The sequence below is a fragment of the Labrys sp. (in: a-proteobacteria) genome (assembly GCF_047605565.1).
GTDB lineage: Bacteria > Pseudomonadota > Alphaproteobacteria > Rhizobiales > Labraceae > Labrys > Labrys neptuniae.
Genome location: NZ_JASGFM010000014.1, coordinates 55,197 through 148,895 on the forward strand (window position 1 = coordinate 55,197; position 93,699 = coordinate 148,895).

Annotated in this window: 83 protein-coding genes and 1 pseudogene (1 of these 84 cut by a window edge); 35 read left to right on the forward strand and 49 right to left on the reverse strand. The window is 64.7% G+C overall.

Annotated features, from left to right (window positions below):
- The 4 genes from QM672_RS14620 to QM672_RS14635 form a co-directional block, all read left to right on the forward strand.
- Positions 1-24 carry the 3' end of a DUF1285 domain-containing protein gene (locus QM672_RS14620; protein ID WP_415083361.1) on the forward strand. Its footprint begins 573 nt before the window's first position, so only the last 24 of its 597 coding nucleotides appear in the window; its start codon lies beyond the left edge, outside the window; it ends in the stop codon at positions 22-24.
- Position 25: 1 nt separating this feature from the next.
- Positions 26-691, forward strand: a complete 666-nt coding sequence (locus QM672_RS14625) for a CoA pyrophosphatase (protein ID WP_311933611.1) — start codon at positions 26-28, stop codon at positions 689-691.
- A 21-nt stretch (positions 692-712) separates the two neighbouring features.
- A complete protein-coding gene (locus QM672_RS14630; RefSeq protein ID WP_311933613.1) occupies positions 713-973 on the forward strand; it encodes a DUF6111 family protein in 261 nt (86 codons plus the stop codon).
- A gap of 115 nt (positions 974-1,088) precedes the next feature.
- Positions 1,089-2,306, forward strand: a complete 1,218-nt coding sequence (locus QM672_RS14635; protein ID WP_415083364.1) for a CCA tRNA nucleotidyltransferase — start codon at positions 1,089-1,091, stop codon at positions 2,304-2,306.
- 30 nt (positions 2,307-2,336) lie between these two features.
- Here the strand turns inward: QM672_RS14635 and QM672_RS14640 are convergent, their stop codons facing one another.
- The gene (locus tag QM672_RS14640) at positions 2,337-2,834 is read right to left on the reverse strand and encodes a GNAT family N-acetyltransferase (RefSeq protein ID WP_415083366.1); all 498 of its coding nucleotides are present in this window, start codon (positions 2,832-2,834) and stop codon (positions 2,337-2,339) included.
- A gap of 241 nt (positions 2,835-3,075) precedes the next feature.
- The gene (locus tag QM672_RS14645) at positions 3,076-3,519 is read right to left on the reverse strand and encodes an NUDIX domain-containing protein (protein ID WP_415083368.1); all 444 of its coding nucleotides are present in this window, start codon (positions 3,517-3,519) and stop codon (positions 3,076-3,078) included.
- A 520-nt stretch (positions 3,520-4,039) separates the two neighbouring features.
- Between QM672_RS14645 and QM672_RS14650 the strand changes: the two genes are divergently transcribed.
- Positions 4,040-4,945 carry a metallophosphoesterase gene (locus tag QM672_RS14650; RefSeq protein WP_311933620.1) on the forward strand — a complete coding sequence of 302 codons (906 nt, stop codon included), beginning with the start codon at positions 4,040-4,042 and terminating at the stop codon, positions 4,943-4,945.
- Positions 4,946-5,108: 163 nt separating this feature from the next.
- On the opposite strand, the gene QM672_RS14655 is transcribed toward QM672_RS14650, so the two are convergent.
- Together QM672_RS14655 and QM672_RS14660 are read right to left on the reverse strand one after the other, a co-directional pair.
- Positions 5,109-6,284: a fumarylacetoacetate hydrolase family protein gene (locus QM672_RS14655; protein WP_311933622.1), complete on the reverse strand. Its 1,176-nt coding sequence runs from the start codon at positions 6,282-6,284 to the stop codon at positions 5,109-5,111.
- Positions 6,285-6,653: 369 nt separating this feature from the next.
- On the reverse strand, positions 6,654-7,340 hold the full coding sequence (locus tag QM672_RS14660; protein ID WP_415083371.1) for a nucleotidyltransferase family protein: 687 nt from the start codon (positions 7,338-7,340) through the stop codon (positions 6,654-6,656).
- Between the two features lie 110 nt (positions 7,341-7,450).
- Here QM672_RS14660 and QM672_RS14665 point away from each other — a divergent pair, with 110 nt between their 5' ends.
- Positions 7,451-8,449: an extensin family protein gene (locus QM672_RS14665; protein ID WP_311933625.1), complete on the forward strand. Its 999-nt coding sequence runs from the start codon at positions 7,451-7,453 to the stop codon at positions 8,447-8,449.
- A gap of 7 nt (positions 8,450-8,456) precedes the next feature.
- Here QM672_RS14665 and QM672_RS14670 read toward each other — a convergent pair whose 3' ends face one another.
- Positions 8,457-9,245, reverse strand: a complete 789-nt coding sequence (locus tag QM672_RS14670) for a FadR/GntR family transcriptional regulator (protein ID WP_415083373.1) — start codon at positions 9,243-9,245, stop codon at positions 8,457-8,459.
- 256 nt (positions 9,246-9,501) lie between these two features.
- On the opposite strand from QM672_RS14670, the gene QM672_RS14675 reads away from it, so the two are divergent.
- Positions 9,502-10,788: a hydroxyacid-oxoacid transhydrogenase gene (locus QM672_RS14675; protein WP_415083375.1), complete on the forward strand. Its 1,287-nt coding sequence runs from the start codon at positions 9,502-9,504 to the stop codon at positions 10,786-10,788.
- 34 nt (positions 10,789-10,822) lie between these two features.
- Positions 10,823-11,614: an AttM family quorum-quenching N-acyl homoserine lactonase gene (attM, locus tag QM672_RS14680; RefSeq protein ID WP_415083377.1), complete on the forward strand. Its 792-nt coding sequence runs from the start codon at positions 10,823-10,825 to the stop codon at positions 11,612-11,614.
- 18 nt (positions 11,615-11,632) lie between these two features.
- Here attM and QM672_RS14685 read toward each other — a convergent pair whose 3' ends face one another.
- From QM672_RS14685 to QM672_RS14700, 4 genes are all read right to left on the reverse strand, one after another.
- A complete protein-coding gene (locus tag QM672_RS14685; protein ID WP_415083464.1) occupies positions 11,633-12,463 on the reverse strand; it encodes an ABC transporter permease in 831 nt (276 codons plus the stop codon).
- A gap of 3 nt (positions 12,464-12,466) precedes the next feature.
- Positions 12,467-13,693, reverse strand: a complete 1,227-nt coding sequence (locus tag QM672_RS14690; RefSeq protein WP_415083379.1) for an ABC transporter permease — start codon at positions 13,691-13,693, stop codon at positions 12,467-12,469.
- A 165-nt stretch (positions 13,694-13,858) separates the two neighbouring features.
- The gene (locus QM672_RS14695; RefSeq protein WP_415083381.1) at positions 13,859-14,908 is read right to left on the reverse strand and encodes an ABC transporter substrate-binding protein; all 1,050 of its coding nucleotides are present in this window, start codon (positions 14,906-14,908) and stop codon (positions 13,859-13,861) included.
- A gap of 118 nt (positions 14,909-15,026) precedes the next feature.
- Entirely contained in the window at positions 15,027-16,151 is a 1,125-nt protein-coding gene (locus tag QM672_RS14700) for an ABC transporter ATP-binding protein (protein WP_415083383.1), read from the reverse strand.
- 303 nt (positions 16,152-16,454) lie between these two features.
- Between QM672_RS14700 and QM672_RS14705 the strand changes: the two genes are divergently transcribed.
- The 3 genes from QM672_RS14705 to QM672_RS14715 are packed head-to-tail and all read left to right on the forward strand — an operon-like array spanning position 16,455 to position 18,791.
- Positions 16,455-17,840, forward strand: a complete 1,386-nt coding sequence (locus QM672_RS14705) for a PLP-dependent aminotransferase family protein (protein WP_415083385.1) — start codon at positions 16,455-16,457, stop codon at positions 17,838-17,840.
- Positions 17,841-17,889: 49 nt separating this feature from the next.
- Entirely contained in the window at positions 17,890-18,153 is a 264-nt protein-coding gene (locus QM672_RS14710; protein WP_367624176.1) for a hypothetical protein, read from the forward strand.
- Entirely contained in the window at positions 18,150-18,791 is a 642-nt protein-coding gene (locus QM672_RS14715) for a hypothetical protein (RefSeq protein ID WP_415083388.1), read from the forward strand. Before QM672_RS14710 ends, QM672_RS14715 begins: the two co-directional genes overlap by 4 nt.
- Here the strand turns inward: QM672_RS14715 and QM672_RS14720 are convergent.
- Both QM672_RS14720 and QM672_RS14725 read right to left on the reverse strand, forming a co-directional pair.
- Positions 18,776-20,221: an aldehyde dehydrogenase family protein gene (locus QM672_RS14720; RefSeq protein WP_149254160.1), complete on the reverse strand. Its 1,446-nt coding sequence runs from the start codon at positions 20,219-20,221 to the stop codon at positions 18,776-18,778. The genes QM672_RS14715 and QM672_RS14720 overlap by 16 nt on opposite strands.
- A gap of 103 nt (positions 20,222-20,324) precedes the next feature.
- On the reverse strand, positions 20,325-21,599 hold the full coding sequence (locus tag QM672_RS14725; protein WP_415083390.1) for an MFS transporter: 1,275 nt from the start codon (positions 21,597-21,599) through the stop codon (positions 20,325-20,327).
- Between the two features lie 79 nt (positions 21,600-21,678).
- Between QM672_RS14725 and QM672_RS14730 the strand changes: the two genes are divergently transcribed.
- Positions 21,679-22,275, forward strand: coding sequence for a TetR/AcrR family transcriptional regulator (locus QM672_RS14730; RefSeq protein WP_311933641.1), 597 nt, complete (start codon positions 21,679-21,681; stop codon positions 22,273-22,275).
- Between the two features lie 67 nt (positions 22,276-22,342).
- On the opposite strand, the gene QM672_RS14735 is transcribed toward QM672_RS14730, so the two are convergent.
- From QM672_RS14735 to QM672_RS14745, 3 genes and pseudogenes are all read right to left on the reverse strand, one after another.
- Positions 22,343-24,607 (reverse strand): tetratricopeptide repeat protein, encoded by a 2,265-nt coding sequence (locus QM672_RS14735; RefSeq protein ID WP_415083466.1) that lies wholly within the window; start codon positions 24,605-24,607, stop codon positions 22,343-22,345.
- A 102-nt stretch (positions 24,608-24,709) separates the two neighbouring features.
- Positions 24,710-25,237, reverse strand: a pseudogene (locus QM672_RS14740) (tetratricopeptide repeat protein); the annotation flags it as partial.
- Positions 25,238-25,349: 112 nt separating this feature from the next.
- Positions 25,350-26,309 (reverse strand): GlxA family transcriptional regulator, encoded by a 960-nt coding sequence (locus QM672_RS14745; protein WP_367624179.1) that lies wholly within the window; start codon positions 26,307-26,309, stop codon positions 25,350-25,352.
- A gap of 104 nt (positions 26,310-26,413) precedes the next feature.
- On the opposite strand from QM672_RS14745, the gene QM672_RS14750 reads away from it, so the two are divergent.
- A complete protein-coding gene (locus tag QM672_RS14750) occupies positions 26,414-26,962 on the forward strand; it encodes a cysteine hydrolase family protein (RefSeq protein WP_367624180.1) in 549 nt (182 codons plus the stop codon).
- Between the two features lie 182 nt (positions 26,963-27,144).
- Here the strand turns inward: QM672_RS14750 and dhaK are convergent, their stop codons facing one another.
- From dhaK to dhaL, 6 genes are all read right to left on the reverse strand, one after another.
- Positions 27,145-28,134 carry a dihydroxyacetone kinase subunit DhaK gene (dhaK, locus tag QM672_RS14755; protein ID WP_394310350.1) on the reverse strand — a complete coding sequence of 330 codons (990 nt, stop codon included), beginning with the start codon at positions 28,132-28,134 and terminating at the stop codon, positions 27,145-27,147.
- Between the two features lie 61 nt (positions 28,135-28,195).
- Entirely contained in the window at positions 28,196-28,675 is a 480-nt protein-coding gene (locus QM672_RS14760; protein ID WP_415083394.1) for a hypothetical protein, read from the reverse strand.
- Entirely contained in the window at positions 28,668-30,260 is a 1,593-nt protein-coding gene (locus tag QM672_RS14765; RefSeq protein WP_367624183.1) for a putative PEP-binding protein, read from the reverse strand. Before QM672_RS14765 ends, QM672_RS14760 begins: the two co-directional genes overlap by 8 nt.
- 137 nt (positions 30,261-30,397) lie before the next feature.
- On the reverse strand, positions 30,398-30,679 hold the full coding sequence (locus tag QM672_RS14770) for an HPr family phosphocarrier protein (protein ID WP_149255507.1): 282 nt from the start codon (positions 30,677-30,679) through the stop codon (positions 30,398-30,400).
- Between the two features lie 16 nt (positions 30,680-30,695).
- Positions 30,696-31,079, reverse strand: coding sequence for a dihydroxyacetone kinase phosphoryl donor subunit DhaM (gene dhaM / locus QM672_RS14775; RefSeq protein ID WP_149254153.1), 384 nt, complete (start codon positions 31,077-31,079; stop codon positions 30,696-30,698).
- Positions 31,076-31,687 (reverse strand): dihydroxyacetone kinase subunit DhaL, encoded by a 612-nt coding sequence (gene dhaL, locus QM672_RS14780; protein ID WP_311933659.1) that lies wholly within the window; start codon positions 31,685-31,687, stop codon positions 31,076-31,078. Before dhaL ends, dhaM begins: the two co-directional genes overlap by 4 nt.
- Positions 31,688-32,053: 366 nt before the next feature.
- On the opposite strand from dhaL, the gene QM672_RS14785 reads away from it, so the two are divergent.
- The 5 genes from QM672_RS14785 to QM672_RS14805 all read left to right on the forward strand — a co-directional run bounded on the left by QM672_RS14785 (position 32,054) and on the right by QM672_RS14805 (position 36,794).
- A complete protein-coding gene (locus QM672_RS14785) occupies positions 32,054-32,809 on the forward strand; it encodes an ABC transporter ATP-binding protein (protein WP_311933661.1) in 756 nt (251 codons plus the stop codon).
- Positions 32,802-33,524 (forward strand): ABC transporter ATP-binding protein, encoded by a 723-nt coding sequence (locus QM672_RS14790; protein WP_367624184.1) that lies wholly within the window; start codon positions 32,802-32,804, stop codon positions 33,522-33,524. The genes QM672_RS14785 and QM672_RS14790 overlap by 8 nt, the downstream gene beginning before the upstream one ends.
- Before the next feature lie 100 nt (positions 33,525-33,624).
- On the forward strand, positions 33,625-34,842 hold the full coding sequence (locus QM672_RS14795) for an ABC transporter substrate-binding protein (RefSeq protein WP_415083398.1): 1,218 nt from the start codon (positions 33,625-33,627) through the stop codon (positions 34,840-34,842).
- Between the two features lie 99 nt (positions 34,843-34,941).
- A complete protein-coding gene (locus QM672_RS14800) occupies positions 34,942-35,829 on the forward strand; it encodes a branched-chain amino acid ABC transporter permease (protein WP_415083400.1) in 888 nt (295 codons plus the stop codon).
- Positions 35,829-36,794 carry a branched-chain amino acid ABC transporter permease gene (locus tag QM672_RS14805; RefSeq protein WP_311933669.1) on the forward strand — a complete coding sequence of 322 codons (966 nt, stop codon included), beginning with the start codon at positions 35,829-35,831 and terminating at the stop codon, positions 36,792-36,794. Before QM672_RS14800 ends, QM672_RS14805 begins: the two co-directional genes overlap by 1 nt.
- 120 nt (positions 36,795-36,914) lie before the next feature.
- Here QM672_RS14805 and QM672_RS14810 read toward each other — a convergent pair whose 3' ends face one another.
- The gene (locus tag QM672_RS14810; protein WP_415083402.1) at positions 36,915-38,123 is read right to left on the reverse strand and encodes an MFS transporter; all 1,209 of its coding nucleotides are present in this window, start codon (positions 38,121-38,123) and stop codon (positions 36,915-36,917) included.
- Between the two features lie 114 nt (positions 38,124-38,237).
- Here QM672_RS14810 and QM672_RS14815 point away from each other — a divergent pair, with 114 nt between their 5' ends.
- Positions 38,238-38,840, forward strand: a complete 603-nt coding sequence (locus QM672_RS14815; protein ID WP_311933673.1) for a TetR/AcrR family transcriptional regulator — start codon at positions 38,238-38,240, stop codon at positions 38,838-38,840.
- Positions 38,841-38,853: 13 nt separating this feature from the next.
- Here the strand turns inward: QM672_RS14815 and QM672_RS14820 are convergent, their stop codons facing one another.
- The 3 genes from QM672_RS14820 to QM672_RS14830 all read right to left on the reverse strand — a co-directional run bounded on the left by QM672_RS14820 (position 38,854) and on the right by QM672_RS14830 (position 42,401).
- Positions 38,854-40,026 (reverse strand): Gfo/Idh/MocA family protein, encoded by a 1,173-nt coding sequence (locus tag QM672_RS14820; protein ID WP_415083405.1) that lies wholly within the window; start codon positions 40,024-40,026, stop codon positions 38,854-38,856.
- A 231-nt stretch (positions 40,027-40,257) separates the two neighbouring features.
- Positions 40,258-41,319, reverse strand: a complete 1,062-nt coding sequence (locus QM672_RS14825; RefSeq protein WP_367624189.1) for a sugar phosphate isomerase/epimerase family protein — start codon at positions 41,317-41,319, stop codon at positions 40,258-40,260.
- 293 nt (positions 41,320-41,612) lie between these two features.
- Positions 41,613-42,401, reverse strand: a complete 789-nt coding sequence (locus QM672_RS14830; protein WP_311933680.1) for a L,D-transpeptidase — start codon at positions 42,399-42,401, stop codon at positions 41,613-41,615.
- 232 nt (positions 42,402-42,633) lie between these two features.
- Here QM672_RS14830 and QM672_RS14835 point away from each other — a divergent pair, with 232 nt between their 5' ends.
- The 3 genes from QM672_RS14835 (at position 42,634) to QM672_RS14845 (ending at position 46,428) form a co-directional block, all read left to right on the forward strand.
- A complete protein-coding gene (locus tag QM672_RS14835) occupies positions 42,634-44,454 on the forward strand; it encodes an ABC-F family ATP-binding cassette domain-containing protein (protein WP_415083407.1) in 1,821 nt (606 codons plus the stop codon).
- Positions 44,455-44,665: 211 nt separating this feature from the next.
- Positions 44,666-45,148, forward strand: coding sequence for an energy transducer TonB (locus tag QM672_RS14840; protein ID WP_311933685.1), 483 nt, complete (start codon positions 44,666-44,668; stop codon positions 45,146-45,148).
- A 293-nt stretch (positions 45,149-45,441) separates the two neighbouring features.
- The gene (locus tag QM672_RS14845; RefSeq protein ID WP_415083410.1) at positions 45,442-46,428 is read left to right on the forward strand and encodes a magnesium transporter CorA family protein; all 987 of its coding nucleotides are present in this window, start codon (positions 45,442-45,444) and stop codon (positions 46,426-46,428) included.
- Positions 46,429-46,455: 27 nt separating this feature from the next.
- Here QM672_RS14845 and QM672_RS14850 read toward each other — a convergent pair whose 3' ends face one another.
- The 17 genes from QM672_RS14850 to QM672_RS14930 all read right to left on the reverse strand — a co-directional run bounded on the left by QM672_RS14850 (position 46,456) and on the right by QM672_RS14930 (position 67,578).
- Entirely contained in the window at positions 46,456-46,752 is a 297-nt protein-coding gene (locus QM672_RS14850; RefSeq protein ID WP_311933691.1) for a hypothetical protein, read from the reverse strand.
- A 130-nt stretch (positions 46,753-46,882) separates the two neighbouring features.
- Complete coding sequence (locus QM672_RS14855) at positions 46,883-50,026, reverse strand: efflux RND transporter permease subunit (RefSeq protein ID WP_415083412.1); 3,144 nt, start codon at positions 50,024-50,026, stop codon at positions 46,883-46,885.
- Between the two features lie 7 nt (positions 50,027-50,033).
- A complete protein-coding gene (locus QM672_RS14860; protein ID WP_415083414.1) occupies positions 50,034-51,398 on the reverse strand; it encodes an efflux RND transporter periplasmic adaptor subunit in 1,365 nt (454 codons plus the stop codon).
- Positions 51,385-52,089 carry a TetR/AcrR family transcriptional regulator gene (locus QM672_RS14865; RefSeq protein ID WP_311933696.1) on the reverse strand — a complete coding sequence of 235 codons (705 nt, stop codon included), beginning with the start codon at positions 52,087-52,089 and terminating at the stop codon, positions 51,385-51,387. Before QM672_RS14865 ends, QM672_RS14860 begins: the two co-directional genes overlap by 14 nt.
- A gap of 292 nt (positions 52,090-52,381) precedes the next feature.
- A complete protein-coding gene (locus QM672_RS14870) occupies positions 52,382-52,690 on the reverse strand; it encodes a Dabb family protein (RefSeq protein WP_415083417.1) in 309 nt (102 codons plus the stop codon).
- A gap of 13 nt (positions 52,691-52,703) precedes the next feature.
- Positions 52,704-54,317, reverse strand: a complete 1,614-nt coding sequence (locus tag QM672_RS14875; protein WP_415083419.1) for a GMC family oxidoreductase — start codon at positions 54,315-54,317, stop codon at positions 52,704-52,706.
- Positions 54,318-54,447: 130 nt separating this feature from the next.
- Positions 54,448-55,224 (reverse strand): 3-ketoacyl-ACP reductase, encoded by a 777-nt coding sequence (locus QM672_RS14880; protein WP_311933703.1) that lies wholly within the window; start codon positions 55,222-55,224, stop codon positions 54,448-54,450.
- Positions 55,221-56,714 carry an FAD-dependent oxidoreductase gene (locus QM672_RS14885; RefSeq protein WP_415083421.1) on the reverse strand — a complete coding sequence of 498 codons (1,494 nt, stop codon included), beginning with the start codon at positions 56,712-56,714 and terminating at the stop codon, positions 55,221-55,223. The genes QM672_RS14880 and QM672_RS14885 overlap by 4 nt, the downstream gene beginning before the upstream one ends.
- Before the next feature lie 257 nt (positions 56,715-56,971).
- Positions 56,972-58,084, reverse strand: coding sequence for an ABC transporter ATP-binding protein (locus tag QM672_RS14890; RefSeq protein ID WP_149254129.1), 1,113 nt, complete (start codon positions 58,082-58,084; stop codon positions 56,972-56,974).
- Positions 58,085-58,088: 4 nt separating this feature from the next.
- Positions 58,089-59,024: a carbohydrate ABC transporter permease gene (locus tag QM672_RS14895; RefSeq protein WP_311933707.1), complete on the reverse strand. Its 936-nt coding sequence runs from the start codon at positions 59,022-59,024 to the stop codon at positions 58,089-58,091.
- Positions 59,024-59,953: a carbohydrate ABC transporter permease gene (locus QM672_RS14900; protein ID WP_311933708.1), complete on the reverse strand. Its 930-nt coding sequence runs from the start codon at positions 59,951-59,953 to the stop codon at positions 59,024-59,026. Before QM672_RS14900 ends, QM672_RS14895 begins: the two co-directional genes overlap by 1 nt.
- A 104-nt stretch (positions 59,954-60,057) precedes the next feature.
- Complete coding sequence (locus tag QM672_RS14905; RefSeq protein ID WP_311933710.1) at positions 60,058-61,323, reverse strand: ABC transporter substrate-binding protein; 1,266 nt, start codon at positions 61,321-61,323, stop codon at positions 60,058-60,060.
- 55 nt (positions 61,324-61,378) lie between these two features.
- Positions 61,379-62,908, reverse strand: a complete 1,530-nt coding sequence (locus QM672_RS14910) for an aldehyde dehydrogenase family protein (RefSeq protein WP_415083425.1) — start codon at positions 62,906-62,908, stop codon at positions 61,379-61,381.
- Positions 62,905-63,678 carry an enoyl-CoA hydratase/isomerase family protein gene (locus tag QM672_RS14915; RefSeq protein WP_311933711.1) on the reverse strand — a complete coding sequence of 258 codons (774 nt, stop codon included), beginning with the start codon at positions 63,676-63,678 and terminating at the stop codon, positions 62,905-62,907. Before QM672_RS14915 ends, QM672_RS14910 begins: the two co-directional genes overlap by 4 nt.
- Positions 63,679-63,879: 201 nt before the next feature.
- Positions 63,880-65,472 (reverse strand): acyl CoA:acetate/3-ketoacid CoA transferase, encoded by a 1,593-nt coding sequence (locus tag QM672_RS14920; protein ID WP_415083427.1) that lies wholly within the window; start codon positions 65,470-65,472, stop codon positions 63,880-63,882.
- Positions 65,473-65,476: 4 nt separating this feature from the next.
- On the reverse strand, positions 65,477-66,520 hold the full coding sequence (locus QM672_RS14925; RefSeq protein WP_415083429.1) for a Gfo/Idh/MocA family protein: 1,044 nt from the start codon (positions 66,518-66,520) through the stop codon (positions 65,477-65,479).
- Positions 66,520-67,578, reverse strand: a complete 1,059-nt coding sequence (locus QM672_RS14930; RefSeq protein ID WP_415083431.1) for a LacI family DNA-binding transcriptional regulator — start codon at positions 67,576-67,578, stop codon at positions 66,520-66,522. Before QM672_RS14930 ends, QM672_RS14925 begins: the two co-directional genes overlap by 1 nt.
- 336 nt (positions 67,579-67,914) lie before the next feature.
- On the opposite strand from QM672_RS14930, the gene QM672_RS14935 reads away from it, so the two are divergent.
- The 3 genes from QM672_RS14935 (at position 67,915) to mbfA (ending at position 70,764) form a co-directional block, all read left to right on the forward strand.
- Entirely contained in the window at positions 67,915-69,078 is a 1,164-nt protein-coding gene (locus QM672_RS14935; protein ID WP_415083433.1) for a dihydrodipicolinate synthase family protein, read from the forward strand.
- An 81-nt stretch (positions 69,079-69,159) separates the two neighbouring features.
- The gene (locus QM672_RS14940) at positions 69,160-69,735 is read left to right on the forward strand and encodes a Yip1 family protein (RefSeq protein ID WP_415083435.1); all 576 of its coding nucleotides are present in this window, start codon (positions 69,160-69,162) and stop codon (positions 69,733-69,735) included.
- Between the two features lie 75 nt (positions 69,736-69,810).
- The gene (mbfA, locus tag QM672_RS14945) at positions 69,811-70,764 is read left to right on the forward strand and encodes an iron exporter MbfA (RefSeq protein ID WP_415083437.1); all 954 of its coding nucleotides are present in this window, start codon (positions 69,811-69,813) and stop codon (positions 70,762-70,764) included.
- 222 nt (positions 70,765-70,986) lie between these two features.
- On the opposite strand, the gene QM672_RS14950 is transcribed toward mbfA, so the two are convergent.
- The 3 genes from QM672_RS14950 to QM672_RS14960 form a co-directional block, all read right to left on the reverse strand.
- Positions 70,987-72,837 (reverse strand): reverse transcriptase family protein, encoded by a 1,851-nt coding sequence (locus QM672_RS14950; protein WP_415083439.1) that lies wholly within the window; start codon positions 72,835-72,837, stop codon positions 70,987-70,989.
- Between the two features lie 409 nt (positions 72,838-73,246).
- Complete coding sequence (locus tag QM672_RS14955; RefSeq protein WP_415083441.1) at positions 73,247-74,917, reverse strand: SWIM zinc finger family protein; 1,671 nt, start codon at positions 74,915-74,917, stop codon at positions 73,247-73,249.
- The gene (locus QM672_RS14960; RefSeq protein ID WP_415083443.1) at positions 74,914-78,063 is read right to left on the reverse strand and encodes a hypothetical protein; all 3,150 of its coding nucleotides are present in this window, start codon (positions 78,061-78,063) and stop codon (positions 74,914-74,916) included. The genes QM672_RS14955 and QM672_RS14960 overlap by 4 nt, the downstream gene beginning before the upstream one ends.
- 185 nt (positions 78,064-78,248) lie before the next feature.
- Here QM672_RS14960 and QM672_RS14965 point away from each other — a divergent pair, with 185 nt between their 5' ends.
- Both QM672_RS14965 and QM672_RS14970 read left to right on the forward strand, forming a co-directional pair.
- Positions 78,249-78,965, forward strand: a complete 717-nt coding sequence (locus QM672_RS14965) for an aldolase (protein ID WP_311933729.1) — start codon at positions 78,249-78,251, stop codon at positions 78,963-78,965.
- Positions 78,962-79,165 (forward strand): hypothetical protein, encoded by a 204-nt coding sequence (locus tag QM672_RS14970; RefSeq protein ID WP_311933730.1) that lies wholly within the window; start codon positions 78,962-78,964, stop codon positions 79,163-79,165. The genes QM672_RS14965 and QM672_RS14970 overlap by 4 nt, the downstream gene beginning before the upstream one ends.
- Before the next feature lie 221 nt (positions 79,166-79,386).
- Here QM672_RS14970 and QM672_RS14975 read toward each other — a convergent pair whose 3' ends face one another.
- A complete protein-coding gene (locus tag QM672_RS14975; RefSeq protein WP_082979645.1) occupies positions 79,387-79,551 on the reverse strand; it encodes a DUF1127 domain-containing protein in 165 nt (54 codons plus the stop codon).
- A gap of 335 nt (positions 79,552-79,886) precedes the next feature.
- On the opposite strand from QM672_RS14975, the gene QM672_RS14980 reads away from it, so the two are divergent.
- Together QM672_RS14980 and QM672_RS14985 are read left to right on the forward strand one after the other, a co-directional pair.
- The gene (locus QM672_RS14980; RefSeq protein WP_415083446.1) at positions 79,887-80,756 is read left to right on the forward strand and encodes an ROK family protein; all 870 of its coding nucleotides are present in this window, start codon (positions 79,887-79,889) and stop codon (positions 80,754-80,756) included.
- Positions 80,753-83,146: a glucan 1,4-alpha-glucosidase gene (locus QM672_RS14985; RefSeq protein ID WP_415083448.1), complete on the forward strand. Its 2,394-nt coding sequence runs from the start codon at positions 80,753-80,755 to the stop codon at positions 83,144-83,146. The genes QM672_RS14980 and QM672_RS14985 overlap by 4 nt, the downstream gene beginning before the upstream one ends.
- 261 nt (positions 83,147-83,407) lie before the next feature.
- Here QM672_RS14985 and QM672_RS14990 read toward each other — a convergent pair whose 3' ends face one another.
- Positions 83,408-84,031: a LysE family translocator gene (locus tag QM672_RS14990; RefSeq protein ID WP_367624206.1), complete on the reverse strand. Its 624-nt coding sequence runs from the start codon at positions 84,029-84,031 to the stop codon at positions 83,408-83,410.
- 131 nt (positions 84,032-84,162) lie between these two features.
- On the opposite strand from QM672_RS14990, the gene QM672_RS14995 reads away from it, so the two are divergent.
- Both QM672_RS14995 and QM672_RS15000 read left to right on the forward strand, forming a co-directional pair.
- The gene (locus tag QM672_RS14995; protein ID WP_415083450.1) at positions 84,163-85,302 is read left to right on the forward strand and encodes an FAD-dependent monooxygenase; all 1,140 of its coding nucleotides are present in this window, start codon (positions 84,163-84,165) and stop codon (positions 85,300-85,302) included.
- 36 nt (positions 85,303-85,338) lie between these two features.
- Entirely contained in the window at positions 85,339-86,010 is a 672-nt protein-coding gene (locus QM672_RS15000) for a DUF4386 family protein (protein WP_415083452.1), read from the forward strand.
- Here the strand turns inward: QM672_RS15000 and QM672_RS15005 are convergent.
- On the reverse strand, positions 85,989-86,843 hold the full coding sequence (locus QM672_RS15005) for a hypothetical protein (protein ID WP_415083454.1): 855 nt from the start codon (positions 86,841-86,843) through the stop codon (positions 85,989-85,991). The genes QM672_RS15000 and QM672_RS15005 overlap by 22 nt on opposite strands.
- Before the next feature lie 3 nt (positions 86,844-86,846).
- Positions 86,847-87,983, reverse strand: a complete 1,137-nt coding sequence (locus tag QM672_RS15010) for a radical SAM protein (protein ID WP_367624210.1) — start codon at positions 87,981-87,983, stop codon at positions 86,847-86,849.
- Positions 87,984-88,658: 675 nt separating this feature from the next.
- On the opposite strand from QM672_RS15010, the gene QM672_RS15015 reads away from it, so the two are divergent.
- The 3 genes from QM672_RS15015 to QM672_RS15025 all read left to right on the forward strand — a co-directional run bounded on the left by QM672_RS15015 (position 88,659) and on the right by QM672_RS15025 (position 91,618).
- Entirely contained in the window at positions 88,659-89,840 is a 1,182-nt protein-coding gene (locus QM672_RS15015; protein ID WP_415083468.1) for a PLP-dependent aminotransferase family protein, read from the forward strand.
- 80 nt (positions 89,841-89,920) lie between these two features.
- Positions 89,921-90,412 carry a hypothetical protein gene (locus tag QM672_RS15020; protein WP_311933746.1) on the forward strand — a complete coding sequence of 164 codons (492 nt, stop codon included), beginning with the start codon at positions 89,921-89,923 and terminating at the stop codon, positions 90,410-90,412.
- A 300-nt stretch (positions 90,413-90,712) separates the two neighbouring features.
- The gene (locus tag QM672_RS15025; protein ID WP_149255506.1) at positions 90,713-91,618 is read left to right on the forward strand and encodes a substrate-binding domain-containing protein; all 906 of its coding nucleotides are present in this window, start codon (positions 90,713-90,715) and stop codon (positions 91,616-91,618) included.
- Positions 91,619-91,882: 264 nt separating this feature from the next.
- Here QM672_RS15025 and QM672_RS15030 read toward each other — a convergent pair whose 3' ends face one another.
- Positions 91,883-92,512 (reverse strand): TetR/AcrR family transcriptional regulator, encoded by a 630-nt coding sequence (locus tag QM672_RS15030; protein WP_415083457.1) that lies wholly within the window; start codon positions 92,510-92,512, stop codon positions 91,883-91,885.
- Positions 92,513-92,625: 113 nt separating this feature from the next.
- Between QM672_RS15030 and QM672_RS15035 the strand changes: the two genes are divergently transcribed.
- A complete protein-coding gene (locus QM672_RS15035; protein WP_415083459.1) occupies positions 92,626-93,378 on the forward strand; it encodes an SDR family oxidoreductase in 753 nt (250 codons plus the stop codon).
- The last annotated feature ends 321 nt before the right edge of the window (positions 93,379-93,699 follow it).

Sequence of the window (93,699 nt, forward strand, 5' to 3'; positions counted from 1 at the left end):
GAGCCTCGAAACACTAATCCCTGACATGCTGACCGCCCTGCCCCCTGAGACCCACCATCCCGAGCTCGAGGCCTTCCTCGAACGAGCCCGACACCGGCTTGCCGTCGAGGCGCCGGCAGGGCTCCATCTCGACAGCGTGCCTGATCATGGCGATCACCGCTTCTCCCCCGGCCTGCTTGCCGAATTGCCCGCGGCGCCCTCCAAGCCAGCGGCCGTGCTGATCGCCCTCATCGACCGGCCCGACGGACCCACGGTGCTGCTCACCCATCGTTCGAGCGCACTGCGCAACCATTCGGGCCAGATCGCTTTTCCCGGCGGTCGCATCGATCCCGACGACGGCAGCGCCCTGGCAGCTGCGATGCGCGAGGCCGAGGAGGAGGTCGGGCTGTCGGCCAGCCTGATCAGCCCGATCGGCTATCTCGATCTCTATCTTACGGGCTCGGGCTACCGTATCGCGCCGGTGGTGGCCCTGGCCGATCCGGGCATGGTGCTGCATCTCAATCCCGCCGAGGTCGACAGCGTGTTCGAATGCCCGCTCGCCTTCCTGATGGATCCGGCCAACCACATTGCCGAAAGCCGGGAATGGCGCGGTGCCATGCGCCAATATTATGCAATTCCCTGGCAGGGCCACTATATCTGGGGCGTGACGGCGGGGATCATCCATACCCTCTATGAGCGGATCTATGGCTGAGACGATGAAGGTCGCAAGCTGATGTTCCGGCCTTTCCTGTTCGAGGCAGTGCTGTTCATCCTGCCTTTCCTGGTCTATGGGATCTGGGTGCTGCTGCGCGGCGGCCAGCCTGGCACCCCCGAGCGGACAGGGGTCCCGCTGCTGCGACTGATCGCGCTGGGTGTGGTGAGCATGGCGGTTGGCCTGGCGCTCTTTGCCCATTATGGCGGAGCCCCTGCCGGCAGTGCCTATGTCCCCGCGCATATGGAGGACGGCAAGCTGGTCGAGCCTCAGACACGATAGGGAAAAGTGCGCATTCTCCGAATCGGATTTTCTCTCTAACTTATTGTTTTGACGCATTTTCTCAGCTGAGCAGCCCGACGACTTTTCTTGAAGATGCCATTGGATGCATGACCGGATGGATGAGCGTTTCCCCTGGCTCGACAAGCCCCCCTTGTCGACGCTGCTCGCGGCCCTGAACCAAGACGGGGAAGAAGCGCGGGTGGTGGGAGGCGCCGTGCGCAATGCCCTGCTCGGCGAGGCCGTCGCCGACTGGGACATCGCCACCACGGCCCTGCCCGTCGAGACCCAGGCCCGGGCTCGGGCGCGCGGCTGGAAGGTCGTGCCCACCGGCATCGAGCACGGCACCGTGACCGTGGTCATCGATGGCCACCCGCTCGAAGTGACGACGCTGCGCGAGGACATCGAGACCGACGGCCGCCGCGCCGTGGTGCATTTCGGCCGCGACTTCCGGGCCGACGCATTCCGGCGCGACTTCACCATCAATGCCCTCTCGCTCACCCCCGACGGCCGGCTGCACGACTATGCCAGCGGCCTTGCCGACATCGCCGAGCGGCGGGTGCGCTTCCTCGGCGAGGCCGATCAGCGTATCGCCGAGGATTATCTGCGCATTCTGCGTCTTTTTCGCTTTCATGCCCGTTTCGGGCAGGGACCGCTTGATAAAGCGAGCTTCACAGCGGCGATACGCGGACGCGAGGGCCTGCGCCGGCTCTCGGCCGAACGCATCAGGGCCGAGCTCCTCAAACTGCTCACGGCGCCGCACGCCAGCGAGGTCCTCGCCGAGATCGAGGCTGCCGGTTTTCTCGGCATTCTGCTGGGGGCTATCTCACGCGTCGAGGCGTTTCGTCGCCTCGCGGACCTCGAAGCCCGGGGCCAGACGAAACCCGACGCCATCCGGCGGCTGGCGGCCCTCAGCCTGTTCACGCGGCAGGATGCCGAGCGGCTGGCGGCACGGCTGCGGCTATCGAACGCCGAGGCCAAACGCCTGGCCACGATTGCCCTGTTGCTGGAGCGCGTCAGACACGCCCCCACCCTTCCCAAGGCCCGGGAATGGCTTTATCGCCTGGGCCCGGAGCTTTATCGCGATGGCATGCTCGTCGCGGCCGCGCACCACCCCGACGCCGATTTTGCCGAGGCCCTGGCTTTACCGGAGCATTGGAGCATTCCCGAGCCCCCCTTCAGCGGCAGGGATCTCGCGCAATTCGGCATCAAGCCTGGCCCGCGCATCGGCCGCATCCTCGCGCGCGCCGAGCAGGCCTGGATCGACGGCGGCTTCACGGAGGATGGCGCACAGCGTCAGGCCCTCCTGGACGAAGCAGTGCGCATGACCACCTGACCAGCCCGATATCTGGAATGCCCGGCCGGTTCAGCCGCCGCGCGCAGCGCCCGCAACCCCTTCGAAGGCCCCCTCCACCAGTTCCTTCACCAGGAGGCGCAGGGGATCGACCGGCCCGGGCAGCATGACCCGTCCTGGCGCGATGCGCGTGAAGCCGACCCGGCTGTAATAGGGCTCGTCGCCCACCAGGATGACGAGCCGATGGCCAATCTCGGCGGCCTCGGTCAGGCTGGCCTGCATCAGCGTCAGGCCGATGCCGCGCGAGCGGAAGGCGGGCTCCACCGTCAGGGGGCCGAGCAGCAGGGCCGGGGCCTCGCCGACATGGATCGATGTCAGTCGGATCGAGCCCACGATCATCGAACCGATGCGCGCCACATAGGACAGTTTGGGATGCGGCGGCACGCCTTCGCGCAGGCGGAAGGCCGTGCGGGCGAAGCGGCCGGGCCCAAAGGCCCGTTCGTGCAGCTTGTCGATGACGGCACCGTCGTCGGGCGTCTCGGGGGTGAGGTCGATGGCGATTTCAGGCATTGCGATGGTTCCGGCAGGCAGGGAGCGCCCGCCGGCTTGACCGTTCAGGCGCGCGAAAGGGAGTGGGGCGAAACCACGGTTCGTCGTCGCAGCTGAAGGCTCTTCGTCATCATGGCCGGCGCGTACAGCAAAAGAGGCCGCCTTACAACCGGATTTATCGATCGGACGATATTTTGCTGCGCGGATCGTGCCATTTCGGGGAACCCGCGCGTCGCAGATGCCGTCGGCACGGACCGCCGCATCACCACAGGCCATCCGGCTGTCGCCGGCCCGCCACTTCATCGAGCCGACGGCGGGTCGCCTTGGTGGTTTCCTCCGGCAGGGCATCGAGGGGAAAGAAGCCGGCCTCGGCGATCTCGTGATCCGGCAGGCGGGGTTGTGCCTGGGTGTAGTTCCGCACCAAGAAGAAGGCAATGTGGTCGCGGCGGCTGATCTCCCGGTTCCAATAGAGCCCCTGCAGCTCTGGCGATGCTTCGAGATGGATATGCCCCTCCTCATCCAGCTCACGGGCCAGGGCCTCCAGTGCGGTTTCCCCGGTCTCGACACCCCCGCCCGGAAGATACCAGCCCGGGACATAGGTATGCCGTACCAGAAAGACCCTGCCCTGCCCGTCGAGCACGGCGGCGCGCACGCCCAAAGTCATACCGCGCTGCATGCGGGAATAGACCATGAAAAGCGGAGTCACCAGACGTCCGATCTTCTGTCGCAATGTAATTGAAGAAGAATTCATTCATCGACGCTCAGTGATTGTAAGGAAGTGGCCAAGCCCTGTCTGGGATCATATCGCAAAAAAACTTCCCACACCCTGCCATCCCTCCCATGCATGGCTGTCCAGCGTGCCAAGCAGCCTTTACCGGCTGGTAAAATACCTGTTCCTGCGGTATAGAAGCGCCACCCCAATAGAGGAGACCCAGGGGCCTTCGCCCCGGTATAGTTCGATGTTTACCTATTTCCGGCTGCTTGCCAGCGCCGTTCGTATCCGTGCCAAGACCCAGGCTACCCGCGACACTGTCGCATTGTTGACCTTCAGCAAAGCTTAACGATCGTCCCGCTGCGTAGCGGCGGTTGATGGTCCCCGGCCAAAACGACGCCTGCCGTTCGCGAGAACGTGCAGGCGTTTTGCGTTGACAGAGGCAGGCCATATGGCCACGCTAGCGTCACTGCCTGTCGCTTCGTGATTACCCCGCCTCCCCGATTGCCTCCTCATGTTCAAGCTCGCGCATCTTTCAGACCCCCATATCGGGCCTTTGCCGCGAGCCAGGGCCAAGGAACTGGCGGGAAAGCGGGTTCTGGGCTGGATCAACTGGAATCGAGGGCGCCGGGACGTCCACCGCATGGATGTGCTGCAGCAACTCCTGGTGGATTTGCATGCGCAGGCGCCCGACCATATCGCCTTGACCGGCGACGTGGTCAATCTCGCTCTGCCTGGCGAGTATCCGGCGGCGCGCGCTTTTCTCGAAACCGTCGGCGCGCCCGACTTCGTCTCGCTGGTGCCCGGCAATCACGATGCCTACACCAAGGGCGGCGCCCTCCATTTGCTTTCGGCCTTCGATCCCTGGATGCGCGGCGACAACGCCGGCGCCCATCCCCTCGACGAGGACGAGCGCTTTCCCTATGTGCGCATCCGCGGAAAAGTGGCGCTTGTCGGCCTGTCCAGTGCGATTCCGACCGCGCCTTTCATGGCCACCGGCAAGCTCGGTCCGCGCCAGATCGCCAAGCTCGGCCCCATCCTCGAACATCTGGAGCATGAAGGCTATTGCCGCGTGGTCATGCTGCATCATCCCGTGCGACGTCAGGATGCCGGACCGACCGCGATGCTGATCGATTGCGACCGGCTGAACGCCGTGCTGCGCCGTACCGGGGCAGAGCTCGTCCTGCACGGGCATATCCACACCGGGCTGGTGCATCGCATCAAGGGCCCCAAGGGGCCGATACCGGTGGTCTGCACCCCCTCGGCCTCGGCCGCCCCGGAGCGTGCCCGCTGGCCGGCCTCCTACAATCTCTTCTCGATCACCGGCAAACAGAAGAACTGGAAAATCGGGCTGACGGTCCGGGGCTTCGTAGCCGCCGGCCACCCGCCAGAGCAGCTGCGTTCGCAAGAACTGGCCTGAAGGCGGCAGCATCGCTCGAGGGAGTGGATGCGCCGGGCTTGACCCGGCTATCCAGAAGCCACCCGCCGAAGAGAACGGTATTGCCTGCGAGAGCGCCCTGAATGGGAGCGCCTTCGGAGTTTCATCCGGATCCGCCGTTACGCGGCAGCCCGCCTGTAGGCGATCACAGCAAGCCGCGCCTGGCCAGGTTGCGCAGGAGGTGGCTGGCACCGAAGGTCCAGGGCGGTGCGTCGGAACTGCGCACCATGCGATTGGTGAGCGAGCCGAGCTCGGGGGCAGCAATGGTGACGATATCACCGATCTTGTGGGTGAAGCCCTTGCCCTTCTCGTCGCGATCATCGATGGGCGCGAACATGGTGCCCAGGAAGAGGACCGCGCCGTCGGGATACTGATGGTTGACGCCGATCATCTGCGAGACGAGATCGCCAGGATCGCGGCTGATCTTGGAGATCGAACTCATGCCGGTGAGCCGGTAGCCTTCGGGCCCGCGTACCTCCAGCGTCACGTCGGCGCGCCTGACATGATCGAGCGAGAAGGTGGAGTCGAACAGGCGCACGAAGGGGCCGACCGCCGCCGATGCGTTGTTGTCCTTGGCCTTGGAGAGCAGCAGGGCCGACCGGCCCTCGAAATCGCGTAGGTTGACGTCGTTGCCCAGCGTCGCGCCGACGATCTTGCCGGCAGAAGAAACCACCAGCACCACTTCCGGCTCGGGATTGTTCCAGGTCGAATTGGGATGAAGGCCGGCATCGGCGCCGGTACCGACGGCCGCCATGGGCTGGGCCTTGCTGAAAATCTCGGCATCCGGTCCGATACCGACTTCCAGATATTGCGACCATGCGCCCTGGGCGATCAGCACCTCCTTCAGCTTTGCAGCCTCGGCCGAGCCGGGACGCAGGCGCGCTAGGTCGTCACCGACCAGCTTGACGATCTCAGCCCTGAGGGAAGCGGCTGCGGCCGAGTTTCCCCGTGCCTTCTCCTCGATCACCCGCTCGAGCATCGACACCACGAAGGTGACACCGGCCGCCTTGATGGCCTGGAGATCGATCGGCGCCAGCAGCCAGGGCTTGCGCAGGTCGCGGTTGGCCGGCGGCGTGTTGGCCAGGATTTCCGCAAGGGCCCCGATTTCGGTGGAGGGTGCCGCCTTGGCAGCCTGGGCTGGATTTCGCGCTTCGCAGAGATCCCTGACCGTCGGGAAGCTGGAGGTAATGTCGTGCAGGCCATCCTCTTTGGCAACCACGACGGCCGGTCCCTCGACATCCGGCAGCCAGACACGCCCGATCAATGTCCCGGCGACACCGTCGACCGGGAGGGTATTTTCGGGGGTGAGCGTGAACGACATTGCGGACCTCGCGGCTGGTAAGAGCTCTATCAACCTGCCCTTAGCGTCAACCGCGCGAATGGGCAAGACTTGCATAAGCGGTATACAAAGATATGCGCCGTACGAATGTGGATTAACCTCACGGGTATAGGCCTGTAAGCAAAATTGACTAGCGAGGTATTCTCATGGATTTAAGATTTAACTCAATATATAAAGAGACAAATACAAAATATTTCAAAAATTGAAACGCCAATATTTTGGTATTAGGTTTTGTTTTAAAAGTTTAACACACAAAACCTAACGTCTACGGCCACATTCGGGCATCCCACGCATGCAACTAGTCCGACGAATTCCACGCGATACGGAGCGCTCTAGGTATTAAAGTACGTGCTAGAGACGTTCCGAGATTGCAAAAAAGCTCCGAAAATCTTCCGGCGTGTCCAAGCTGGAATCATAGACAGGATTGCGTGTAGGAAAAGCCGCGATTTGGTCGGGATAATCGGCAATCAGACTTTCGCTCAAAAGATCAACGCCCTCCACGTCAAAATCCGGCGGTATCATCACGGGGTAGCCTCTTCGCTCGCCGCGCACCGGAACCAGTGCCTTGCACCGGTCACTGGCGTTGTATTGCTTGATCAAACCGGCGATTTCACGCTCCGTCAGTCGCGGCTGATCGCCGACACATAACATGATACCGTCGTACCGCCTCTGGGCCGCGAGCAGGCGCGCGCGCTCAAAAGCCCGCCGGATTGCGGTCGCCGCGCCATCGGACGGAGGCGAAGCCACGAATTCGACCGGTGTACGGACGAGCGCCTCCTCGATGCGTTCCTGCTGGTGGCCGGTCACCACAATGACGTCGGCGATGACGCCGCGGATAGTCTCGACGACATGGCGGATCATCGGGCGGGCAGAAATATCGAGCAACAGCTTGTTGCAGCCCATGCGCCGCCCTTCGCCGCCGGCGAGGACGATCGCGATGTAATTCGCCAAAGGCCGATCATCGTCCGTGGGCATGGATGACACTTTTCTCTTTGGAAAAGGCAAAGCGGCATACACGCTTTTGGCCTGATTGGCCATCGTGGAAGCGACCCTCGTGGATGAAATTGATCACGTCCGCGCGGTTAACGCTTCTTTTTGAAAATGGCCGGTAAACTCCGGGTATGTTGCGTCGCGTTGCGTGTTCTCTCGTGCTGGGTACGGTTCTGGGTAGCCTGGCTGGTTGCGGGTCGTTCTTCAATCTCGAAGAGCGAGAACCCTGGCGTGCCCAAGCCGAATCCCAGTGCCTTGCTTCCGGCGAGGTCCGGGAAACCGCCGGCATTCGCATCGCCCAGGCGATCGAAGGACCTGGCGTCTGCGGTGTCGACCACCCCTTCCGCGTCACCGCCCTCAATACCACCGGAGCACCTGCCGCGCCCGTCTATGCGGCGCTGCGGCCCCGCGCACCGGCAACCGTGGCCCCTCAGCCGAATGAGGCACCTCAGCCGCAATATGCTCCGCAACCATCGGGCGCACCGGATGGCTTGCTGCCGCCTGCAGCGGTCGGCGACCAGACCGGAGCGATCGGTGATGGCGACGCTTCGGCTCCGATGTCCTACCGGGCTGCTCCATCCCCCGGTCCGGTTCGTATCGCCGACGGTGGCCCCTTCTCGGTCTCGATGGATCGCAGCCTGGTGCTGTCCTGCTCGATGATCCCCGCCATCACACGCTGGCTGGTTCAGGACGTGCAGCCGGCGGCGATGGCCAATTTCGGATCCCCGATCGTGGAGATGACGACGTTCGGCAGCTATTCCTGCCGCCGGCGCAACAATGGCCATTTCGGCCGCATGTCCGAACACGCTTTCGCCAATGCCGTCGACGTCAAGGGCTTCAAGCTGGCCGACGGCCGCGAGACGCGCATCCTGACCGGCTGGCGTGGTTCGGCCCAGGAGCGCGGCTTCTGGCGCGATATCGCCTTTGGCGCCTGCGCCAAGTTCACCACCGTGCTCGGCCCCGGCGCGCCGCTGCACGACAACCATCTGCATCTCGATCTCGCCCGCCACGGCGTACGCAGCAAGAGCATCTGCCGCCCGCGCCCTCCCGCCGGCTGGGTCGCCGCCGCGCAGCGTGGTGCCGGCGGGGCACCGCCGCCGTCCGAGGACTATACGGGCTCGATCCAGGACGTTCCGGCCGGCGGCTATGACGAATGACGGCGCCCTAAGCCAGGAGCGCCGCCTCTTCCTGCCCGATCACTCCCAGCCGCGTCGCCGCCCGCAAAAGATGGCGGCGCATGGCGCTGCGCGCATTCGCAGCCGAACGCGCCTCGATGGCACGGCAGATGTCGCCATGTTCCTCGATGACGCTGTCGACATGAGCCGGCCCCTTCTGCGTCAGGGTGTTGCTGCGGGCAACCGTCACGCTCTGATGCAGCAGCAGGGATAGATAGCGCTGGAAATCGGCGACCTTGCCATTGCCGCTTGCCGCCGCGACTGCGCGATGAAACTCGATATCGGCACCGACGCCGAGATCCTCGCCAAGCTTGGTGCGATCCATTTCCTGCAGCCAGTGCCGGAGCGTGGCGAGATCGTCTTGCGAACGGCGGACTGCGGCGAGACCGGCACCTTCCACTTCGAGGCACAGGCGCAATTCGAAGATCTCGCGCAGGGCAATGCCGCTGCCGACTTCGGCATCGCGGATACGGAAGGAGCGCTGCAGCGGGGCGGCGCTGACAAAAACCCCGGCGCCCTGGCGGCTGACCACGATGCCATCGGCCTTCAACCGGGATACCGCCTCGCGGATCACCGTGCGGCTGACGCCGAAGCTGGCGGCCAGTTCGGGCTCGGTCGGCAGGCGGGCACCCGCTTCATAGTGCCCCTTCTCGATATCCTCCTGCAGCGCGGCAACCACCCGATCGGCCAGAGGCAAGGGCCTGCCGATCCGCCTGTCCTCATCGCCGATAGGCCCCGCAGCTTCCGGGACCGGGCGCATTCGCTCTTTGAGGGCCAAATACGCCTCCTCCTGGATTCTCGAGCGGACCATTGCCGAGATTGGAAATGTTACGCGGACCGACAATCCGTTTCAAAACATCGCGAGACTAAATTCATCATATGACCATGTCACTATGTGATATTGACATGTTTCTACCATTGTGGAAGCCTCCCATCAACTTCGCAAGTCAGGACATACGACCCGATCACGGACTGGCCGCGCGGCTCCCTCGCCCGGCTCGGCAGAATGGTCGCCGGCGCAGGAGGACATGACGATGGCACCCATCGATCGGGGCGCGAACGAGACCATCTTCACCCTGGAGGCAACGCAGCTCAAATTCGGCAATGGGGCGGTCGAGGAACTCGACTGGGAGCTCAAGCGCCTTGGGCTGCACAAGATATTGCTGGTCGCCGATCCTCGGCTGCGCCGGCTCGGGATTACCGAACGCGTCACCGGCATTATCGCGCGCGCCGGCGTCGGCATCAGCGTCTTCGAGAGCATTCTCGTCGAGCCGACCATCGAATCGCTGGGGGAAGCTGCGGCCTTCGCCGCATCCCAGGATGTCGACGGCTTCGTTGCCCTGGGCGGGGGCTCGACCATCGACACCGCCAAGGTGGCCAACCTGATCCGCAGTCATGGCGGCGCCATCATCGACTATGTCAACGCGCCTGTCGGCGGCGGCCGCAAGCCTCCCTCGCCCCTGCGCCCCCTGATCGCCATCCCGACCACGTCCGGCTCGGGCTCGGAAGCGACCACGGTGGCGGTCCTCGACATTCCCGAACTCAAGATGAAGACCGGCATCTCGCATCGCTACATGCGGCCGACGCTGGCCATCGTCGATCCCGAACTGGCGCGCACCACGCCGGGAGCGGTCACGGCCTCCTGCGGCCTCGACGTCGTCTGCCACGCGGTGGAATCCTTCATCTCCCGCCCCTTCGACGCCAGGCCGCGCCCGGCCACGCCGGATGATCGGCCGCCCTATCAGGGCAGCAATCCGGTGGCCGACATCTGGTCCCTCAAGGCGATCGAGTTCGGCGGGCGCTTCCTCGAGCGCGCCGTCCGCGACGGCAATGACCTGGAAGCGCGCGGAACCATGATGCTCGGCGCCACCATGGCCGGCATCGGCTTCGGCACGGCGGGGGTGCACATCCCGCATGCCTGCGCCTATCCCCTCGCCGGCCTCAAGCACAGCTACAGCGCCCCCGGCTATGAAACGAGCCACAATTTCGTGCCGCATGGCTTTTCGGTGATCGTCACCTCCCCCGCCGTGTTCCGCTTCACCTATGACGCGGCGCCCGACAAGCACATCCAGGCGGCAGAGCTCCTCAATGCCGGGCCGATCGCCAATCCGGGCCCGGACTCGCTGCCGGACACCCTGATCAGGCTGATGAAGGCTGTGGGTGCACCATCGGGCATCGCCGAACTCGGCTATGGCGAGGAAGACATTCCCGCTCTGGTGCAAGGGGCGCTCAAGCAGCAACGCCTCCTGGTCGGCGCACCCAAGGCCATCGATGCCGCCGGGATCGAGGCCGTCATGCGCCAGTCCCTGCGCAACTGGTAGGCATGCCGGACGGAAAAAATACCAGGAGGAAAGCATGGGTGAGATCGAACTGCACATGTTCCAGTGCGGCACGCTGAAGTGCAAGCTGCACAACATCAAGATGAATCAGGGTGCCAACACGGACTACGAGATCCCCGTGCCCTGGTACCTGCTCAAGCACCCCAAGGGGCTGGTGGTGATCGATGGTGGTAATGCCGTCGAGTGCGCCAGCGATCCGCGAGGCTATTGGGGCGGCATCTCGAAGACCTATTGGCCGGTGATGCAGGAGAGCGATGGCTGCGTGCAGAAGCTTGCCGCCATGGGTATTTCGCCTGACGGCGTCACCCATGTCGTGCAGTCGCATCTGCATCTCGACCACACCGGCGCGATCGGCCGCTTCCCCAATGCCGTGCATGTCGTGCAACGCCGCGAATATGAATATGCCTATGCGCCGGACTGGTTCGCCGCCGGCGGCTATATCCGCGCGGATTTCGACCGGCCCGGCCTGAAATGGCAATTCCTGGAGGCCGAGGCCACCGATGGCTACGATCTGTTCGGCGACGGCACGCTCAAGATGATCTTCACGCCCGGCCATGCACCGGGTCACCAGTCCTTCCTGGTCACCCTGCCCAAGAGCGGCGCCATCCTGCTGGCTGTCGATGCCGCCTACACGCTCGACCATTGGAACGAGAGGGCCCTGCCCGGCTTCCTTGCCTCGACGGTCGATACGGTGCGCTCCGTGCAGAAGCTGCGGTCCCTGGCGGCGAAGACGGATGCCAAGGTGGTCACCGGCCACGACCCCGACGCCTGGCCGAGCTTCAAGCAGTCTCCGGGCTTCTACGACTGAGGCTCTCTCCGGTGCAGCTTACGGCGCGACGGCCTCTCCCATCCGTCGCGACCGCCTTGCCAGCAGATTGGCGACCACCAGCAGGATGATCGAGAGCCCCATCATCAGGGTCGCCGCAGCGGTGATAGCGGGGCTCAATTGTTCGCGCAGGCCCGTGAACATTTCGAGCGGCAGCGTGCGCTGGCTGGCGCTGGCGAGGAACTGCACCACCACCACCTCGTCGAAGGAGGTCACGAAGGCGAAGGCCGCACCGGACAGCACGCCGGGCAGGATCAGCGGCAGCATCACGCGGAAGAAGCCGGTCAGAGGCCTGGCACCAAGGATGGCGGTCGCCCGCATGAGGTTGCGGTCGAAGCCGGACAGGCTCGCCCCCACCGTGACCACGACGAAGGGGCTCGCCAGCACCGTGTGGGCCAGGATGATGCCGACATAGCTGTTGGCGAGGCCCATCCGCGCATAGAAGAGATAGGTGCCGACCGCGGTCACCACCACCGGCACGATCAGGGGCGAGATGAGCAGCGGTACGATCAGGCGCCGGGCCGGAAAACGTGGATCGGAGAGGCCGATCGCCGTCAATGTCCCCAGCACGGTGGCCAGGATGGTGGCCCCGATGCCGATGAGCAGGCTGTTGCCGATAGCCGCGAGCCAGCGCGGCGTGCCCAGCACCACCTCGTACCAGCGCGTGGACACGCCCTGGAGTGGGAAGGTGAAGAAGGACCCCGAGTTGAAGGACAGCGGCACCGGCACGAAGATGGGCACCACCAGGAAGATCAGCACCAGGACGCACCAGGTCCAGAGCAGGCCGACGCGGATCCGTTCACCGAGCGTTGGGTAAGGCGACAGCATGATGGCTCACCCCATTTTGAAGATGTCGAGGCCGAGATAGCGCGTCATGCCGATATAGAGGCCCAGGGTGGAAGCCAGCAGCACGAAGCTCAATGCGGCCGCCATCTCCCAGTTGAGCTCGACATTGACGTAGTTGGCGATGAAGTTGGAAACGAGCTGGTCACTGGCCCCGCCAACCAGCACGGGCGTGATGTAGTAACCCAGGCAGAGGATGAAGGTGAGCAGGCAGCCCGCCAGCACGCCGGGCATCACCTGCGGCAGATAGATCCGGCGAAAGACCGTGAAGGGCCTGGCGCCGAGCGACTGGGCCGCCCTGAGCTGCGAAGTCTGGACCGATCGCATCACGCTGTAGATCGGCAGCAGGGTGAAGGGCAGCTGGATATGGATCATGGCCAGAACCAGCCCCGTGCGGCTGTACATCAGCTCCAGCCGCTCCGAAGCCAGGCCGAGCCAGAGCAAGAGATCGTTGAGCAGGCCGAATTTCTGCAGGATCACGGTCCAGGCGGCCGTGCGCACCAGGATCGAGGTCCAGAAGGGCAGCAACACCAGCACCAGGACGATCCCGGCCAGGGCCGGCCGCAGATTGGTCATCCAATAGCCCAGGGGAAAACCGAGAACCAGCGTTCCCAGCGTCACCAATGTCGCGATCAGGAAGGTTCGCCCGATCACGCGCAGGAAGACGGCCTGGTCAGGAGGCACCATGCCGATGCTGCCCTGGTCGGTCCAACGCAGGTCGAAGGCGGACAGCAGATAAAAGGTGGTGAAACCGCTGAGGCCGCCCCTGATAGCAGCCCAGCCGCGCTCCTGGCCGAGAAGCGGCGCCGCCTTGATCATGGCGGCCTTGTCCAGCGTCTGGCCGGAAGCCGTACTGCGCCCCAGCCTCAGGATCTGGCTGCGCGCACCCGGCAGGCGCGTGTTCAAGCTCTTGGCGAATTCGTTGATGGAGCCGGCCCCGGCCGCATCCTTCAGGTCGGCGCCCAGGGCCTGAAAGGTCTCCTCGCCCGGCACGCCCGCATCATCCTTTGCCAAGGCGGCAGCCGCCCGCGGCAGGGTTTTGGCGATCGTCGGCTCATAGATAGCCCGCGACAACAGGGACAGGATCGGTGCGCCGAAACTGAAGATGAGCAGCAGAAGCAGCGGCGCCGCGAGCGCGAGCGGCCGCAGGCCTTCGCGATCAACCTTTCGCCGGGCCTTCGGCACAATGCCGCTCGTCGGTATTGCGGTGGATGACATAGCGGTCCCCGTCTCATACCAAGGCGCCGCCCTTGTCATGCCCGAGGCTTGACCCGGGGCATCCAGAATCCCGTACACATCGACGGGAGGCGAGCTGGATTGCCGGGCCGAGCCCGGCAATGACAAAGGTTGCACCGATTATGGTGTCGTCGCGCGAAACGTCTCCTACTGCGCCAGCCAGGCGTTGAAGCGCTTCACCAGGTCTTCGCCGTGATCGCCCCAGAACTCGACATTGGCTACCAGATGCCGCTGCATGTTCTCGGGCGCGGTGGGAAGCTTGGGCAGGACTTCCTTGGGAATGAAGGGTGTCGCATCCTTGATCACCGGGCCGTAGGGAATGAAGCGGCCGAGCTGCGCACTGACCTCGGGCTGGGCCACATAGTTGAGATATTGATAGGCCAGGTCGAGATTCTTGGCGCCCTTGGGAATGGCTACCATATCGAATTCGACGATCTGGTCGTTCCAGACCAAAGCGAAGGGGCGCTTGTCCTGGTCGATCGCGCTCTGGATGCGGCCGTTCCAGGCCGTGGTCATCACCACTTCCTTGGAGGCGAGCAACTGCGCCGGCTGGGCGCCGGCATCCCACCAGACGATGTCCTTCTTGATGGTATCCAGCTTCTTGAAAGCGCGATCGACGCCTTCCGGAGTGGCAAGCACCTCATAGACCTGGTCGATCGGTACTCCGTCGGCCATCAGCGCCCATTCGAGGTTCTGGGCCGGTGCCTTGCGCATGGCCCGCTTGCCGGGGAATTTCTGGGTATCGAAGATGTCGAGCACCGAAGCGGGAGCCTGCTTGAGCACGCTGGAGTCATAGGCGAGCACATCGCCGTAGACATCGATGCCGACGCCGCAATCCAAGGCCGTCCCGGGCAGGAAACGCGAACGATCGGCGATCCTGGCGTAATCCAGCCGGATCAGGACGCCGGTATCGCACCCTTGCAGCACGGTCGAGGTCTCGACCGTAACCAGGTCGATCGGGACGTCGCCCGTCTCCACCATGGCTTTGATCTTGCCGAGCTCGCCCGTATATTCCTGCTCGTTGAAGGTGATGCCGGCCTTCTTGGCAAAAGGCTCGAACCAGGCCTGGCGCAGAGCGGCTTGCCAGGCGCCGCCCGTCGCCATGATGGTCAGCTCTCCCGCAGTGGCGGCCTGCACCTGGTGACAGAGCGCTGCTCCAGCCAGCGCGAGTGCGAGCGACAATCTCAGGCGTCTCATGGTTCTCTCCCGGTTATCCAGAGCAAGGCGCTTTCATGGTTGGATATTCTCTCGCCCTAACTCTGCGTTTCGACGTGTCCTTGCGCCTCTTGGCAGGCTCGTTCGGTCGTAAGGTGCGCTAATGCCCACCACTTATCGCGGTACCCATCGGAAAGGCGCGGCAGTCGCCGGTCGACCAGGCAAGATCGACAGGCTCGCCCATGGCCATGCTGGCTTCGGGCCGAATCTTGACCGTCAGGATCTGCCCATTGGCGAGCCGGGCGAGCAGGCGCTGATGGTCGCCGTGATAGATGCAGCCATCGACCGTGGCGCCGATGCGGTTGTCGTGGCCGTTCACCTCGGCCGCCAGCTTGATCTGCTCGGGCCTGATGGCGAGCTGGACCGGCGCGCCCTGGGGCAGCGGCCCGACCGCCTTGGCGATGACCTTCAGCCCGTCGGGCAACATGACGGCGCATTCGTCGCCATTCACCCGTTCCACCGTGCCGTCGAGAGCGTTGTTCTCGCCGATGAAGCTCGCGACGAAGGCCGTTGCCGGGTCGTTGTAGAGCTGGTCGGGCGAGCCGATCTGAGCGATCTCGCCGCTCTCGAAGATGGCGACGCGATCCGACATGGTCAGGGCCTCGCTCTGATCATGCGTCACATAGACGACGGTCACGCCCAGCATCTCGTGAAGCTGCTTGAGCTCGATCTGCATATGCTCGCGTAGTTTCTTGTCGAGGGCGCCGAGCGGTTCGTCCATCAGCACCAAGGTAGGCTCGTAGACAAGCGCACGCGCCAGGGCGACACGCTGCTGCTGGCCGCCCGAAAGCTGCGTCGGCTTGCGGTCCTTGAACTGGGCAAGCTTGACCATTTCGAGGGCACGGACCACGCGAGGCCCGATCTCGCTCTTGGGGATCTTGCGCACCGACAGCGGGAAGGCGACGTTGTCGGCCACGCTCATATGCGGAAAGAGCGCATAATTCTGGAAGACCATGCCGATATTGCGCTCATAGGGCGGCATCCGCTCGACCGGCTGCCCGTCCAGGCGGATCATGCCCTCACTGGGCCGCTCAAATCCGGCAAGCATGTTGAGGGTGGTGGTCTTGCCGGATCCGGAGGGCCCGAGGAAGGTCAGGAACTCGCCGCGGCGAATATCGAGATTGAGCCGCCGCACGGCATGGAAGCTGCCATACATCTTCTCGACGTCGATGAATTCGACGAATTTTGCGCCATCCTTTTTGCCATCGCCTGACTGGGCTGCCATCGCTGTCCCAACCTCCCCTTCGCTGCGCCCGTTAGGGTTGCCCTGTGCCGCCGCCACGGTTCTGCCTGGAGCTTGAGGCGCGTGACCTTGGGTTAGAATTGTGTGACCATACAACTTTTATTTGAGTGACCATATTTGCGAAGCTTGGCTGCGTCAAGGCCCTACAATGGCACAAAATCACCCAATTGTATGGGATACAATTGGCGAAGTCTCTATGATAAACCGCATACAACTCGCATTGTCTGAGCTCATCCGCCATGCTAAGAGGGGCCAAAGGGTGGCCTTTGGGAACGCCGAACGCAGATGCTGGATAATCTGGAGCTGCCGGAAAACGACCGGCCGATCTATCAACGCCTGGCGGATGCCATCGGCGAACGCATCGCCCGTGGCGATCTGACGGAAGGCGAGAAACTGCCGCCCCAGCGCGAAATCGCCAAGGCCCTCGGCCTCAACGTCACCACGGTCACCCGTGCCTTCTCGACCCTGCAGCAGCGCGGCCTGGTAGAAGCCCGCCCGGGTCGCGGCACCCTGGTGGCCCCCCGCGAAACCGACGACCCCGGCTTCAAATCCGCCCCCAGCGACGAGGCCGGCCTGATCGACCTGTCGGTAAACCGGCCGGCCACCTCCGCCTATCTCGAAGCCCTGTCGGCGCTGCTGCCTCGCTTGTCCAGGGATCGTCGCTTCCCGGCCCTGCAGGACTATCATCCCCCAGAAGGGCCGCTATGGGCCCGGACCGCCGTGGCAGGCTGGCTACAGGACGTTGCGGGCGATGGCGACGCCAGCCGCGTGGTGCTGACCGACGGGGCTCAGCACGGCCTGGCCTGCGTGTTGCGGGCCCTGACCCAGCCAGGCGACGTCATCCTGGTCGACCAGATCACCTATCAGGGCATCAGCGCCCTGTGCCGCTCGCACGGTCTCGACCTGCGCGGCCTTCCTTCCGATCGCGACGGCATGCGCCCGGATGCCTTCGAGGACGCCTGCCAGACCTGGCGCCCCCGCGCGGTCTTCCTGGTACCGAGCCTGCATAATCCGACGACGGTGACCCTCAGCGAGGGCCGCCGCCGAGCATTGGCCACGATCGCCAGACGACACAATGTGTTGATCATCGAGGACGATGTCTATCGCCCGCTGCTCGAAACGTCCCTCCCCTCCTTCGCCACGCTGGAACCTGAACTCACGGTCTATGTCGGTGGCCTCTCGAAATGCGTCGCACCGGGCCTTCGTTTCGGCTTCGTGGTGGCCCCGCGCGCCGTGCTCGGCAATGTCGCGGCAGCGTTGAGGATCGACTGCTGGAGCGTCAGTCCGCTGATTCCGCTGATCGCGACCAGCCTTCTGGAGGAAGGAACGGCGGCTCGCATCATCGAGCGGCAGCGCGAGGAACTTCGCGAGCGCCAGGCAATCCTCGCTGAAGCGCTCGCCGCTTTCGACATCCAGACCCACGAAGCCTCGCCCCACGCCTGGCTGCACCTGCCCGAGCCCTGGCGCGGCGCCAGTTTCGCCAGGGCCTGCCGCCAGCGCGGCGTCGGCGTGCTGCCCGCCGATGCCTTCGCAATCGGGCGGGAAACCCTGGCCCACGCCGTCCGCATCAATGTGGGGGCCGCACCCTCGCGCGGCGAATTGCGACAGGCGCTCGGCATCATCGCCAACCTTCTCAATGCCGGCAATTTCGAGCTTTCGGGTGCGATTTGAGGCATAAGTTCCGGGCATATGGACGTCCGAGTCCAGCGGAGAGTCCAGCTTGACCACCACCCGGCAGCGTCTCGTCGACCATCTCCATGGCATCGCCGGCTATAACGACAAGGGTTATCTGTGGAGCCGGCATACGCCCGCCGAGGTGCAGGCCAGTCAGGACGAGGCGCAGGCCGTCATTCTCAGGCTGATCGACGAGATCGGCGCGACAGCCTTCAGCCGGGACCTGCTCGCCGAGCTTCAATCTGGTGCCGGAGCCCGTGACGATTCTGGCAATCTGGCCGAATGGACGCGCCGGGAGTTGCTGCGATGAACCCTGGTGATAATCCCGCCAGACCGGCGGCCATCCCCGAGCCGGCTTTCGCCGATTTGCTCACGGCCTATCGGGATCCGCACCGGCATTATCACGATATCGGCCATATCGAGGCCATGCTGGCGGAGCTGCAGGACTGTCGCCCCCTCCTCCATGATGCCGAAGCCGTCGAACTCGCGATCTGGTTCCACGATGCCATCTACGATGCCGCGGCGCCCGACAATGAGGAGCGCAGCGCCGATCTTGCCCGGCAGGTTCTCGGCAGGCGGCTCGGGCAGGGCAGACTGGAACGGGTGGCGACGCTGATCCTGGCCACCCGAAAACATGAGCTTGCAGGCGATGTCGGCCCGCAGGAACGGGCGGACATGGCCTATTTCCTCGATCTCGACCTGCAGATCCTCGGCGCTGAGGCGGCGCGCTTCGATGCCTATGAAGCGGCGGTGCGCCGCGAATATGCGCATGTGCCCGAGACGGCCTGGCGCATCGGGCGGGCTGCCGTGCTGCAGCGCTTCATGGCCCGCCCAAGGCTCTATTTCAGCGACCTTTTCGCCGAACGGCTGGAGGAAAGAGCGCGCGCCAATCTCGCGCGCTCCCTCGCAAAGTTGACGGAAGGCGAGCCGCCTCAGGCCAGCGTGTAGCTGGTCTTCACCGTGGTGTAGAACTCGGCGGCGTAGCGGCCCTGCTCGCGCGGGCCGTAGCTCGAGCCCTTCCGCCCGCCGAACGGCACGTGATAGTCGACGCCCGCCGTCGGCAGATTGACCATCACCATGCCGGCCTGGACATTGCGCTTGAAATGCGTGGCGTATTTCAGGCTGGTGGTGGCGATGCCGGCGGAGAGGCCGAATTCGGTGTCGTTGGCGGCGGCCAGCGCCTCGTCATAATCCTTGACGCGTACCACGGCGGCGACCGGCCCGAAGATTTCCTCGCGGGCGATGCGCATGTCGTTGCTGGCGCCGGTGAACAAGGCCGGCGTCAGATAGAAGCCGGGCGCCTCGCGCTTCACCAGATCGCCGCCAAAGGCGAGCTTGGCGCCCTCGTCCTTGCCGATCTTGATGTAGTTCAGGTCCTGGTCGAGCTGGCTCTGATCGACCACCGGGCCGATATGGGTGCCGGCCTTCATGGCATCGTCGACGGTAACCCCCTTGAGACGCTCGACGAGCGCGGCAACGAAGGCATCATGGATGCCATCGGTGACGATCAGGCGCGAGGAGGCCGTGCAACGCTGGCCGGTGGAGAAGAAGGCGCCGTTGACGGCGGCTTCCACCGCCACCTTGACGTCGGCATCGTCGAGCACGACGAAGGGGTTCTTGCCGCCCATTTCGAGCTGTACCTTCTTCATCGGCGAAGAGGCGACGCAGGTCGCGGCGATCTTGCGGCCGGTACCGACCGAGCCGGTGAAGGAGATGGCATCGACGTCGGGCGAGGACAGCAGTGCCTCGCCGACCACCGAGCCGCGGCCCATCACCAGGTTGAACACGCCAGCCGGCAGGCCGGAGCGGGCGATGATCTCGCCAAGGGCATGCGCAGTGGCCGGCACGAGGTCGGCCGGCTTCAGCACCACGGTGTTGCCGTAGCAGAGCGCGGGGGCAATCTTCCAGGCCGGAATGGCCGCAGGGAAGTTCCAGGGCGTGATCAGGCCGACCACGCCGATGCCTTCGCGCGTCACCTCGACGCCGACGCCGGGACGGACCGAGCCGATGATCTCGCCGGCCAGGCGCAAGGCTTCACCGGCAAAGAAGCCGAAGATCTGGCCGGCCCGCGCCACCTCGCCGATACCTTCGGGCAGGGTCTTGCCTTCCTCGCGCGACAGGATGGCGCCGAGCTCCTCCTTGCGTGCCAGGATCTCGTCGCTGATGCGCTTGAGCACGTCGTGGCGTTCCTGCAGGGTCGAGCGGCTCCAGCCGGGGAACGCAGCCTTGGCGGCAGCAATGGCCTTTTCGGCTTCGGCCTTGGTCGCCCGGGGGAAGTGCCCGACGATCTCGGCGGTGTTAGAGGGATTCACGTCCGGCGCGAGATCGGACGAGGCGACCCATTCGCCGGCGATGAAGTTACGGGCATGCAGTGTCATCGGGAAGATCCTAGAGGTAACAAAACTGGCCGGACATTAGTCTAACAAATGCCCGGCGCAAACCGGCAGCTTGACGCGGCCGGCAATTTTCTGGTGGCGCCCATCAGGCAGTTGCAACCGCCGTCACGCGCTGGCGCACGATCAGGAGGGCGATCAGCGCGGCGATGATACCGGTGAGGCCCGAGAAGAGAAAGGCCTCGACATAGCTTCCCTGCAGCACCCGCATATAGCCGGCCAGGGCCGCAGCGCTGGCGGCGCCGATCTGGTGGCCCGCCGCGATCCAGCCGAACACCACGGGAGCGTCGCGATCGCCGAAGGCCTCGTTGGTCAGGCGCACGGTCGGCGGCACGGTGGCAATCCAGTCGAGGCCGTAGAACACGCCGAAAATGGTGAGCGTATAGATGTTGAAGCCGCTGAAGGGCAGATAGATCAGGGCGATGCCGCGCAGGCCGTAATAGATGAAGAGCAGCTTGCGCGGATCGTATCGATCGGTCAGCCAGCCCGAGAAAGTGGTGCCGAAGAGGTCGAAGATGCCCATCATCGCCATCAGGCCGGCGGCCTGCACTTCCGGGATGCCCATGTCGCCGCAGAAGGAAATCAGGTGCATGCCCACCAGGCCGTTGGTGGTGAAGCCGCAGATGAAGAAGGTGGCGAACAGGTACCAGAAGGTGCGCGTGCGGGCTGCCCGCACCAGCGCGCCGAGCGAGGCATCGATGAGGCCGGTCTGGGCCTGTGGCGGCTCGATCGGCGCGGAGGGATCGGCGCCATAGGGGCGCTGGCCGATGTCACTGGGATGGTTGGGCACCAGGAAGAAGGCAAGCGGAATCAGGACAGCACAGGCAATCGCCACGGCCGCGACCACCAATTGCCAGCCGCCGATCTCGGAAAGCTTGGCAAGACCAGGCTGGAAGATCAGCGTGCCCGTTGCCGCGCTGGCCGCCATCAGCCCCATGATCAGGCCGCGATTGGTCTTGAACCAGCGATTGGCGACGGTGGCACCCAGCACCATGGCGACGCAGCCCGACCCGAGCCCGGAGAGCACGCCCCAGGTCGCGATCAACTGCCAGGACTGCGTCATCAGCAGGCTAAGGCCGATCGAGGCGGCCATCAGCGTCAGAGCGATGACCAGCACCCGGCGGATGCCGAACTTGTTCATCAGGGCCGCGGCGAAGGGGCCGACCAGGCCATAGAGCAGGATGCCGATCGACCCCGAAAGCGAGATCGTGTCGATACCCCAGCCGAATGCCTTGTGCAGGGGCTGGAGCAGCAGCCCGGGCGCGGCACGCACACCGGCCGCCACCAGCAGGGAAAGGAAGATGACGGCGACGACGACGAATGCATAATTCTGGCCGAAGGGCCGGCGGCTGACGCGCTGCATCGGAAGACCTGTAGGATGTCGAGATTGACTTGATACGTACCGGTCTGTAACATCGTTGTCGAAAATTGGAAAGAGGCAAATGACCGGATCCGCAAACGCCGCTTCGCCACCGCAGCCACGCGCGGCGGAACGCATCCTCAAGACTGCGCGCGAACTCTTCTACAAGGAGGGAATCCGGGCTGTCGGCGTCGATACCATCGCCTCGGAAGCCGGCGTGACCAAGCCGACGCTCTATCGCTGCTTCAATTCGAAGGATGAACTGGCGGCCGCCTATGTCCGGGTCTACGACGCCGAGTTCTGGGCCCGCTTCGAGGGTGCGGGCGTCGGCTTCGAGAACGACCCGCGCACCCATCTGCGCAACTACCTGGCAGGCCTCGGCGAAAGGGCAACCCTGGCCGGCTACCGCGGTTGTGGGCTGAGCAACGCCGCCGTGGAATATCCGGAGGAGGACAATCCCGCCCGCATGGTCGCCGAGGGCGGCAAGGTGTTGCTGCGCGAACGCCTGGAAGGCATGGCCGAGCGCATGGGCGCCAGGAATCCGGGCTTGCTCGCCGACGGGCTGCTGCTGTTGATCGAAGGCGCTTTCGTCAGCGGCCAGATCTTCCACGAGGGCGGGCCGGCCGGTTCGGTCGCGGTAATCGCCGACATGCTGATCGAGGCAAGCCTGAAGGATTGAGCCGGAGCGCGCGGGACGAAAGGCGCCCAATCGATCGCCGACCTTCCTTGCCGATGCTTCAGAGCTTTCACTGCGCCGGTATTGCTGCCTGCAGTTCAGCCTTGGCCTTGGCATGTCCCTGGTCCGCAGCCTTGCCAAACCAGAACAAAGCCTGCTGCTTGTCGCGGGCAACGCCCAGCCCCCGCGCATATAGGGTGCCGAGCGCATATTGCGCGCTGGCACGCCCCTGATCGGCCGCCTTGCGCAAGAGGTCCGCAGCCATGACGTAATCCTGCGGCACGCCCCAACCATTGGCATAAAGGGTGCCAAGGCCATCCAACCCGGCGGCGTCACCCTGCTCGGCCGCCTTGCCGAGCCAGAAGGCAGCCTGGAAATAGTCCTGCGGCATGCCCTGACCGTTGGCATAGAGGGCGGCGAGATTGACCTGCGCGGTGACATGGCCCTGGACGGCCGCCTTACGGTAGAACGCTGCAGCCGTGGCTTGGTCCTGCACTACGCCCTGACCCTTGGCATAGAGCGCGCCGAGGTCGTTCTGTGCATTGGCGTCGCCCTGATCGGCAGCCTTGCGATAGAGCGCCACGGCCTCGACATAGTCCTGCCTCACCCCCTGCCCGTTGGCACAAAGGCGACCGAGATTGAATTGTGCCTGGGCATTGCCTCGGTCAGCGGCCTTACGGAAGAGAGCCGCGGCCTTGATATAATCTTGCGCCACGCCCCAGCCATTGGCGTAAAGCACGCCTTGGGCGTTCAGAGCGTGGAGATCGCCTTGGTCGGCGGCCTTGCGGAACCAGAGGGCGGCCTCATCCTGGCGTTGTGCGACGCCCTTGCCCTGCAGATAAGCCGTGCCGAGATTGAACTGCGCCTTGGCATTGCCCTGTTCGGCGGCTTTGCGGTAAAGCGCGGTCGCCTGTCCCAGGTCCAGTGTGACACCCCAGCCATTCGCATGGAGCATGCCCAGGCTGTTCTGCGCGTCGGCATCGCCCTGCTCGGCCGCCTTGCCATAAAGGCCACCGGCCAAGACATAATCGCGCGGCACGCCGCGACCGTTCTCATAGAGATCGCCGAGATAGTATTGTGCCCTGGCCAGGCCCTGCGCGGCGGCTTTACGATAGAGCTCCCCGGCTCGGGCATAATCTTGCTTTACCCCCCAGCCATTGGCATGAAGCACGCCCAGGTCCACCAGAGCGTTGAGATCATTCTGATCCGCAGCCTTGCTCAGCCAAAAGGCTGCCTGGGCATAGTCTCGTGCCGTCCCCTGGTCATTGGCGTAGAGAATGCCGAGGTTGTACTGCGCCCTGGCAAAGCCTCGATCAGCGGCCTTGCGATAGAGTTCGGCAGCCTTGGCATGGTCCTGTGACACACCGTACCCGAGGGCATGGAGAGAACCCAGTTCGTTCAACGCCCCCGCATCCCCTTGATCCGCGGCCTTGCGAAACCAGAACGCGGCCTGCCCATAATCCTGGGTGAGACCTAGCCCCTTTTCATAGAGGAAGCCGAGATTGTATTGCGCTCCGGCGTGTCCCCGTTCGGCGATCTTACGGAGAATGTCGGCCGCCCGACCATAGTCCCGCTTGACGCCCTGGCCCTCGACATAGAGGGCAGCGAGGCTGTTCTGGCCATCGGCATCCCCCTGGGCCGCCGCCTTGCCGAGCCAGGCTACCGCCTGCTCGTAATCCCGGGCCACGCCCTGGCCGTTTCGATAGAGCAGACCGAGATTGGTTTGGGCACCAGCATGGCCTTGATCCGCGGCCTTGCGATACCACAAGGCCGCTTGGCCGTAGTCCAGGGGCATGCCCAGTCCCCTGGCATATTGGAGCCCGAGATTGAACTGCGCCTCGACATGGCCCTGCTCGGCCGCCTTGCGGAATAGGGCGGCCGATTGGGTATAATCGCGCGGCCCGCCCAGCCCCTCGGCAAAGAGAACGGCGAGATTGTTCTGCGCCAAGGCATCTCCCTGAACGGCTGCTTTGCGATACAGCTCGATAGCTTGGCCGTAATCCTGGGCGACACCCCGGCCGTCGGCGTAGAGCAGGCCAAGATTGTACTGTCCGCCGGCATGGCCTTGAGCAGCCGCTTTGCGATAAAGGGCGGCAGCTTGCGCAATTTCCTGCAACACGCCCCGACCACTGGCGTAGAGGGAACCTAGGCTGTTCTGCGCAGCGGCATTGCCCTGGTCTGCCGCCTTGCGGAACCAATCGGCGGCTTGGCTGGCACTTTGCGTGACGCCTTTGCCTTGAAGATACATCTGGCCGAGACCGTATTGCGCCTCGGCGTTGCCCCGGTTGGCAGCTCGGCGGAACCAGAAGGCGGCCTGGCCATAATCTTGAGCCAAATCCTGCCGTCCCTCAGCGTAAATGGTGCCGAGGGCAATCTGCGCCTTGACATGCTCCCGCTCGGCCGCGCTGCGGAAAAGGGCTACTGCCTGGGCATTGTTTTGTACCACGCCCTGGCCGCGTTCATAGAGGATGCCGAGATTATACTGAGCCTCGCTATCCCCCCGCGCCAGTGCCTTGCGAAACAATATGACGGCCTGACCGAAATCCTGCGGCATGCCCCAGCCTTTGGCATGGAGAAAGCCGAGAGCATTCTGCGCTCCGGCATGTCCCAGGTCAGCAGCCTTGCGATACCAAAAAGCCGCCTGCCCATAATCCTGGGGCACCCCTTCTCCCTTGAGGTAGAGGGAAGCAAGATTGTATTGCGCGTTGGCATTGCCTTGATCGGCCGCCTTGCGCATCCAGGCGGCGGCCTGAACATCGTCTCGCGCAACGCCCCGACCTTCATGCAGCATCACGGCGATCTTGAGCTGGGCACTCGCATCGCCTGTTTCGGCTTGCGCCTTATAAAGCCTGAAAGCCTCGGCATGATTGCCTTGGGCATAGATATCGTCTGCGATACCAGCTTGGGCCGGATCAAGCAGAGTCCAGAAAAGCAATCCGCAGATCAGAACGCCGATCCTGCGCATGGCCAATCCCCCGAGCAAAATCCCAACGACTTTCGCAGCAATCTTGATAGTTGAAAAATACCCTGCAAGTGTGCCTTGAATTACACTTGTCGGACACGACGGCCCCCGTGGCTCACGCCGCGCCGAAGCGGCGGCGATAATCGCCCGGGGTCAATCCCATCGTCCGCACGAAGATCTTGCGGAAGGAAACCGGATCGCCATAGCCGACATTCCAGGCGATGCGGTCGAAGGAAAGCCGCGTCGTCTCCAGCATGTCGCGGGCCTTGGCAACACGCAATTGCTGGCAATATTCGATGGGCCTCAGGCCCGTGGCCTTGCCGAAACGGCGCAGGAAGGTGCGCCTTTCCAACCCGGCCCTGGCCGCCATGGCGTTGACGTCGACGTCGCCGGCATAGGCCTGCTGGAGCCAGTGCTGAACCGCGAGGATCGCTCCGTCGCCGTGGTTGAGCCGCGGCGAGAACACGCTGTAATGGCGCTGCTCGCGCCCCTGCGGATCCACCAGCATGGCGCGTCCCGTCGCCACCATCACGCTGGTTCCGAGCAATTTCTCCACCAGTTTCAGGCCGAGATCGGTCCAGGACATCAATCCGGCGGCAGTGATGATGTCGCCGTCGTCGATCACGATCTTGGCCGAATCCACCCTGACCTTGCCAAAGCGCTCGGCGAGATCATCGGCGTAGCTCCAGTGGGTGGTCGCCTCGCGCCCGTCGAGCAATCCGGTTTCCGCGAGCAGGAAAGCGCCGATGCAGACCGAGGCAAGCACGCTGCCGCGACCATGACAGTTGCGCAGGAATTCGGCGAGGTTGGAGGTCCAGGCGTCGCTCGGCGGCTTTGCCAGGCTCGGCGGTAGGATGATCATGCTTGGGATCGCGTCGTCCGCGCCGTCACGATTGCGGATCTGGCCGCCGGCATCACACTCCCAATGGCTCACTCGCAGCAGCGGGCCACTGCCTTCCCTGCGCTCCCGCGCGATTCTGTCGGCGATGGCGAAGAGGTCGGTCAGACCATAGAGCGCGGCCAGTTGAACGTCGGGATAGGCCAGCAGGCCGATCTCGGAGGGAGCCGAGGTCATTTGTCACTTTCGCCCTGATTTTTGTCACATGTGCCAATCGGCATTCTGCCCTGCGCGTCCTATTTCAGCAATCACGACATCCTTTGAAACTGGAGAAACACCCCATGTCCAAGCGTGCCTTGATCCTCGTCGATATCCAGAACGACTATTTCCCGGGAGGCAAATGGACCCTGTCCGGCATCGAGGCGGCCACCGCCAATGCCGCGCGCCTGCTGGAGGCGGCCCGGACGAAGAACGACCTCGTAGTGCATGTGCGCCATGAAGCGGCCAAGGCGGATGCCCCCTTCTTCGTGGCCGGCACGCCGGGCGCCGAGATCAACCCGGGTGTCGCCAACCGCGCCGGCGAAGAGGTCGTCGTCAAGAACTTCCCCAACTCCTTCAGGGACACCAACCTCAAGAAGCTGCTCGACGATGCCGGCGTCACCGACCTCCTGGTCGCCGGCGCGATGAGCCATATGTGCATCGAGGCGACGACCCGGGCGGCAGCCGATTTCGGCTATGCGGTCACCGTTGCCCATGATGCCGCGGCCACACGGGACCTGGAATTCGGCGGAGTCACCGTACCGGCGGCGCAGGTCCATGCCGCCGCCATGGCATCGCTCGCCTTCGGCTACGCCAAGCTTGCTTCGACGGATGAACTGCTGGCGGGTTGAGGCAGCAAGAAAAGGCGCAATGACGGATGAGGGATGTTGGCGCATATCTCGGGGAAGGTTTTGCGTCACCCCTCATCCGCCCCTTTGGGGCACCTTCTCCCGCAAGGGGAGAAGGAAGATTGCGTCTTATTCGTCTGGACCAAAAGCTGCTGGCCCCGCGGCACCCGACAAGCCCACGCCCCTCACATACCCCAGCGCAGGGCCGGGGTATGCACTGGCGCATCCCACAGCGCCTTGGCCTGGTCGTCCAGCACCGAGAGCGTCAGCGAGCAGCCGGCCATGTCGAGCGAAGTGACATAGGAGCCCGTCAGCGAGCGGGCGACCTTGATGCCCTTGCCGTCGAGCCATTTGCGGGCCCTATCCTGCATCAGATAAAGCTCCATCAACGGCGTACCGCCGAAGCCGTTGACGAAGAGCAGGACCTCGGTGGCCGAGGTCAGCGAGAGGTCGCCGACGATGGCGCCCAGCATCTCGTCGACGATGGCATCGGCGGAAGCCAGCTTGACGCGGCGACGGCCCGGTTCGCCATGGATGCCGACGCCCATCTCCATCTCGTCCTCGCCGAGGCTGAAAGTCGGCTTGCCGGCGGCCGGCACCGTGCAGGAGGTCAGCGCTACGCCCATCGAGCGCGTATGGCTGTTGACGCGCGCGCCCAATGCCTTGAGGCTCGCGAGGTCGTCGCCACGCTCGGCCGCGGCGCCCAGGATCTTCTCGACGATCAGCGTACCGGCAACGCCGCGCCGGCCGGTGGTCCAGGTCGAATTCTCAACGGCGACGTCGTCGTCGAGGATCAGGCTTTCGACGGGGCCGGAGGCCATCTCCGCCGCCATGGCGAAGTTCATCACGTCGCCCTCGTAGTTCTTGACAATATAGAGCGTGCCCGCACCGCCATCGACGGCCTCGGCCGCCGCCATCATCTGGTCGGGCGTGGGCGAGGTGAAGACCTGGCCCGGACAGGCGGCATCGAGCATGCCGAAGCCGACGAAGCCGGCATGCAGCGGCTCATGACCGGACCCACCGCCGGAGATGAGGGCCACCTTGCCGGGCTTGACCTGGCGGCGGCGCACGAATTTGCGCTCCTCGCCCAGGGTGACGATGTCGGCGTGCGCGGCCGCGAATCCGTCCAGGCTCTGCGCCAGCACGTCGTCGACAGCATTGATGAGCTTCTTCATTCCATGGGCCTCCATATTGTTCGTGGTTAGATCGGGCCGCTGCAGGAACCGATATTCGGACTCAACTCCGAACCTGGCTTTCTCCAGGCTCATCCGGAACCGGTTCCTCCTCCCCCTTGGTCTTGCGATCGAGTGCGCGCGTGTAGTGGACGAGGCTGGCGACGAAATCGAGAATGGCCTTGTCCATCGCCTGGTTGCGCCGGACATCGCCAAGATCCGGCAAGGTGAGTGTCAGGCTGCGCCCTTGGGCCAGCTTGCCCTGGGCCTGTGTCCGCCCCGGATGGGCGGTCTGATAGGCCTTGAGGAACTCCGCCCTCTCTGCCGGTGCGAGGTGGCAGACCTCGAAAATGACGTCGAGGTGCTGGGCCGGAATCGGAATGGGATAGCCGGGATTGGTGATCTGCGAAATGAAGGACCTATTGGTGCCGAGGGCCGCCGCCAATTTCAGCCTCGTGCCCGAGGGACGATTGTCCAGCGCGCGCCGCAGCAGCGCCTTGTAGGCCGCTATCGAACGCGTGCTGGCATCGCGGGCATCAGACATGTTTGAAATCTGCAATTGCGGCCTTGACGGCCCCTACCAGGGCGGGCGGCACGGACAGGCAGGTCAGGCCGACGCCGATGAGCTTGGGCACCAGGCGCACCTCGCCCGCGGCATCGCCGCAGATCGAGACCGGAACCTTGCGCGCCTTGCCGGCACCCACGGCGCGGGCCATCAATTCGAGCACGGCCGGATCGCCAGCGTCGTTGAGGCCGGCGACGTCGGCGATGTCGCGCGCCGCTGCCATGGTGTATTGCGTGAGATCGTTGGAGCCGATCGAATAGAAATCCGCCGGGAAGCGCAGGGCGCCGAGGGCTGCCGCGGGAACCTCGACCATGATTCCAAGCGGCGGCCGGCGGCAGGGCGTGCCTTCGGCGATGAGGGACGCCACCACCTCGTCGAGCAGGGCGGACGCCTCGGCCAGTTCTCCCGGCACCGTCACCATCGGCAGCATGATGCGGATCTCGTGATGCAGGCTGGCCCGTGCCAGGGCCCTGAGTTGGACGCGGAAGGTTTCCGGGCGAGCCAGGGACAGCCGCAATCCGCGCAGCCCAAGGAAAGGATTGGATTCGCCGTCGCTGGTGACGCCAGCGATCGGCTTGTCGCCGCCGGCATCGAGGGTCCGGATCGTCACCGGCCGCCCATCGGCCCAGGCGGCGATGGCGACATAGGCGGCATATTGCGCTTCCTCGTCCGGCAGGGGCCGGCCAGGCTCGAATAGGAACTCGGTGCGCACCAGGCCGATACCGTCGCAGATCTCCGGCGAGATGCCCTTGAGATCGTCCGGCGAGGCGACGTTGATCATGATGTCGACCCGCGTGCCGTTGGGCAGGAACACCGGCTCGGCCTTCATGGTCTCCGCGCGGGCATCGGCTTCGTGCCGGCGTGCGAGGGCAGGGCCGAAATCGGCGAGCGAGGCACTGTCGGGATCGAAGGTCACAGTTCCAGCCGCCCCGTCGACAATGGCCTGGCTCGCTTCCTCGAGCGCTCCGAGCCCGGTCACCATCGGTACGCGGCGACTGCGGGCGAGCATGGCGACATGGGAGGATGGCGAACCGGCGCCCAGGGCAATCGCGCCGCCCTTGCTCCAGTCGACCGACAGGAACAAAGACGGCGGCAGGTCTTCGCCCACCAGCACGGAACCGGGCGGCACCTTCTCGCTTTCGGCCGCACCGGTGAGATGGGCGAGCACGCGGTCGCGGATATCGGCAAGGTCGGTGCCACGGGCACGGAAATAGGCATCCTCGCTGCGTTCGTAATCGGCGATCTCCGCTTCGAGGGCCGAGCGCCACGCGTGGACGGGGGGAACGCCGGCGGCGATCGCGTCGAAGGCCCCCTCCGACAGGGCCTCGTCCTCGAGCATGGCGATCTGGAAGCCGATAATGTCGGCTCCCTCTTCATCGACGGCCTCGACCAGGGACACCAGATCGACCAAGGCTGAATCGATGGCGGTGCGCAAGGCGGCGTCGCCATCTTCCTGCGCCGGTGCCTTCCTTTCGGTCCGCGGCTTCGGCTTGCCGATCGTGAAGACGGGGCCGGAGGCCAGCCCGGGCGATGCAGGGCGTCCCGTCATCCGCCGTTCAGTCATGACAACCTCCTTGGCAGCCCCTAGAGCAACGCGCGTTCATGACTGAACGCTTGTTTGCTCTAGCTCTTTGGTTAGGCGCGTCTTTGCGATTCGAGGTGACTCCGTCAAATCGCAAAACGCTGTGGAATGCCGCATCGTCACTCTTCTCCGAACTTGTCCTCGATCAGGCCCAGAATCGCCGATAGCGCCGCCTCGGCATCCGGTCCGTCCGCCATGAAATGCAACACGGTGCCCTTGGGCGCCTTCACCCGCATGACCTTGACCGGGCTCTTGGCGTCGAACCACGGCCCCGCCGCATCGGTGGCCAGCTCGATGCTCGATTGGAAGCTCTTGGCGAGCTGGGTGAGCTTCACGCTCGGCCTGGCATGCAGCCCGATAGCGTTGGTCAGCTCGGCCTTGCCCGTCAGTGCTCCATTCATATCCGGCATATCAATCCTATCCATAGAGATCTTCGGCGGCGGAGCGGACCGCGGCCAGGGAGGAATTGCCGGAGGCCTCGGTCGCGGCGATCACCGCTCCCTCGACCACCGGCGCATTGCAGATGACCACAAGGTCGCGCTTATGCTCGTCGAGCATCTCGACGGCCATTTCGGCATTGGTCTCGGCACCGCCGAGGTCGACGAGGACCGCGACGCCCTCTTCGGACCAGACGCTATCGATGGCGGTGATGATCTTGGCGACATCGGTGCCGAGCCCGCCCCCGGGATCGCCCCCCGTCCAGGCGACGCGCACGCTCTCGCCCACCATCTGCCTGACCATGTCGGCCGCGCCTTCGGCGACCTTGGGCGAATGCGATACGATCACCAGACTCACGGTCATGACATCAGGCCCTGTTTGTTGAGTTCGTCTGCCACCGTGGCGATGATCAGCGAGGAGGAGCGAGCGCCCGGATCCATGTGGCCGACGGAGCGTTCGCCCAGGAAGGAAGCGCGCCCGCGGATCGCCTGCATCGGCACCGTCCTGTCGGCGGCGGCGATGGCTTCCGCCTTGAGCGTGGCGGCATCGGCACCGGCTGCCAGGGCGGCCTGGACGGGGACGAGGACGTCGAGCAGCGTCTTCTGCCCGGCCTCCGAACGGCCGCGCGCCTTGACGGCCTCGACGGCCTTGGCGAAGGCGGCGATCACCGCTGTCCGATCGGGTTCGCCACCCACCGTCTTACCCAGTTCCATGAAGAAGGTGCCGAAAAGCGGGCCGGACGCGCCGCCGACCTTCATCACCATCGCCATACCGGCCGCCTTGAGCAGGTCCGGCCAGGGTTTTTCGGCAAGACCGGGCAATTCGGCAGTGACCGCCTCGAAGCCCCGCTTGAGATTCAGCCCATGGTCGCCGTCACCGATCGCCTGATCGAGCGCGGTGAGCTCTTCGGAATGTTGGATTATGGTTGCCGCAACCGCGCGAATGAGCTGCTCTCTTGCTTGGCTGTCCATCGCCCCGCCTCCGCCCCGCACTCTTGTGACGGCCGGCACTGCCGGCTCGCAGTTTGCTTATTTGTTTAGTTGATCACCTAATCCTAAACATTGCAAGCCAAATTGTCGCTTGTTCTACGGGGTGCAGGCATTGGCAATGCTGCACCGCACTGAACATCGATCGGAGGGTTGCCTGACGGGGCTCCAACCCCCGCAACAGGCATGCCCGGCCCGGCATTCCGTCATATTGCTGTGTCCGCCGCCGCCTAATGAGATGCCTATCTTAAGGTCAGTATTGGTGCCATATCGCCATTGACGAAGCTTGCCCGGACGGCCAAGACTAGAACCAAGCAAGATTTAGAAGCGCCAGGGGAAACGCTCCGCTTGATGGCAAAAGATACAGTCCTGAAAGCCGAAGGCCTGACCAAGGATTTCAGGGGATTCCGGGCCGTCGACGGCGTCGATCTCTCGGTCATGCGCGGAACGGTCCATGCTTTGATCGGTCCGAACGGCGCCGGCAAGACCACTTGTTTCAATCTCTTGACCAAGTTCCTGTCTCCGTCGGCCGGACGCATCACCTATAAGGGGCATGACATTACCGGCATGAAGCCCGCCGCCGTGGCCAGGCTCGGCCTCGTCCGGTCCTTTCAGATCTCGGCCGTGTTCGGCGAAATGAGCGTGAACGACAATATCCGCATCGCCCTGCAGCGCCGCCGAGGCCACTCCTATGATTTCTGGCGCTCGCAGCGTGTTCTCGACGGCCTGAACCCCGAAGCCGCCGAACTCGCCGACAGCGTCGGCCTGTCATCCTTTCTCGCAACGCCGGCCAAGGAACTCTCCTACGGCCGCAAACGCGCTTTGGAGCTCGCGACGACCCTGGCGCTCGATCCCGAAATGCTGCTGCTGGACGAACCGATGGCCGGCATGGGTCACGAGGATGTCGAGCGCACCACCGAGCTGATCCGCAAGATCGCGGCGAGCCGCACCATCCTGATGGTCGAGCACAATCTTTCCGTGGTCGCCACCCTCTCCAACACCATCACCGTGCTGGCGCGCGGCAAGGTGCTGGCGCAGGGCGACTACAAAACCGTTTCCGGCGACCCGCGCGTGGTCGAGGCCTATATCGGGAGTGGCCATGCCTGACCCCGTGAAAAAGCCTGATCCCCTGCTGCGGGTACGAGGCCTCGAGGCCTGGTATGGCGAGTCCCATGTGCTGCATGGCATCGATTTCGACGTCAATCCCGGCGAGGTCGTGACCCTGCTCGGCCGCAACGGCGCCGGCAAGACCACCACGATGAAATCCATCATCGGCGTGATGGCCAAGCGCAAGGGCTCGATCCGTTTCGGCGGCCGGGAGACCATCGGTCTCGGCTCCCGCCACGTCGCCCGCCTGGGTATCGGCTATTGCCCGGAGGAGCGCGGCATCTTCGCCAGCCTGTCGGTGAAGGAAAATCTCGAACTGCCGCCGGTGGTGAAGCCCGGCGGCCTCAGCGTGGACGAGATCTTCACCCTGTTTCCCAATCTCAAGCAGCGCCTCACCAGCCAGGGTACCAAGCTCTCGGGTGGCGAGCAGCAGATGCTGGCCATCGGCCGCATTCTGCGCACCGGCGCCAATCTCCTGCTGCTCGACGAACCGACCGAAGGCCTCGCACCGGTGATCGTCGAGCAGATCGGGCACACCATCGCCAGCCTCAAGCAGCGCGGCTTCACCATCATCCTGGTCGAACAGAATTTCCGCTTCGCCTCGACCGTGGCGGACCGCCACTATGTCGTCGAGCAGGGCAAGGTGATCGACATGATCCCCAATGCAGAGCTGGAAGCCAACAGCGACAAGTTGCACGCCTATCTGGGCGTGTGACGCCAATGATGCCAAATCTCCGATTTGGCGAAAATCGTTAGAGAGAACCGAGAGGTATTGAAAATTCCTCTCGGTGTAAAAAGCTGAACGGGAGACGCTTATGATTTCAAAACGGACCCTGCTCGCAGCAGCAGCCCTCGCCGCGGTATTCGCAGGCTCGGCGCTGGGGCCGGCAAGCGCCGAGGACATCGCAGTCAAGCTCGGCATCCTCAACGACCGTTCCGGCGTCTATGCCGACCTGTCCGGCGAAGGCTCGGTGATCGCCGCCAAAATGGCGGTCGAAGACTTCAAGGCCGCCGAAAAGGGCCTGAAAGTCGAGATCGTCTCGGCCGACCATCAGAACAAGCCCGACATCGGGGCCGGCATCGCCCGGCAATGGTACGACCAGGACGGCGTCGATGCCATCTTCGACGTGCCGACCTCCTCGGTGGCGCTCGCCGTCAGCCAGGTCACCAAGGAAAAGAACAAGATCTTCATCGATTCCGGCGCCGGTTCCACCGAGATCGCCGGCAAGCAATGCACGCCCAACACGCTGATGTGGACCTATGACACCTATGCCCTGGCCAAGGGCACGGGCGGCGCCATGGTCAAGCAGGGCGGCGACAGCTGGTTCTTCATCACCGCCGACTATGCCTTCGGCAAGTCGCTGGAGGAGAATGCCACCGCTATCGTCACGGCTGCGGGCGGCAAGGTGCTCGGCTCGATCAAGGCGCCCTTCCCGACCTCCGACTTCTCCTCCTTCCTGCTGCAGGCCCAGTCCTCCGGCGCCAAGGTGATCGGTCTTGCCAACGCCGGCGGCGACACCGTCAACGCCATCAAGCAGGCCGCCGAGTTCGGCATCACCCAGGGCGGCCAGAGCCTGGCAGGCCTGCTGATCTTCATCTCCGACGTGCATGCGCTCGGCCTGCAGGCGGCCCAGGGCCTGGTGCTGACGGAAGCCTTCTACTGGGACCTCAACGACGGCACCCGCGCCTGGTCCAAGCGCTTCGCCGAACAGAGCGGCGGCAAGATGCCGACCATGGTGCATGCCGGCGTCTATGCCGGTGTCCTGCACTATCTCAAGGCCATCGAAGCCGCCAAGTCCAAGGACGCTACGGCAGTGATGGCCAAGATGAAGGCGACGCCGACCGACGACCCCCTGTTCGGCAAGGGCGAGGTCCGCAAGGACGGCCGCGTGACCCACGACATGTACCTGTTCCAGGTCAAGAAGCCCGACGAATCCAAGGGGCCGTGGGACTATTACAAGCTGCTCGCCACCATTCCGGCGGCTGAGGCCTTCCAGCCCATGGCCGAGGCCGGCTGCCCGCTGGCGAAGTAACTAGTAACTAAAGAGCCGCTCGGCGCGTGGCGAAGCGTGCCACGCGCCTTTCGCCCTTTTCGCCGATGACGAAGCAGACGATGGTGAAGGACCCATAAGGTGACCACGATTTTCGGCATTCCCCTGCAGGGCATCATGGCCCAGCTCGCGCTGGGCCTGATCAATGGCTCCTTCTACGCCTTGCTCAGCCTCGGCCTTGCCATCATCTTCGGCCTGCTCAACGTCATCAATTTCGCCCATGGCGCCCTCTACATGATGGGTGCCTTCGCGGCATGGATGCTGCTCAACTATGCCGGCATCGGCTTCTGGCCGGCCCTCATCCTGGCACCACTGGGCGTCGGCCTGGTCGGCATCGCCATCGAGCGGCTCTTCATCTCCAGGCTCTACCAGCTCGACCATCTCTACGGCCTGCTGCTCACCTTCGGCCTGGCGCTGATCATCCAGGGCCTGTTCCGCAATTATTACGGCGTCTCCGGCGTGCCCTATACCCTGCCATCAGCGCTGACGGGGCCTGTGAATCTCGGCTTCATGGTGCTGCCCAAGAGCCGTGTCTTCGTGATCGTCTTCTCGCTCGCCATCTGCCTCGCCACCTGGCTGGTGATCGAGAAGACGCGCCTGGGAGCCTATCTGCGCGCCGCGACCGAAAACCCCAGGCTGGTCGAGGCCTTCGGCATCAACGTGCCGATGCTGCGCATGCTGACCTATGGCTTCGGTGTCGGTCTCGCCGGGCTGGCCGGCGTGCTGGCGGCGACCACGTCCAACGTCAATCCCAATATGGGCTCCGACCTCATCATCGTTGTCTTCGCGGTGGTGGTGATCGGCGGCATGGGCTCGATCCTCGGCTCGGTGGTGACGGGCTTCGGCCTTGGCCTGATCGAGGGCATCGTCAAGAATTTCTACCAGCAGGGCTCGGCCACCGTGGTCTTCGTGGTGATGGTCATCGTGCTGCTCGTCCGGCCTGCCGGCCTGTTCGGGAGGGCTTCCTGATGGCAGCCTCGATCCAACCGGCCGCCGCAATCCGCGGTGCGCCGCTGCTGGGTGACCGCGGCGTGATGCTGCTGATCGTCGTGCTGATCGCCGTCGCCCCCTTCGTCGCCTATCCCGTCTTCGTGATGAAGGTGCTGTGCTTCGGCCTGTTCGCCTGCGCCTTCAACCTCCTGCTCGGCTATGGCGGCCTGCTCTCCTTCGGCCATGCCGCCTTCTTCGGCATGGCGAGCTATGCCAGTGCCCACGCGGCCAAGGTCTGGGGCCTGACGCCCGAGCTGGCGATCCTGTGCGGGGGCGCCGTCGCCGCCGTTCTCGGCCTCGTGGTCGGCTCGCTCGCCATCCGGCGCCAAGGCATCTATTTCGCCATGATCACCCTGGCGCTGGCCCAGATGGTGTATTTCTTCGCCCTGCAGGCGCCCTTCACCGGCGGCGAGGACGGCATTCAGGCGGTGCCGCGCGGCAAGCTGTTCGGCCTCATCGACCTTTCCGACGACAAGGCGCTCTATGTCCTGGTTGCCGTGATCGTGCTGCTGGGCCTGTTCGTCATCCACCGTATCGTGCATTCACCCTTCGGCCAGGTGATGAAGGCGATCCGCGACAACGAGCCTCGCGCTTTGTCGCTGGGTTATGATGCCGAACGCTTCAAGCTGCTGATGTTCACCCTGTCGGCCACGCTGGCTGGCATCGCCGGCGCCACCAAGGCGCTGGTGTTCCAGCTTGCCTCGCTCACAGATGTACACTGGTCGATGTCGGGCGAGGTCGTGCTGATGGCCCTTGTCGGCGGCACCGGCACGCTGTTCGGGCCGATGCTCGGCGCCCTGCTCGTGGTGGCGATGGAGACCTATCTCGCACCGCTCGGCTCCTGGGTGACGGTAGCCCAGGGCGCCGTGTTCGTCATCTGCGTGCTCGCCTTCCGCGATGGCATTGCGGGCACTTTGGGCAAGCTCTTGCGCAAGAGCGGCTAGAGCAAAGTGCGATTTCCTTGAATCGCACTTTCTCTCTATCTCTTTGTTTTGACGCGTTTTCTTAATCGAAAAGTCTAGCAACTTTTCTGGAAAACGCTCTAAGCGCTATCGCCGCCCTCCTCAGTCAGGAGAGCGGTGTTCGAGCCGTTCCGTGGCGAAGGCGACCAGCCCGGCGATGCCGAGCGCGGCGCCGGTCGCGGCCGTGACTATCCAGCCACCGGCATGGTAGGTCAGCGTACCCAGCACCGACCCGAGGGCCCCGCCGACGAACACCGTCGTCATGTAGAGGGCATTGATACGGCCGCGGACCGCCGGAGCCGTCGAGAAGATGGTGCGCTGGCTGACGATCTGGTTGGTCTGGACCGCCGCATCGATCACCAGCGTCGCCACGATCAGCACCAGAAGAGACAGGATGTGCTCGCCGAGAACCGTTGCGAGAAAGGCGAGCGCCAAAGAGGCCATCGCACCATAGGTCGCCATGCGGCCATGCCCGTGATCGGCAAGGCGACCCGCCAGCGGTGCTGCCAGCGCCCCGCCCGCCCCGGCGAGGGCGAAGAGCCCGATCGCATAGTCGGACATGCCGAAACGTTCCGTCAGCATCAAGGGCGCAGCGGTCCAGAACAGGTTGAAGGCGCAGAACAGCAGCATCTGATAGACGGCGCGGCGACGCAGGATCGGCGTATTCCGCACGAGGCCGGGCAGCGAGGCCAGCACCGCCCCGTAATGGCTCGTGCCAGACGGCTGGTAGCGCGGCATCATGCGCCACAGGACGGCGCCGATCGCGATCATCAGCACGGCGGATGCCAGGAAGACTGCCCGCCAATTCAGATAGGCCGCCACGAAAAGGGCGGCCGGCCTTGCCAGCATGATGCCGGTGATCAGGCCCGCCATCACCAGGCCGACCGCGCGTCCGCGCCGCTCGGGCGGAACGAAATGGGTGATGAAGGGCACCAGGATCTGGGCACCGGCCGAGAATATGCCGATGGCGAGCGAGGCGAACAGGAAAGCCACGACACCTTGCGCGCCAGCCGCCAGGAGCAGGCTGGCGGCCGCACAAACGAGCGTCGCCAGGGCCAGGACCTTGTTCTCGATGAGATCGGCCAAGGGCACCAGCAGGATGAGCCCGAGGCCGTAGCCGATCTGGGTGAGGCTGACGATGGCGCCAGCCAGGTCCGGGCCGATGCCGATCTCGGGCGCGATCTTGGCCACCAGCGGCTGGGCATAATAGAGATTGCCGACGATGGCCCCGGTTGCGACTGCCAGGGTCAGGACCAAAGCGGGAGCGGCCTGCCGAATAGCGGCGGAGGCGGTGTTTTCCATCTGATGCATGTGATTCACGGCAGGCGGTTTGACGGCGCGTATTTGCCAACTAATGAAACGATACGTATCGTTATGATTGAATAAAACGATACGTTTCGTTATGTCAAGATGGGGAGGCACCGCATGGAGACGAAAGCCACGCAGCCAAGGCGCCGCTCGATCGGTGCCCGCCGCAATCCGCAGACCGAGACCGCCATCATCGAGGCCGCACGACAGCTTCTGGCGGATCGAGGCTATGCCGGTTTTTCCATCGAGGAGGCTGCACGGCGTGCCGGCGCCGGCAAGGCCACCGTCTATCGCTGGTGGCCGACCAAGGCCGATCTGTTCATGGCAGCCTATGGAGCCGAAAAGGCTCGGGCGATCAGCCTGCCTGACACCGGCAGTCTGATCGAGGATCTGGTGCAGCACACCGCCGATCTCTGGCGTTTCTGGCGGACACCGCCCGGCGGTGCCTTCAGGGCGCTGCTCGCCGAGGCGCAAGCGAGCGAGGCAGCGGGCTCGCGACTGCGCAACGAGTTCCTGCCCGTGCTGTTCCGGCCGGTGCGCCATCTCTTCGAGCGGGCAGCAGCGCGCGGCGAATTTCCTGCCCAGCTGATCGATGAACGCATCGCATTGTGGGCAGGGTTCAACTGGTATCACCTGCTGACCTGGCAGATCGACGCCGATGAGGCACTCCTGCGCCGGGTCGAGACGCTCGTTGTCTCTACCGAGATCCGAGCCGGATAGGCGGTCCGCTTTCCTACAGCTTCACCCAGACGCCGCCCTTCTTGGAGGATTTCACGGCCGCCTCGATGAAGGCCATGCCGGCAATGCCGTCGTCGATACCGGGGAAGAGCACGACCGGATCGAGCGCCTCGCCACTGCGGGCGGCCCGGATGGCGCGGGCGATCTCGGTATAGATATTGGCGAAGCCTTCGAGATAGCCTTCGGGGTGGCCGGGCGGCACGCGCGTCACCCGCGCCGCATCCTCGCCGGCCGCGGCCGAGCCGCGGGTGATGATGCGGGTCGGTTCGCCATGCGGGGTGAAATAGAGATAATTCGGGTTGTCCTGGCGCCAGTGGAATCCGGCCTTCTCGCCATAGACGCGCAGCATCAGGCCATTCTCGTTGCCGGGCGCCACCTGGCTCGCCCACAGCGCCCCGCGCGCGCCATTGGCATAGCGCAGCAGGATCTGGACGTTGTCGTCGAGAGCCCTTCCCGGCACGAAGGATGTGAGTTCGGCCAGCAATTCCGAAACCTCCAGACCGCCGACGAACTGGGCCAGGTTGAAGGCATGGGTGCCGATGTCGCCGATGGCGCCGCCGGCGCCGGACCGCTTCGGATCGGTGCGCCAATCGGCCTGTTTCTGGCCGGTGTGCTCGATCGGCGTGGTGAGCCAGTCCTGCGGATATTCGACCTGGATCAGGCGGATGGCACCGAGCTCACCCGACTTCACCATCTCGCGCGCAGCGCGGATGAGAGGGTAGCCGGTGTAATTGTGGGTCACCGCGAAGATCACGCCCTTGTCGGCGGCGAGCTTCTTCAGGCGCAGGGCGTCCTTCAGCGTCGTCGTCACCGGCTTGTCGCAGATGACATGGATGCCGGCCTTGATGAAGGCCTCGGCCGCCGGTGCATGCATGTGGTTGGGCGTGACGATGGAAACGGCTTCGATGCCGTCCTTGCGCCGCTTTTCCTTGCGCGCCATCGTCTCGAAATCAGGATAGATCCGGCCCGGATCGAGGCCGAGCGCCTCGCCCGAACGCTGGGCCTTCTCGGGCGTGGACGACAGGGCGCCCGCCACCAGCACATAATCATCGTCCATGCGGGCGGCGAGGCGATGCACGGCGCCGATGAAAGCGCCCTCTCCGCCGCCGACCATGCCATAGCGCACGCGCCCGCCTGCCTTGCTGTCCGAACGGCCCTCGATCGCCATCTGTTGTCTCCCTGATTGCAACACCCTCCCCTGGATGTCCGCAACTCACTTGAGTTGCGTAGGGAGGGTCAGCCCAAAGGGCCGGGGTGGGGTGAAAACGCACAGGTCGAGATGTCATGAGCGGCTGATTGCTCTCAAGAAGTCACCCCACCCCGACACTGCGTGTCGACCCTCCCCCTCCAGGGGAGGGTAAAACTCGCGCCTCGCAGGCCTAAGCTGATGCTTGCCTGCCTACCTGCCCAGGCCGAGCATGCGCCGCACCGCCTTGCGATCGGTGCCGCCGCCGGCGAAATCGTCGAAAGCCTTCTCCGTCACCCGGATGATGTGGGCGGCGATGAAGGGCGCCCCTTCCGCCGCGCCGTCTTCGGGATGCTTGAGGCAGCATTCCCATTCGAGCACGGCCCAGGAAGCGTAATCATATTGGGCGAGCTTGGAAAAGACGCCGGTGAAGTCGACCTGGCCGTCGCCCAGCGAACGGAAGCGCCCCGCCCTCTCCGTCCAGGAGGCATAGCCCGAATAGACGCCCTGGCGGCCCGTCGGATTGAACTCGGCATCCTTGGCGTGAAAGGCCTTGATGCGCTCGTGATAGATGTCGATGAAGGCAAGATAATCGAGCTGCTGCAGCACGAAATGCGACGGATCGTAATTGATGTTGGCGCGCTTGTGCCCCTTCAGCCTGTCAACGAAGCGCTCGAAGGTGGCACCATCGAACAGGTCCTCGCCCGGATGCAGCTCGTAGCAGACGTCGACGCCGACCTCGTCATAGGCGTCGAGGATCGGCTTCCAGCGCTTTGCGAGCTCGCCGAACGCCTCATCGATCAGGCCCGCCGGCCGCTGCGGCCAGGGATAGGCGAAAGGCCAGGCCAGGGCGCCGGAGAAGCTGACGCTGGCATCGAGGCCGAGATGGCGAGAGGCTGTCGCGGCAGCCTTCAGCTGCTCCACGGCCCAGGCCTGCCGCTCTCTCGGCTTGCCGCGCACTTCCGGCGGCGCAAACCCGTCGAAGGCCTCGTTATAGGCCGGGTGCACGGCAACCAGCTGGCCCTGCAGATGGGTCGACAATTCGGTGATGGCGAGGCCGTGCTTGGCGACCACACCGGCAATCTCGTCGCAATAGGTCTTCGACTCCGCCGCCTTCTTGAGATCGAACAGACGGTCGTCCCAGCTCGGGATCTGCACGCCCCTGTAGCCGAGCGAGGCGGCCCATTTGCAGATGGAATCGAGGGAATTGAAGGGCGCGGCATCGCCCGCGAACTGGGCGAGAAAGATCGCCGGTCCCTTGATCGTGGCCGCCATGCTGCGTCTCCTAAGGTGATGCCTTCGGGCCGCAGAGTCCGGAGCCGCTCTAGGTGCCGGCTCGCCCCCTCGGCCTGGGACCATTTGTCTGACCTGTCCCTCGGCTTGCCTCACCATGGCAAATCCTTCCGGACTGTGCAACGGCGATTTGATGTACGTACACCAGGGAAGGCCGAGACTATCTACGGCCTCCCTTCAGACGCGCCGGCAGGCGGGGTCGAGCCCACAAGACAAAGGCCGGACATGAAGCCCGGCCTTGCTCAAACACAGCGATAGGCGAAATCGACGTCCGCTCAGGCTTCCGACATGCCGGGGCCGAGGACGACCACGCGGCCACCGAGAGGGGCGCGGCTGTAGAGGTCGATCGCGTCCTGGACGATCATGCGGATGCAGCCCGAGGAGGCGTTGTGCCCGATGCTGTAGGGCTCGTTGGTGCCATGGATACGAAAGAGCGTATCCTTGTTGTTCTGCCACAGATACATCGCGCGTCCGGTGATCGGATTGCGCGGTCCGCCGCGTACGCCGACACCGCTCTGCAACTGGGTGAGGCTCGGCTTGAGATCGGGACGGCGGGCGATCATTTCCTTGGGCGGATACCAATCGGGCCATTCGCGCTTGTAGCGGATTTCCGCGGTGCCCGACCAGCCGAAGCCCTGCTTGCCGACGCCGACGCCGTAGCGCATCGCCCGTCCGCCACCCATGACGTAGTAGAGGTAGTGCGCCCTGGGATCGACGATAATGGTGCCCGCCTGCTCGCTGGTCGGATAATCGACCTCGGCGCGCAAGAATTGCGGGCCGATACGCTTGGTATCCACGGCCGGCACGACGAATTTACCGTCGGTCTTCTGACCATAGATCGCCTTGTAGTCATAGGTGCCCTCAGGCGTAAGGGGCTGTTCGGGCTGCGTGATCTCATCGGTCGGCCGGCCATCTACCGGCACCGCCGGCAGCGTTGCCGGATCGGCCGAAGCCACGACGACCGGCTTGATTGCGGCTGAATCGGTCACGCAACTGGCCAGGCCAAGGCCCAGCCCAGTCAGCGAAGCGCCCATGAGAAAGACGCGGCGGGAGAGAGACGACATTACACATCCTACTGGGATCGGGAGAACCGGCACTTACAATAAGCAAGACTTCCGTGTTCGGCTGTGCCTTTGCTGCAACGTTCCGAATTTCTTTATATCGCGTTCTCGTGAACGTACCGCCGTTCACATTGGCTTCATCTACGCCTTCCAGATTACGTGGGGTGTGCCTTTGAGCACATGGCGCCCCCAATGAAGGCTTGACCCATCTCTCGCCCGCCTGCACAAGGCGCGCATGGCTCCTCCCCTGCTCTTCCTGCGCGATGTCCAACTGACCTTTGGCGGCACCCCGACCCTCGAGGGAGCCGATCTGTCGATCGCGCCCGGCGAGAGGCTCTGCCTCGTTGGCCGCAATGGCTCCGGCAAGTCGACCTTGCTCAAGATCGCCGCCGGCCTGATCGAGGCCGATCGCGGCGAGCGTTTCGTGCATCCCGGCGCCACGGTGCGCTATCTGCCGCAGGAGCCGGATTTAAGCGGCTTTGCCACCACGCTCGCCTATGTGGAGGCCGGCCTTGGGCCGGGTGATGACGATTACCGCGCGCTCTATCTGCTCAATGAGCTCGGCCTGACGGGCGAAGAGAGCCCCGACAATCTCTCCGGCGGCGAGGCCCGGCGCGCGGCGTTGGCCCGCGCGCTCGCCCCCGAGCCGGACATCCTGCTGCTCGACGAGCCCACCAACCATCTCGACCTGCCGGCCATCGAGTGGCTGGAAAAGGAAATCGGCTCGTTGCGCTCGGCCCTGGTGCTGATCAGCCACGACCGGCGCTTCCTCGAAAACCTGTCGCGCGCCACCGTCTGGCTCGACCGTGGCCAGACCCGGCGCACGGACCGCGGCTTTGCCTTCTTCGAGGAGTGGCGCGACCAGGTGCTGGAAGAAGAAGAGCGCGACCGCCAGAAGCTCGACCGCAAGATCGTGGCGGAAGAGCATTGGGTGCGCTATGGCGTGACCGCCCGCCGCAAGCGCAATGTCCGCCGCATGGCCAATCTCGCCGCCCTCAGGCAGGAGCGCCGCGATGCCCGCCGTGTCACCGGCGCGGTGAAGCTGACGATGACCGAAGGCGAGGAAAGCGGCAAGCTCGTCGTCGAGGCAATCGGCATGAACAAGAACTGGGGCGGTCCGCCGATCGTCAAGGATTTCTCCATCCGCATCGCCCGCGGTGACAGGATCGGCATTGTCGGCCCCAACGGCGCCGGCAAGACCACTTTGCTTAACCTCCTGACCGGTGCCATCCCGCCCGACAGCGGCGTGGTGAAGCTCGGGGCCAGCCTGCAGATGGTGACGCTGGACCAGCGCCGCGAGAGCCTGGACCCGCAGACGACCCTCAGCGACACGCTCACCGGCGGCGGGTCGGACTATGTCGAGGTCGGCGGCGAGCGCAAGCATGTCATCGGCTATATGCGCGATTTCCTGTTTCCGCCCGAGCAGGCGCGCACGCCGGTTTCGGTGCTGTCGGGCGGCGAACGCGGCCGGCTGATGCTGGCGCGCGCCCTGGCCAAGCCCTCCAATTTCCTCGTCCTCGACGAACCCACCAACGATCTCGACCTGGAAACACTCGATCTCCTGCAGGAGATGATCGGGGACTATCAGGGCACCGTCATCGTCATCAGCCATGACCGTGACTTCCTCGACCGGGTCTCGACCTCGATCCTGATGAGCGAAGGCGACGGGCGCTGGACGGAATATGCCGGCGGCTATAGCGACATGGTGGCCCAGCGCGGCGGGGGCGTCGCCCGCAAACCGGCCGAGAAGGCGGAAACGCCCAAGCCGGCCGTCGCGGATCAGGCAGCGGCCGGTTCGACGCCAGAGCGCAGCGGCAAGCGCAAACTCTCGTTCAAGGAGAAGCACGCCCTCGAGACCCTGCCCGGCAAGATCGACCAGCTTGCCGCCAAGGCAGCGAGCCTGCAGGAGCGGCTTGCCGACCCCGACCTCTTCGCCAAGGATTCGAAAAAATTCGCCGAGCTCAGCCAGCAGCTTGCCAAACTCGAAGCCGAGAAGGCGCATGCCGAGGAGGAATGGCTGGCACTGGAGATGCTGCGAGAGGAAATCGAGGGATGAGTGGGCTTCGCAGCAAGCCCCGATAAGAACTATTCCATAGTAATATCAAAAGCTTGCAATCCCTCTGGAAAGGCAACAAGGGTGTGTTCCCCGGAGCAAGGCGCGTTCAGATGGAGACGCTGTTTTGCCCGGCCTCGTTGGTTCGACGCGTCTTTGCGATTCTGGGCGATTTTTCCAGACGGCAAAGCGCCATAACTTTCCGGAACAACCCATGTCTGCCTTCCGACGTCTTGCACTGATCCTGGCTTTGCTCGGAGCGCCCCAGGGAGCGCTTTTGGCGGTCTCGCCCGCCTGGGCCCAGTCCAAGCCGGCTCCCGCCGCTGCGCCGATCACCGATGCCAAGAGCTGGCACGCTGCCCTGCTTCGGCAGGTGGGGGCCAATACCCTGTTTCCGAACCTGCCCCAACCACCCGTGAAGGAAGGCGAGACGCCGCCGCCCCTGCCATCGGCGCAGGTCACGGTCCAGTTTGTCCTCGATCGCAACGGCCAGGTGCTGTCGGCAACGGTGGTCCAGGGCTCCGGCAAGAGCGAGTTCGACCAGGCCGCGCTCGACGCGCTCAAGCGGGCCGCGCCCTTTCCCAAACCGCCGGCCAATGTGAGCGGAGAGACCTTTCCGCTCCGGCTTCCAATTCAATTCAGGGGCGGACCGCAGCCCCAGAACCCGCCCAAGGCCAAGCCGCCCCGCTCAAATTGAGTGCGAATCCCCTGCATCGGGGTTGTCCGCAGTTGCAGCGGAACCAGCTGAAGGATCGGCGCCGGGCCTTTCGTGATGCCCTTTTTGCGCAGCGCCTTGCCGAGATCGCGTTCCAGGTCGGCGACAAGGCCCGGGACGAGACCTTCGTCATTCTTGACAAACGCCATCGGCAGCTTTTCTGCTGGCTGTGACCGATATCGATCGAGATCACGCTGCCGTCATCTTTCCTCCCTAGAGCGTTTTGCGATTTGGCGGGATGGCCAATTCCTCACTCCCTTGTCGCAGGGCCCGTCATGATCACCACACATCGCTTGTGCCCGACGACCAAGGACAGGCTGCTGCCCCACACACTGCAGCCAGGTGAGCCCCTCACGGGGGATGTCCTGTGGATCGACCTGCTCAACCCGACGCGCGAGGAAGACCAGCAGGTCGAGGCGCTGCTCGGCATCTCCATCCCCACCCATGAGGATATGGACGATATCGAACCCTCCGAGCTGATCTGGTCGGAGAACGGCACGCGCTACATGACCACCCGCCTCCTGGTGAACGTCAACACCAGCGAGCCGGACATTTCGGCGGTGACCTTCATCCTCACGGCCAACGTCCTGGTGACGGTGCGCTACAGCGAACCGAAATCCTTCACCACCTATACGGGCCATGCGGTCAAGGCCGGCGGCTGCGGAGGCAGTCCCGAGGCGATCATGGCCGGACTGATCGATGCCGTCATCGACCGCGCTGCCGAGGTGCTGCAGGACACCGGCGAGCGCCTCGACGCGCTCTCGCGCGGCGTGTTCAAGGAATCCGTCAAGCAAGGCAATCGCAACGCCACCCTGCAGCGCACCTTGCAGGCGCTCGGCCGTCATGGCGACCTCGTCTCGAAATCGCGTGAAAGCCTGGTCTCGATCGAGCGGGTGCTGTTGTGGTTCTCGGCGGGCCTCAAAGCCGCCAAGGTGCCCTCGGAGCTGCGCGAGGAAGTCAAGATGACGTTGCGCGACCTGCAATCACTCGAGGAACACGCGACCTTTCAGTCCGGCAAGATCCAGTTCCTGCTCGACGCCACGCTCGGCCTGGTCAATCTCGAACAGAACAACATCATCAAGCTCTTTTCGGTGATGGCCGTGATCTTCATGCCACCGACATTGGTGGCCTCGGTCTACGGCATGAATTTCGAGAACATGCCGGAACTCAAATGGGCACATGGCTACCCAATGGCCCTGATCCTGATGGTGGTGGTCGCCATCGCCCCCTATGTGCTGTTCCGCTGGAAGAACTGGCTGTAGGCCCCCATCATCCAGCGGCGGGGCGGACTACCTTTTCGCTGCAGGCCGTGCCAGGGCGGCCCGGCCGCGCGGGGTGAGGCAATAGCCGATGGCCCGGTAGCCCGCCTTGATCACCGCGATCGAATCCATCTGGCTGGGCAATTCCGATCGCGTTTTCTGCGAGCCGTCGGGCAAATGGAAGACGGCCTCGCACCAACCGAACTTCCGGCACATATGGCCGGCCTGCCCGCTGATCGACGGTCTCAGTTCGCCCGCTTCCAGAGCCGCCAGATAGGCTCGTTCACGAGGGGTCGGATCACGGTCCGGCAAGGGCATGAAGTTCATGACGGTCCCTATCGTCGCTTTCGATGATGCCGGCACCTGCCGAGCCGTGAAGACTTAAGAATGACCAGCGCCCTGACAGGGGCACCGGTGCTGTGTCCAAAGCAGTTGAAAGGCATTGGATGTTTCCGCTCTATTCCGCCGCCGCAGCCGTTCCCCTGCTGCCATGGCCGTTCTCCAGCGCGGCTGGAACGCCGGCCTTCCCCGTCTCGTCCTTCGGCCCCACGAGGGGACCGAAGAGGAAGGAAATGCCACGCGTGAGATCATCCATGACCGCATAGAAGGACGGTACGAAGATCAGCGACAGCAGGGTCGAGACGATCAGGCCGCCGATCACGGCAATCGCCATCGGTGCCCGGAACTCGCCGCCATCCCCATGTCCCAGCGCCGTCGGCACCATGCCGGCCACCATGGCGATGGTGGTCATCACGATCGGCCGCGCGCGTTTGCGCCCGGCATCGATGATGGCGTCATGGCGGTGCATGCCATGCTTGACCCGCTCCACCGCGAAGTCGACCAGCATGATGGCGTTCTTGGTGACGATGCCCATCAGCATCAGGATGCCGATCACCACCGGCATCGAGATCGAGTTGTGGGTGGCAAGCAGAGCCAGGACCACGCCGAGCATCGACAGCGGCAGCGAGAGCAGGATGGTGATGGCGTGGAAGGGGCTGCCGAGCAGCAGCACCAGCACGCCCGCCACCATCAGAAGGCCCGTCCCCATCGCCATGGCAAAGCCCGAGAACACCTCGGCCATCACTTCGGCGTCTCCGGTCGGCGCGAAGACCACGCCCTTGGGCAAGTTCTTGGCCTCGGGCAAGGCCATGGCCAGTTCCAGCGCCTCGCCGATCTCGAGCCCCTTGCGCAGGTCGGCGCCGATCTTGACCTGCCGCTCGCGGTCGTTGCGCTCGATCGAGGTCGGCCCCTGGCCGAACTCGACATCCGCCACCGCCGAGAGCGGCACGCTGCCGCCCGAGGCCGTGGTCAGGCTGAGCGCTTCGATCAGGCCGAGATTGCCGCGGGATTCCTCGGTCAACTGCACGCGGATCGGCACCAGCCGGTCCCCGGCATTGAACTTGGCCAGATTGGCGTCGATGTCGCCGATGGTCGCCACGCGCACCGCCTCCGAGATCTGCTCGGTGGTGATGCCATAGCGCGCAGCATCGTCGGTTCGCGGCAGGATGCGCACTTCCGGCCGTTCAAGGCCGGTATTGGCAGCGACATTGTTGAAGCCAGGCACATGGCGCATGGCGCCTTCCAGGCGCGACGACGCCAAGGCGAGGGCCTTCGGATCATTGCTCTTCAACGCCAGGTTGACGTCGCGCTCGCCATTGTCGTTGACGCGCCAGGCCCGCATGTCGGGAATGGCGGTGAGGATGCGCGCAATGTCGTCCTGGATGGCGAGCTGGTGGCGTGCGCGTGTCTCACGCTTGGTGAGCTTGACGTAGATCGCCGCGCGCCGCGGGTCGAGCTGCCCGGTCGGCGAAGTGCCGCCGATGACGAAGACCTGCTCGACTTCCGGGATCTTGCGGATGGCGGCGACCACCTCGTCGGTCTTGGCCTGGGTATTCTCGAGCTTGCCGCCCGGCGGAATCTCGGCGGAGATGACGACGCGGGCGTTGTCCTCGGGCGGGATGAAACCCTGGGGCAGCAGGCCCATCAGGCCGAAGGTCACGATCAGGAGCCCGAAACCGGCCACGATCGTGAGATAGGGCGAGAACCAGCGCGCCAGCGTCATTTCCAGGAAGCGGGTATAGGCCCGCATGATCACGCCGTCGCGCGCCTCGACATGGGCATGCGGCCTGAGGAAATAGGCCGTCATCATCGGTGTGATCAGGCGAGCGACAAGCAGCGAGAAGAACACCGCCACCGCCACGGTCAGGCCGAACTGCTTGAAATATTGGCCGACGATGCCGCCCATGAAACTCACGGGCGCGAAGATGGCGATGATCGTCATGGTGATCGCCATCACGGCGAGGCCGATCTCGTCCGCCGCCTCGATGGAGGCGCGGTAGGGCGACTTGCCCATCTTCATGTGCCGGACGATGTTCTCGATCTCGACGATGGCGTCATCGACCAGGATACCCGTGACCAGCGTGATGGCGAGCAGGCTGACGAGATTGAGGGAAAAGCCCATCATGCTCATCGCCCAGAAGGTCGGAATCGCCGAGAGCGGCAAGGCGATGGCGGCGATCAGCGTGGCCCGCCAGTCGCGCAGGAAGATCAGCACGACGATGACGGCGAGAATGGCGCCTTCCACCAAAGTCTGCATCGCCGCTTCGAAATTGCCATAGGTCGAGGCGACGCCATCGTCCACCACCGCATAGCTGACTTCGGGATGGGCCTGGTGCAGCGCCTGGATCTTGGCGGCGACGGCCGCCGCGACCGTGGTGTCGCTGGCGCCCTTGGAGCGGAAGACAGAGAAGGCGACGATCGGCGTCGAGCCATTGATGCGCGCAAACGAGGTCTGGTCGGCATAGGCGTCGGTGATGTCGGCGATCTCGTTGAGGCGCACCTGCCGGCCGCCGGGCAGCGTGATCTTGGTCTCCTTGAGTTCGTCGACCGTATGAGCGCCGGCCAGCGTCCGGATGGCCTGTTCGCGATTGCCGACCTCGCCCTTGCCGCCCGACAGGTCGACCGTCGTCGCCTTCAGCACACGGTTGACGTCGGCGGCGGTGATGCCGAGCGAAAGCAGGCGATCGGGATCGACGGCCACGCGGATCTCGCGCGTCACGCCGCCGATGCGGTCGACACGGCCGACGCCACGCAGGCTCTGCAGGTCCCGCTTCACCACATTGTCGACATGCCAGGACAGCTGCTCCAGCGTCATGCCGGGGGCCGTAGCCGAATAGGTCATGATCGACTGCGACTCGATCTCGAGGCGCGCAACCACCGGCTCCTCGATGTCACGGGGCAGCTCGGTACGGATCTTGGTCACCGCATCCTTGACGTCGTTGAGAACGCGGTCGGTGTTGGTGCCCAGCCAGAACTCGATGGCAACCGTCGAGGTGGAGTCGGTGATGGTCGACTGCACATGCTTGACGCCGGCGACACTGGTGACCGCGTCCTCGATCTTGCGCGTCACCTGGGTCTCCAGCTCGGAGGGCGCCGCGCCGACCTGGGTCACCGTCACCGTGATGACGGGGATGTCGATATTGGGGAATTTGGTGATCGGCAGATTCTGGAACGAGACCCAGCCAAGCGCCATCAGTACCACGAACAGGACGATCGAAGGCACCGGATTGCGAATGGACCAGGCCGAGACGTTGAAAGACATCGGCGCCTCACTTGGTCTCGGTCGCGGGCTGGGCGACGCCAGCCCCATCGACGGCGCTGACCTTGTCGCCATCGCGCACGAAGGTGCCCGCGGTAGCGATCACCTTGTCGCCGGCCTTGACGCCCTCGACGACCTCGGCCTGCTTTTCGGTACGCAGGCCGAGCTTGACCGGCGTGGTCGCCACGACACCGTCATGCACGATCTGCACCGTGGCGCCGTCCTCGGTATAGAGAACCGCCGATTGCGGCACGAGCACGCCTGTATGGTTGGCCACCGCCACGCTGGCGCGGCCGAAGGCACCGATCGTCAGGCCCGGTGCCTGGTCGATGGCGATGCGCACGCGCCCCAGGCGCGTGACCGAATTGACCTCGGGCGAGACCAGGCGCACGCGAGCCACGAAGGGTTCCTTGCTGCCCGCCGTGGTGACCTCGGCCGTCATGCCGGGCCGGATGCGCGCCAGCGTTGCCTCCGGCACATCCGCTTCGAGCTCGATGTCGCCGTCGCGAATGATACGGAACAGCGGATCGCCGGATGCCGACGCGATCGCGCCGATACGGGCGGCCCTGCGGCTGATCACGCCCGCCGCCGGTGCACGCACCTTGGTATGCTCGAGGCGCACCATCAATTCGGAACGCTGGGCATCGGCGAGCTTCTTGTCGGCCCTGGCCACGGTCAGGGCGTGTTCGGCCGATGCCGCACGCGCATCCGCCATCTTGGCGGCGGCTTCGCGCTGGTCGAGCTGCTCAGCCGTGGTGTTGCCGGTCCGGACCAGGGCCTTGGAACGCGCATAAGCGCTGGCGGTCTGGTCCTGATTGGCCTTGGCCTCGGCGATCGCACTCTCGGCCTGGGCAATCGCGGCCTCTGCCCTGGCGGTCTGCGCCTCGTTCTGCGCGAGCGAAGTGTCGATGGTGGTGGTCGAGAGCTCGGCCAGCACCTGGCCTTCGCTCACGCGGTCCCCTTCCTCGACCATGATCTTGTCGACGGCATAGCCCTCGATCTGGGGCGAGACCAGGATCTCCTCGCGTGCCACCAGATTGCCGGTCACCACCGCATGCTCGGTGATGGCACCGGTCGTGGCCGGCGTCACCGTGACGGCCGGTGGCTTGGTGATCACCACAGGCGGGGGCGGCGGGTTGAGACGGGCCATCAGAGGCTCGCGATAGGCATAGAGAACCGCGGCCGCGACGATGACGACGAGCATCAGGATGGTGAGCTTGGTGTACCAGGGTGTGCGGCGATATTCGACCGTCTCTCCACGGGATCGGCCGGACAGGCGCACCGCCGTCAGGCTTGCCTCGTCGGCAAAGCCTTCCTCCCGCCGCTGCCGCTCGCCATCGCGCTCGGGCCGGTTCTGCTTTTCAACCGCGGACATGGGGCTTTTCCTCTGAAACGGGCGGAGAGCCCGGAGAATCTGACATCACAGGCAAAGGACGATCGAGCGGGATCTTTCCCGACATCAGTGCGTCCATAACGTTCACCAGCAGCCGGAAGCCGTCCTCGACATCGAAATCCGGCTCCAGGGCGCGACGGGTGAACATGCCGTCTCCCATTGCCGAAAGCACGGTGATCACGGCCGCGCTGTCCACCGATGGGGGGATCTGCCCCGAGGCCTTGGCCGCTTCCAGGATCGCGACCATGAAGTCGTTCACCTCCTTGTCGACGGCCGCACACATCTCTGCCACCTGCGGGTTGCGGCTGGCCTCCGCCCAGATCTCCATGAACTGCACGCAGCGCTCGCGCGGCGTTTCAAGGAAATGCTTGCGTCCCAACGCGACGAAGGAACCCATGACATCGCTGGAACGCGCCACATTCATGAAATCGGCGCTGAAACGTTCGCGATCGCGCTCAATCAGGCCCGACACCAGAGCCTCTTTGGAGGAAAAGTAGCGGTAGAGATTGCCGGCGCTCATGCCGGCTTCCCTGGCGACGTCCTGCATGGTGGTGCGGTGGAATCCGGTGCGCTGGATGCACACCTCGAAGGCATCGAGGATGTGATTTCGACGCGCGTCGACTCCCTTTGCAATCGTGGGAGGCGACGGCACCACCCCTGCTTCGATCACCACTATCACAACCCCAAATGAGAATGAACGTTCATTCTCAGTATCAGAGATTGTACAAGAAGCCAAGTCACACTCGTTCGGCCGGGCGGGATCATGCTTCCCATCCAACGGCGGAATTAAGGCGAAAGACGTATACCAGCACGGAAACAGCTGCAAAATCTGCCGAAACCAGCGCCAAAAGCCCCTCCGCAGCGCGAAAGGGCGTCATATTACAGTTAACTAGGAGTTATTGCCTCAGCACGTCACCCAGCCAGACCGAGTGCCCGGCCGGAGGCGGGACGGCGCGAACCCGCGATCAGGCCTCGAAGTCGAGCACCAGCAGACCGTCGACACCGCCTTGCGTCGCGGCCACGAGAGCCTGTGCTACCGTCGCGTGATGCGAATGGGGCAGGTAGGCGTCGCGGGCCGCCGCGTCGACAAAGTCCACGGTGAAGGCGTGGCCATAACCGCGCGCCAGGCCCTCGGGGCTGTTGTCGCTGCCGATCTCTATCTGCAGGATTCCCGGAATCTTGGTCTTCATGCCCCGAATGGCAGTCAGCAACGTCTCCGTCTCCTGTTTCGACAGGTCCGGGCGCAGGCGGGCGAGAACGATGTGGCGGATCATGGTGTTTCCCTGCTCAGGAGCCGAAATTGACGGCGGGCAGCGGCTGCCTGCCGGCGATGAGATCGGCGCCCTTCTCACCGATCATGATGGTGGGCGCGTTGGTATTGGAGGAATTGACGATCGGCATGATCGAGGAATCGCAGATACGCAGCCCCTCCAGCCCCCGGACCTTGAGCTCGGGCGTCACCACGGCCATATCGTCGATCCCCATCTTGCAGGTGCCGGCGGGATGGTGATCCGTCTTGCAGGTTCGGAAAGCATAGTCGCTCAGATCCGCCTCGCTGACCTTGTCCGGGCCAGGCATGCGCTCGGCAAGGATGAAAGGCTCCAGCGCCTTCTGGCGCAAGATCTCGCGCGCCATGCGCAGCCCCTCCAGCGACATCGCCTTGTCATAGGGATCTGACCAGTAATTGGGATCGATGAGGGGATGGTCGGCCGGATCGGCGGATTTGAGCCGCACGGTGCCGCGGGAGCGCGGCTGCAAGAAGGCCGAGTTCAAGGTCACGCCGGCATTGCGCAGCCGGGCGACGCCCGCCTCGATGCCCGAACCGGAACCGAGATGGAACTGGATGTCGGGCGAGCGGGCGGCCTTGTCGGCATAGGCAAAGCCGCCGGTCTCGAACAGGGTCGAGGCCACCGGCCCCTTCTTGAACAGGAGATATTGCAGCCCGGCCCAGGCCGTGCGGTGGGGCTTGGCGACATTGTCATAGGTGTGATCGCCCGTGCACTCGGCAATGACATAGAGATCGAGATGATCCTGCAGATTCTCGCCGACGCCGGGCAAGTCATGCACAACCTCGACGCCGACCTCTCTCAAATGGGCGGCCGGACCGATGCCGGAGAGCATCAGCAGGCGCGGCGAGCCGATGGCGCCGGAAGAGATAATGACCTCGCGCTCGCAGCGTATATGGCTCCTGCCGCCCTTTCCGGCAATCTCGACGCCGACGGCCCGCCCCTTCTCGATGAGAATACGGGTGACCATGCCGTCGGTGCGGACGGTCAGGTTCGGCCGCTTGCCCTCGATCGGCTTCAGATAGGCGGCCGCGGCGGAAGAACGCCGGGCATTGCGCACCGTGACCTGGTAATGGCCAACCCCCTCCTGGCTGGCGCCGTTGAAATCGGCATTGTAGGGCAGGCCATATTCCTGGCCGGCGCGGATGAAGGCCTCGTTGATCGGCAGGGGATTGATGGGAATGGAGACACCGAGCGGGCCGCCGGCACCATGATAGCTGTCGATGAAGCGCTGATTGTCCTCGGCCCGTTTGAAATAGGGCAGGACCTCGGCATAGCTCCAGCCCTGGCAGCGATGCACATAGGCCCAGACGTCGTAGTCGCGTGGATTGCCGCGAGTGTAGATCTGCGCGTTGATGGAGGAACCGCCGCCCAGCACCTTGGCCTGGGTGTACCAGAGCACCCGTCCATCCAAATGTTTCTGCGGCACCGTGGACCAGCCCCAACTGGCGATGCCCTTGGTCATCTTGGCAAAGCCTGCCGGCATGTGGAAGAAAGGGTGGCTGTCGCGCCCGCCCGCCTCGATCAGGAGGACCTTGACCGCCGGATCCTCGCTCAGCCTTGCCGCCAGGGCACAGCCGGCCGGCCCGGCCCCGACGATGATATAGTCTGTCATGTCGAACTCTTTCCGGGTGCGCGGACGTCCCGTCCGCCCTTCCTCTCCGCAAGCACACCGTTTCCAAGAGCGGCCGTCGCGACAATCGGTAAAGCCGATTGCGCGGCTACGTCCGCGCACCCGGGCATCATCACAACCTCGATATGGAGAGCGCGCCGTCGCAGGCGATGGCGCTGCCGGTGGCGAAGCCGAAGGAACTGCCGGCGAGCGCCAGCGCCATCTGGGCGACATCGGCGCCCTCCCCCCATCGCCGTGCCGGCACCACGCCCTGGTCGATCACGGCCTGGTATTTGTCGGCGACCACGGCGGTCATGTCGGTACGGATCACGCCCGGGCGGATCTCAAACACGGGAATGCTGTCCGGCGCCAACCGGACGGCGAGGTTCTTCACCCACATGGAAAGCGCCGCCTTGGAGACGCAGTAGTCAGCCCGCTCGGGCGAAGCCATTTCGGCGCTGACCGAGGTGATGAACAGGATGGAGCGGTTGCGCACGGGCTTTTGCGGCGGCGGCAGCTTCAGCATGGTGCGGGCAACAACCTGGCTGAGGAACATCGCTCCGCGCATGTTGACGTTCATCACCCGATCGAAATTGCCGGGTTCGAGGTCGAGGAGATCCCCGCGGACCGGCGAACCGATGCCGGCATTGGAGACGAAGCAATCGAGCCTGCCATAGCTCGACAGGACCTCGTCGACCAGGCTCTGATGGCTGGCGAGATCCGCGACATCGTTCTGGAAGAAAAGCGCCGCGCCGCCCGCCTGGCCGATCGCCAGTTCGGCATCGTCGATGTCGTCATTGTCGATGATGTCGGTGAAGGCGATGTCGTAGCCGCCTTCGGCGAAGGCCACCGCGATGGCAAGGCCGATGCCGCGCCGGGCACCGGTGACGAGGACGACGGGACGGCTCATCGGTTCAGCTCCGTTTCACGAATATGCTTGGCGGTCCGCAGGGACAGGGCAGCCACCGTCAGCGACGGGTTGACGGCGGCCGAGGTTACCAGGGTCGAGGCATCGGCGACGAACAAATTGCGATGGTCGAAGGCCCGGCCGAAGGGATCGAGCGGCGCCTGCCCGGGATCGGTGCCGATGCGGATGGTGCCGCATTGATGCGAGGGCGTCTTGCGATCGAACAGATGGGTGAGCACGATCGGAAAGCCGGCCTGTTTCAGGGCTTGGCGCATCACGACCTTCAGCCCTTCATGCGCGGTCATGTTGGAGCGGCGCCATTCCAGCACGATCTTCTCGCCGTCCAGCCGGACGCGGCTGGCGGGATCCGGCAGGTCCTCGCTCATGATCAGGAAGTCGATGGTCTTGCGGGCCACAGCGTTGAGGAGGAATTCGGGCACCTTGCGCAGGTCCGATTTCAGGATGGTGCCGGAGACGCGGCCGAGCAGCTGGACATTGCCGAGCGGCGGGCCGCCCTTGCCGTCGCCGAGATAGAAATCATTGAGCGCGAAGGTCTTCTGGTAGATCGAATCGTTGGTGAAGCGCGGATCGACACCGATCATCGCCGACAGATTGTGGTTCATGAAATGCCGGCCCACCAAACCGGAGCCGTTGGCGAGGCCCCCGGGCGCGGAGGCCAGCAGGATCGCCGCCGAGCGCACCGCCCCGGCCGCCAGCACGACGAGGCGCGGCGTGACGCGCTTGAGCTCACCGCCTTCGAGATACTCAACCGCCTCGATACGCCTGCCGTCCGGAGCCGGGATCAGGCGGCGGACCTCGCAATGGTTCTGCAGGCGTACATTGGCATGTTCGAGAGCCGGCAGCAGCGCGCAGGTCTCCGCATCCATCTTGCCGGTGCGCGCATCGGGAAAGGCGTCCCACGGTGTCCGCCCATGCGAGAGCCAGGTGTCGATATCGACGCCGAGCGGCAGGGAGAACGGCTTCAACCCGATGCGGGTGAGGCGTTCGCGTACCTCGGCGATCGCCCGCTCGTCGGGGACGGGCGGAAAGGCAAAGTCGCCGCTGCGAGGCGGCTCCGTCGGGTCCTCTCCTGCCCTGCCGCGTACCTTGAACAGTCGCTCGGCCTCGTCGTAATGGGGAGCCAGCTCGCCGTAGCGGAACGGCCAGGCCGGCGCATCGCCATCAGCATGGGCGATGCCGTCGAAATCCTCGGCGCGGTAGCGCAGCAATACCGCGCCGTAGAATTTCGAATTGCCGCCATTGCAGTAGTAATTGCCCGGATTGAACGGATTGCCGTCGCTGTCGTACCAGCTCTCTTCAGGGCGGAAGAAACCCCGCTGGAAGATCGCGCGGGCATCCCGGTTCTCCGGCCGGTCCGGCAATTGCCCGCCCTTATCGAGGACGAGGATCTCCGCCCCGCTCGGCGCCAGGGCGTGGGCAATGGTCGCCCCGCCTATGCCGGCGCCGATGATGACAATGTCAGGCGAAGGCATGAGACTTCCGATAAGCGCTGATAGGTGGTGAAAAACGCGACGCCGGCCGCTCCCTTCGCCCCGTTCTTACGGCGAGAAGGTAAGGATGAGGGGCAGCATAGCGGCCGCAAAATAGAGAATTGCGCAGCCCCTCACCTCCATCCTCTCCCCGCAAGCGGGGCGAGGGGGCACAAACGTCGAGCCGCGTTCTTTGGCCGGCCATCTCGCTCAACCCTTCAGCTCCCTCACATCCGCATGGAAGTGGTCCAACAAGCGGCCTACAGCCTCTTCCCGCTCGCCGGATCGAACACCACCGCCTTGTCGAGGTTGAAGGCGAAAGGCAGTTCCTGGCCCGGCGCCACCACGGCATCGGAGCGCATGCGTGCCGTGACCTCCTTGCCGCCGAGATGAGTGACGACGAAGGTGTCGGCGCCGGCCGGCTCCACCACGTCGACCACCGCGCTGACCGTCTCGATCGCCTTGGAATTGCGGTCAGCGCCATCATGGTCGGTGATCGCCTCAGGCCGGATGCCGAAGATCAGCTCGCGGCCATCCTCCAGAGGCACGTCGGCGATATCCTCCGGCACCGGCAGGCTGACGCCGCCTCCGCTCTTGTTGAGGATCTTCAAGACCGTCCTGCCATTCTCCCGCGCCGCCTTGGCCTGGATCAGGTTCATGGCGGGCGAGCCCATGAAATCGGCGACGAAGAGGTTGTTGGGCTTGTTGTAGATCTCGGCCGGCGTGCCGACCTGCTGCAGTTCGCCATCCTTGAGCACGGCGATCTTGGTGGCGAGCGTCATCGCCTCGATCTGGTCATGCGTGACATAGACGATGGTCTTGCCGGTGGTGGCATGCAGGCGCTTGATCTCGACACGCATGTCGACGCGCAGCTTGGCATCGAGGTTGGAGAGCGGCTCGTCGAACAGGAAGAGTTTGGGGTCGCGCACCAGGGCGCGGCCCATGGCGACGCGCTGGCGCTGGCCGCCCGACAGCTGCGAGGGCCTGCGGTCGAGCAGATGGCCGATCTGCAAGGTCTTGGCGACCTGCGCCACCGCCGTGTCGCGTTCGGGCTTGGCGACGCCACGCATCTCCATGCCGAAGGCGATGTTCTGCCCCACCGTCATGTTGGGATAGAGCGCATAGCTCTGGAACACCATGGCGATGTCGCGCTTGGAAGGATGCAGGTCGTTGATCTTGTTGCTGTCGACCCGGATCTCGCCCTCGGTGATGTTCTCCAGCCCCGCAATGGTGTTGAGCAGGGTCGACTTGCCGCAGCCGGACGGGCCGACCAGCACGAGGAAGCCGCCCTTGTCGAGGTCGAGATTGATCCCCTTGAGGATTTCGACGGCGCCGTAGCGCTTCTTGAGATTGTTGATTTCGAGAAATGCCATGGGGTCAGCCTTTCACAGCGCCCGCCATCAGGCCACGCACGAAATAGCGGCCGGCGACGATATAGACGAAGAGAGTGGGAAGGGCGGCGATCATCGCTGCCGCCATGTTGACGTTGTACTCGACCGCGCCGGTGGTGGTGTTGACCACGTTGTTGAGCGCCGCCGTCATCGGCATCACGTCGCCAGTGCCGGCGAAGGCGGAGGCGAACAGGAAGTCGTTCCAGATGTTGGTGAACTGATAGATCACCGTGACCACGAAGATCGGGATCGAATTGGGCAAGAGGATGCGCCGGAAGATCTGGAAGAAGGAGGCACCATCGACCATCGCCGCCCGCACGAGTTCGTTGGGGAACGCCTCGTAATAGTTGCGGAAGAACAGCGTGGTGAAGCCGAGGCCATAGACCACATGCACGAAGACGAGGTTGAAGGTCGAGGACCCGAAGCCGAGCGATGTGCCTATGGCCGACTGCAGGAAGGAGCCGATGCCGCCGAACTTGCCGAGCACCGTCGCCATCGGCAGCAGCACCGACTGGAACGGGATGAAGCAGGCGAACAGCATCATGGCGAAGACGATCTTATGGCCGGGGAAACGCCACTTCGTCAGCACATAGCCGTTGAGCGCGCCGAGGATGGTGGAGATCGCCACCGCCGGCACCACCATCTTGAGCGAGTTCCAGAAATAGCCCTTGATCCCTGCACAAGTGAGGCCGACGCAGGTCTCGTTCCAGGCCTTCAGCCAGGGCTGCACCGTCGGCGAGCTGGGCAAGGCGAGCATGTTGCCGCCCTGGATCTCGTCCATGGTCTTGAACGAGGTGGTCAGCATCACGAAGAGGGGCACGAGATAGACGAAGGCGAAGATCAGCAGCAGGCCGTAGATCACGACGCGGCTGACCCAATTGGAGCCGACCGGCCCCGCAACGTCCCGGGTGGCGGCGCTCATCACTTCTTCTCCCGCAATTCGGAATAGAGATAGGGCACGATGATGGCGCTGATCGTCATCAGCATGATCACGGCGCTGGCCGAGCCGATCGCCATCTGATTGCGCTTGAAGGTGTATTCATACATGAAGTTGGACGGCAGCCAGGCCGAGCCGCCGGGCCCACCCGATGTCAGGGCGACCACGAGGTCGTAGGACTTGATCGCCATATGGGCGAGCACGATGAAGGCGGACAAGAAGACCGGCCGCAGGATCGGGATGACGATGCGCCAATAGACCTGGAAGGTCGAGGCGCCGTCGATCTGGGCGGCCTTGAGCATCTCGCCGTCGACGCCGCGCAGCCCCGCCAGGAACATCGCCATCACGAAGCCGGAGGCCTGCCAGACGCCGGCGATCACCACCGTATAGATCACCCGGTCCTTGTTCTTGATCCAGTCGAAATGGAAGCTGGTCCAGCCCAGATTGTGCAGGGTCGCCTCGAGGCCGAGGCCGGGGTCGAGAAACCATTTCCAGGCCACGCCGGTGACGATGAAGGACAGCGCCATCGGGTAGAGATAGATCGGCCGCAGGATGCCCTCGCCTCGGATGCGCTGGTCGAGCAGGATGGCGATGAACAGGCCCAGCACCAGGCAGATGCCGACATAGAGCACGCCGAAGATCGCCATGTTGGTGATCGAGTAGTACCAGCTCGATGGCGGGTCGCTCTCGAAAGTCCAGCCCCACAGGCGCTGATAGGCAAGGCCTCCCGTCAGCTCATAGTTCGGGAAGGTCTTGGAATTGGTGAAGGACAGATAGACCGTCCACAGGATGAAGCCGTAGACGAACACCAGGATCGCGGCGAAACTCGGCGCCAGCACGATCTTGGGCAAGGCATCCTGAAGTTTCTCGCGCAAGCCCGGGCGAGGCGGCGCGCTTGTCGTAGCCAATGTCATGAAGGTTCCCCGCTTATTGTTCTTGTGCCCCCGAGAGCCTATCGACCGGGCGCAAAAACGGCGCCCGGTCGGTTCGCTTCTAGTGGAAACGCTCGCTTCAGCGCTTACTTGGCTTCGTCGATGGCCTTGACCAGCTGGGTGACGGCCTCGTCCGAGGTCTTGATCTGGCCGTTGAAGAACTTGTCCACCACGTCCTTGTAGGCGGTGGCGACGGCCGGCGTGGCGCCATAGCCCTGGGCGAGCGAGCCGAACAGCGTACCGCCGTCATTGGCCTTCTTCAGATCGGCGATGCCCTTCTTGCCGCAAGCGTCGAAGTCGGTGTCCGGCACGTCGGTGCGCGCGGGAACCGAACCCTTGACCACGTTGAAGGACGACTGGAACGACTTGGACAGCGTTGCCTTAGCGAGCGCGAGCTGGGCTTCCTTGCGATCGTCGGGAACCGCGAACATGCCGAACATGTCGGAGTTGTAGACGACGCTGCCATCCGTGCCCGGGAAGCGCATGCAGATATAGTCGGTGCCCGGGGTCTTGCTGGCGGCCTTGAATTCGCCCTTGGCCCAGTCACCCATCACCTGCACCAGGGCATCGCCCTTGATCACCATGGCGGTGGTCAGGTTCCAGTCACGGCCCGAGAAGTTGGGATCGACATAGGCCTTGAGCTTGGCCAGATTGTCGAAGGCCTTCTTCATGGTGTCCGACTTCAGAGAGGCTTCGTCGAGGTCGTTCATCGCCTTCTTGTAGAATTCGGGGCCGCCCGTCGAGAGCACGACCGAGTCGAACATGGTGGCTTCCTGCCAATCCTGGCCGCCGAGGGCGAGCGGCGTCACGCCGGCAGCCTTGGCCTTATCGAGCAGGGCGATGAAGTCGTCGAAGGTCTTCGGCTCGGTGCCGCCGATCTTGTCCATCACCGCCTTGTTGATCCACAGCCAGTTGACCGAGTGGACGTTGACCGGGACGGCGACCCACTTGCCGTCATAGACGGCGAATTTCTGCAGCGGTGCCGGCACGGCCTTGTCCCAGCCTTCCGACTTGGCAAGCTCGGTCAGGTCGCCCATCTTGCCGGCGGCAGCATAGTCGAGCACGGTATAACCCAGCATCTGGGACGCCGTCGGATTGTTGCCGGCCGCGACCATGGCCTTCAGCGCGGTCATGGCGGCATCGCCACCGCCGCCCGCGACCGGGACGTCCTTCCAGGCATAGCCTTCCTTGGCCAGATCCTGCTTGAGGACGTTGAGCGCGGCTGCCTCGCCGCCCGACGTCCACCAGTGCAGCATCTGCACTTCCTTGGTCTGTGCCTGCGCTGCCCCCACGAAGCCGAGGCTAGCGGCGGCGAGCGCCACGCCCGCGATCAATTTGGTACGAACGGTCATCTAATCCTCCCATGACCTTATGATGCCGGATACGTTCCGGCGACGTCTCAATCGCCTACCGCGGCAGCCACCAGGCCGTACGCGGTCCGCAATGAAGATGCATCGTCTTTTCCTCGGTGTAATCCGCCGCGGCATTGCGGCCGAGTTCCCGTCCGATCCCCGATTGCCGGAAGCCGCCGAAGGGCAGTTCGGCGGCGCCGTCCATGAAGGTGTTGGTCCAAACCGTGCCCGCCTTGAGGCGCCTGGAGATGCCGACGGCCTTGTCGAAATCCCGGCTCCAGACACTGGCCGACAGACCGTAATCCACGCCATTGGCGATGGAAACGGCTTCGTCCGCGCTGGCGAAACGCATCACCGTCGCCACCGGCCCGAACACTTCGTCGCGGGCGATCGCCATCGAGGCGCGCGCGCCGGCCACCACCGTCGCCGCCATGAACTGGCCGGCCTCGCTTTCCAGGCGGTTTCCTCCCAGCGCGACCTCGGCTCCTTCCGCCCGGGCGTTGGCGACATGCCCCTCGACCTGAGCCAGATGCTGCGGCGAAATCAGCGCACCGACCAGAGTGGCCGGATCCAGCGGGTCGCCGACCACGACCTGGCGGGAGCGCTTGACGAATTCGGCCTCGAATTCGGCTGCGATGTCCTGATGGACCAGCAGGCGACTGCCGGCATTGCAGCATTCGCCGGCGTTGAAATAGGAACCGAACACGGCGGCATCGAGCGCGGCGTCGAGATCGGCGTCCGGGAAGATCAGTTGCGGGTTCTTGCCGCCGAGCTCCATCGACAGCTTCTTCAGCGTGCCCGAGGCTGCCGCCATCGCCGCCTTGCCGACCCGGGTCGAACCGGTGAAGGAAACCATGTCGACGCGTGCATCCGTGGTCATCGGCCCGCCGATCTCGGGGCCGTAGCCGGAGAGGATGTTGACCACGCCTTCCGGCAGGCCGGCCTCCGCCAGCAAATGGCCGAGCAGCAGGGTCGAGCCCGAGGTCATCTCGCTCGGCTTGACCACGGCGGTGCAGCCGGCGGCAAGCGCGAAAGGCAGCTTCTGGCTGACGATCAGGAAGGGGAAGTTCCAGGGCGTGATGATGGAGACCACCCCGATCGGCTCGCGCATCACCAAGCCGAGCTTGTTGGCACCGATGGTGTTGTAGCTCTCGCCATGCAGGTCGCGGGCGAGGCCCGCCGCATAGCGCCAGATGTCGACGGCGCCGGCCATCTCGCCGCGGGCCTGGCTGATCGGCTTGCCAGCTTCGAGGCTGTCGAGCGTGGCGAAGATCTCGAGCCTTTCCTCGATCAGGTCAGCGACCTTGTGGAGGAAGCGCGAGCGCTCCGCCCCGGTCAATGAGGGCCATGGCCCGTCATCGAAAGCTTTGCGCGCCGCAGCGAGGGCGCGATCGAGATCGGCCGCACCCGCCTGCGGATAGAGGCCCACCCGCTCGCCATGACCGGGGCTGAGGCGTTCGATGGTCCGCCCCTCCGCGGCAGGCCCGAAGGTTCCGGCGATGAAAAGCTGGTGCTCGCGGGGAGTGCCGGCGAGTGCGGCGGCGAAACGGGCCTTGTCGAGGCGGACGGCGATCGTCACGGTCATTGTCCCTTGAACTGGGGCGTGCGCTTCTCGACGAAGCTGGCAACGCCCTCCTTGAGATCGTCGGTGTAGGAAACCAGCGATCCCGCGAGGATCTCGATGGCGGCGGCGGCATCCTCGCCTTCCGCTGCATTGATCATCTGCTTGGCGACGGCATTGGCGATGGGCCCGCGCCCGGCGATCTTGCGCGCAAGCTCGTGCGCTTGCGCGAGCCCCTGCCCCTTGGGCGCGATCTCATCGATCAGGCCGAGCTGCAGCGCCCGCTCGGCCGTGACGATCTCGCCGGTCAGGGCAAGGCGGCGCACGGCGGCCGCGCCGAAGCGGGTGACGAGGCGCTGCGTGCCGGACCAGCCCGGCACCATACCGATACCGGTTTCCGGCAGGCCGAACTTGGCCTGTTCCTCGGCGATGCGGATGTCGGCCGTGGCCGCCAATTCGAGGCCTCCACCCAGCGCATGTCCATTGATGGCTGCGATCAGGGGCGCACGCAGCCGCGTCAGGCGGTCGAAGACGCGATGGCCATCGCGCACCCAGCGCTGGCCCATATCGAGGGGCGAGAGCTTGCCCCAGGCGGCAATGTCGCCGCCCGCGCAAAAGCCCTTGCCCTCGCCGGTGAGGATGGCGGCACGGACGGAACCGTGGGCGTCGATCCGCTCGGCCGCGATAGCCAGCCCCGATATCATCGCCTCGTCGAGGGCATTGAGTTTTTCGGGACGCGCCAGCGTGATGATGGCGATACCGTCTTCGATGTCGAGACGGACGGGATCAGACATGGCGGTCCCTCGATAGCATTGCTCCAACACCCCTCATCCCCCTGCCGGGACCTTCTCCCGCAAGGGGAGAAGGGAATTGATTTGGTAGGCGAAGTGCAGACCAGTAACCGCTCGAATACGACAACCTCGCCCAGTCAAACCCCTTCTCCCCTTGCGGGAGAAGGTCCCGGCAGGGGGATGAGGGGTGAAGGCGCCGACCCATCACGCCTGTCCTCCCCTCAAATCCAGCCCGATCGCCTCCGGCTGGAACAGAGCCGCATCCATCACCCTGAGGTCGTCGGCAACCAGCAGCGGGAACTCGGCCTGGGCCAGGACGTCGCGCTCGAGGTCGACACCGGGCGCGATTTCCGTGACCACGATGCCCTTCTCAGTCAGCTTGAGCACGCAGCGCTCGGTGACATAGGTGATGTCCTGGCCCTGGGCGACGGCGCGGCGACCGGAGAAGGAGACATGCTCCACTGCCTCGACCAGCTTCCGGACCTTGCCTTCCCTGGCGATGAGCAGCGCCCCATTCTCGATGGAAAGGCCGGCAGCGGCCGTGAAGAAGCCGGAGAAGATGATACGCCTCGCCCGGGCCGTGATGTCGACGAAGCCGCCCGCCCCCGCCGTCACATGCGGGCGCACGCCGAGCTTGGAGACGTTGACGCTGCCCTCGCGGTCGATCTGCAGGAAGGAGAGCAGCGAGGCATCGAAGCCGGCGCCCTGGAAATAGGTGAACTGATAGGGCGAAGGCATGATCGCCTCGGCGTTGGAGGCACAGCCGAACTGGAAGTCAAGCAATGGCACGCCGCCGACGGCGCCCTGTTCGATCACCCAGGTCACTTCGCCATGCCGGCCCTCCTCGATCAGGATGCGCGGCACATTGGCCGAAATGCCGAAGCCGATATTGACGGCATCGCCGTAACGCAATTCCTGCGCCACCCGGCGGGCGATCACCTTGGAAACGCCGAATTCGGGGATCTCGAAGCTCGACAGCGGGCGGAAGATCTCGCCCGAGATCGCCGGCTCATAGGACGTCTGCGTCGTCTGCATCTGGTCCGGCGCGACCACGATGGCATCCACGAGCACGCCCGGCACCAGCACGTTCTGCGGCTTGAGCGTGCCGCTCTCGGCGAGGCGCTTCACCTGGGCGATGACGATGCCGCCATTGTTGCGCACGGCGAGTGCCTGGTCGAGCGGGCCGAGATAGCCGCCCTCATGCTCATAGGAAAGATTGCCGCGCTCGTCGGCCGTGGTGGCGCGGATGATGGCGACATCCGGCACGATCGTCTTGAAATAGAGCCAGTCCTGCCCGTCGAACTCGACCTTGCGCACGATCGGCGCCTCCGCCGCCCGCTGGTTCATGGCACAGCCCTCGCGAGCCGGATCGACGAAGGTGTCCATGCCGATCTTGGTGAGCACGCCGGGGCGCTTGGCCGCCGCCTCGCGATGCATGTCGAACAGGATGCCGGAGGGGATGTTATAGGCGGGGATCTCATTGCCGGTGATCATCTTCCAGATCGCCGGCGGCTCGGCCGAAGAAGGACCGGACGGATAGGAGCCGCCGAGGATACGGGCGAGCAGGCCCGGCTTGGCGATGTGGTCGATGCCCTTGATGCCCCACATGTCGCCGGCCGCGATGGGGTGCAGGGTGGTGAGGTTGCGCGGGTGCCCGGCGGCATCGAAGCGGCGGCCGATGGCGGCGAGCATCGCATCCGGACAACCGAGGCCGGAGGAGGAAGAGACGGTCACCACGGCATTGTCGGGGATGAGCGCGGCAGCCTGGTCGGCGGAAAGGACTTTCGGGAAGGCCATCGGATCAGAGCCCCGGCTCGACGGCGACTTCGCGGCCCGTTTTGGCCGATTTCAGCACGGCCAAAGCCAGGGCCATCGAACGGATGCCGTCCTCCCCCGTGGCCGACGGGGTTCCCTTGCCGCGCACGGCGTTCTGGAAATTGGCGACGCTGCGGACATAGAGATTTTCCGGCTCGAAGGGCAGCTTGTGCTCGCCGGACGCATTACGCAGCACCACTTCGCCGACGGGCTTTTGCGTCATGCAATCGGTGCCGATCAGGGAGCCTTCGCTGCCGTGCACTTCGAAGCCTGTCTTGGCATAGGCGGTGGTGAAGGCGTCGTGGAACTGTGCCAGCAACCCGCTCTCGAAGCGCACCACGCCCATGACGCCGTCCTCGATGCCGGCGCCGCCCATGCCGCCGTGCTGGGTGAAGGCCGTTGCCGCCACGGGTTCCTCGCCGAGCACGAAACGCAGCGTGTCAGCATCATGCACGGTGATATCCATCACCACGCCCGAGCCGGCCTTGGCATCCTTGATGCGCCAGCCCTGCAGATGCGGCGGCAGATAGACCGCGTGGAAGACCCGGGCGAACAGCGGCTTGCCGATCTTGCCGGAAGCGACGGCATCGCGCATGGCGCGGAAGGCGGCGGCATTGCGCAGATGGTGGTTGGTAGCCATGACGACGCCGGCTTCCTTGCAGGCGGCCACCATCCGGTGCGCATCGGACAGCTTGAGGGCCAACGGCTTTTCGCACAGCACGTGAATGCCGGCCTTGGCAGCTGCCAGGGTCTGCGCCTTATGCTTTTCGTTGGTGGTGGCGATGTAGACCGCATCGATATCCTTAGCGAGCAGGGTCGCAAGGCTGCGGGTCGAATGGGGAATGCCGTTCGCCTTGGCGTAGGCCTTACCGCGCTCCGCGTCGGAAGACATCACGCTGACGACCTCGCCACCCGTCTCGCGAATGGCCCCGATCATCCATTCCCTGGCGATGGTCGTGGCGCCGACGATCCCCCAGCGCAAGCCTCGTTTTGAAGCTGGCACGTTCTTACCCGACGCTGGCTGGGCCATTATGCCGTCTCCTTCAAGATAGTACGTCCATGAGCGCCGCAGGATTCACGCACCACCAGACGGGTCGTGCCGATGAAGGACATCGCTTCCGGATCGGCGCCGTCGATCAGGCCAAGCAGGCTGCGGGCCGCGCGCGTGCCCATGATCCTGGTATCGGCATTGACGGTGGTGAGGGGCGGGGCGTTGTGCTCGGCCTCGACGATGTCGTCGAAGCCGATCACCGCGAAATCGACGCCGACGCGGATGCCGCGCAGGCCGAGGGCGCGGGTCGCCCCCATCGCCACGATGTCGTTGTAGCAGAAGGCTGCCGTCGGCCTGTGGGGGCTCGCCAAGGCCGCCGCGATGGCTTCGGCACCGCCGGCCCGTGTCGGCATGGCCTCGCAGATCAACTCGTCGGTGAGCGGCAGCCCAGCTGCGATCAGCGCGTCCCGATAGCCGGAAATGCGCTCCTTCTGGGTGGTCATGCTGCCGAAGCCGCCGAGAAAGGCAATGGAGCGGTGGCCGAGCTTGATAAGATGGCTGACGGCCTCGCGGGCGCCGGCACGGTTGTCGGGGCCAATATAGGGCAGGCTGCTGCCCTCGACCCGGCGCATGGTCAGCACCATCGGCAGGGAACGCGGCAGCGTCTCGGCCAGCGACCAGACATCCGTGCCGCGGGCCGGGCTCATGATGATGCCGGCGACGCCGTGCTCGCGCAGAGATTGCAGCACCCGGGTCTGCCGCTCGACATCCTCGTTGGTGTTGGCCAGGATGGGCACGAAGCCCATATTGTGCAGCCCATCCTCGATGCCGACGGCGAGTTCGGTGAAGAAGGGGTTCATGAGATCCGAGATCACCATGCCCACGAAGCTGGAGCGGGCGGTGCGCAGGCTCGCGGCCGAGCGGTTGTAGACATAACCGAGCTGGTCGATGGCCCGCATGACGCTCTCGCGCGTCGCTGCCTTGACGAGGGGGGAGTCCTTGAGCACCAGCGAAACGGTCGACTTCGACACGCCGGCCGCCCTGGCAATATCGATGATCGTCGTCGCCCGGCCTGCGCCGCGCTTGCCTCCGCTCATCCTCACGCTCCCTCCGCCGACCTCTTGAATGGATCGGTGCTCCTATTTTTTTGGAACGTTCCTATGAATATGTCAATACCGCTTTCGAGTACCCATGAACTCATTGAAATAAAAGAATAAATATTCCCCCACATGAAATATCCTTGACTTTGGAACGTTCTAATCGACATGCTTATCCCCAGGGCGCGACGCCTTGGCCTATTTTTACCGGCATCCTGTGACGATCTTGTCGGGGCGCTGCTTTGCAGCCGATTCCCCCCCGCAAACGCCGGGCATCGGACGAAAAATGGCACGGGCGTCAAAGAAGCCGGATGGGAGAGGAACGAGGAGAGGCCGATGAGCGCACTGATATTGCCTACTGTCGACGGCAGCCTGGAGGCCTATCACTACGGGCCGTCCTCCCCCTACTCGCTCGTCCATACCGGCAATTTTCCGCGTACCCTCTATGCGGCCGCCCATGTCGTGGCCGATCCCCGCCGCCTCGAGGACCCCTGGCGTCGGCCGGCGGTCGACTGGGAGGCGACCTTGCGTTTCCGCCATCATCTATGGGGGCTCGGTTTCAAGATCGCCGAAGCCATGGACACCTCCCAGCGTGGCCAGGGCCTGGACTGGCCTGCCGCCGCCGAACTGATCGAACGCTCGTTGGCCGAGGCCCGCAGCCGGCCGGGCGCGGACCTTGCCTGCGGCGCCGGCACCGATCAGCTCACCGCCGAGGCCGCCGAAACGCTCGACGATGTCATCCGCGCCTATGAAGAACAGATCGCCCATGTCGAAAAGCATGGCGGCCGCATCATCCTGATGGCGAGCCGGGCACTCTGCCGGCTCGCCAAGGGGCCGGACGACTATCTTGCCGTCTATGGCCGCCTGATCGGCCAGACCCGGGACAAGGTGATCCTGCATTGGCTCGGCGAGGCCTTCGACCCGGCGCTCGCGGGCTATTGGGGCTCGCAGGCGTTCGAGCCGGCCATGCAGACGGTGCTGGAACTGATCCGCAGCCATGCCGGCAAGATCGACGGCATCAAGATCTCCCTGCTCGACGCACAGAAGGAAGTCACCCTGCGCCGGCTGCTGCCGGAGGGCGTGGCGATGTATACCGGCGACGATTTCAACTATGGCGAACTGATCCAGGGCGATTTGCAGGGCTTCTCGCACGGGCTGCTCGGCATCTTCGACCCGATCGCGCCGGCCGCCGCCGCGGCGATGGACCGGCTCGCGGCCGGCAACGAAGAAGGCTATCGCGTCATCCTCGACCCGACCGTGACCCTGGCCCGCCGCCTGTTCGAGGCGCCGACCCAGTTCTACAAATCCGGCGTGGTGTTCCTGGCCTGGCTCAATGGCTTCCAGTCGCATTTCCGCATGGTCGGAGGCGCCGAGTCCGCCCGCGGCATCGTCCATTACGCCGATCTCTTCCGCCTGGCGGACAAGGCCCAGCTTCTGGTCGACCCCGAAAAGGCCGCCCACCGCATGAAGCTGCTCTGTGCCCTGAACGGTATTGGATAACTCCCCAAGCGCCCGTGACGAACCATGACGGCGCTGCGCCCCGTGCTATGCAAAGGGCGATCGATCGGAGTTGTCATCACCATGGTCATGGACATCCTGGCACGGGCGCGGAACCTTTTGCTGTCGCCGTCAGCCGAATGGCGAATTATCGCCGCCGAGGCGACCAGCGTCGAACGCATCTATCGGGACTATGTCCTCTATCTCGCCGCGCTCGGTCCGATTGCCGGCTTCATCGGCACCTCGCTGATCGGCATCGACGGCGCCCGCATCGGCCTGGTCAGCGGCCTTGTTCTGGCCGTCCTGCGTTACGTGATCACCCTCGCCATGCTCCATGTCATGGCAATCGTGATCGATCGGCTGGCTCCCCATTTCGGCGGCAGGTCCGACTTCCTCAGCGCCTTCAAGCTTGCCGCCTACGGCATGACGGCGGCCTGGCTCGCCAACGTCTTCACGATCGTTCCGGCCCTGGGACTGCTCGCCATCGTCGGCCTCTACAGCGTCTATCTCCTGTTCGCCGGCGCTCCCGTGCTGATGCGGATCCCCACCATGAAGACACCGATCTATACGATCGCGGTGGTGCTGATCGGCCTGCTTCTCAACTTTCTGGTGGGTTCGGTATTGGCGGCATTGCTCGCGCCGCCCTTCTTCCCGGGCTGAGGGATTTGGCTCGACAGGAACCGGCAGGCGGGATAGAAGGATCTAAATTTAGAATTATTCTAATCTAGGTTCGCCATGAAACGTTTTTCCGATCTGAACGAGGCCGAGGTCCTGGCGCTCGCCATCTCCAACGAGGAGGAGGATGCGCGCATCTATCTGCAATTCGCCAATCGCCTGCGCGCCGATTTTCCAGGCTCCGCCAAGATCTTCGAGGCGATGGCGCAGGAAGAGCATGGCCATCGCCACCGCCTGTTGGAGACCTACACAGCCAAGTTCGGCGATACCCTGCCCTATATCACCCGCCAGGACGTCAACGGTTTCCTCAAGCGCAACCCGATCTGGCTGCTCGACAATCTGCGCATCGACGCGGTGCGCGAGCAGGCCGAGACCATGGAGCTGGAAGCTGCCCGGTTCTACGCCAAGGCGGCGGAACGGGCCCATGACGTCGAAATCCGCACCCTGCTGGCCGATCTTGCCGAAGAGGAAAAGCGCCACGAAAGCCTGGCCGAGACGCTGGAATCCAAGCTGCCGGCCGACCAGAAGCGCAGCGAGGACGAGACCTCCCGGCGCCTGTTCGTGCTGCAGATCGTGCAGCCCGCCCTGGCCGGGCTGATCGACGGCTCAGTCTCCACCCTCGCCCCGATCTTCGCTGCCGCCTTCGCCACCATGAACTCCTGGGACGCCTTCCTGGTCGGCCTCGCCGCCTCGATCGGCGCCGGCATCAGCATGGGACTGACCGAAGCCCTGTCGGACGATGGCGAGATCACCGGGCGCGGCCACCCCTGGGTACGCGGCGCTGCCTGCGGCGTGATGACCACGGTGGGCGGCCTCGGCCATACCCTGCCCTATCTCATCCCCGATTTCTGGGTGGCAACCGGCGTCGCCGGCTGCGTGGTCGTCTTGGAACTCATCGCCATCGCCTGGATCCGCACCCGCTTCATGGCCACGCCCTTTACCTCGGCGATCGTGCAGGTCGTCCTCGGTGGCATCCTGGTGCTGCTCACCGGCATCCTGATCGGCAGCCAGTGAGGGGCGCGCTTAGAAACAAGTGTGCTGTCATCCCCGGCGAGGCCGTAGGCCGAGGCAAGGGGATCCAGGAGCCGATAGGGGCAATTTGTGGCCCCTGGATTCCAGTCACAAGCGCAGCTTGTGACGATACCCTCGCCCTCTCTCGCTTCACTCGCGAGCGGCTCCGCCGGGGATGACAGTGCGATCCGAGCACTTATTTCTCAAGCGCCCCCGCAGATACCCTCACCCCTGTTTCCACATCCAGCGCAGATAGAGATAGAGCAGGAGGCCGCTGACGAATGGGCCGATCCCCGGGATGAGCAGGGGGAAGATCAGGATCGCGGCGATCACGAGCAGGCGCTTGGGCGTAAAGCGCAGCTTCCTGCCGGCCCGTGGGCCTGAAGCCCCCTGTGCCTGTCCCGTCGCCTGGCTTGCCGGCGACGGCGAAGTTTCGGAGGTGGCGCGGCGCAAGGCACTTTGTGCCACGGCCTGCCGAGCGGCCTCCGCCTTCCGCTGCGCCTGTTCGGCCTTTTTGGCCTCTTCGCGCGCGAGAGCCGCCAGCACGGGATCGAGAGCCGGCGCCGGCCTTTCCGCCGGCAGCCAATGATTGCCCGCAGGCGCCCGCCCGGCCGCAGCGGCGGCGCGGAAAGCCGCCGCACCGCCTGGCTGCTTCGGCCTCTCAGCTGGCGCAGCATGCGCCGCAGCAAGACGGCGGGCACGTTCCAGCAAACCGGCTCCCTGTTGCGGATCCACCATGGCCGCGAACTGGCCAAAGCCGAGCAAGGAGCGCACCACGTCCTTGCCCGGGCCGAAATGGCGGCCAGCCGGCCCGTATCTTTCCACCTGCTGCAGCACCGCGCGATAGCGACGCAGGAGGGGACGGGGCACGGCGACCCGTTCATTGACCGTGAGGCCCGTGACCTCCTGATGCCCCGAGCGGCGCATGACGCGGGTCTTGTCGGGATGAATGATGAAACCCTCACCGACGACGATCCCCTGCACCGCCTTCAGCAAGGTCCCGATCTTCCTCGCCGCTTCACCGGACGCCGAGAAAGTGAGGTCGTCGGCATAACGGCTATAGGTATAGCCGAGTGTCCGGGCGAGCCCCTCCAGCCGCCGGTCGAGCCGCCGGCAGACGAGGTTGGTAATGGCGGGGCTGGTCGGCGCGCCCTGCGGCAGCAGCCTGGGCCCGTCAACGACGAAATGGCGTTCGCCGTCCAGTTCCACCTCGTCGACCTTGGGCTCGGTGCAGAGCAAGGCGAGCGGAATCGCGGCAGCCTCGCTATAGCCCAGCGCCTCGAACAGTCCTTTCACGCGCCCATAGGTCAGGCTCGGGAAGAAATCCTTGAGGTCGAGATTGACGACCACGTCCTTGCCGACATGATTGCGCGCATTGGTCAGGATCGAGCGCCCGGGCACGAAGCCATGCGCCGCCTCATGCAGGCCAGCCTTGGCGAGGATGTTGTCGAGCACCCAGTATTGCGCCCGCTTCAAGCGTGGCATCGGCGCCGAGATCAGGCGCTCTCCACCCGTTTTCTTGGGAATGCGGAAGCGCTGATAATGGCTGACGCTCGATACGGCGCGGTTGAAGGTGAGGAAGCGCAATTCGCCGAGAGAAATGCCGATCCGGTCGGCCAGTACCTTGGCATCGGCGATTTCAGGCAGGCCGGGCAATCGAGGCTTCTCGGCCTTCGTGGCGCCCAGCCCGGCGGACACGCCCTCCCCCAGATAAAGCACCTCGCGCTGGCGCCTGATGTGCCAGGCCTCGGCCCGGTCCTGGCGCGCCTGGGCATGGCGCCGCCTGGTCTCGGTCCGCCGCGCCAGGGCCTCGGCCTTGCGGCGCTTGTGCATCTCCTTGATCGCCCGCTCCGGATCGCTCCACAGGGCATTCTGGCGCTGAAGCTCGCCGAGCTCGCGCATGGCCTCGCCGCGCTCGCGGATCGCCGCGGCGGCCGGGCTCGGTGCAGCCGTGCCATCCGGCCAGAAGCCGAGTCGGATCATCTCTTCGAGAATGACCTCGTCCTTGGAGGATTCGCGGATGCGGTCATAGAGTTCCTGCCGGGTCAGGGTTCCCGGTGCGACACTCTGGTTCATGCCGCCTCCCGCCATTGGGGACGAAGGAAGGCATCGCCATGGGGAACCGGAAGGGGCGCAGGCCGGACTGCCTTCGTCTCGTCCAAGGACTGGATCAATCCACTCGAAGCGGGGACGCCTACCGGTGCGCTATTGGGTTCAAGGAACCCAATCTGCAATAGCGCACCGGTAGGCAGTCCCCGCCCAGTGAAGATTGGGCCAGTGATGCGTGCACGGTCATGTTGCAAGGACGGCGATACGCCGCCCGGGTTGCAAGGTCCTGACCGGCCCGCGCCCTTCCGATAAGTGAGGTAAGCGCATCCGCTCACCGATTTCAAGCCAAGGTGCTGTTCCCGGCGGAACACAGGTGAGAAAGTCCCAACGTGCCGGCACACCGGCCCTGGCGACGCTTCGGTAAACAAGGGAAGCCTCATGCCGCATCTCCCTTGTCCTGCGCCACGCTCTCGACCTCGGCATGGAAGATGCGCCTGAGCGCCAGCATGTGCTCGCAAGGCCCGCGCATCATCTTGTTGTGTCCGTAGAAGTGACAGCTGCAGCGTGCCTCGACCAAGCGGTCGTCCGCATCGATCGTGAGCGCGACGCTTTCCTTGCGGGCATTGTCGAGCACCGTGCCGGTGACGATGCGCCGGCCCTGATTGCGGTCGACGCCGGCGATGGTGACGAGGTTGGCCTCGACCAGGCGGTCAGCGCTGGCCTCCTGCTCGCTGGCGAAACGCAGCTGCGACGGCGCCAGGGGCTCGCGCGTGAGCTCGCGCCGGCGATAGATGCCCTTGTCGAGGTCGAACATCACCCGCCCTGCCTGGGTATAGGCGGTGAGAGCGGCCTGCACCATGCTTTCCTCCAGGCCGAGATCCCGGGCGAGGTCCCGCGCCGGTGCGGCATGCCGGTCCCCGAGTGCGGCGAATACGCGCTGGGCCGTATCGGCATCCACCTTGTGACGGGGAGCCAGCAGGTCGAACTGGCCGGCCGAGGACCAGTCATTGGCCGTCCAGCCGGAAAGGCCGAGTGTGAAGCGGATGCCGCCGAAATCGACCACGAAGAAGGAAGGAAGCCCCGTGCCGGTGAGATGCACGCGCACACTGCGGGCAAGCGGCAGCGCCCTTTCCAGGATGGCAAGACGGCGCCGGCCCCAGATCCGGATCTCGCCCCCTTCCCGCCCCCGATAGATCGAGCGCCGGAAGGTGAGGCGTTCGCCCCAGGGCTCGACCACGACCTCGACCGGCGCGTCGGGCTTGAGCAGGAAACGCAGCGAGCGCGGACCGACACGCTCCTTCCTGCGGGCAAGGGTGCCCAGGATATTGGCGAGATCCATCGGATGGAGGTCGAAGACATGAGCCGGCAGGGTCATGGCACTCGAGACCTGCAGGAAGCCGCGCACCCAGCTGTCGGGCAGATCAATCTTTTCTTCGCGAAAGGCGTTGTCGTCGGCGGTCTGCACTTCGAAGCCGGATGGGTCGATGCTCAGCGTGGTGTCGCGATAGGTACGGATCTTCTGGAATTCGTCATAGAGCGCATGGCTGTAGTCGATATTGGTGGTGCCGAACGCCATCTCGCCGAGCTGCTCGAACACGTCATGATCGCAGGACAGGCGCCCATAGCTCGATTCGTCCAGGCTGAAGCACTCGAAGAAGATCTCGTCCGGATGCACGGTGATGACCGGATCGAGCACGATCCAGGCATCGCGATTTTGCTTGTAGAGATAGTTGAAATAGGCCTGCCGCGCCGTGAAGAACGGTTTCATCAGGCGCTGGCTCTCGTCATCGAGCGTGCGTATGCGCTGGCGCAGCGTCTCGATGCGCGGTTTGAGTTCCTCGCGGCGGGCGGCCGCCTCGGCCAGCAACGCTGCCTCGTTCTGCTTCAGCCATTCGAAATAGGCGGTACGATCGCGCGGCTTGAACCGGAGATCCGAGACCACGACATGGTGCAGCGCGGAGATCGCCTCGCGAAAGGCGAGGTGCCGCGCGACCTTCCCGGTGAAGAAGGTCGGCTGGCGCAGCGTGTCGGGCGCGAAGCCGAAAGTGGACGCCGCCGCATCCGTGCTCGCGCGGCTTTCGCCGAGAAAACGATAGACGAAATTCATGCCGCACTCTCCTGCGAGGCGGTACGCATCGCCTGGCGGGCCGGTGCCACCCGGACAGGCAAGGCGATTTCCGGCCACCGGCGAGCGATGTCAGTGAGGATGGCCAGTGCCGGCGCCCGGTCCTTGGCAACGGAGCTGAGAGTTACATCATGCAGGAGGCGCCAGATCGCCTGCGCCCTGTCCTGGCTGCCGAGCGCCTCGCGCCGGAGCGCGGCGAACACGCGGTCCTTGGCGATCCGGCCACGATTGACCTGCATCAGGATGATGCGGGCCTGCGTCAGGAAGGTCGCGAACATTGTCGGATCCGCAAGGCTCTGTCCGGTGATCAGTTCGGTGACGAAGAGATGGAAGCTGCCGGAGGCGTGTTCGAGCACACGCGCGAGCACCATGCCGGCATCGCCCGAATCCAGGCTTCGGCGCAGCAATTGGCGCGCACTCTCCTGCACGGCCGGTGAGGTGGAGTCGGCCATCACCGCCAGCGCCGCGGCCGGCAAGGCGCCATCCGGCCAGTTCAGCAATTGCCGCGTTGCGGGTACGCGAATGTCTTCCCACTCGCTTTCGACCAGCAGCACCGCATCTTCAGGGGCGGCCAGGAAGCGGGCCTGGTCAGCCTCGAAGGCGTTAAGAGCAAAGGCCCGTACCGCCGCGAAGGGATGATTGCCGAGCCGGGCCAGCTGCTTGATGGAAAAGCGCGAAGCGTCGGTTTGCCCGAGCGCCCGAGCACCAAGCAGCCGCGCGCCTTTTGCTCGCGCCTGCAACAGGCGCCAGAGCGTCGACATGTCCAAGCCGGCGAGAAAACCGGGCAGGCTCGCGGCAAAAAGCTCGACCATATCGGCCGCATGCCCGTCGGAGGGTTCGGCGCGGAACAGGCTATCGATCAGCCTGTCCCTGAGGGCTTCGGCAAAGCCGGGATCATGCGCAGCGAGCCGGGTTATCAGCGGGCGGGCCGCGGCGCGCAGATCCGCATGGGCGCCGGTGGCGGCCGCCAGGATGGTCTGGCCCTGCGCTGCGAGCTCGGTGTCGTCGAGCCGCGCGAGCAGGCGCATCGAGGCGGACCGCACCGGCAGTGATTCGGCTGTGAGGACGGCCTCCCAGAAGGGGCGCGGCAGCTCGCCGGGGCGAATCGGCGTGACGGCAAGCAGTTCGATCGCAGCCCCCTGCACCACGCCGGCCTTGTGGCCCGTCAGTGCCTCGACGGCGGCCGGGGGCAGCGGGCAATCATGGGCGGGCCACAGAACGGGCAGCAGGGACAGGGCAAAGCGCAGGCCGGCAAGCTGGCGCTCGTCCGGTTCGGCCGGCAGGGCCCCGAGCCAGGCTGCGAAATCCTCGGTCAGGCGGACCCGCTGCTGCCGGCTCGGCGGGCGCTGTTCCAGCCAATCGCGGGTCTCCTGCTGCATGCGTGCCTGCGGGGTGAGCAGGGCCGCCAATGCCAAAGCCGGTTCGGACCAGGGCCATTCGGGACGCCCGCCGATCGCCCGGATCGCCAACATGTGGGCCTCGGTGACGTCGGCCTGCATCAGGGCCGCGATCAGGGTGGCATCAGCCTTGCCCTCGTCGATCAGGCGGCGGGCAAGCGACACCGCCAGGCCAAGCACCTCGGCATAGGGCGAGGTCAACAGATCCGGGATCGCGGCAGCATCCATCGCCACCGATCGTGCAGGCCCCTCCCGCAGGGCCTGCACGGCAAAGAGCGCCGCGGCCTGGTAGCGTGCCCCTGCGGCTACCCGCAGCAGGCGTTGCGGCTGGGCGTCCCACAAGGCCGGAAACGCCTCCCCGCGCCCATCCGCGCCCGCTTCGTCGGCAACCGAGAAACTCAACCTGTTCGGACGGAAGCGCACACCGGGCTGGTTGCGATGAAGCAGCTGGCCAAGGCTCCAGATCCGCCGCAGCGCGGGATGGTAGAGCGTGCGCCGCTGATACCGCCCATCGACCTGCACGAAATATTGCTGCTCATAGGCCTTCTCGCCATCGGCGTCGCCGAAGGCCAGCAACAGGTCGCACGCCATCGCCGTGAAGGCATCCTGACCGAGTTCGCCGCGCTTGCGCAGGCTGCGCCAGGCCCGGCGCTTGAAGTAAAGCAGCGTCTGCTCCGACAGTGCGACGCGCGGCGTGACGCTGGCCTGCTCCTCGCTGAGCTTCACGGGCTTGCGCTGGCCCGGGAGCCAGACCTGGCCGCGATAGGCGTAGCGATACATCGGCGTGGCCAACTCGAACTGGCGGGCCGTTGCCGCAAAGAGCGGACCATCATCGGTGAGATCGGCATATTTGAACAAGCGCCGCAGCACCTGCACGAAGGGAGGCCGGGCAGAAACGACGGCGAGCCCCGCCAGCAGGGCCTTGCGGGCCGTGCCGTCGACAAGCGCGCGATGGGCAAGGGCAATCAGGAACTGGTTGGCGAAGCCAGGCTGCTGCGTCGCAGCGGCAAGCAGCACCTCGACCAGGGCAGGACCGTTGGCAGCGGCGATCGCCGCCTCGATGGCCGCCGCCTGCGCCGCATTGTCGGCCCTGGGCAGTACGAGGCGTGGCGGCTGGCGGGCCGGGCCGAGGAGATCGCTGGCAAGGGCATAGGCGGCATAGTCTCGCGTCACCGCGCTGACATTGGTCTCGGCGATGCCGGCCAGGAGCCCGGCCGCATCGGCGCCGCCGCAACGCGCCAAGGCATGCACCAGGCTGTAGCTCGCCTGGCTCGGGCCGAGCTTTTCGGCAATGGCGGCGAGCTGCGGCCAAGCGGCCTTCAGGCGGATGACGCCGAGGCGCCAGAACAGGCGATCACGTTCCTTGGCGGGCCAGGGCGAGCGGAGGCAGGAGGCAAGCTGGTTGAGCAACTCGCCATCGCGCCCGCCAACGGGAACCTCGCCCGCCGTTTGGGAGGCCGTAATGGCCGGAACGTCCTCGCCCATGCGGCGATAGCCGTCATTCACCTTTGAAATGACGACACTGTCATAAAGCTTTTCTGCCGACGCCAATACGACCGGAGAAGGTGTCTTCGTACCATCCCGCAGCGTCTTTCCACGCCTGCCATATCGAAAATTGACGAGATAGCGCTCTTCAACTTGTGCGTGTTCGAGATCGACGAGATCCACCTCGTAGATCTTGTCTGATGTCCCCTCCTTCATCCATAGGCGGACAGAACGGACGAGTTTCATTACCACCCCATGGATGCATATTTCGATGAAGGTGTGGCAAGTTCCGCCTCCGGCGTCAATCGGCTGCATGCATCAGGCGATACCGAGGAAACACCGCTGACAGGCCAGCGCGGCATCATGGCCGTTGCCGTCGGCGCGCCGGCACGGGATAAGGGAGCTTTCCATCCCGTGATCGGACAAATGCAATGCCTGATATCGACGTCTATCGCCGCGAACTCGCGGCCGCCTTCCGCCTTGCCGCGAAGTTCGACTTCAACGAGGGCATCTGCAACCATTTCTCGGTGCAGGTCCCCGGCGCCGAAGAGCGGTATCTCTTCAATCCTTATGGGGTTCACTGGTCGGAGATGCGCCCGGCCGACCTTCTCCTCGTCGATGGGCAAGGGCAGATCCTGGAGGGCGAAGGCGAACTGGAGGCGACGGCCCGCAACATCCATATTGCCGGGCATCGCGCCAATCCGCGCCATCTTTGCCTGCTGCACACCCATATGCCCTGGGCCACCAGCCTCACCATGATCGAGGGGGGCCGGCTCGAAATGGCGCACCAGACGGCGGCCCGCTTCTACGGCCGTACCGCCTATAACGACGAATTCGGGGGCTTTGCCTCGGGCGAGAAGGAAGGCGAGCGCATCGCCAGCTCCGCCAAGTCTGACCAGAAGGCCGACATCGTCTTCCTGGCCCATCATGGCGTCATCGTCGGCGGTCCGTCCGTCGCAACGGCCTTCGACGATCTCTATTATCTCGACCGGGCCTGCCGGCAGCAGGTGCTGGCCATGTCGACCGGCCGGCCACTCAAGCTCATTCCCCAACAGGTCATCGAGAGCACCGCGCGCGAATGGATGACCGTGCTCGATCACCAGGCCAAGCTGCATTTCGACGCGCTGATGCGGATCGACGGCCTATGACCACCCTGCGCTGGGTCCGGATCCGCCAGAACGCCAGGGCAGAATTGTGGAAGCTCGACAAGCCGCTGCCCGAGGGTGGCGTGGCGACCTTCTATCGCGGCCGGCTCTTCGAACAGAAGGGTGGCGAGCGGATAAAGCTGGACGAGGAAGCCAAGTTCACCGAGGCCGAGCCGGCCTTGGCCTGGTTCGAACGCCAATAGAGCTCCCAAGGCCGTTTGCGCATCGCATGAGCTATGCGCTGAGCGTGGATGACCGGCGGACGCGCCCTGCACGGCCGATGATGTAGTCACTGCCGCCCTTCGCAGGTGCAGCATGGACTGTCCTGCTCTTCTTCAGGGAATCGGCTCGAGCAATAATCAAAGAAAAAGCCGCCGGGAACCATCCCGGCGGCTTCGCATTCCGTAACGGACGCTAAGCTCGATTAGCGAGCGGCGCCGCGAGCAATTTCCTCGATACGGCCACGGAAAATGCCGAGATCAGCAAGCTCGCGGTCATCAAGAGCCGAAAGAGCCTGAAGGGTACGGCGATAATTGCGATAGGCCGTGAAACGAGAAGCGATCGAAGAAACAAAACCGAAGAGAACCATGACACTTACTTTCCAGAGAGATTGATTTGTTGCAGTGCATATACTCCTCTTTTGCACCGCACGGTAAAAAATCGCACAGACCGGCGCGTATGCCCGGTATGCGGCGGCTGCATGGATTTTGTGCATAGCGCTTAGCAATGGGGCAACATTCTGCCTCAATCGAATGCCCCCAGCCCGATCCGAGGCGGATTCCGCCTCCGAATTGCCGCAGGGGTAACCAAGCTGATAGGATCACCACCAAAATAAAGCCGGCAACACAAGCCAGCCACAATTGCGCCTTTCCATCGACGAAAGCCCGGTTGGGCTGGGGTCGCCGTCAATCAGGGAGCCTGCCCGTGGCCAAGGAGACATCCGACATCCTCGCCATCGACATTGGAGGCACCGGCCTCAAGGCGGCGATCGTCAATCCGAGCGGGCAGATGCAGGGAGAGCGGGTGCGGTTGCCTACGCCCCATCCCTGCCCACCCGATCTGCTGGTCGAGACACTGGCCGAGTTGGTCGCGCCCCTTTCGGCCTATGGCCGCATCTCGGTGGGCTTTCCCGGCCTGGTGCGACATGGCCGCATCCTCACCGCGCCGCACCTCGCACCCGAAGGCTGGGACGGCTTTCCACTCGGGCAGAAGCTCGCCGCCCAACTCGGCAACAAGCCGATACGGCTGATCAACGATGCGGAGGTCCAGGGCCTCGGCCTGATCAAAGGCAAGGGTATCGAGCTTGCCTTGACCCTGGGTACAGGCGCCGGCACGGCCGTGTTCCGCGACGGCGAGCTGATGCCGCATATGGAACTGGCTCACCACCCCATCACCCGCACCAAGACCTATGACGACTATATCGGCGAGGCGGCACGGGAGAAGATCGGCAACAAGCGCTGGAACAAGCGGCTGAGGCACGTCATCGACGTGCTCTTCGTGCTGTTCCACTATGACCACCTCTATCTCGGCGGCGGCAACACCAAGCATGTGAAGCTCGCGCTGCCGGCCAATGTCACGCTCGGCTCCAATGATGCCGGCCTCGACGGCGGCGCTGCCCTGTGGCGCCTGAAGAATTTCCACGAATCCGAGGAAGCGCCCGAACCGTCTTCCAGGACCAGGACATCGCCCAAGGCCAAGACGCCCGCGGCCAAGCCCCCCGCCACGGTCAAGTCCCCCCGCAAAGCCAAGATAGCCGACAAGGCCACTCCCGTCGGCAAGAAGACCAAGGCATGAGCGAGACTGCCCCACCTCCCGGAGCCCCTGGCGTCGAGCCGCGCTGGACCTCGGCGGCCAAGAGCGGCATCGGCACCGCCGGTTCCGCGTCGAGCCGGGTCTGGTTTGCCCTCAGCCATGGCATCCTCAACGAGATCTATTATCCGCGCATCGACCTTGCCTGCATCAGGGACTGCGGCCTCCTCGTCACGGCCGCGGACTATTTTTCCGAAGAAAAGCGCGACGCCGACGGCGATATCCGCATGGAGAGCGACGGCACCCCCGTCTTCGAACTCGTCAACACGGCGCAGGACGGGCGCTACCGCATCCGCAAGACCATCCTGGCCGACCCCTTCCGCGACAGCCTGCTGCAGGACATCCGCTTCGAAGCTCTGAAGGGCGAGGCCGAGGATTACGGCCTGCACGTGCTGCTATCGCCGCATCTGGTCAACCAGGGCAGCCGCAACACCGCCTGGGTCGACGACTACAAGGGGCACGGGCTGCTGATGGCCAGCGGCAGCTATGGCTATTCGCTCGCCCTCGCCGCCTCGGTTCCCTGGCAGGCCCGCTCGGCCGGCTATGTCGGTTTTTCCGATGGCTGGCAGACCCTCAAACGCGGCGAAGGCGTGAATTCCGACTGGCTTCGCGCCGAAGACGGCAATGTCGCGCTGAGCGGTACGCTCGACCTTCGCGGCAGCCAGGGCCGCGTCCTGCTCACCCTCGGCCTCGGCCTGCGACCGGAGGAAGCGGCCCTCAACGCCATCGCCAGCCTGCAGCAGGGGCTCGAGCCAGCACGCCGGCGCGTGCGCGCGATCTGGCAGGGCTGGCAGGCCGGGCTCGAGGATCTCGACCATGTCAGCCCCGCCCGGGGCACCAGCTACCGCACCAGCACCGCCGTGCTTGCCGCCCATCGCACCGGCGCCTTCACGGGCGGCGCCATCGCCAGCCTGTCGACGCCCTGGGGCTACAACAAGGGCGACAACGACCTTGGCGGCTATCACCTGGTCTGGCCGCGCGACCTGGTCGAGACCGCCGGCGGCTTCCTGGCGGCCGGCAGCCCGGCCGACGCGCGCGGCATCCTCGACTATCTCGCCGCCATCCAGGAGGGCGACGGCCATTGGGCCCAGAACAACTGGATCGACGGCCATCCCTATTGGGACGGCATCCAGATGGACGAGACGGCCTTTCCCATCCTGCTCTTCGACATGCTGGTGCGTGCCGGCAGCCTGGATGCGGCGGAGGCCCGTCGCTTCCTGCCGATGGTGGAGCGCGCGGCGAGCTTCGTGCTGCGCAACGGCCCCGTCACCGACGAGGACCGCTGGGAAGAGGACGCCGGCTATTCGCCCTTCACGCTTGCTGTCGAGATATCAGCCCTCCTCGCCGCCGCCGACGCCATGGACGCAGCGGATCGCCCGGATGCCGCCACGCTGCTGCGCGAGACGGCGGATGAATGGCATGCCGAGATCGATGCCTGGACCTTCGCCAGCGATACCGACCTGGCGCGCACACTGGGCATTCCCGGCTATTATGTCCGCATCGGCCCCGGCGACAGCGAGGATGGCCCGGGCCTCGGCGGCACCGTCGCCATCAAGAACCGCTCCGCCCAGGAAGCCGTGCTCAGCGCCAAGATGCTGCTCAGTCCCGATGCCCTCGCTTTGGTGCGCTTTGGCCTCAGGGCCGCCGACGACCCGCGCATGGTGGCGACTGTGAAGGCGATCGACCATCTCCTGAAAAGAGACCTGCCCAGCGGCCCCTGCTGGTATCGCTACAACAATGACGGCTATGGCGAGCACGAGGACGGCTCCGCTTTCGATGGCACCGGCGTCGGCCGGCTCTGGCCGCTCCTGACCGGTGAAAGGGCGCATTACGAGCTCGCCGCCGGCAGGCCGGAGGAAGCCCGGCGCCTGCTGGCCGCGCTCGAAGCGTCGGCAGGGCCTGGTGGCCAGTTGCCCGAACAGATCTGGGACGGCCCGGACCTGCCGGAGCACGAACTCTTCCTCGGCAAGCCGACCGGCAGCGCCATGCCGCTGGTCTGGGCCCATGGCGAGCATATCAAGCTGCTTCGCTCGCTGCGCGACGGGGCGGTGTTCGACACCCCGCCCCAGACGGTCGAACGCTATCTCAAACGCAAGATCGTCAGCAACCGCCGTTTCTGGCGGCTCAACCACCAGCGCCACACCATCGCCCCCGGCCAGATCCTGCGCATCGAGCTCACCGACCTCTCCGCCCTTCGCTGGAGCTTTGACGGATGGGCGAGCCACGACGAGGGCCGAACCCATGACGCGGGCCTGTCCCTCCACGTCCTCGACCTGCCGACCTCGGCCCTGTCCGCCGGCAGCGAGATCCGCTTCCGCCTCGCCCCGATCGGCGGCCCCTGGCTGGAGGCGGATTATCGGGTCACGGTGGGATGAGAAAGTGCGTTCTCCACGGCTGTTTCCGCGACTTCTCGGCTAAGGTCGCGGTGCCCCTCACCCGCACCCTCTCCCCGCGGGCGGGGCGAGGGGACTTTGGCCGCGCATTTCATAGCGCAAGCATCCCATCTCGCCCTGCCGTCGCGCGAGATGAAAGATCTGAGGGTTAGTCGCGACGCTTGCGCCCCCTCGCCCCGTTCTTACGGGGAGAGGATAGCGGTGAGGGGCAGCGCCCCCCTGCAAAAGAAGCAAGCAACCGCCCTATGACCCCGCCCCCGTCAGGGCCGATGCCATCATCCAGACGGCGACCAGTGCCAGCATGAAAGCATAGATGAAGCCCTGGATCCGCATGGCCTGTGGCGAGGAGAAGCGCCGGGCCAGCCACATCGCACCGAGCGTCCAGACGAAATGCGAGACCAGGCTGAGCACGGTGAGGGCAACGGCGATGATCAGGGCGTTGGCGACCAGGCCCTTATCCGCCAACTGGAACTGGGCGTAGATGATGAGCAGGAGCGTCAGCCCCTTCACGTTCAGGCCCTGCACCAGCATGCCGCCCCAAAACCCCATCGGCTGCGCCCCGCTCGCCGCCGGAGCGTCCGGCGAGGCTCCCCGCGCCATTTCGAAGGCGATATAGAGCACCACCAGCGCCCCGACGAGCTGCACCATGGTAAGCAGGCCGGGATAATTGACCAGAAAACCGGTCACACCCAGGCCCACCACCAAGGCGGGCAGGAACACCATCAGGTCCATGCCGAGGATCATCGGCACCGAGCGCACCACACCATGGCGGCTGCCCGAGGCCGCGCAGAGGAAATTGGTGGGCCCGGGGCTGAACATCAGCGGGAAGACGAGCAGGAACAGCTTGACGAAGGCTTCGACACTCACCGGACGGCTCCGCCGTCATCCTGCCGAGAGTTCATCGCCGCCCCTTTTTCCGTTTTACAGCCGCCCGCACCCATACGACAATCAACCTCGTTCAGGCCTGCGGACGCCCGGTTCGAACGGATCATACAAACATGTCGGGATTTCCCGAAGTCATCATCATCGGCGGGGGCATAGGCGGACTGGCCGTGGCCAACGCCCTGACGCAGGCGGGCATGAGCTGGGAGATCTACGAGCGCTCGCCGCGCATCGGGCTCGGCGGCACCGGCCTCACGCTCTGGCCCAATGCCCTCAGGGCGCTCGGCCGGCTCGGCCTCGACCAGGGCGTCCAGACCCTGGCCGACCCGTTGGAGCTGGGCGAGATCTATGATTGGCGGCAAAGGCCGCTGAAAACCATCCCGCTCACGCCGGTGCGCGAGCGCAGCGGCCTGCCCCTGCTCTGCCTGCGCCGGGTCGACCTCTATGCCGAGTTGCTGCGGCCGCTCGATCCCGCCAGGATCCATACCGGTAGCCGCTGCATCGGCTATCGGCGCGAGGCGGAGGGCGCCAGCCTGACCTTCGAGGATGGCACGATGCGCAGCGCCCCCCTGGTGGTGGCGGCCGACGGCGTGCGCTCCTTCCTGCGCGATGCCATGATCGGCGCCTCGCCCTTGCGCTATGTCGGTTGGATGACCTGGCGCGGCGTCGCCAAGCTGTCGCCCGGCAGCTTTCCGAAAGGCCGCTACCGCGAGTTCTTCGGCCGCGGCAGCCGCTTCGGCGTGTTCTGGATCCGCGACGACTATGTCTACTGGTACGGCACGCTCAACAGCGCCGTGCACGACAAACCCGCCATCCATCCCGCCCACAAGGCCGAGGCACTGGCGCATTTCGCGGACTGGCCGCCCCTCGCGCATGCCGTGATCGGTGCGACCGATCCGGAGGACCTGGTGCGCACCGGTGTCTATGACACGCTGCCGCTCCCCCGCTGGACCGACGGCGCCCTCACTCTGCTCGGCGATGCCGCCCATCCGATGACGCCCGATCTCGGCCAGGGCGCCTGCCAGGCCATCGAGGATGCCCTCGCTCTGGTGCAATGCCTGAAAGCCGGGCCCGACCTTACCAAGGCTTTGGAGACCTATCAGGCCATCGGGCTGGCGCGCACCACGCCCCTGGTCGCGCGCTCGCGCAAGATCGGCAAGATGCGGCAATGGCAGACGCCGGTAACGGCCACGCTGCGCAACACCATCATGCGGCTGATGCCGCAAGGCGCCATCCTCAAACTGTTCGAAACCTGATGGCCGATGGCAGTGGAAACCGAACGGGGCACTGCGATGAATAGAACCGCCGGCATCGTGTGCCTCGTCTGCGCCCTCAGCTATGCGGCGACCGGCGCCACCTTCTTTCTCGACCCGACCTCGCAGTTCAAGACCGGCACGCTCGACTATTGGAACGCGCTGGCGGGCGCGCCGCTCGGGCGCCAGGCCTTCCTGATGGCCTTCGCTTTGGCCGGCCTCACCGCTTTCTGCGCCATGGGTGAAGTGCAGCGCCTGATCGGCCCCACGAGCGGCCTCGCCCGGCTTGCCGCCTCGCTCGGCCAGCTCGGCTTCGGCGTCACCGCCGTCAGCTATGTCCGCCTGCTCGGCGGCGAAGCCCAGCGTGCCCAGGCCTTTGCGGCAGGTTCGGACGCGGTGCGGCAGTCGATCACCTCCTTCTCCCTCGTCCTCGACCCGCAGGGCTGGCTGATCTTCTTCCTGAGCGGGCTGAGCCTGCTGCTGTTCGGTGCGCTAGGCTGGCGGTTCGGTACCCTCCCCAAGGCGCTCGCCCTGCTCGGCATGGCTGGCGGGCTGCTCTATATCGTCGCCTTCATTGCACGCGCCAACCAGCAGATGCTGATCGTCGACGTCGCCGCTGGCCTTGGCGGCGTCATCGTCGGCCCGCTCTGGTGGGCCGGCCTTGCCCTGCGCTTCCTCAGATCCGGCGATCAGGCCTCGGCGAGGCGGTAGGTCTCGAGGCCCTCGCGTTCGACCCTGCGCTGCCACTCCCTGAGGGCACGCACATGGTAGAACGGCACGTGCCGGAACCAGAGGTCGCGCCAGTGCGTGAACACCGGCTGGATGCCCTTGATCATCCGCAGCACAGGCTCGTCGCCTGATTTGTCCCATTGCCGGGACACGGTGCAGAAACCGCCATGGCTGGAAAGCGCCAGGTTGAACAGGAGGCGGTAGAGCGGCCTCGGCACAAGACGGCCGAGATGCCGGCGCCAGGTCGGGCCGGCTGCCACCCCCGCCCCGTCGGCGAAATCGGTCAGCCGCACTTCCGCTTCGACCTGGATGCGGGCCAGGCTTGCGATACGGACCACGAAGCCCACGCAACTCTGATCGAGCAGGTCGAAGCCGAGTTCACCCTCACCCTTGCCGCGCTGCAATTGCTCGATACGGGTGCAGATGCCGTCAAAGGCCGGCCGCGACAAGGCGATGCGGGTGATCAGCGGGTTCCAGGCGATGCGGTCATATTTGTCCGGCAGCAGCAGCATGCCCGGCATGCGCAGGCCGGGGAAATCATCCGGCTCGATGCCGGTGCTCTCATCCGGAAAGAAGCCGATCGGGCGAACACCGCCCTCTTCGTCGACTAGCCGGATGAAGGCATGGCCGTGATCGCGCACCAGTCCCGGCACCTCCGCCTTGCAGACCGAGACGATCTCCAGGACGGGTGTTCCAGGGCGCTCGGCCTCGGCGAGCCAGCGCACGGGCCGGAGCTCCGCCCACAGGGCCCGCTCGTCGATCGGGCCCCGCTTGCCGAGATCCAGCCGATCGGCCTTGCGCTGCCGCCACAGCATGGCTCATTCCGCGGCAACGGCCCAATCGGCCCGCCGCAAATAGCTGCGGTCGGAGACGACATGCAGGTTGCGTGCCTCGAAGCCGGCGACGAACTCCTCATGGCTGGCGAAATAATGCATGAACTGCTCGCCCGACATCACCTCCTCGAAGGTCGGTGTCGCCTCGGCAACGCCGCGCACCCGCTCGAACATGGTGTCGAGTTCCGATTGCTTGAAATCGAGATAGGCGCCCGGCGAGATCTGGACCAGGGTCGAGGTGAAGCAGCAGGCCGTCTCGACGCAGTCGGTCTGGATATCCGGCGGCACCCGTCCATTGGCGAAGACCCAGGCCATGCGGTCGGGAAAAGCCAAAAGATAGATGGCGGCGATCAGCTCGAAATTGCCCTGGGTATCGAAGTCGAACTCGCTGGCGGGGCGGTTGTCGCTCGCCTGGGTCAGGATCGGGTTCCAGGCCGGCATGCCGATGATCAAGGGCTCGACCGCATCGCCATAATGCTCGATCAGCCGGCGGCCATGCAGGACGACGGAGAGGATATCGGCCTCGGTGACCTTGGACAGGCCGATCATGGCCCCGAGCCCGGCCTGCAGGCCGGCGCGGATGGCCAGTTCCTGGGAGCGCAGCCGATGCAGGAAACCGACGGGTTCGTCGGTCTTCTTCTGCAGGCGCAATTGCTCGTCGACACCCCAGGCTTTCGGTCCGCTCGGAATATGATAGCCGTAGAGTTCGCGGTCATAGGTCTCCTGCCAGGTCAGCACGCAATCGAGCCCCTCCTGCCGGAGGTCGCGATAATGCTGCTCATGCATCGGCACCAGGCAGACCGAGACGCGCGCCTCGGGGTTGACCGCCGACGTTTCTTCCTTGAGGCCGCGCACCAACCCCTTGAGGTGCTGCTGCAACAGGGTCAGGTCGTCACCGCCGGCGATCTCGAAATGCGAGAAACCCTTGCGCGCCAGGATGCGCGCCTGCTCGCGGATGGCGGTTTCGGTGATGGAAAGGCGCACCATCTCCTTGTTGTCGGCGCGCCAGCCGCAGAAACGGCAGGTGCTGGCGCAAAAGGAGGTCACCTCGATCGGCACCATCGTCGCCACGCTCTGGCCGAAGGTTCTCCGGCGCTGCATGCGGGCCGCGTCGACAACCATCGTGCGAAGTGCCTGATCCGGTCTTTGACGCACGAGGTGGAGAAGAGTGGCCGTTTCCTCAGGCAATAAACCCGTCAACGGCTCCCTATTCTCCAAGATGTTCGAGATGAGATCAGCGCGCTCGGATGCCGTTATATCGGCAGATATTTCATTCCCTTTAAATGACTCTAGAGAACTATCAAAAATCGAGAGATAGAAAGAAGAAGAAATTGGTTCAATCATCAGATTCCCTCCAATTTCACTAGCCAAGCGAAGATCAAATCATGAATTCGAGCAACATGCAATGTTCTCCCTGCCGCTTCTAGCGCCCGCTAGTGTTGTGGCATCAGTAGAAACAGGGATAATAGTACCAGTACAGCCTCTTGGCTCAAGGCCGAGGTATCTCCGAAAACTGAAACAGTCACCATCGTGATGGAAATCCACGCGCCGGACTCTCTGGCGGCCAACCGCTCGCCGACGAATGTCGTCCCCCCCGGTTCGCGCAACAAGCGAAAAAATACGTCAGCATTATTGACATATTTTTTCGCAGGGAGGATGCTGCACGCAACATGAGCATCGCGCCCTGAAATTGGGCAGGCGATGCGATGGCCATATGACGGCAAGCACCTCGCGGCCGTCTGTCAGGAGAACAGGACCTTGGACTGGGAAGCGATCTTCGCCACGCGGGCGGGACGGATGCGTGCCTCGGAAATCCGCGAACTTTTGAAACTGCTCGAGCAGCCGGACATCATTTCCTTCGCCGGCGGCATTCCCGACCCCGCTCTGTTTCCGAACGAAGCGTTCCGGACGGCCTATGCCAGCGTGCTCGGTGATGTCAGCGCCGGCGCGGCGCTGCAATATTCCACCAGCGAGGGCTTTCCGCCCCTGCGCGACTGGGTGGTCAGGCAGATGCGGCGCATCGGCGTGGCCTGCGGGCCGGACAACATCCTGATCACTTCGGGGTCGCAACAGGCGCTCGACTATCTCGGCAAGCTCTTGCTCTCGCCCGGCGACACTGCCCTCGTCACCTGGCCGACCTATCTCGGCGCGCTGCAGGCCTTCAATGCCTATGAGCCGCGCTACGACAGGCTGGCGCCGGTGGAAGGCAACATGACCCCCTCGGCCTATGCCGATGCCGCCGCAAAGGCAGGCGGCCGGGTGAAGTTCGCCTATCTGACCCCGGATTTCGCCAACCCCACCGGCGAGACACTGGACCGGGCCGGGCGTGAGCGCGTGCTCGACCTCGCGCGCGAACTCGACATCGTGGTGATCGAGGACACAGCCTATCAGTCGCTACGCTATGATGGCATCGACGTGCCGCCGATCCTGGCGCTCGACATCGCCCGCGAGGGCGGTATCGATGCCACCCGCACCATCTCCTGCGGCAGCTTCTCCAAGACGCTGGCGCCGGGCCTGCGCATGGGCTGGATCTGCGCCGCCGCCGGCGTGATCAAGAAGCTGGTGCTGATGAAGCAGGCTTCCGACCTGCACAGCCCCACCATCAACCAGATGGCGATGCACCACGTGGCCGAGCACGCCTTCCCGGCCCAGGTCGAGAAGATCCGCGGCGCCTATCGCCATCGCCGCGACCGCATGCTGGCGGCGCTGGAACGCCACATGCCCGAGGGCGTGCGCTGGTCGCGCCCCGAAGGCGGCATGTTCGTGTGGGTGACGCTGCCCGATGGCATGGATGGCGCCCGCCTGCTGGCCCGCGCCATCGAGACCGCCCGCATCGCCTTCGTGCCCGGCCGAGCCTTCCATGCAGACGGCTCGGGCGCCAACACGATCAGGCTCTCTTTCTCGCTGGCCAATGACACCGCGATCGACCAGGGCATCGAACGGCTCGGCCGCGTCATCCGCGAAGCTGGCGCGGCCTGATCGCAGCGGCCCTGTTTCCTCTGTTATCAGCTTCGGAATGTGCTTAAATCCGAAGCGGGTACAGTCCACGGAACGGGATCATGACGGCAGAACCGACGAGACCGGCGTTTTCCAATCGCCTGCTGGATTGGACCGGCCTCGGCCTGCTCTATGCCCTGCTCCTGGCTGTCCCGTTTTTCGGCGCGCGCTGGCTCGGTGAGATGCTGCCCTCGATCTTCCATCCGATCGGCCGCATCGTCGCCAATGCCGTGGTGATGCCGTTCTTCTATCTGTGCCTGCATCTCATCCTCCGGCGCTTCGGCGCGCGGGTGCAGAACTTCATCATGCTGGTGGTACTGATCTACGGCATCGCCACCTATATCGAACTCCAGCGAGCTTTGCGGACAGGCGACAACAATGCCTGGTTCAGCGCCTTCGTCGCCGCGGTCTACACGCTCGGCTTCGCCGCGCTCACCATCAACAGCCTGATCGCCTGGCGGCGCGAAAAGCGCGCCGAGCGCCTGGTGGCAGAGCGTGAAGAGGCGGAACGGCAGGCCGAAGCCTTCGCCAAGGCTCGGCAGATCGGGCCCTGACGCAGCCTGTACAGGCCTGCCGGAGCCAGCGCGCCGGCCTTCGATCCACAGAAGCAAGGCTCGATCCCGCGTGATTCCGCCGGATCGAAAAACCTGTCAGCACAAGAAGAGTGGAATCTGCGGCATCCGGCAGTGCCCGCCGATGTAGGATGTTTCGTCGGGGACGCGCGAACCAGCCCTGGGGGCCGGCCGCAACCTCACAAGCACAACAAACAATCACATCGGGAGGATCTGATGTCACTGAAAGTACTGGCCGGGCGGGTAGCGCGCTGGGGTCTCGGCGCCGGCGCCGCGCTGTGCATGGCGTTCTCGTCTGCACCGTCGCCGGCAGAGGCGGCTCCAAAGACGTTCTACTGGATCTCCCATGGCTCGGCCGCCGACCCGGTCTGGACCTATTTCCTGGCCGGCGCCGAGCAATGGGCCAAGGACACCGGCAACAAGGTCAACACCTCCTTCCACAATGGCGACGTCGCCTCGCAGCAGGAAGCCATCCGGGCGGCGATCGCGGCGGGTGCCGACGGCATCGTCACGGCCAGTCCCGCAGCCGGCAGCCTGGTGAAGCCGGTCGAGGAAGCCAACGCCAAGAAGATCCCGGTGATCGCCTTCAACTCCGACGACAAGACCGTGCGCTTTTCCACCTTCGTGGGCGGCGACAACGTCAAGGCCGGCGCCGACCACGCCCGCTACCTCGTCGACAAGGGATTGGTGAAATCCGGCGATTTCGTCTGGATGCCGGTGGAAGTGCCCGGCGCTACCTATGGCGCCGACCAGGAAAAGGGCATCGCCAGCGTGTTCAAGCCGCTGAACATCAGCTGGGAGGTCACCGATTCGACGCTCGACCAGGCCGACATCATCTCGCGCATGAGCGACTACCTCACGGCCAATCGCAGCAAGATCAAGGCGATTCTCCCGCTTGGCGATCTCGTCTCCGGCTCGATCAAGCGCGTGTTCGACCAGGTCGGCGTGAAGCCCGGCGAAATTCCGGTGGTCGGCTGGGGCAATTCGCTCGATACCGCCAACGAGGTGCAGGACGGCTATGTTCTGGCGGCGGCCTGGCAGGACCCGCAGGCCCAGAGCTATCTCGCCCTCTCGCTCGCCGCGATGCAGGCCGGCGGAATCAAGCCCGGCTTCGACATCACCACCGGCTCGATGTACGAAAAGGACAAGGCCGCCGACTTCATCGCCTTGATGGGCGGCAAGAAGTAGGGAGCTACGTCATTCCCCGTTGGCAAAGGCCTTACGGAGGCTGCGCAGAATGTCGGCCATGCGGTCGCGGCTCGGCGCAGCCTTGTGCTCCACCAGCAGTTCGACGCCGTCCGCGGTGCGGTAGCGATAGAAGAAGGTGGGAACGCCAAACTTCTCGCGACATTAGATCTCTAACCCAACCCGCTCCTCATACCTTAATTTTGCTGTCTCACATATGGGGCGTAGTCCAGCGCCCAGTTGAAACAGGCTCTTGGACTCGGGCTCTCAGGACCCCGCCAGCAACGGCCAGGCCGCCATGGCCGAAGTGACGGCGGAATTCAGTTCGTCCGGCCCGGTCCCGCCCCGCGCGCTGAGGCTCAAGCCCTTGTGGACGGTAGCATAGAAGGCGGCGACGGCGCGGATATCGGTCCCGGCGGCGACATCGCCGTCCTCAACACCCTTGCGCAGCCGTGTCGAGAAGTTCTCGTCATTAGCCGCGCGCATTTCGCAAAGGCTCACCACGAGTTCGGGAGACATGTCGCAGGCCTCCCCGGCCGTCTGCTCGACCATACATCCACTCGGGAAGTCCGTACGGGAGAAGACGGTGACGGCGTTGCGCAACAGGCCTTCGATACTTTCGCGTGCTGTCGGCAGTTCCATGATGCGCAACACGACCTCCTTGTGAAGCCCCACATAGTGATCGAGCGCCGCACGATAGAGGTTCTCCTTGGAACCGAAGGCTGCGTAGAGGCTGGGCGAGGCGATGCCCATGGCGCCAATGAGGTCACTCATTGAGGCGCCGGCAAAGCCCTTCGCCCAGAACACGCGCATTGCCTGTTCCAAGACCTCCTCTCGATCGAAACTGACAGGGCGGCCCCGCTTCGGAGCAAGGGGCGCCGATGGGTGCGGCATCATGCGGTTCTCTTTTTTTGCTAACCGTTACATAATTCTCTTGTGCTGGCAGGGCAAGGTCGATAACCATTTCTGTGTTGAACGATACAGAAATGATCTAACCTAGGAATACTGCCATGAACAGTGCCACTCTTCCTCTCGCCGGCAAGCGCGCCCTTGTTACGGGTGCGGCGCGCGGCATCGGCGCGGCCATCGCGCTGAAGCTGGCCGAAGACGGCGCCGACGTCGCTATCACTTACGAAAAATCGGCCGACAAGGCAGAGGCTCTCGCCGCTGAGATTCGTGCCCTGGGTCGCAAGGCCCTCGCCATCCAAGCCGATGCCGCCTGCCCGGAAGCCGCGAAGACAGCGGTCGAACAGACCGTGACCGACCTCGGCGGCCTTGACATCCTGGTCAACAACGCTGGCGTCCTCATTGCGGGTGCCTTTTCCGCGCAATCACTGGAGGAGATCGACCTGCAGCTGAATGTCAATGTGCGCGGCGTTTTCGTGACCACCCAGGTTGCGCTGCAACACATCCCGAATGGCGGCCGTGTCGTCACTATCGGCAGCAATGCGGGTCTGTCTGTCCCGTTCGCTGGTATAGCAGTCTATGCGGCCACCAAATCCGCGATGGAGAGCTTCACCCGCGGTCTCGCCCGTGAACTCGGCCCTCGTGACATTACCGTCAATCTGGTCCGCCCCGGCCCAATCGACACCGACATGAACCCCGCCGACGGCCCTCTCGCGCCTTCCATCCTCCCGAGCCTGTCTATTGCCCGCTACGGCAAGACCCGGGAGGTCGCCGAGGCCGTTGCCTTCCTCGCCGGGCCTGGCGCCGCCTACGTTACCGGTTCGGGCATTCTTGTCGATGGTGGCATAAGCGCCTGAGTTACCACCCGAGGGGGCGGCCGGCCTCCTGGCAGGACCCGCAGGCCCAGAGCTATCTCGCCCTCTCGCTTGCCGCGATGCAGGCCGGCGGAATCAAACCCAGCTTCGACATCACCACCGGCTCGATGTACGAGAAGGACAAGGCCGCCGACTTCATCGCCTTGATGGGCGGCAAGAAGTAGAACCGGCGAAATTCCAGGCGGAAACGGCCCCAAAAGCAAAAAGCGGCCCCGAAGGACCGCTTTTTTGTTTTTCCCCGAAGGGACCACTGGAGCGGGCGAAGGGATTCGAACCCTCGACCCCAACCTTGGCAAGGTTGTG

What these genes read in the sequence shown, in the direction of transcription:
- QM672_RS14625 (WP_311933611.1), top strand. Translation starts at nt 26, where the DNA reads ATGCTGACCGCCCTGCCCCCTGAGACCCACCATCCCGAGCTCGAGGCC.
- QM672_RS14630 (WP_311933613.1), top strand. Translation starts at nt 713, where the DNA reads ATGTTCCGGCCTTTCCTGTTCGAGGCAGTGCTGTTCATCCTGCCTTTC.
- QM672_RS14635 (WP_415083364.1), top strand. Translation starts at nt 1,089, where the DNA reads ATGGATGAGCGTTTCCCCTGGCTCGACAAGCCCCCCTTGTCGACGCTG.
- QM672_RS14640 (WP_415083366.1), bottom strand. Translation starts at nt 2,834, where the DNA reads ATGCCTGAAATCGCCATCGACCTCACCCCCGAGACGCCCGACGACGGT.
- QM672_RS14650 (WP_311933620.1), top strand. Translation starts at nt 4,040, where the DNA reads ATGTTCAAGCTCGCGCATCTTTCAGACCCCCATATCGGGCCTTTGCCG.
- QM672_RS14655 (WP_311933622.1), bottom strand. Translation starts at nt 6,284, where the DNA reads ATGTCGTTCACGCTCACCCCCGAAAATACCCTCCCGGTCGACGGTGTC.
- QM672_RS14660 (WP_415083371.1), bottom strand. Translation starts at nt 7,340, where the DNA reads ATGGCCAATCAGGCCAAAAGCGTGTATGCCGCTTTGCCTTTTCCAAAG.
- QM672_RS14675 (WP_415083375.1), top strand. Translation starts at nt 9,502, where the DNA reads ATGGCACCCATCGATCGGGGCGCGAACGAGACCATCTTCACCCTGGAG.
- attM (WP_415083377.1), top strand. Translation starts at nt 10,823, where the DNA reads ATGGGTGAGATCGAACTGCACATGTTCCAGTGCGGCACGCTGAAGTGC.
- QM672_RS14690 (WP_415083379.1), bottom strand. Translation starts at nt 13,693, where the DNA reads ATGTCATCCACCGCAATACCGACGAGCGGCATTGTGCCGAAGGCCCGG.
- QM672_RS14695 (WP_415083381.1), bottom strand. Translation starts at nt 14,908, where the DNA reads ATGAGACGCCTGAGATTGTCGCTCGCACTCGCGCTGGCTGGAGCAGCG.
- QM672_RS14700 (WP_415083383.1), bottom strand. Translation starts at nt 16,151, where the DNA reads ATGGCAGCCCAGTCAGGCGATGGCAAAAAGGATGGCGCAAAATTCGTC.
- QM672_RS14705 (WP_415083385.1), top strand. Translation starts at nt 16,455, where the DNA reads ATGCTGGATAATCTGGAGCTGCCGGAAAACGACCGGCCGATCTATCAA.
- QM672_RS14715 (WP_415083388.1), top strand. Translation starts at nt 18,150, where the DNA reads ATGAACCCTGGTGATAATCCCGCCAGACCGGCGGCCATCCCCGAGCCG.
- QM672_RS14720 (WP_149254160.1), bottom strand. Translation starts at nt 20,221, where the DNA reads ATGACACTGCATGCCCGTAACTTCATCGCCGGCGAATGGGTCGCCTCG.
- QM672_RS14725 (WP_415083390.1), bottom strand. Translation starts at nt 21,599, where the DNA reads ATGCAGCGCGTCAGCCGCCGGCCCTTCGGCCAGAATTATGCATTCGTC.
- QM672_RS14730 (WP_311933641.1), top strand. Translation starts at nt 21,679, where the DNA reads ATGACCGGATCCGCAAACGCCGCTTCGCCACCGCAGCCACGCGCGGCG.
- QM672_RS14745 (WP_367624179.1), bottom strand. Translation starts at nt 26,309, where the DNA reads ATGACCTCGGCTCCCTCCGAGATCGGCCTGCTGGCCTATCCCGACGTT.
- QM672_RS14750 (WP_367624180.1), top strand. Translation starts at nt 26,414, where the DNA reads ATGTCCAAGCGTGCCTTGATCCTCGTCGATATCCAGAACGACTATTTC.
- dhaK (WP_394310350.1), bottom strand. Translation starts at nt 28,134, where the DNA reads ATGAAGAAGCTCATCAATGCTGTCGACGACGTGCTGGCGCAGAGCCTG.
- QM672_RS14760 (WP_415083394.1), bottom strand. Translation starts at nt 28,675, where the DNA reads ATGTCTGATGCCCGCGATGCCAGCACGCGTTCGATAGCGGCCTACAAG.
- QM672_RS14765 (WP_367624183.1), bottom strand. Translation starts at nt 30,260, where the DNA reads ATGACTGAACGGCGGATGACGGGACGCCCTGCATCGCCCGGGCTGGCC.
- QM672_RS14770 (WP_149255507.1), bottom strand. Translation starts at nt 30,679, where the DNA reads ATGAATGGAGCACTGACGGGCAAGGCCGAGCTGACCAACGCTATCGGG.
- dhaM (WP_149254153.1), bottom strand. Translation starts at nt 31,079, where the DNA reads ATGACCGTGAGTCTGGTGATCGTATCGCATTCGCCCAAGGTCGCCGAA.
- dhaL (WP_311933659.1), bottom strand. Translation starts at nt 31,687, where the DNA reads ATGGACAGCCAAGCAAGAGAGCAGCTCATTCGCGCGGTTGCGGCAACC.
- QM672_RS14785 (WP_311933661.1), top strand. Translation starts at nt 32,054, where the DNA reads ATGGCAAAAGATACAGTCCTGAAAGCCGAAGGCCTGACCAAGGATTTC.
- QM672_RS14790 (WP_367624184.1), top strand. Translation starts at nt 32,802, where the DNA reads ATGCCTGACCCCGTGAAAAAGCCTGATCCCCTGCTGCGGGTACGAGGC.
- QM672_RS14795 (WP_415083398.1), top strand. Translation starts at nt 33,625, where the DNA reads ATGATTTCAAAACGGACCCTGCTCGCAGCAGCAGCCCTCGCCGCGGTA.
- QM672_RS14805 (WP_311933669.1), top strand. Translation starts at nt 35,829, where the DNA reads ATGGCAGCCTCGATCCAACCGGCCGCCGCAATCCGCGGTGCGCCGCTG.
- QM672_RS14810 (WP_415083402.1), bottom strand. Translation starts at nt 38,123, where the DNA reads ATGCATCAGATGGAAAACACCGCCTCCGCCGCTATTCGGCAGGCCGCT.
- QM672_RS14815 (WP_311933673.1), top strand. Translation starts at nt 38,238, where the DNA reads ATGGAGACGAAAGCCACGCAGCCAAGGCGCCGCTCGATCGGTGCCCGC.
- QM672_RS14820 (WP_415083405.1), bottom strand. Translation starts at nt 40,026, where the DNA reads ATGGCGATCGAGGGCCGTTCGGACAGCAAGGCAGGCGGGCGCGTGCGC.
- QM672_RS14825 (WP_367624189.1), bottom strand. Translation starts at nt 41,319, where the DNA reads ATGGCGGCCACGATCAAGGGACCGGCGATCTTTCTCGCCCAGTTCGCG.
- QM672_RS14830 (WP_311933680.1), bottom strand. Translation starts at nt 42,401, where the DNA reads ATGTCGTCTCTCTCCCGCCGCGTCTTTCTCATGGGCGCTTCGCTGACT.
- QM672_RS14835 (WP_415083407.1), top strand. Translation starts at nt 42,634, where the DNA reads ATGGCTCCTCCCCTGCTCTTCCTGCGCGATGTCCAACTGACCTTTGGC.
- QM672_RS14840 (WP_311933685.1), top strand. Translation starts at nt 44,666, where the DNA reads ATGTCTGCCTTCCGACGTCTTGCACTGATCCTGGCTTTGCTCGGAGCG.
- QM672_RS14845 (WP_415083410.1), top strand. Translation starts at nt 45,442, where the DNA reads ATGATCACCACACATCGCTTGTGCCCGACGACCAAGGACAGGCTGCTG.
- QM672_RS14850 (WP_311933691.1), bottom strand. Translation starts at nt 46,752, where the DNA reads ATGAACTTCATGCCCTTGCCGGACCGTGATCCGACCCCTCGTGAACGA.
- QM672_RS14855 (WP_415083412.1), bottom strand. Translation starts at nt 50,026, where the DNA reads ATGTCTTTCAACGTCTCGGCCTGGTCCATTCGCAATCCGGTGCCTTCG.
- QM672_RS14860 (WP_415083414.1), bottom strand. Translation starts at nt 51,398, where the DNA reads ATGTCCGCGGTTGAAAAGCAGAACCGGCCCGAGCGCGATGGCGAGCGG.
- QM672_RS14870 (WP_415083417.1), bottom strand. Translation starts at nt 52,690, where the DNA reads ATGATCCGCCACATCGTTCTCGCCCGCCTGCGCCCGGACCTGTCGAAA.
- QM672_RS14875 (WP_415083419.1), bottom strand. Translation starts at nt 54,317, where the DNA reads ATGACAGACTATATCATCGTCGGGGCCGGGCCGGCCGGCTGTGCCCTG.
- QM672_RS14880 (WP_311933703.1), bottom strand. Translation starts at nt 55,224, where the DNA reads ATGAGCCGTCCCGTCGTCCTCGTCACCGGTGCCCGGCGCGGCATCGGC.
- QM672_RS14885 (WP_415083421.1), bottom strand. Translation starts at nt 56,714, where the DNA reads ATGCCTTCGCCTGACATTGTCATCATCGGCGCCGGCATAGGCGGGGCG.
- QM672_RS14890 (WP_149254129.1), bottom strand. Translation starts at nt 58,084, where the DNA reads ATGGCATTTCTCGAAATCAACAATCTCAAGAAGCGCTACGGCGCCGTC.
- QM672_RS14895 (WP_311933707.1), bottom strand. Translation starts at nt 59,024, where the DNA reads ATGAGCGCCGCCACCCGGGACGTTGCGGGGCCGGTCGGCTCCAATTGG.
- QM672_RS14900 (WP_311933708.1), bottom strand. Translation starts at nt 59,953, where the DNA reads ATGACATTGGCTACGACAAGCGCGCCGCCTCGCCCGGGCTTGCGCGAG.
- QM672_RS14905 (WP_311933710.1), bottom strand. Translation starts at nt 61,323, where the DNA reads ATGACCGTTCGTACCAAATTGATCGCGGGCGTGGCGCTCGCCGCCGCT.
- QM672_RS14910 (WP_415083425.1), bottom strand. Translation starts at nt 62,908, where the DNA reads ATGACCGTGACGATCGCCGTCCGCCTCGACAAGGCCCGTTTCGCCGCC.
- QM672_RS14915 (WP_311933711.1), bottom strand. Translation starts at nt 63,678, where the DNA reads ATGTCTGATCCCGTCCGTCTCGACATCGAAGACGGTATCGCCATCATC.
- QM672_RS14920 (WP_415083427.1), bottom strand. Translation starts at nt 65,472, where the DNA reads ATGGCCTTCCCGAAAGTCCTTTCCGCCGACCAGGCTGCCGCGCTCATC.
- QM672_RS14925 (WP_415083429.1), bottom strand. Translation starts at nt 66,520, where the DNA reads ATGGCCCAGCCAGCGTCGGGTAAGAACGTGCCAGCTTCAAAACGAGGC.
- QM672_RS14930 (WP_415083431.1), bottom strand. Translation starts at nt 67,578, where the DNA reads ATGAGCGGAGGCAAGCGCGGCGCAGGCCGGGCGACGACGATCATCGAT.
- QM672_RS14935 (WP_415083433.1), top strand. Translation starts at nt 67,915, where the DNA reads ATGAGCGCACTGATATTGCCTACTGTCGACGGCAGCCTGGAGGCCTAT.
- QM672_RS14940 (WP_415083435.1), top strand. Translation starts at nt 69,160, where the DNA reads ATGGTCATGGACATCCTGGCACGGGCGCGGAACCTTTTGCTGTCGCCG.
- mbfA (WP_415083437.1), top strand. Translation starts at nt 69,811, where the DNA reads ATGAAACGTTTTTCCGATCTGAACGAGGCCGAGGTCCTGGCGCTCGCC.
- QM672_RS14950 (WP_415083439.1), bottom strand. Translation starts at nt 72,837, where the DNA reads ATGAACCAGAGTGTCGCACCGGGAACCCTGACCCGGCAGGAACTCTAT.
- QM672_RS14955 (WP_415083441.1), bottom strand. Translation starts at nt 74,917, where the DNA reads ATGAATTTCGTCTATCGTTTTCTCGGCGAAAGCCGCGCGAGCACGGAT.
- QM672_RS14960 (WP_415083443.1), bottom strand. Translation starts at nt 78,063, where the DNA reads ATGAAACTCGTCCGTTCTGTCCGCCTATGGATGAAGGAGGGGACATCA.
- QM672_RS14965 (WP_311933729.1), top strand. Translation starts at nt 78,249, where the DNA reads ATGCCTGATATCGACGTCTATCGCCGCGAACTCGCGGCCGCCTTCCGC.
- QM672_RS14970 (WP_311933730.1), top strand. Translation starts at nt 78,962, where the DNA reads ATGACCACCCTGCGCTGGGTCCGGATCCGCCAGAACGCCAGGGCAGAA.
- QM672_RS14975 (WP_082979645.1), bottom strand. Translation starts at nt 79,551, where the DNA reads ATGGTTCTCTTCGGTTTTGTTTCTTCGATCGCTTCTCGTTTCACGGCC.
- QM672_RS14985 (WP_415083448.1), top strand. Translation starts at nt 80,753, where the DNA reads ATGAGCGAGACTGCCCCACCTCCCGGAGCCCCTGGCGTCGAGCCGCGC.
- QM672_RS14995 (WP_415083450.1), top strand. Translation starts at nt 84,163, where the DNA reads ATGTCGGGATTTCCCGAAGTCATCATCATCGGCGGGGGCATAGGCGGA.
- QM672_RS15000 (WP_415083452.1), top strand. Translation starts at nt 85,339, where the DNA reads ATGAATAGAACCGCCGGCATCGTGTGCCTCGTCTGCGCCCTCAGCTAT.
- QM672_RS15005 (WP_415083454.1), bottom strand. Translation starts at nt 86,843, where the DNA reads ATGCTGTGGCGGCAGCGCAAGGCCGATCGGCTGGATCTCGGCAAGCGG.
- QM672_RS15010 (WP_367624210.1), bottom strand. Translation starts at nt 87,983, where the DNA reads ATGGTTGTCGACGCGGCCCGCATGCAGCGCCGGAGAACCTTCGGCCAG.
- QM672_RS15015 (WP_415083468.1), top strand. Translation starts at nt 88,659, where the DNA reads ATGCGTGCCTCGGAAATCCGCGAACTTTTGAAACTGCTCGAGCAGCCG.
- QM672_RS15020 (WP_311933746.1), top strand. Translation starts at nt 89,921, where the DNA reads ATGACGGCAGAACCGACGAGACCGGCGTTTTCCAATCGCCTGCTGGAT.
- QM672_RS15025 (WP_149255506.1), top strand. Translation starts at nt 90,713, where the DNA reads ATGGCGTTCTCGTCTGCACCGTCGCCGGCAGAGGCGGCTCCAAAGACG.
- QM672_RS15030 (WP_415083457.1), bottom strand. Translation starts at nt 92,512, where the DNA reads ATGATGCCGCACCCATCGGCGCCCCTTGCTCCGAAGCGGGGCCGCCCT.
- QM672_RS15035 (WP_415083459.1), top strand. Translation starts at nt 92,626, where the DNA reads ATGAACAGTGCCACTCTTCCTCTCGCCGGCAAGCGCGCCCTTGTTACG.